At 42.0% G+C, this 115,343-nt stretch carries 87 protein-coding genes, 2 tRNA genes and 1 pseudogene; 48 read left to right on the top strand and 42 right to left on the bottom strand.

Going from position 1 to position 115,343, the window contains the following annotated elements; all coding sequences use genetic code 11:
* Positions 1–172 precede the first annotated feature (172 nt).
* A complete protein-coding gene (locus U2718_RS29350) occupies positions 173–730 on the bottom strand; it encodes a hypothetical protein (RefSeq protein ID WP_342000959.1) in 558 nt (185 codons plus the stop codon).
* Between the two features lie 796 nt (positions 731–1,526).
* Between U2718_RS29350 and U2718_RS29345 the strand changes: the two genes are divergently transcribed.
* On the top strand, positions 1,527–3,614 hold the full coding sequence (locus tag U2718_RS29345) for a polysaccharide biosynthesis tyrosine autokinase (protein ID WP_342000958.1): 2,088 nt from the start codon (positions 1,527–1,529) through the stop codon (positions 3,612–3,614).
* A gap of 81 nt (positions 3,615–3,695) precedes the next feature.
* Here the strand turns inward: U2718_RS29345 and U2718_RS29340 are convergent, their stop codons facing one another.
* Both U2718_RS29340 and U2718_RS29335 read right to left on the bottom strand, forming a co-directional pair.
* Positions 3,696–4,916: a glycosyltransferase family 4 protein gene (locus tag U2718_RS29340; RefSeq protein WP_342000956.1), complete on the bottom strand. Its 1,221-nt coding sequence runs from the start codon at positions 4,914–4,916 to the stop codon at positions 3,696–3,698.
* 9 nt (positions 4,917–4,925) lie between these two features.
* Positions 4,926–6,068, bottom strand: a complete 1,143-nt coding sequence (locus U2718_RS29335; protein ID WP_342000955.1) for a glycosyltransferase — start codon at positions 6,066–6,068, stop codon at positions 4,926–4,928.
* Between the two features lie 680 nt (positions 6,069–6,748).
* Here U2718_RS29335 and U2718_RS29330 point away from each other — a divergent pair.
* Positions 6,749–7,840: a glycosyltransferase gene (locus U2718_RS29330; protein ID WP_342000953.1), complete on the top strand. Its 1,092-nt coding sequence runs from the start codon at positions 6,749–6,751 to the stop codon at positions 7,838–7,840.
* 117 nt (positions 7,841–7,957) lie between these two features.
* On the opposite strand, the gene U2718_RS29325 is transcribed toward U2718_RS29330, so the two are convergent.
* Positions 7,958–8,806, bottom strand: coding sequence for a class I SAM-dependent methyltransferase (locus U2718_RS29325; protein ID WP_342000952.1), 849 nt, complete (start codon positions 8,804–8,806; stop codon positions 7,958–7,960).
* 142 nt (positions 8,807–8,948) lie between these two features.
* On the opposite strand from U2718_RS29325, the gene U2718_RS29320 reads away from it, so the two are divergent.
* Together U2718_RS29320 and galE are read left to right on the top strand one after the other, a co-directional pair.
* A complete protein-coding gene (locus U2718_RS29320; RefSeq protein ID WP_342000950.1) occupies positions 8,949–10,097 on the top strand; it encodes a glycosyltransferase family 1 protein in 1,149 nt (382 codons plus the stop codon).
* Positions 10,098–10,224: 127 nt separating this feature from the next.
* Complete coding sequence (gene galE / locus U2718_RS29315) at positions 10,225–11,229, top strand: UDP-glucose 4-epimerase GalE (RefSeq protein ID WP_342000948.1); 1,005 nt, start codon at positions 10,225–10,227, stop codon at positions 11,227–11,229.
* A gap of 181 nt (positions 11,230–11,410) precedes the next feature.
* On the opposite strand, the gene pgsA is transcribed toward galE, so the two are convergent.
* Positions 11,411–11,965, bottom strand: a complete 555-nt coding sequence (gene pgsA, locus U2718_RS29310) for a CDP-diacylglycerol--glycerol-3-phosphate 3-phosphatidyltransferase (RefSeq protein ID WP_342000946.1) — start codon at positions 11,963–11,965, stop codon at positions 11,411–11,413.
* A gap of 224 nt (positions 11,966–12,189) precedes the next feature.
* On the opposite strand from pgsA, the gene U2718_RS29305 reads away from it, so the two are divergent.
* Positions 12,190–13,605, top strand: a complete 1,416-nt coding sequence (locus tag U2718_RS29305) for an aspartate ammonia-lyase (RefSeq protein ID WP_342000944.1) — start codon at positions 12,190–12,192, stop codon at positions 13,603–13,605.
* On the opposite strand, the gene U2718_RS29300 is transcribed toward U2718_RS29305, so the two are convergent.
* Positions 13,564–13,824: a hypothetical protein gene (locus U2718_RS29300; RefSeq protein WP_342000942.1), complete on the bottom strand. Its 261-nt coding sequence runs from the start codon at positions 13,822–13,824 to the stop codon at positions 13,564–13,566. The two genes, U2718_RS29305 and U2718_RS29300, sit on opposite strands and share 42 nt — an antisense overlap.
* Before the next feature lie 189 nt (positions 13,825–14,013).
* Between U2718_RS29300 and U2718_RS29295 the strand changes: the two genes are divergently transcribed.
* From U2718_RS29295 to U2718_RS29275, 5 genes are all read left to right on the top strand, one after another.
* Positions 14,014–14,985 (top strand): DUF362 domain-containing protein, encoded by a 972-nt coding sequence (locus U2718_RS29295; protein ID WP_342000940.1) that lies wholly within the window; start codon positions 14,014–14,016, stop codon positions 14,983–14,985.
* A gap of 712 nt (positions 14,986–15,697) precedes the next feature.
* Entirely contained in the window at positions 15,698–15,880 is a 183-nt protein-coding gene (locus U2718_RS29290; protein WP_342000938.1) for a hypothetical protein, read from the top strand.
* Between the two features lie 459 nt (positions 15,881–16,339).
* Complete coding sequence (locus U2718_RS29285) at positions 16,340–16,849, top strand: inorganic diphosphatase (protein ID WP_289791580.1); 510 nt, start codon at positions 16,340–16,342, stop codon at positions 16,847–16,849.
* A 636-nt stretch (positions 16,850–17,485) separates the two neighbouring features.
* Positions 17,486–17,869, top strand: a complete 384-nt coding sequence (gene panD, locus U2718_RS29280; protein ID WP_342000935.1) for an aspartate 1-decarboxylase — start codon at positions 17,486–17,488, stop codon at positions 17,867–17,869.
* A gap of 14 nt (positions 17,870–17,883) precedes the next feature.
* The gene (locus tag U2718_RS29275; protein ID WP_342000933.1) at positions 17,884–18,780 is read left to right on the top strand and encodes an MBL fold metallo-hydrolase; all 897 of its coding nucleotides are present in this window, start codon (positions 17,884–17,886) and stop codon (positions 18,778–18,780) included.
* A gap of 212 nt (positions 18,781–18,992) precedes the next feature.
* On the opposite strand, the gene U2718_RS29270 is transcribed toward U2718_RS29275, so the two are convergent.
* The 3 genes from U2718_RS29270 to U2718_RS29260 form a co-directional block, all read right to left on the bottom strand.
* On the bottom strand, positions 18,993–20,093 hold the full coding sequence (locus U2718_RS29270; RefSeq protein ID WP_342000931.1) for an anthranilate phosphoribosyltransferase family protein: 1,101 nt from the start codon (positions 20,091–20,093) through the stop codon (positions 18,993–18,995).
* Between the two features lie 74 nt (positions 20,094–20,167).
* Positions 20,168–21,109, bottom strand: a complete 942-nt coding sequence (locus tag U2718_RS29265) for a LysR family transcriptional regulator (protein ID WP_342000929.1) — start codon at positions 21,107–21,109, stop codon at positions 20,168–20,170.
* 429 nt (positions 21,110–21,538) lie between these two features.
* A complete protein-coding gene (locus U2718_RS29260; RefSeq protein WP_342001298.1) occupies positions 21,539–22,837 on the bottom strand; it encodes a HEAT repeat domain-containing protein in 1,299 nt (432 codons plus the stop codon).
* Positions 22,838–23,319: 482 nt separating this feature from the next.
* On the opposite strand from U2718_RS29260, the gene U2718_RS29255 reads away from it, so the two are divergent.
* From U2718_RS29255 to U2718_RS29205, 11 genes are all read left to right on the top strand, one after another.
* On the top strand, positions 23,320–24,954 hold the full coding sequence (locus U2718_RS29255) for a ferredoxin--nitrite reductase (RefSeq protein ID WP_342000927.1): 1,635 nt from the start codon (positions 23,320–23,322) through the stop codon (positions 24,952–24,954).
* A gap of 142 nt (positions 24,955–25,096) precedes the next feature.
* Positions 25,097–26,422: a CmpA/NrtA family ABC transporter substrate-binding protein gene (locus tag U2718_RS29250; protein WP_342000925.1), complete on the top strand. Its 1,326-nt coding sequence runs from the start codon at positions 25,097–25,099 to the stop codon at positions 26,420–26,422.
* Positions 26,423–26,535: 113 nt separating this feature from the next.
* Positions 26,536–27,378 (top strand): nitrate ABC transporter permease, encoded by an 843-nt coding sequence (ntrB, locus tag U2718_RS29245; protein ID WP_342000923.1) that lies wholly within the window; start codon positions 26,536–26,538, stop codon positions 27,376–27,378.
* Positions 27,379–27,451: 73 nt separating this feature from the next.
* Positions 27,452–29,440, top strand: coding sequence for a nitrate ABC transporter ATP-binding protein (locus tag U2718_RS29240; protein ID WP_342000922.1), 1,989 nt, complete (start codon positions 27,452–27,454; stop codon positions 29,438–29,440).
* Between the two features lie 64 nt (positions 29,441–29,504).
* A complete protein-coding gene (locus tag U2718_RS29235; RefSeq protein ID WP_342000920.1) occupies positions 29,505–30,344 on the top strand; it encodes a nitrate ABC transporter ATP-binding protein in 840 nt (279 codons plus the stop codon).
* A 143-nt stretch (positions 30,345–30,487) separates the two neighbouring features.
* Entirely contained in the window at positions 30,488–32,005 is a 1,518-nt protein-coding gene (locus U2718_RS29230; RefSeq protein WP_342000918.1) for an MFS transporter, read from the top strand.
* 798 nt (positions 32,006–32,803) lie between these two features.
* The gene (locus tag U2718_RS29225) at positions 32,804–35,083 is read left to right on the top strand and encodes a nitrate reductase (RefSeq protein ID WP_342000915.1); all 2,280 of its coding nucleotides are present in this window, start codon (positions 32,804–32,806) and stop codon (positions 35,081–35,083) included.
* 156 nt (positions 35,084–35,239) lie between these two features.
* A complete protein-coding gene (locus tag U2718_RS29220; RefSeq protein WP_289791593.1) occupies positions 35,240–35,692 on the top strand; it encodes a phosphate-starvation-inducible PsiE family protein in 453 nt (150 codons plus the stop codon).
* Positions 35,693–35,899: 207 nt separating this feature from the next.
* Entirely contained in the window at positions 35,900–36,361 is a 462-nt protein-coding gene (locus tag U2718_RS29215; protein ID WP_342000913.1) for a nitrate reductase associated protein, read from the top strand.
* Positions 36,362–36,504: 143 nt separating this feature from the next.
* Positions 36,505–37,107 (top strand): DJ-1/PfpI family protein, encoded by a 603-nt coding sequence (locus tag U2718_RS29210; RefSeq protein WP_342000911.1) that lies wholly within the window; start codon positions 36,505–36,507, stop codon positions 37,105–37,107.
* Positions 37,108–37,438: 331 nt separating this feature from the next.
* The gene (locus U2718_RS29205; protein WP_342000909.1) at positions 37,439–38,812 is read left to right on the top strand and encodes a PrsW family glutamic-type intramembrane protease; all 1,374 of its coding nucleotides are present in this window, start codon (positions 37,439–37,441) and stop codon (positions 38,810–38,812) included.
* 278 nt (positions 38,813–39,090) lie between these two features.
* Here the strand turns inward: U2718_RS29205 and U2718_RS29200 are convergent, their stop codons facing one another.
* The 3 genes from U2718_RS29200 to U2718_RS29190 form a co-directional block, all read right to left on the bottom strand.
* A complete protein-coding gene (locus tag U2718_RS29200; RefSeq protein WP_342000907.1) occupies positions 39,091–39,735 on the bottom strand; it encodes a hypothetical protein in 645 nt (214 codons plus the stop codon).
* 151 nt (positions 39,736–39,886) lie between these two features.
* Complete coding sequence (locus tag U2718_RS29195; RefSeq protein WP_342000906.1) at positions 39,887–41,461, bottom strand: CHAT domain-containing protein; 1,575 nt, start codon at positions 41,459–41,461, stop codon at positions 39,887–39,889.
* 155 nt (positions 41,462–41,616) lie between these two features.
* Positions 41,617–43,953, bottom strand: coding sequence for a PP2C family protein-serine/threonine phosphatase (locus U2718_RS29190; RefSeq protein WP_342000905.1), 2,337 nt, complete (start codon positions 43,951–43,953; stop codon positions 41,617–41,619).
* A 456-nt stretch (positions 43,954–44,409) separates the two neighbouring features.
* Between U2718_RS29190 and U2718_RS29185 the strand changes: the two genes are divergently transcribed.
* Positions 44,410–44,682: a hypothetical protein gene (locus tag U2718_RS29185; RefSeq protein ID WP_342000903.1), complete on the top strand. Its 273-nt coding sequence runs from the start codon at positions 44,410–44,412 to the stop codon at positions 44,680–44,682.
* Positions 44,683–45,228: 546 nt separating this feature from the next.
* Here the strand turns inward: U2718_RS29185 and U2718_RS29180 are convergent.
* Positions 45,229–45,582 (bottom strand): NAD(P)H-quinone oxidoreductase subunit M, encoded by a 354-nt coding sequence (locus U2718_RS29180; RefSeq protein WP_342000901.1) that lies wholly within the window; start codon positions 45,580–45,582, stop codon positions 45,229–45,231.
* A 1,313-nt stretch (positions 45,583–46,895) separates the two neighbouring features.
* Here U2718_RS29180 and U2718_RS29175 point away from each other — a divergent pair.
* Positions 46,896–47,174, top strand: coding sequence for an Npun_R1517 family heterocyst differentiation transcriptional regulator (locus tag U2718_RS29175; protein ID WP_342000899.1), 279 nt, complete (start codon positions 46,896–46,898; stop codon positions 47,172–47,174).
* 562 nt (positions 47,175–47,736) lie between these two features.
* Here U2718_RS29175 and U2718_RS29170 read toward each other — a convergent pair.
* From U2718_RS29170 to ctpB, 4 genes are all read right to left on the bottom strand, one after another.
* The gene (locus tag U2718_RS29170; protein ID WP_342000897.1) at positions 47,737–48,432 is read right to left on the bottom strand and encodes a response regulator transcription factor; all 696 of its coding nucleotides are present in this window, start codon (positions 48,430–48,432) and stop codon (positions 47,737–47,739) included.
* A 184-nt stretch (positions 48,433–48,616) separates the two neighbouring features.
* Positions 48,617–49,306 (bottom strand): GAF domain-containing protein, encoded by a 690-nt coding sequence (locus tag U2718_RS29165; protein WP_342000895.1) that lies wholly within the window; start codon positions 49,304–49,306, stop codon positions 48,617–48,619.
* 410 nt (positions 49,307–49,716) lie between these two features.
* Entirely contained in the window at positions 49,717–50,682 is a 966-nt protein-coding gene (locus U2718_RS29160; protein ID WP_342000893.1) for a glycosyltransferase, read from the bottom strand.
* Between the two features lie 127 nt (positions 50,683–50,809).
* Positions 50,810–52,150, bottom strand: coding sequence for a carboxyl-terminal processing protease CtpB (ctpB, locus tag U2718_RS29155; RefSeq protein WP_342000890.1), 1,341 nt, complete (start codon positions 52,148–52,150; stop codon positions 50,810–50,812).
* A 305-nt stretch (positions 52,151–52,455) separates the two neighbouring features.
* Here ctpB and U2718_RS29150 point away from each other — a divergent pair, with 305 nt between their 5' ends.
* Positions 52,456–53,184 carry a YdcF family protein gene (locus U2718_RS29150; protein WP_342000888.1) on the top strand — a complete coding sequence of 243 codons (729 nt, stop codon included), beginning with the start codon at positions 52,456–52,458 and terminating at the stop codon, positions 53,182–53,184.
* A 177-nt stretch (positions 53,185–53,361) separates the two neighbouring features.
* Here U2718_RS29150 and U2718_RS29145 read toward each other — a convergent pair whose 3' ends face one another.
* The 4 genes from U2718_RS29145 to U2718_RS29130 all read right to left on the bottom strand — a co-directional run bounded on the left by U2718_RS29145 (position 53,362) and on the right by U2718_RS29130 (position 57,868).
* The gene (locus U2718_RS29145; protein ID WP_342000886.1) at positions 53,362–55,812 is read right to left on the bottom strand and encodes a single-stranded-DNA-specific exonuclease RecJ; all 2,451 of its coding nucleotides are present in this window, start codon (positions 55,810–55,812) and stop codon (positions 53,362–53,364) included.
* 84 nt (positions 55,813–55,896) lie between these two features.
* On the bottom strand, positions 55,897–56,532 hold the full coding sequence (locus U2718_RS29140; RefSeq protein WP_276749943.1) for a GNAT family N-acetyltransferase: 636 nt from the start codon (positions 56,530–56,532) through the stop codon (positions 55,897–55,899).
* A gap of 118 nt (positions 56,533–56,650) precedes the next feature.
* Positions 56,651–57,481, bottom strand: coding sequence for a PD-(D/E)XK nuclease family protein (locus tag U2718_RS29135; protein WP_342000881.1), 831 nt, complete (start codon positions 57,479–57,481; stop codon positions 56,651–56,653).
* Between the two features lie 168 nt (positions 57,482–57,649).
* Positions 57,650–57,868: a Uma2 family endonuclease gene (locus U2718_RS29130; protein ID WP_342000880.1), complete on the bottom strand. Its 219-nt coding sequence runs from the start codon at positions 57,866–57,868 to the stop codon at positions 57,650–57,652.
* Positions 57,869–58,012: 144 nt separating this feature from the next.
* Between U2718_RS29130 and U2718_RS29125 the strand changes: the two genes are divergently transcribed.
* From U2718_RS29125 to U2718_RS29105, 5 genes are all read left to right on the top strand, one after another.
* Entirely contained in the window at positions 58,013–59,632 is a 1,620-nt protein-coding gene (locus U2718_RS29125) for a class I SAM-dependent DNA methyltransferase (RefSeq protein WP_342000878.1), read from the top strand.
* Positions 59,622–60,863 (top strand): restriction endonuclease subunit S, encoded by a 1,242-nt coding sequence (locus U2718_RS29120; protein ID WP_342000876.1) that lies wholly within the window; start codon positions 59,622–59,624, stop codon positions 60,861–60,863. Before U2718_RS29125 ends, U2718_RS29120 begins: the two co-directional genes overlap by 11 nt.
* Positions 60,864–61,426: 563 nt before the next feature.
* Positions 61,427–61,939, top strand: a complete 513-nt coding sequence (locus U2718_RS29115; RefSeq protein WP_342000874.1) for a transposase — start codon at positions 61,427–61,429, stop codon at positions 61,937–61,939.
* A 23-nt stretch (positions 61,940–61,962) separates the two neighbouring features.
* Positions 61,963–62,184 carry a DUF4926 domain-containing protein gene (locus U2718_RS29110; RefSeq protein WP_342000872.1) on the top strand — a complete coding sequence of 74 codons (222 nt, stop codon included), beginning with the start codon at positions 61,963–61,965 and terminating at the stop codon, positions 62,182–62,184.
* Between the two features lie 100 nt (positions 62,185–62,284).
* Positions 62,285–62,518, top strand: a complete 234-nt coding sequence (locus U2718_RS29105) for a DUF2281 domain-containing protein (RefSeq protein ID WP_342000870.1) — start codon at positions 62,285–62,287, stop codon at positions 62,516–62,518.
* A 40-nt stretch (positions 62,519–62,558) separates the two neighbouring features.
* On the opposite strand, the gene U2718_RS29100 is transcribed toward U2718_RS29105, so the two are convergent.
* Positions 62,559–62,960 (bottom strand): PIN domain-containing protein, encoded by a 402-nt coding sequence (locus U2718_RS29100; protein WP_342000868.1) that lies wholly within the window; start codon positions 62,958–62,960, stop codon positions 62,559–62,561.
* Positions 62,957–63,157 (bottom strand): type II toxin-antitoxin system VapB family antitoxin, encoded by a 201-nt coding sequence (locus U2718_RS29095; RefSeq protein WP_342000866.1) that lies wholly within the window; start codon positions 63,155–63,157, stop codon positions 62,957–62,959. Before U2718_RS29095 ends, U2718_RS29100 begins: the two co-directional genes overlap by 4 nt.
* Here U2718_RS29095 and U2718_RS29090 point away from each other — a divergent pair.
* Positions 63,156–63,299 carry a hypothetical protein gene (locus tag U2718_RS29090; RefSeq protein ID WP_342000864.1) on the top strand — a complete coding sequence of 48 codons (144 nt, stop codon included), beginning with the start codon at positions 63,156–63,158 and terminating at the stop codon, positions 63,297–63,299. The genes U2718_RS29095 and U2718_RS29090 overlap by 2 nt on opposite strands.
* Before the next feature lie 48 nt (positions 63,300–63,347).
* On the top strand, positions 63,348–66,611 hold the full coding sequence (locus U2718_RS29085) for a type I restriction endonuclease subunit R (protein WP_342000863.1): 3,264 nt from the start codon (positions 63,348–63,350) through the stop codon (positions 66,609–66,611).
* Positions 66,612–66,639: 28 nt separating this feature from the next.
* Here U2718_RS29085 and U2718_RS29080 read toward each other — a convergent pair.
* A tRNA-Pro gene (locus U2718_RS29080) sits at positions 66,640–66,713 on the bottom strand.
* Positions 66,714–66,884: 171 nt separating this feature from the next.
* Between U2718_RS29080 and lipA the strand changes: the two genes are divergently transcribed.
* From lipA to U2718_RS29055, 5 genes are all read left to right on the top strand, one after another.
* Complete coding sequence (lipA, locus tag U2718_RS29075) at positions 66,885–67,772, top strand: lipoyl synthase (protein WP_342000861.1); 888 nt, start codon at positions 66,885–66,887, stop codon at positions 67,770–67,772.
* 90 nt (positions 67,773–67,862) lie between these two features.
* Positions 67,863–68,042 (top strand): hypothetical protein, encoded by a 180-nt coding sequence (locus U2718_RS29070; protein ID WP_411813385.1) that lies wholly within the window; start codon positions 67,863–67,865, stop codon positions 68,040–68,042.
* A gap of 3 nt (positions 68,043–68,045) precedes the next feature.
* Entirely contained in the window at positions 68,046–68,972 is a 927-nt protein-coding gene (locus tag U2718_RS29065) for an NAD(P)H-dependent glycerol-3-phosphate dehydrogenase (protein WP_342000857.1), read from the top strand.
* Positions 68,973–69,531: 559 nt separating this feature from the next.
* Positions 69,532–70,782, top strand: coding sequence for an RNA polymerase sigma factor SigC (gene sigC / locus U2718_RS29060; RefSeq protein ID WP_342000855.1), 1,251 nt, complete (start codon positions 69,532–69,534; stop codon positions 70,780–70,782).
* Positions 70,783–71,126: 344 nt separating this feature from the next.
* On the top strand, positions 71,127–71,582 hold the full coding sequence (locus tag U2718_RS29055; protein ID WP_016877311.1) for a Fur family transcriptional regulator: 456 nt from the start codon (positions 71,127–71,129) through the stop codon (positions 71,580–71,582).
* A gap of 128 nt (positions 71,583–71,710) precedes the next feature.
* Here U2718_RS29055 and U2718_RS29050 read toward each other — a convergent pair whose 3' ends face one another.
* Entirely contained in the window at positions 71,711–72,925 is a 1,215-nt protein-coding gene (locus U2718_RS29050; protein WP_342000852.1) for a peptidoglycan-binding domain-containing protein, read from the bottom strand.
* A gap of 10 nt (positions 72,926–72,935) precedes the next feature.
* The gene (gene cobN / locus U2718_RS29045; protein ID WP_342000850.1) at positions 72,936–76,781 is read right to left on the bottom strand and encodes a cobaltochelatase subunit CobN; all 3,846 of its coding nucleotides are present in this window, start codon (positions 76,779–76,781) and stop codon (positions 72,936–72,938) included.
* Positions 76,782–76,865: 84 nt separating this feature from the next.
* Between cobN and U2718_RS29040 the strand changes: the two genes are divergently transcribed.
* Both U2718_RS29040 and U2718_RS29035 read left to right on the top strand, forming a co-directional pair.
* Positions 76,866–79,127 carry a GAF domain-containing sensor histidine kinase gene (locus tag U2718_RS29040; protein ID WP_342000848.1) on the top strand — a complete coding sequence of 754 codons (2,262 nt, stop codon included), beginning with the start codon at positions 76,866–76,868 and terminating at the stop codon, positions 79,125–79,127.
* Positions 79,128–79,353: 226 nt separating this feature from the next.
* Positions 79,354–80,034 carry an N-acetylmannosamine-6-phosphate 2-epimerase gene (locus U2718_RS29035; protein ID WP_342000846.1) on the top strand — a complete coding sequence of 227 codons (681 nt, stop codon included), beginning with the start codon at positions 79,354–79,356 and terminating at the stop codon, positions 80,032–80,034.
* A 76-nt stretch (positions 80,035–80,110) separates the two neighbouring features.
* Here the strand turns inward: U2718_RS29035 and U2718_RS29030 are convergent, their stop codons facing one another.
* Together U2718_RS29030 and U2718_RS29025 are read right to left on the bottom strand one after the other, a co-directional pair.
* Positions 80,111–80,578: a GNAT family N-acetyltransferase gene (locus tag U2718_RS29030; protein WP_342001296.1), complete on the bottom strand. Its 468-nt coding sequence runs from the start codon at positions 80,576–80,578 to the stop codon at positions 80,111–80,113.
* Between the two features lie 91 nt (positions 80,579–80,669).
* Positions 80,670–81,578, bottom strand: coding sequence for a hypothetical protein (locus tag U2718_RS29025; RefSeq protein ID WP_342000840.1), 909 nt, complete (start codon positions 81,576–81,578; stop codon positions 80,670–80,672).
* Positions 81,579–81,704: 126 nt separating this feature from the next.
* Between U2718_RS29025 and U2718_RS29020 the strand changes: the two genes are divergently transcribed.
* Entirely contained in the window at positions 81,705–82,613 is a 909-nt protein-coding gene (locus tag U2718_RS29020) for a metallophosphoesterase family protein (protein WP_342000839.1), read from the top strand.
* On the opposite strand, the gene mazG is transcribed toward U2718_RS29020, so the two are convergent.
* Both mazG and U2718_RS29010 read right to left on the bottom strand, forming a co-directional pair.
* On the bottom strand, positions 82,614–83,441 hold the full coding sequence (gene mazG, locus U2718_RS29015) for a nucleoside triphosphate pyrophosphohydrolase (RefSeq protein WP_342000838.1): 828 nt from the start codon (positions 83,439–83,441) through the stop codon (positions 82,614–82,616).
* Positions 83,442–83,479: 38 nt separating this feature from the next.
* A complete protein-coding gene (locus U2718_RS29010; protein WP_342000837.1) occupies positions 83,480–84,085 on the bottom strand; it encodes a metal-binding protein in 606 nt (201 codons plus the stop codon).
* Between the two features lie 89 nt (positions 84,086–84,174).
* Here U2718_RS29010 and U2718_RS29005 point away from each other — a divergent pair.
* A tRNA-Val gene (locus U2718_RS29005) sits at positions 84,175–84,247 on the top strand.
* 48 nt (positions 84,248–84,295) lie between these two features.
* On the opposite strand, the gene U2718_RS29000 is transcribed toward U2718_RS29005, so the two are convergent.
* Entirely contained in the window at positions 84,296–90,850 is a 6,555-nt protein-coding gene (locus tag U2718_RS29000) for a PAS domain S-box protein (protein WP_342000836.1), read from the bottom strand.
* Between the two features lie 619 nt (positions 90,851–91,469).
* On the opposite strand from U2718_RS29000, the gene U2718_RS28995 reads away from it, so the two are divergent.
* Both U2718_RS28995 and U2718_RS28990 read left to right on the top strand, forming a co-directional pair.
* The gene (locus U2718_RS28995) at positions 91,470–92,864 is read left to right on the top strand and encodes an NYN domain-containing protein (protein ID WP_342000835.1); all 1,395 of its coding nucleotides are present in this window, start codon (positions 91,470–91,472) and stop codon (positions 92,862–92,864) included.
* A 123-nt stretch (positions 92,865–92,987) separates the two neighbouring features.
* A complete protein-coding gene (locus tag U2718_RS28990; RefSeq protein ID WP_342000834.1) occupies positions 92,988–93,689 on the top strand; it encodes an HAD family hydrolase in 702 nt (233 codons plus the stop codon).
* A 272-nt stretch (positions 93,690–93,961) separates the two neighbouring features.
* Here the strand turns inward: U2718_RS28990 and U2718_RS28985 are convergent, their stop codons facing one another.
* The gene (locus U2718_RS28985; RefSeq protein ID WP_342000833.1) at positions 93,962–94,591 is read right to left on the bottom strand and encodes a CPP1-like family protein; all 630 of its coding nucleotides are present in this window, start codon (positions 94,589–94,591) and stop codon (positions 93,962–93,964) included.
* A gap of 686 nt (positions 94,592–95,277) precedes the next feature.
* Here U2718_RS28985 and U2718_RS28980 point away from each other — a divergent pair.
* Entirely contained in the window at positions 95,278–95,997 is a 720-nt protein-coding gene (locus U2718_RS28980) for a response regulator transcription factor (protein ID WP_342000831.1), read from the top strand.
* A 588-nt stretch (positions 95,998–96,585) separates the two neighbouring features.
* Here U2718_RS28980 and U2718_RS28975 read toward each other — a convergent pair.
* Positions 96,586–96,783 carry a DUF2811 domain-containing protein gene (locus tag U2718_RS28975; RefSeq protein WP_289791652.1) on the bottom strand — a complete coding sequence of 66 codons (198 nt, stop codon included), beginning with the start codon at positions 96,781–96,783 and terminating at the stop codon, positions 96,586–96,588.
* A gap of 525 nt (positions 96,784–97,308) precedes the next feature.
* On the opposite strand from U2718_RS28975, the gene U2718_RS28970 reads away from it, so the two are divergent.
* Complete coding sequence (locus U2718_RS28970; RefSeq protein ID WP_342000827.1) at positions 97,309–98,565, top strand: MFS transporter; 1,257 nt, start codon at positions 97,309–97,311, stop codon at positions 98,563–98,565.
* A 152-nt stretch (positions 98,566–98,717) separates the two neighbouring features.
* Here U2718_RS28970 and hisIE read toward each other — a convergent pair whose 3' ends face one another.
* Positions 98,718–99,368, bottom strand: coding sequence for a bifunctional phosphoribosyl-AMP cyclohydrolase/phosphoribosyl-ATP diphosphatase HisIE (hisIE, locus tag U2718_RS28965; protein ID WP_342000826.1), 651 nt, complete (start codon positions 99,366–99,368; stop codon positions 98,718–98,720).
* Positions 99,369–99,554: 186 nt separating this feature from the next.
* Positions 99,555–99,694, bottom strand: a pseudogene (locus tag U2718_RS28960) (ChaB family protein).
* Positions 99,695–99,802: 108 nt separating this feature from the next.
* Here U2718_RS28960 and hemL point away from each other — a divergent pair.
* Complete coding sequence (gene hemL, locus U2718_RS28955; protein WP_342000823.1) at positions 99,803–101,107, top strand: glutamate-1-semialdehyde 2,1-aminomutase; 1,305 nt, start codon at positions 99,803–99,805, stop codon at positions 101,105–101,107.
* A gap of 129 nt (positions 101,108–101,236) precedes the next feature.
* Here the strand turns inward: hemL and U2718_RS28950 are convergent, their stop codons facing one another.
* The gene (locus U2718_RS28950; protein ID WP_289791657.1) at positions 101,237–101,398 is read right to left on the bottom strand and encodes a metallothionein; all 162 of its coding nucleotides are present in this window, start codon (positions 101,396–101,398) and stop codon (positions 101,237–101,239) included.
* A 305-nt stretch (positions 101,399–101,703) separates the two neighbouring features.
* On the opposite strand from U2718_RS28950, the gene U2718_RS28945 reads away from it, so the two are divergent.
* Positions 101,704–103,311, top strand: a complete 1,608-nt coding sequence (locus tag U2718_RS28945; protein ID WP_342000821.1) for a serine/threonine-protein kinase — start codon at positions 101,704–101,706, stop codon at positions 103,309–103,311.
* 232 nt (positions 103,312–103,543) lie between these two features.
* On the opposite strand, the gene recA is transcribed toward U2718_RS28945, so the two are convergent.
* From recA to U2718_RS28920, 5 genes are all read right to left on the bottom strand, one after another.
* The gene (gene recA / locus U2718_RS28940) at positions 103,544–104,620 is read right to left on the bottom strand and encodes a recombinase RecA (protein WP_342000819.1); all 1,077 of its coding nucleotides are present in this window, start codon (positions 104,618–104,620) and stop codon (positions 103,544–103,546) included.
* Between the two features lie 242 nt (positions 104,621–104,862).
* On the bottom strand, positions 104,863–105,819 hold the full coding sequence (locus U2718_RS28935) for a 1-acyl-sn-glycerol-3-phosphate acyltransferase (protein ID WP_342000817.1): 957 nt from the start codon (positions 105,817–105,819) through the stop codon (positions 104,863–104,865).
* 788 nt (positions 105,820–106,607) lie between these two features.
* A complete protein-coding gene (locus U2718_RS28930) occupies positions 106,608–107,909 on the bottom strand; it encodes a hypothetical protein (protein WP_342000815.1) in 1,302 nt (433 codons plus the stop codon).
* A 31-nt stretch (positions 107,910–107,940) separates the two neighbouring features.
* Positions 107,941–108,648 carry an NADH-quinone oxidoreductase subunit NuoB gene (gene nuoB / locus U2718_RS28925; RefSeq protein WP_342001292.1) on the bottom strand — a complete coding sequence of 236 codons (708 nt, stop codon included), beginning with the start codon at positions 108,646–108,648 and terminating at the stop codon, positions 107,941–107,943.
* 398 nt (positions 108,649–109,046) lie between these two features.
* Positions 109,047–109,268, bottom strand: a complete 222-nt coding sequence (locus U2718_RS28920; protein WP_342000813.1) for an electron transporter — start codon at positions 109,266–109,268, stop codon at positions 109,047–109,049.
* A 356-nt stretch (positions 109,269–109,624) separates the two neighbouring features.
* On the opposite strand from U2718_RS28920, the gene U2718_RS28915 reads away from it, so the two are divergent.
* Complete coding sequence (locus tag U2718_RS28915; protein ID WP_342000811.1) at positions 109,625–113,413, top strand: eIF2A-related protein; 3,789 nt, start codon at positions 109,625–109,627, stop codon at positions 113,411–113,413.
* Positions 113,414–113,696: 283 nt separating this feature from the next.
* On the opposite strand, the gene U2718_RS28910 is transcribed toward U2718_RS28915, so the two are convergent.
* The gene (locus tag U2718_RS28910) at positions 113,697–114,233 is read right to left on the bottom strand and encodes a dual specificity protein phosphatase family protein (protein WP_342000809.1); all 537 of its coding nucleotides are present in this window, start codon (positions 114,231–114,233) and stop codon (positions 113,697–113,699) included.
* A gap of 357 nt (positions 114,234–114,590) precedes the next feature.
* Between U2718_RS28910 and rsgA the strand changes: the two genes are divergently transcribed.
* Positions 114,591–115,343: GTPase RsgA (rsgA, locus tag U2718_RS28905; RefSeq protein WP_411813384.1), on the top strand; the 753-nt coding region annotated here is incomplete at its 3' end.

Genomic DNA, 115,343 nt, shown 5'->3' with positions numbered 1-115,343 from the left:
TCGTAACTAGTTCTCAAATTAAAGCTACACATAGTTTATAGTCAGTATGACTTGTGCTTACTCCCAGTCATCAACATTTGTAGCCATTTTCTTGAGAAACAACATAAATTTATTGCAATCAGGCGATCGCAGTGTTCTAGAAGCGGCAAGTCTGAAGGTGGAAAAATTTATCCTAGCTAACTTTTCCGGTTTCAGGGTTAAGAATGCAGATATTAGATGCTACTCTTTTCTTAACCTTTCTCATTGCACCTAGCAACAGGAGACTTCCCACTGGAATTGCAGCACCTGCATCACTGTGCCAAGGAACTTGTGGCGCAACAGCAATCCCACTGGCAGACGGATTTAACTCAATTCCAGGAGATCTAATTTGAGCGTAAATTTGACCGTACGACAAAGCTAGAGGATTAGACCAATCTGAATCGCGATTATTTTGGAGATAAAAAAAATCGGTTCCGCCAGAGTTTTGCACAGCAAAGTTATTGCCAGCACTGCCAACTAGATCCGCATCATTGAAAACTTTTCCAGCAGCAGTAGTTATTCCTCCACTTACAGTAATATTTATATTTGAGTAAATACCACCATTGTAATCAAATGAGCCAGTAGCAACGGCTCCATCGTTGAAATTCAAATTGAAAGTCCAAGCCAGAGCATGGGCTGGAGATGTGCTGGCAACGATACCAATAGCACTACAACAACCTAACACCAGGGAAAAAATATTACTTAGTTTCATCAAAACACCTTTCCTTTAAAGGAAACGAATATAGTATTGCAACAGTTTTCATTACAAACAATATGTTCTTACTACCATCAAATATCAGCACGGCAACAATCAGCACCGCGTCATTTGAGATTGAAAATTATTATGCTCCCGATTATACTACCGTATATTTATATATAAATTTTCAAATAACGCACCAGTAATAATACGTAAAAACAAGGGGTTTTTACTTATGTGTGTATGTAATCAGTTAGAGTAGTTAGAGAATTCAGCCACTTCACTTTCTAACAGTCAATTTTGATGTTGAGATGATGCGATCGCATAAATGACAGAGGCATTATTTATCAATATCTACAATCTGGTTTATTTGGTGCTAACTTATACAGTCAATCTAACAAACGTCAATAACCAAGCTCTGAAGATTATTTCTTGAAGAGAGCAATTTGTTACACATTTTTTACGCATTTTATTTAATGTAAGCTTTTTCAACTCAATAATGTTTAGAAGTTCAAGCTCAGGAAAGAGAAACTTACAGTTCTATTTCTAGCTACTCTGATTCTCACACCATTAATTTTTTGCAAATGAGTTGACAGTGTAATTACTAGCTTAATAAATTTTTTCATTAATTACGTATTTATACTGAGAAAAATAGGTATGCTTTTAAGAATATTGATAGTAAAATAAGCCACAATCTACTTTAACTAGTACAGGGTAGCAATTATCTTTTTTAAAATTTTCCCATTCCTTGCTAGAGAAGAAAGAACGATTCAAATTGTTAATTAGCTAACAGTAGCTAGAAGGGTATTATATGGAAGAAAATTTGCAATATTGGATGATTCTGAAGCGTAGGTGGGCACCTGTTTCTATAATTTTCTTTGCTGTATTGGCGTTAAGTATAGTCAAAACTGTACTAGAAACGCCTACTTATCAGGCAACAGGTCAGCTTGTATTGAAAAAGAACGCTACCTCCTCACTCACAGGCGTAGGTAGTCAATTAGGACAGTTGGAGAGTTCAGTCAGTGGTAGACCGATGGGAACTGAGGTAGCGGTTATACGCTCCTTACCTATAGCCGAAAGAACAATAAAGGCTCTCTATCTAAATCTAAACCCCCTAGTCTTTTTAAAAGATTTGCAAGTAAAAAATATTGAAGAAACTGATATTTTGGAAATTTCCTATACAGATATAGATCCTGGAAAGGCCGCTTCAATTGTTAATACCCTGATGAAAATCTATATAGAAAATGATATTGATGCCAATCGCGCTCAAACCAGATCTGCAAGAAGATTCATCGCCGAACAATTACCGTTGAGTAAAAAAGCATTACAAGCCGCCGAAAAGAAATTGCAAGATTTTAAACAACAGAACAGGGTTTTAGACCTCAAAGCTGAAGCTACATCAAGTGTAGGAATTTTGACTGAGCTTGATAAACAAGTAGCTGCAACTAGCTTTGAACTAGCATCTCAAACTGCAAGGATGCAATCAATCAGGCAATTTTTTGGTGTAAGTTCACAGCAAGCTGTAATCACGGGTTTTGTGAGTGAATCACCATCAACAAGTTTGGTTTTAGGACAATTACAAGAGATCCAACAAAAACTTGAAATGGTGAGACTGCGTTTGACAGAAAATCATCCCACAGTGGTTAACCTTAAAGAACAAATAGCTGTTCTCAAAAGTGAACTTAAACAGCGCATAGAAAAAAGTTTTGTTGGTAAAGCGGGACGCTTCAATCAAACCAAAGATCCCGAAAATATTGTCCAGCTAAGACCCCAGGGTTTACAACAAGGAATTCTTGCTAATTACGCCACAGCTGAAGCAGAACGTCTTAGTTTGCAAGTAAGATTGAGAGCATTAGCTGAAGTGATCGGATATTACAGACAAAGAGCCAATACGCTACCGCAGTTGGAGTTGCAGCAACGTCAGTTGGAGCGAGAAATAGCAGCTACTGAATCTAGTTATCAGAATCTTCTGGCTCGCTATCAAGAACTGCAAGTAGCAGAAAATCTACAAATTAGTAACGCTAGGGTGATTACACCTGCATTAATTCCTTCATTGCCGATTAAGAGCCGTCAGTACATAAATTTATTGCAAGGATTGATTGGTGGAATTTTGCTGGGTGGAGCGACTGCCTTTATTTTGGAAAAAATGGACAAAACTATCAAAACACCTGAATCTGCTAGAGATTTGCTGGGGTATAACTTATTGGCATACATTCCACCTTTTAGTAATGGTAGCCAGATTCCAGAGGTAATAGTAAAAAATAAACCTGATTCCCCTGTCAGCGAAGCTTTTCGGATGTTGCAAACTAATTTGAGATTTTTTAATTTAGAACAGCCTAAGGTGATTGTGGTATCAAGTGCTGTACCTAGAGAAGGAAAATCAACAATTGCTGCCAACTTGGCTTTCTCCATATCTCAAATCGGACGCAGGGTATTGCTGGTGGATGCAGATTTACGGAATCCTAGCCAAGACAAAATTTGGGAACTTCCAAATCAAGTTGGCTTAAGCAATGTGATTAAAAGTAAGTTGGATTTAGAACGCGCTGTCACTGAAATTGTGCCGAACTTGCAAGTTATGACTACTGGTGAACAGACGAATAATCCATCTGCACTGGTTAATTCTAGTCAAATGGCTGTATTTGTAGCTCAAGTTGCACAAAGGTTTGATTTTGTTGTAATTGATACTCCACCTTTGACTGTTGCTGCTGATGCAACAGTTCTAGGCAAACTGGCTAATGGAATTTTATTTGTAGTTCGACCGGGAGTAGTTAATGCTAATAGCGCTTCTCTTGCTAAAGAATTGCTAGAAAAAGCTGGTCAAAATGTTTTAGGTTTAGCCGTTAATGGTGTTGCTGCTAAACAACAATATTATGGCTACTATACAAGGAGTAGCGTTTGAGTAATGTCCTGTTTGGCAATCTTTTTTGTAAGTTTAGCGATCGCACACTTGATTTCTCTCAATCAAACTGCTGCGAGAATTTTACTTGCTGCTCAAAACAGATTTATAAACTGCCATCACTTGCTGACTTAAACGTTTGTGGCTGAAATGTTCAACAACTGTTTGTCTTGCTTTTTCTGAGATGAATTGCCGTTTTTCGGCATGATCGAGTAAATCTAGAATAGCTGCTGCTAAGGCAATAGAGTCACCAGGTAGTACACCAATTGCATCGTAGTTATGAGTAAATAACTCAGCTGCACCACCCGCTTGAGATACTATAACAGGTCTACCACAAGCCATAGCTTCCACTATTGCTAAACCAAAGGGTTCTGGCTGGGTACTGGCATGAACCACAATATCTAATGAACGGTAAATTTCTGCTATATTTTGTTGGAAACCAAGAAAATCAACTTTATCTGCGATTTCTAATTGTAAGGCTTTGCTTCTTAATTCTTGTTCAGAAAATTGAGAACCCTGAGTTTTATAAATTGCTCCACCAACAATACAGAAACGAACATTCAACTCAGGATGTGCTTTCAATATCCGAGCCGCAGCAGCTAGAAAAATATCATGTCCTTTCCAACGTGCAAAAGTTGCAACTAGTCCTACCTGCAGAGGAAGATGAGCAGGGCAATCTTCTTTGGAGTTGGGGGCTGCTATAGGAGAATTAGGAGAGAAGTAATTGACCTCTACAGCATGGTAAATTACTTCTATTGGTAAGCCTGGTAATGTCACTCTTGCGTCTTGAGCAACCGCTTGAGAAATAGCAATTCCTAAGTTGGAACTAGCGCTCATCCATTGTAAAACTTGTGCCATTAATGGTCGTGATCCATAGAAATCTTGGATGTGCCAAACAACGGGTACATTCCTGACTCTAGCTAGCGCAACTAATAAATGAGCTTTAATACCATTGGAGTGAATTAAGTCTGGCTTTAGTTCACGCAGAAATTGGCGAAATTTCCAAATATATTTGCTGATCGCAGGTAAGATTTCTATTATTCGTAATAAAGATATTAATGAGACTACAACTTTATTCTTACCTTTGAAAATGCTATCACCAAGTTGGTTCACTGCTGCTGGTAGTGCCAGCAATTGCACCTGTACTCCCAATTTTTGAGCCGCTTCTATCATAGGCCCCTCTGTACCCACAATTAAGTGCAGTTGAATATCGGGTTGTGAGTTTAAGAGTGCAGCAAAGATAGTCAGCAAAGATCTCTCAGCACCACCAATTGCTCCCACTGGATTCACAAAGACAATTTTCATATAGTTTCATCAATCAGCTAATTGTAAATAAGATTGAGCAATTATTTGGGTGTAAGTAGACCAAGAATATTTCTGCGCCTGACTCACACGCAAATTCAAAGCTGGAGCATTTGTTGGATTTACCAATAGTTGCTCTATAGTCTTTACCCAAGCTGACATATCACCAATTGGGCAATAAACTGCGGCTTTTCCACCCACTTCACGTAAAACAGGAATATCACTGGCAACTACGCTTGCTCCACAAGCTAGGGCTTCAATCAAAGGTAATCCAAAGCCTTCTGCTTCACTTGTTAGTAAAACTACAACTGCTTTTTGGTAAAGAGTAGCTATAGTTGAACGCTGCAAACCTTGTAGATGAATAATCGACTCACCGAGATTCAACTGAGCAATGTGCTGTTGCTGGCTTTGTGTCCATTCACCACTAACTTTGACAAGTCGTAACTCTGGATGGATAGCTCGTACTTGGGCAAAAACTTCTAGCAGAATGTCAATGCGCTTACGGGGAATACAACTACCAACATGGAGCAGGAAAGGTGCAGCACCTATTTGTTCTAGTATGTTTTGGTCGGTAATACCAGCGTTTCCAGGAGTCATACTAAATTCTGAAGCGATACCTAAAGGAGCATGAACTAGACGTGATGCTTCCACTAGTTGGTAACGCTCAATTTGCTTTCTCACCTCTGCGGTGGAATAAAAGACAACTGCGCATGACTGCAAGCCAAGTAATATTCTGCGAGACATAGCTTGATACCAGCCAGGTCGAGGTTCTTGTTCTGGCTCTACAAGAGAGCGAAAGGTATCAATATCATGACAGTATACTCCTGTACGTTCTGACGGTAAGACATGGGCTAACTGACCATAAGAGTGGTCAGCAATGTGATAAAAATCAAAATCTTTAACTCTGTTCTTGAGATGCTGGGGATAGTCCCAAAATCGATTGAGTAAGCGGTCTGCATTGTAAGCAAAGTGTTTTTTGCCGAGCCAAGGAATTTTTTTACAACGCCAATTAAATGCTGGGCAAACTTGTATAGCTTGAATAGATGTAGCGTGTTCGGCTTGCAGCTGCTTGAATAGCATCTGAGCACACAAATCCATACTGTGCCAGTTTTCTTCCGGATAATCGCAGATAATCGCGAGGCGTAGTTGAGCCATATTATTGATTCTGCATAGTAATTGCCAATTTAGATGAAAAACTTTGTAATTTTGACATAGTTGAAAAGATGTCTAAATTACACTCATTAAATTGTTCATAGACTATTACACGATATTTAATTTCGATAATATAATAGGTAATTTTTATTTATGAATCATTTTTAATAACATTGCCTTTTGAAATATTATGTTTTTAACGAATTTGTCTAACCTAGTAATAGGTGATGAACAAGTAAGCTTCTCTTTATTAAGAAAACTTTCCTTCAGTAAAAAAACATTACCAAATTGCTTTCATTGTAATCATCTAAAAGTTTGGTGAAAAATTGTAAATTTTGTCTAGTAAGTGATAGCCAAGCATAAAGTATATGTAATCGCTTTGAACCTCTATTAACCAGTTCTTAAAGTTGAGAGAAACTGTTGAGTAAGTCTCAAACAGCTGCAATATAACCACCCTCTTTTTTCATCAATTACCATATATGTATCTTGAATAACATTATAATATGTATTTTAAATAACATTAAGTATTTCGTTAGTATTGCCGTTAGTTACGGAAATACCTGAATCAACTTTAATTCAAACTATAATCGCCATTTGGACGATGTATAGTATATCACTTGTTATTAATAGAATAGGGTATAGTATATCACTAAATATAAATCTCCTCGCTTAAGAACTGCCAAATGAAAGATGCAGAAATTTTGGTCTTTGCCACCAAAGGTACAAGATCGAATGAGGAAGCTCGAATCTTAAAACTTTTACAAAACTTTAAGTTTCAAGTTGTTCCCTTTGATCGAACTGATAAATTTAAAAGCTTCATTAGCATTATTCGACAAGCTTTGCAGACAAAACCCAGACTAGTAGTTATGGAAGGTACTGGAGTCTTAGGGGGTGTAGCGTGTTTACTTCTGCAATGGTTTTTTGGTATTCCCTATATTTTCAGCAGTGGGGATGCGATCGCACCTTTCATTAATTTAAATTATCCGCTCCTTGCACCAATTGTCAGTGTTTACGAGCAAATTCTCTGCTACTTTTGCGCTGGATTTATCGGTTGGACACCTTATTTAGTTGGTCGTGCGCTAACTTATGGAGCGCCGAAAGGAGTAACTGCTGCGGGTTGGGCATATTTTTCTCGCACTACTGAGCAACTGGCTAATAGTCGAGTTCATATTCGTCAGCAACTAGGAATTCCCCATGATGCTCTTGTATTTGGGCTACTGGGATCAATAGCTTGGAATCGGCAATTTCAGTACTGCTATGGTTATGAATTAGTAAAAGCTTTCCAGAAAATTAACTCCAAGAACATTGCTATTTTAGTGGTTGGGGATGGGAGTGGACTTGCTTATTTAAAGGAGTTGGCAGGTAAAGATTTAGGAAACCGAATTTTTCTGCCAGGTAATGTACCTTATGAGCAAGTGCTTGACTACATGGCGGCTATGGATGTAGCCAGTTTACCTCAGAGTGTGGATGCAGTTGGTAGTTTTCGCTATACAACAAAGCTGAGTGAGTATGTAGCAGCAAAATTACCAGTGGTGACGAGTCAAATTCCTATGGCATATGACATTGGTGGGGATTGGGTGTGGAGGCTACCAGGAGCTAAACCGTGGGAGGATAGTTATATTGATGCTTTAGCTAACCTAATGCAAAAGATTACAGATAAAGAAATCAAAACTAAGAAAAAGGTAATTCCAGAAAGGTTAGCAGATTTTGAGGAAGAGCAACAAATTCTCAGGGTAACAAATTTAGTTGCTGAGATTATTAACCCAATTTACTAGTTAAGTAAGAAAAGACCGGGAAATAGAGTAAAGGCCCCTGCGAAGCTTCTCTCCACATGGGCTTTTATCTTTATTTCTAACTTAGAGCATACATTTTTTAATTAGCAACTTGGGTTATTAGTTGCTCATAACTTTAATATCATTACTACGATCCAATATGAGTTTACGAGCAGCTATAAAAGTTCCTGAAGCAATTAGTGTTGTCCACTGGAGCCTTCCATAAAATCCATTTTGGATCACTACACAATTTTGAGTAGGTAAAAATTTCACAAAATCGATAGGGTTACACACATAGCAAGCATCATTATCAGCATGAAAGGGTGGGTTGATGTCTGGTTCCCGCATCGTGAAAGTAGCTTTGCTATCAATAAGCTTTCTAGCAATGAGATTAAGCATTACGGGAAAGGATATTAAAGTTTCTGCTAAAGTATTGCCCCAAGGATGCTTAGGCATATGAGGCGATCGCAAGAAGATGTTTTTAATGGGGCGATTTTGCCAAGCATATATACTAATTGCCTTAATTAAATGACCAATACTGAGAAGATTTGGCCCGACAATGCACAGGATACCGCCTGGTTTAAGAACTCTAATCATCTCCATGATTGCTTTTTGTGGCTCAGGAATATGCTCAATTGCTTGATGAGAAGCTACCACATCAAACGAAGCATCCTCAAAAGGCAAATTCATAGCGCTGCCTGGTATTAAAGTCAAGTTGGGTACATTGGGACATTCAAAGGCTTCAGCATTTAGGTCAATGCCAACAACTTGATAACCTTCCTGGCTGAGAAGATAAGAAGACCATCCTGAACCACATCCGACATCTAGTAACCTTCCACGTTGAGATACTGACTGATTAATAAACTGTACATATTTGCCATAAAGTTCACTTGCCAACTCCTGAGTTAGTCCTGTAGCTCGAACTGATTCAGAAGATTGGGCATAGATTTCTTGTAGTGTTGTATACATGATTTTTTAGGAAATAGGTGAAACAATACTCTTCAGTAAGCTAGGATAACTCAATTTACGAGATTGAGATGAAGACCTCTAGTGAAGAATAATTAATAATCGATACCAAATAATCTCAGTATTTGAGGAAAGATAGACAAGCATGAATAAGTTAGATTGGATGACTGCAATTGTCCCTCGCTTACCTCCGGCTGTTGATGGAGTCGGAGATTATGCACTAAATTTAGCTAAACAAATGCGTCAGGATTTTGGCGTCAATACTACCTTCTTGATTGGCGATCCAAATTGGTCTGGGCAAGCTATTGTAGAGGGGTTTCCAATTCAGCAAGTTACGGAACAATCTAGTCAAGCTTTATTAAAGTTACTATCCAGTCACGAACACTCAACAAAGGTAGTACTTCTACATTACGTGGGTTATGGTTATGCCAAGCGTGGTTGTCCGGTTTGGTTAATAGAAGCCTTAGAGCATTGGCGCAAAGCTACGAAATCCCAAAATTTGGTGACGATGTTTCATGAAATCTATGCTTTTGGCCCGATTTGGACAAGTCAGTTTTGGACATCACCACTACAAAGAAATTTAGCTGCTCGTCTGGTACGTTTGAGCGATCGCTGTCTTACCAGTAAGCAACTATATGCTGAGATAATAGGTAAATTGAGTCAAGAAAAACACTCTCAGATTCCGACTTTACCAGTTTTTTCTAATGTCGGTGAGCCAAAAAATCTCGCCTCTCTATCAGAACGTCCTCGGCGCTTGGTAGTATTTGGTGGTGGCGGGCCACGTTCTCGTGTTTATCAGCACTCACAATTAGCTTTACAGCGAACTTGTCGCGAGTTGGGAATTGAGGAAATATTAGATATTGGCCCTGCTTTGGATTTTGAGATTCAGCCAATCAATGGTATTCCTGTTGTCAGATTGGGAATTAGATCAGCTGATGATATCAGCAACTTATTAGCAAACTCAGTGGCAGGTTTTTTTAATTACCATACTGAATTCCTGACAAAATCAACAATTTTTGCTGCTTATTGCGCTCACAGATTACTACCTGTAGGTGTATGGTATGAAGGTAAAAATGGAGATGGTCTAGAAGCAAGCAAACATTACTGGTTGGCAGATAGATATCATCACAGGATGAACTTATCAGAAGGGCAGATAGTTGCAGATAATGCTTATGCTTGGTATGAAAAGCACCAATTATCAGTTCAAGCTCATACCTTTTTTACTTATCTAGGTGGCAACTTGTCGGGTGGTGATCATGTTAGAAACCAGGTATCATCGGTTGGGTTTAACTGATGTATTCTGATGATGTATCTGTATAAGGATGCTCACGAAAAATTAGCTTTGTATTTCTAATTTAAATTGCTGAAGATGTAGCGATCGCCGATCAAACCATCCGAATAATTTTGTTGGGCAAAGATAGATGAAAAAAAAGGTGTTAGTCACTGGTGGAGCAGGTTACATTGGCTCCCATGTTGTCCGTCAGCTTGGCGAGGCAGGTTACGACGTGGTGGTGTTTGACAATTGTTCAACTGGTTCACCAAAGTCAGTACTACATGGTGAGTTGATGATCGGCGATTTAGCAGATGTAGACAAACTCTACCAGATACTAGCCCAACATGAATTTAGTGCAGTACTACACTTTGCTGCCAGTTTGATTGTGCCAGAATCTGTTGCTCGTCCCCTTGACTACTACGCTAACAACACCCGCAATACTCTGAACTTGCTTCGTTGCTGTAGTGTAATGGGCATCAACCAATTTATTTTTTCTAGCACGGCAGCAGTTTATGGAGAAGCCCAAGAAAATCCTGTGACTGAGTCTACCCCAACTTTGCCGATTAATCCCTACGGGCGCTCAAAGCTAATGAGCGAATGGCTGATTCAGGACTATGCAAAAGCATCTTCTCTACGTTATGTCATTCTTCGTTACTTCAATGTCGCAGGAGCAGAGCCGGGAGGAAGATTGGGGCAAATGTCACCAAATGCAACTCATTTAATTAGAGCAGCTTGTGATGCGGCACTCAAGCGCAAGCCAGAAATGCGGATTTTTGGTACTGATTTTCCTACACCAGATGGAACAGGAATCCGAGACTATATCCATGTCGAAGATTTAGCAGCTGCACACTTAGATGCATTAGGCTATCTAGAGCAAGATGGGGAAAGTCAAATTCTCAACTGCGGTTATGGGCAAGGCTACAGTGTACGGCAAGTTATTGAACGGGTGAAAGCAATTTCCGGGGTGGATTTTCCAGTGGTTGAAAGCGATCGCCGCCCTGGCGATCCAGCTTGCGTAATGGCTTGTGCCGAGCAAATCCGCAAAGTTTTGGGTTGGCAACCTAAATATAATGACCTAGATCAAATTGTTTATACAACCCTAGCTTGGGAAAAGCGCAAAGAAGGTTTGATCGGGATTTACCCTGGTGACTAAGTCAAATGTTCAGATCCCTAACTTTTTAAAAAAGTCGGGGAGCTATTAAGCTCTCATATAGTAATCCGGTTTGATTACTGAAAAATTAAGTCTAACGCACCCAACCGTTGAAAACAGTGCGTTGTGCTTCGCGACAACACACCCTACGTGTTTTTCAAAAATCAAATATGATTCCTATAGATTAATTTTTTTCTTGTTTAACGTCTAATTTATGATCTGAGACACTGCCACTATTTGTTTGCGGCAACAGATAAATTGCCCCAGATACTAGTGTAAGTACAACAGAAATCCAGAAGGCAACAACAGAAGGCAATTGCCATTCCTGTGGTAAAGGTGCGATTAAAAGCGCGATCGCTATTATTTGACTAACTGTTTTGAGTTTGCCCCAAATATTCGCTCCACTAATTTGAGTTTGACTGACACGCCAACCAGCGATCGCGAGTTCCCGCCCCAGGATCAAAAATACTCCCCAAGCAGGTATCTGTCCTAGTTCAATTAGAGCTAGAAGTGGCGCGAGTACTAGTAATTTATCTACCAAGGGATCGAGAAATTTTCCCAAGTCACTAACTTGGTTCAGTTTCCGCGCTAAGTAGCCATCTAACCAGTCAGTACCAGCGGCAACGAGAAAAATTGCTAAACACACCCACCTACTTGTTGGAGTAGGGTTATGTAAACCGTAAAGCAAGAATGGTAACCCTAAAAGCCGGGAGAAAGTAATCCAATTAGGTATAGTCATAAGTAATTCAAAAACTAGATATTTGTAAAGCGATACAGCAAATAAACTAATCTAAATATGTTTTTTATACTATCCAGCTGCGTATAAACTAACTAGGGCTTGGTTTCTAAGGGATGGTTTTACATTATGTACTACCGTGATTTTATAAAGATTGCGGTTAAACACGCCTTTAAAGTGGTTATTAGTAAAGATTAACAACCAACAATAACTCAATTTAAATCCTTATGACTCAACAAAAAGATTATCAATACAGAATAGAACGCGACTCAATGGGCGATCGCCAAATTCATAGTAGTGTTTATTACGGCATCCAAACACTGCGAGCTACAGAAAACTTTCCAATTAGCGACCTTAAACCTTTGTCTACCTACGTAGATGCTTGTGTTTTAATCAAAAAAGCTACAGCTATTGTCAATGGTGAACTAGGTTGTATTTCCCAACAGACAAGCCAAGCCATAGTCGAAGCAGCAGATGAAGTTTTAGCCGGAAAATTTCGCGATCAGTTTGTGGTTGATGTTTATCAAGCTGGTGCTGGTACTTCCCACCACATGAATGTCAACGAAGTCTTAGCAAATCGGGCATTAGAAATTCTCGGCGATGAAAAAGGAAACTACAAGCGCGTTAGTCCTAATGACCACGTTAACTACGGTCAGTCTACCAACGATGTGATTCCAACGGCAATTCGCATTGGTGGCTTACTGGCTTTATCTAGAACATTACATCCTGCCTTAGAAAAGGCAATAGCAGCCCTTTTCGCGAAAGCAGAAGAATTTCAAGAAATTGTTCGTTCTGGCAGAACTCATATGCAAGACGCTGTGCCAGTACGTTTGGGCGAGAATTTTCGGGCTTGGGCATACATCCTTAGCGAACATCAAAATCGAATTTATACTGCCAGTGGAGATTTGATGGTGCTAGGTTTGGGAGGAAGTGCAGCAGGTACGGGAATGAACACCCATTCTCAGTATCGCGCGCGTGTGGTAAGAGTACTTTCAGAGTTGATTGATTGTCCGTTAGAACCTGCACCTCACTTGATGGCAGCCATGCAAAGTATGGCACCATTTGTAAATGTTTCTGGAGCTTTGCGTAACTTAGCCCAAGATTTAGTGAAAATCTCCCACGATTTGCGATTAATGGATTCCGGGCCAAAAACTGGTTTAAAAGAAATTCAACTACCACCAGTACAACCAGGTTCCTCAATTATGCCAGGGAAGTATAATCCAGTCATGGCAGAAATGACATCAATGGTTTGTTTTCAAGTGATGGGTTACGACAGTGCGATCGCATTAGCGGCACAAGCAGGACAATTAGAACTAAATGTGATGATGCCCTTGATTGCCTATAACTTGATTCACAGTATCGAAATTCTCGGCAATACCATTGCTGCACTTACCGAACGTTGTATACAAGGAATTACCGCCAACAAAGAACGTTGTTTGGCTTATGCAGAAGGAAGTTTAGCTTTAGTAACGGCGTTAAATCCTCACATCGGCTATTTAAATGCAGCAGCAGTAGCAAAAGAATCTTTGGAAACAGGCAAATCCTTGCGGCAAATAGTACTGGAAAAAGGATTGATGAGTGAAACAGAATTAGCTCAAGTGCTAAATCTCCAGCAGATGAGTGCGATCGTACCTTTGAGCTAAGTTGAGAAGCGGAACGTAAATAGTAGTTAGAAATTCACCACTAACTACTGTACGGGCGGGTTTAAAAGATAAATTATCTGTTTGAACGGGAAGATTATCAGCAAAACCCGCACGGCAGTCGCTACAACCGGGGGAACCCGACGCCAGTTGACGCCAGGTGCTACAACGCGGGGAACCCGCGCAACGCACTGGCTCCTTTATGCCGGGGAACCCGTCCACCCTTCGGGTACCCTGTGGGAACGCCTCCGGCGTACAGCAGTCCCCCAAACTCCTTCGGAGACGCTACGCGAACGCCGGAAACCGCCAAGACGGGGGCTGCTTCACCGCACTGGCTCCGCAACGCGCTGCCTCCCCTAATAACTCACTAACAGTTAAAGTGATAAAAACCCTAGATGTGAAACAGTGTCAATGCAATCTCAAACACCCTCTGTCAGCTTAATTCGGGCTAATTCCTACGAACTAGATATTTTAAGGGAGTCAATCCAAACGCTACTAGAACCTTTTGGGGGAATAGGAGCGTTTGTTAAAAGTGGTGATCGCGTTTTACTTAAACCCAATTTGCTTACAGGAGCGCGTCCTGATCAAGAGTGTACCACCCGTCCAGAATTAGTTTATGTAGTGGCACAGATGGTAATAGAGGCTGGAGGGCAGCCATTTTTGGGCGATAGTCCGGCTTTTGGTAGCGCTAGGGGAGTAGCACTAGCAAATGGCTATCTGCCAATTATAGAAGAACTCAACCTTCCAATCATTGATTTCCAAGGAAAGCGTTACCAAACCATCAGCGCAAACTTTAATCATCTGCTGTTGTCTAAAGAGGCGATCGAGGCAGATGTAGTGATTAATTTACCTAAAGTCAAATCTCACGTCCAACTGACGCTAACTTTAGGAGTTAAAAACCTTTTTGGTTGTGTTCCTGGCAAAATGAAAGCCTGGTGGCATATGGAAGCCGGAAAAGATATCAACAGATTTGGGGAAATGTTGGTAGAAACCGCAAGGGCAGTTAATCCTAACTTAACCATACTAGATGGTATCATCGGTCATGAAGGTAATGGCCCAAGCGGTGGTGAGCCACGTTCATTGGGAATTTTAGGAGCATCAGCAGATGTATTTGCTCTAGACAGAGCAATAGTAGAAATACTTAATGTTCCACCTGCCCAAGTGCCTACTATTGCCGCATCTATGCGTTTGGGAGTTTGTCCAGAATTAGATGCTATTTATTATCCTCATTTACATCCTGACTTGCTCCAGATAAATGATTGGCGGTTACCAGACAAGTTAGTTCCTATCGATTTTGGTATGCCTCGCGTGATTAAATCTACATTCAAACATCTTTACATTAGATTTATTAAGGAACCCATGAGCGCCTATGGCAGACGTTAATTGCCTCCAGCCTATCTTGAGTAAGAAATATGAAAATTCAAAAAATTTATCATCTGCACCCAACTCTCATGTGTTAATCAGATAAAAACAGGGCAAGCTATTAACAAGTGCAAACTCCGCTACAACAATTTCAAAATTAGCAGAGTAAGCTTTAAATACCCTCCGATTGCTTAACCAGACCGCCCTACTCTACTAGCGGCGGTTTTTTTAGTTTGAGCTAGCTAGTAAGCAGGGAGCGGGGAACAGGCTTGAAAGCCACTTAATGTCCTTATTTGATGATTAGGCATTGTCCTAATCTATCCGGCAACTGCCATATTTAAAAAATTAGTTTTTATCTACCTTGCTATAGATGACAAATTAAAAAATAACACATATTCATATGTTTTTTACTCTTCTAATTACCAATTATTATTGAGTATAATCACTGATTTTATCATTAGATACGGTACTTATATCTGTATTTTCTCGGTATAGATTTATAGATAAAAAGCTTTCCTAGACTGCTTTTATAGCAGAGGCTAAAAAGTATAAACATGAGATTTGAAATAAATTAGTATCAAAAGTTGCAGTAATCAAAAATAGTAGGGACAGTTGTCAAAGTGGTTCTCATCCTTGACTATTAGAAAATTTACTGTTAAAAAATAGCTAAAATGGTAGATAAGCTCTTGACTATAGAGCCAACTACAACAGAATGTAATCAAATTGATTTTTTATGGACTCAAACAGTCAGTCTGCCAATTCAACAGACCCTTATCCACATCGTTTGGCAGACATTGCAGGAACAGCGATCGCCTTATTAACCTTAACCATACCCTTGTTTGTGATTGCAAATTTCTCTTCAAACAATGTTCCGAATAACCAAGCACCCCTTGTCCATAACATTAAAAAGAAGTAAAGAATAGATTATGAATTGGCAATGCAATTCTACCACTAGACATAACTCTGAAGTAAGAAAAAAGATTGTAAGTTTCAGAAGTTGATGAGAGTGGATATGCTTTAGGGAAAAATTTTTGAATCTGTTTTGTGTTGTTCTAAACTCAGCGATCCGATGGATAGATAACCCTCCTTCAGTACCAAACAGGAAAAACTCTAACAAGTTTCTCAGTTGCCTGAACCAATAGCATCTATATAAAGCCTAAGGCTTTGTAATTACTAACTAAAGAAAAAACCGTCAAAGCAAAAATGAAAATGGTGAGGAGCCTGTTCTTCTCACCATTTTCTATTTGTTTAGATACTCTTTCTCAACCCAGACGGATTTTTTTGGGGATGTGTACCTATTGGCCCTAAAATTCTACACGGGGAGCCAAAGATTGTGGCTCTCGTGATGTTTCGCTGTTAACTCAGGAGTGTTGTTGTGGACTTATCGCGTATTCCTGCCCAACCTAAACCGGGTTTGATTAACGTTCTGATTGAAATTTCAGGCGGGAGCAAAAATAAATACGAATTTGATAAAGAGCTACAAGCTTTTGCTCTAGATCGAGTGCTTTATTCATCAGTACAATATCCATATGACTATGGATTTGTTCCCAACACTTTGGCTGATGACGGCGATCCATTGGATGGTATGGTATTAATGGACGAACCTACTTTTCCAGGCTGTATAATTGCTGCACGGCCAATTGGGATGTTAGAGATGATAGATGGTGGCGATCGCGATGAGAAAATTCTTTGTGTTCCTGACAAAGATCCTCGTTACGCCCATGTCAAATCTCTCAAAGATGTAGCTCCTCACCGATTGGAAGAGATTGCTGAGTTTTTCCGTACATATAAAAATCTTGAGAAAAAAGTAACGGAAATCCTTGGCTGGCAAGATGTGGATCGGGTGATGCCTTTAGTTGAAAAATGTATCAAAGCTTATAGATAAAAGGCAGAGGGCAGAGAGCAGTAGACGCGGTAGACGCGTTCGCCGTCAGGCGTTGCGTTAGCTAGCGGCTTCCGTTCAGCGAAGCTGTTCCCGTTCCCCGAAAGGGGTTCCCGCAGGGTAGGGTAGGTACGGCTACTTGCACCAAGTCGCTGCGCGCAAGAGCGTAGGTAGGCAGAAGGAAATTAGGAGAAGGAGTTGAGGGAGGTGAGGAAGTTGAGGAAGTGTAAGAGTAAATTCTTCTCCATCTTCCCTATCTCCCTAATCTCTTCCTCTCCCTATCCTCTTCTGTACGCAGTTCATCACGGCTACTTAGCTAAGAACCAGCCAAGTTTGTCTGAAACCAGATGATTTATTCTTCCCACCAGTAGCTCAAATAATATGAGGGTTACATGATCAAGAATGCAGACGCCTGCAAGGATTGGTTACCTTAAGTTAAGCTGAAACAAATCTATAAAATGAACTCAAGTTTGAGTTCAGGGTGCTATGCCTTTATTTTTTCCCAGATGGATACTAGATGTTTTCAGCAAATATTGTTGAGTTCATCCTTAATGATATTTTCTGGGAAGCCCTCTTTTGACGGGCATTTACAAACTTATATGTTTTTTTAATATCCTCTATTCCACAGGAATCTCAATAATGCAGCGCACGCTTCTTTTGGCAAAAATTCATAACTGCACTCTTACCGGAGCTAATATCAACTACGTGGGTAGCATCAGTATAGATCAAATGCTGATGGATAAAGTTGGCATATTACCCTACGAACAAGTACAAGTAGTAAATATTACCAATGGACAGCGTTTCATTACTTATGCAATCCCAGCTCTAGCCTACTCCGGAGCGATTGAATTAAATGGAGCTGCTGCACGTCTAGGCATTACTGGCGATCGCCTGATTATAATGACTTACGGGCAGTTAAGTTTGGAAGAGTTAAAAAATTACTCTCCGACTGTTGTCATCGTAGACGAGCAGAATCAGATTTTAGAGATTCGGCGTTATGATGAGCTGCTCAAAAAGACGTAGCAACCAGAAAAATAATGTCAAATTTTAAGCTTTCGCCTCCAGATAAACACTTAAGTGAAAAACAAACTCGATCTATTTCCAACCAAGTTAAAAAATTTATAGTGCAATTTTGGGGTGTAAGGGGTTTAATCGCTTCTCCAAGCAACAAAACCAACCTTTACGGTGGTAATACTGCCTGTGTTGAGATGCAGGTGGCTAATAAGCGTTTGGTTTTTGATGGAGGTACTGGTTTACGCATTCTAGGTAAAAGTTGGCTAGAACTAAAACAACCTTTACAAGCACATTTATTTTTTACCAACTCCCAATCCAATCGTATTCAAGGATTTCCATTTTTCGGCCCGGCATTTATCCCAGAAAATAGCTTTCATATTTACGGGATTGCTGCCTCAAATGGAGCCTCGATTAAGCAATGTTTGTGCGATCAAATGCTACTGCCACATTTTCCTTACCCTTTGCAGGAAATGCAGTCTGAATTGCAATTCCATAATTTGACGCCAGGTAAAGTTATAAAGATAGATGATATCACAGTAACAACAGCATTAATTAATCAAACTCAAAAGTCTATTGGATATAGAGTTGACTGGCAAAATTATAGCGTTGCCTACATAACGGATTTACATGACAATACTAATGAAGTGGAGCAAAAATACATTCATCAGCTTACTAAAGAAGTTGATTTACTGATTGCCAATCCCACTACTCCCCAAAAATTTTACAGAACGGATCGTGATTCTCATTGGCAAACTGCTGTAGATTTGGCTCATGTATCTGGTGTTAAACAACTAGTCATATCTCATCATCACCCAGATGATCATGATGATTTTCTTGATCGCATCCAAACGGAAATTAAATCTGCTTTTGCGGCAAGTTTAATTGCTCGTGAAGGTTTAACTTTAGTTGTTGCTGAGTAGCTATTAAGTAGAAGGCAGGAAGCAGTAGACACGTAGACGCGGAGTGGCTTCCGTTCAGCAAAGCTGTTCCCGTTCCCTCAAGGAGGGTTCCCGCAGGGTAGTAGGTAGGCAGACGGCAGAAGTCGCTGCGCGCAAGAGCGCAGGTAGGAAAAAGCTTATCTTATTAGTTTATGGTGATAAGCATTTTACTTTTACCTTTTACTTCCACCTACTTAATTTTCAACAGTCAATAATTTTGAATTATGAACTGGAGAAAGATTGTGAACGACTTGAGTAATTTGTTGGAGCTTTGCAGCTACTGCACCCTTAACTAATAATTCTTCTGCTTTGGCTATACCCGATCGCAAACTATCGCAAATACCGGAGCGCCACAGGTAAAATCCTCCGTTCCATAAGGCTGTTTGCATTAATTCTGAAGGTATACCTTGTAATACCTCTTGCATTTGTGCCATCAGTTCTTCTATGCCAAGCAAGGGTACATTTTTGCTGCTAAAGCCGTATTCGCGAGCAACCAGATGTAACCTTTCGATTGGGGCTATTGTCTGGGTATGATCAAGCACAGATAAGCCAATAATAGCGGTGCGATCGCGTGGCAAGTCACAGCTACCTTCTAATCCTTTGACAGTTGTAAATTTTGTGACTCCTCGCTGGGCGAAGGCTGCTTGAAACATTGCTTCAGTGGGAGGATGAACAAACCCCCCAACAATGTGAGCATCACCAGCATAGGGACACCAAATTAGCTCCATTGTGGCAAAGGGTGGGCGCTTACCCAGTTGATCGCGGTACTCCCAAATTCTTTTGGTGAGAGGAAAATGTCGAGGAGTGTAAACAAAACCAACTCCAGTTTGCTCAAATACTTGCTGAGTAGTTTCTAATGGTAGCTTAGTCCAATCAACTCCTATACCCTGCCAAACTTCCACTAAGGGTATGCCATATTTTGTTGGTAGGCGATCGCCTCCATGCATCACCACAGGTTGCCCCGCTGCGGCTAATAACAAAGCTATGATCGGGCTAATTGGTGCAGTACGGGTTCTGCCATCATAAGGTATCCCCAAGACTATTATCGGTTGCGGCGAGGCGATTGGTTGCAGTTTAGGGCCGATTTGATCATAAGCATCCAGCATTCCTGCTAACTCTTCACCGGTTGGACGTTTGATGCGATGGGCAATCAAAAACGCTCCTATTTGAGCTGGTGTCGGCTCACCCAGCAGCATCATGCTAGTTGCTGTAGCAGCTTCCGCACGAGTCAAATTTTCTCCCGTATGGTTACCACTGCCTACTTTTTTCAGTAATTCCCGAAATATATCACTCATAGGTTTATTTGTCCTTTATCATTAGTCATTTGTATTTACCGATGACTAATGACTAATGACTAATGACTAATTACTTAACAAGCCGATCGCTCTAAAGAAACTTGTGGTGGTATATTTTCTCGCACTAACTGCCAAAAATGCTGAATCGGAGGAATTTGCAGCCGATCTTGAGTCGTCACCATCACAACTCGGCGAGTCAAAGCAGAGTTGTCAGGTACTCCACCATTGCTAGCAAGAGGGCGAACCGCAAGTGTAGGATCTTTACGTGCTTCCACTAATGCTGAATGAGGTAGTAAAGCCACCAGTTCTCCCTGACGTACTACTCCTCGAAAAGCATCTAGAGTGTTTACCTCCAAAACTGCTTGCAGTGTGGCTTGCAGTCGTTCAAATCTATCTTGTACTAGCCGTTGCATCCCATAACCATCCTTAAAAACCACTTGCGGATAGCGAATCAGCTCCTGCCAAGGAACGCGTTCATATTGCGCTAGCGGGTGATTGACTGCTGTTAAAACTTCTATTGGTTCATCATATAGGGTTTCCACCACGATTTCTTTACCGACAGTTAAAAAGCGATTATTCATGACAATTGCCATATCCACCAGCCCATCTTTAAGGACTTTTAGGGCGCGATCGCTGCCCAAGGATGTAACTCGCAACTGTATCTGTGGATAATCATGACAAAATTTTTGCAGTACTGGTGGTAAATAGTAAGCACAGAGAGAGTGAATCACAGCTATACACAATTCAGGCTGCTTTCCTGCTACTAAGTCTGTTATTTCCTGCGTAGCTGTCTGCCACTCTTGGCAAATTTTGCGGGCGCGGGGAAGCAACCGTTCACCAGCTAGCGTCAGTTTCGCCTGGCTTGTTCTGTGAAATAACTCCAATCCCAAATCTCCTTCCAGTGCCTGGATTTGGCGACTGATAGTCGATTGGGTAACACCACATTTTCTTGCTGCCCCTTGAAAGCTACCGGTTTCCGCGATCGCCAGAAAGGCTTGCAACTGTTCTAGTCGCATTTTTGTGTAGCCTGAATTACATTTATGGCTGGAACTAACTTAACGTATTTCCTGTAGCATTTTAGTAGAGTTTGTTACATCTACCTTTTTCTTGCAGGGCATGAATTTTAAGTTATTTTTTGATGAAAGACCAATCCTCGTGTGTGAACGGGAATTTTAGCCTGTTGTATCCTGAACAATGTTCGATAAGTTCTTAAAAAAGAATAAAAATGAATATTGAAATCTTATCATCTCATAACATTTTGTAGTAGCAAGAAGGAAAGAAGACGCAAAGAGCGTGAGATGGGGTGACGGTGGAAATGGGGTAGGAAGACGCGGTGACGCGGAGAAATTATCAAAAATATTCCCTGTGTCCTCTTGATTCTCCGTGTCCCCGTGTCGATCCAAACGCGAAATCTAAAAATATATACCTATCCTCTGTTCCCTTCTTCACCACTCAGCTAAAGCAGTAAAGACAGCTTGTTGCAAATCTGGTGTTAAAGCAGCACTATTGACTAGCTGCTGTAATTTTTGTCTTCCTGTTTCTGGAGCAAGATTTTTTAATGCGGCGATCGCGTGCAGTCTTACCAGCGCATCTGCATCTGCCACAAACTGAATTAGAGGTTCAACAGCTTCTTGTTTGCCTAATTGTCCCAAAGATAGTGCGATCGCTTTTTTAACCGTGGCAATCTCAACTGCCGGGTGCCTCTGTTGCAAGATATTTAATAGTATTTGTGCTGCGATTGGAGTTAACTGCGGATTGGTAACTCGCCCCACAACCGTAACGATTTCCTGCCACAGTGTCACTGCTTTGAGTTGATTAAATGCGGTTTGAAGATAGTTGAGAGCCTTGGCACTTTCCATCCAGCCCAGAGCGCGGATAATTTCCAATTGTAATTTCTCTGGTGTATGAGGAGATACCAGCACTTCAAATAAGTATTTAGCAGCATCGTTGCCACCAATTCGAGATAAGGCAACTGCTGCTGCACTACAAACCTCAAGATTCAAATCATAGAGCTTGGATTTGAGTTTGTTCGCTAAATCTAAAGAGGCACACAGATCGGGGCGAAATCCTAAACCCAGCACTGCTTCTCGCCTGACAGAGGCAGCGACATCATCCAGAGCACGTAAAAGTATCGGTGGTATACAAGGATCGTGAAAGCTACTAAGAGCTTCTATTGCAACCACACGGACAGCGACTTGTGAATCTTCTACTACGCTCAATAGTGGTGTGATCGTTTCTTTGTGTCGAATCAAGGAAAGCGATCGCACTGCCAACAAACGTGTATTTTCTTCTGCAAGCAGTTCTGTTAGAGCCTTAATAGCAAGTGTACCGCTTTGACCCAATGCTGCTGTAGCTATAGTCTTTAATTCTTCATCTTCTTCTGTTCTCAGCAAGCCGATCAAAGCAGCTATTGCTTCTGGATGCCGATACTCTCCCAATACACGTGCTGCATACCAACGTAATTCTTCTTCTGCCTCCTCATCAATCAGGATCTCAATCAATGAAGGAATAGCGATTATTCCTAAATTTACAAATACCTTAGCAATCTCCCAGCGTTGCTGAAAATCTCCAACTGTAAGCACACATAATGCTAACTTTAGTAGTTTTTCCCGATTCTCTACTTCTTCTGGATTTTTTAAATTCTTTTCTAGAATTAACTTTTGCAGGCATTGAATTAGCAACTGCCAGTCACCCGCATCATGTGCTGTTTGTGCTTGCAGTAAAAGCTGATGGAAAGTATTCACAGTTTGCTCAATTCCCTGCGATCCCAAGGTGGATTTTTGGAAGTTTACTTTATGTTTTGCCAATTTCACTCAAACTTTAGGCGATTACAAGTAATACTCACCTTCAGAATATCTGCGATCACCTGCAATCAAAAGCGTTAACTATAACTTTTGACTCATTTTTATGCAAAAAACGCATTTTTACGATGCATTTTACGCAATTTTGCTTACATTCCGTAACAACGTATACGAAATTTATGTGTTTACAACTTTAAGTTTAACTTAAGCAAATGTGAGTCATCACAAAATCACACAAAATCAATATTCAAACTTAAAGATTGACCAAACTTCCCTCATCTTAGGGGGCAGGGTGAATATAACTTTTTCCTTATACCTCCTAAATTTAAATCACCGGGAAGATATGAGGCGAAAGGTTGATCGATGATTAGTCAAAAATCCAGAAGAATTTTCTGGAAGCAGCAAATTGCAATGAGAATCTACTCATGACAAACGCAGCAACTACTACAGCCAGCCTCAATAAGTTCGAGAAATTTAAGGCAGAAAAAGATGGACTCGCCGTCAAGGCTGAGATTGAAAAATTTGCCTCTTTAGGTTGGGAGGCAATGGACGAAACCGATCGCGATCATCGCTTGAAGTGGTTGGGTGTGTTTTTTCGCCCAGTCACTCCGGGAAAATTTATGATGCGGATGCGAATGCCCAACGGGATTCTCACTCATCATCAAATGCGGGTGTTGGCGGAAGTAGTACAGCGTTACGGCGATGACGGTAGCGCTGACATTACTACTAGACAAAATATCCAATTAAGAGGCATCCGCATAGAAGATCTACCAGAAATCTTTAACAAATTTCATACAGTTGGCTTAACCAGTGTGCAATCAGGGATGGATAACGTCCGCAACATTACTGGCGATCCAGTAGCGGGATTGGATGCGGATGAGTTATTCGACACTCGCGAGTTGGTGCAACAAATTCAAGACATGATTACCAACAAAGGCGAAGGTAATTCAGAATTCACCAACCTACCACGGAAATTTAATATTGCCATTACCGGTGGACGAGATAATTCCGTTCACGCAGAAATTAACGATCTGGCTTTCGTGCCAGCCTTTAAAGATGACACGGGGACACAGGGAGGTGGAGACACGGAGAATATTGTTGATCATTTCTTTGCGTCTGATTCACTCTCCACTTCCCAAAAAATCTTTGGCTTCAACGTTCTAGTCGGAGGTTTCTTTTCTGGCAAACGCTGTGAAGCAGCCATTCCTCTAAATGCGTGGGTATCACCAGAAGATGTGGTTGCCTTATGTAGGGTGGTGTTGGAAGTGTTTCGCGACTGCGGTTTACGCGCCAATCGCCAAAAATCTCGCCTGATGTGGCTAATAGATGAATGGGGTTTGGAAAAGTTTCGCCTGGAAGTCGAGAATCGCTTGGGTAAGTCATTATTACCCGCAGCACCAAAAGACGAAATTGATTGGGAAAAACGCGATCACATTGGGGTACACAAGCAAAAGCAACCAGGATTAAACTATGTCGGCTTGCACGTTCCTGTGGGTAGGTTAGCTGCCGATGATATGTTTGAAATCGCACGTTTAGCAGAAGTGTACGGTAGCGGTGAAATCCGCCTTACAGTTGAGCAAAATGTAATTATCCCCAATATTTCTGACTCGCGTTTGGTGATGTTTTTAACAGAAGCCCTGCTAGAGAAGTTTTCAATTAACCCCAAACAATTAACGCGATCGCTCGTTTCTTGTACCGGCGCACAATTTTGCAACTTTGCCCTCATTGAAACAAAGCAGCGTGCTTTGGCAATGATTAAAGACTTAGAAGCAGAGTTAGAACTCACTCATCCGGTGCGAATTCACTGGACAGGTTGCCCTAACTCTTGCGGACAGCCCCAAGTAGCAGACATTGGCTTGATGGGAACCAAAGTCCGTAAAAATGGCAAAACAGTAGAAGGGGTTGACATCTACATGGGCGGTAAAGTTGGCAAAGAAGCCCAGTTAGGAACTTGCGTGCAAAAAGGCATTCCCTGCGAAGACTTACAGCCTGTATTGCGAGATTTACTCATTCAGCACTTTGCGGCGAAACCAAGGCAAGAAGCTTTGGTGAGTCATTAGCTAATGGTTAATGGTTAATTACAATTAACCACTAACTACTGTACGGGCGCGTTTTAAAGGCAATCTCTCTAGAATGACGAAGATATTTAAATAAACCCGCCCCTACTATCCACTACCCACTATCCACTAACCACCAACACAAATGTCCAGTTTTTCGAGAAGAAAATTTCTTATTACTACAGGTGCAGCCGCAGCAGCTTCTGTTTTGGCTCACGGTTGCTCCTCCAGTAACTCTAACTCTGCTACAACAGGTAATGGAACACCTGCTGCTGTACCCGCTGCTAATTCAACCGCTGTAGCTAACGCTCCCAAAGTAGAAACAACCAAAGCTAAGTTAGGATTCATCGCTCTCACTGATTCCGCTCCCCTGATTATTGCCAAAGAAAAAGGCTTCTTTGCCAAGTACGGCATGACGGATGTTGAAGTGAGCAAGCAAAAATCCTGGCCTGTAACTCGTGATAACTTAAAAATTGGCTCGGCAGGTGGTGGCATTGATGGCGCACACATTCTCAGTCCCATGCCCTACCTGTTGACCATTAATGATAAAGTGCCGATGTATATCTTGGCACGGTTAAATACTAACGGTCAGGCGATCTCTGTTGCTAATAAATTGAAAGACTTGAAAGTTGGTTTACAGAGCAAGGGGCTAAAACAAGCTGCCGATCAAGCCAAAGCTAATAAACAAGCCATGAAAGTTGCCATGACTTTTCCTGGTGGCACCCACGATTTGTGGATGCGCTATTGGCTCGCAGCTGGCGGTATCGATCCCAATCAAGATGTGGCTTTGGAAGCAGTACCACCCCCACAAATGGTGGCAAATATGAAAGTTGGTACTGTCGATGCCTTTTGTGTGGGAGAACCTTGGAATGCCCAATTAGTAAGCCAAAATTTGGGTTATACAGCTTTAGTCACAGGCGAATTGTGGAACAACCATCCAGAAAAAGCCTTTGCTATGCGTAAAGATTGGGTTGATAAAAATCCTAATGCTGCCCAAGCACTGTTGATGGCAATTATGGAAGCTCAACAATGGTGCGATGCCAGTGAGAACAAAGAGGAAATGTGCAAAATTTGCTCTGATCGCAAATACTTTAACGTTGCTGCCGCAGATATTTTAGAACGGGCTAAAGGCAATATTGACTATGGCGATGGACGCAAGCAACAAAACTTCCAATATCGGATGAAGTTTTGGGCAGATAATGCCTCCTATCCTTACAAGAGCCACGATACTTGGTTTTTAACCGAAGAAATTCGCTGGGGCTATTTACCACAAGATATCAAGATTAAAGAAATAGTAGACCAGGTAAACAGAGAGGACTTGTGGAAGAAAGCTGCTAAAACCCTTGGTGTTGCTGATGCAGAAATTCCTACCAGCACTTCTCGCGGTGTAGAGACTTTCTTTGATGGTGTCAAATTCGATCCAGAAAAGCCAGAAGCATACTTGAAAAGCTTGAAAATCAAGAAAGTCTAATTATCCTTTGAGAGGCTAGACAATTAGTATATTTACTAATGTCATAGCCCACTTATTTGATTTGTAAAAATATCTCAACAAGACCACTGGATCGCAATTGGAGAAATAGGAAAATGGCTGCTACTCTTGGAAGTCGTACTATCAGAAAAAAGAACCGTAGTAATTTTCATAAATTAGTATCTAGAAAAATCATTCCTCCCTTAGTAGCCATAGCTATTTTTCTGGTGATTTGGCAATTACTATGTTTAAACCCTAACTTTAAATTGCCAGGGCCAATCGAAACAATTTCAGAAACATGGGATCCTTTTATAATTGATCCATTTTTCGATAATGGTGAAACTGATAAAGGCTTAGGTTGGCAAATACTTAATAGCCTTGGCAGAGTTGGTTTAGGCTTTTCATTGGCAGCAATTGTTGGTATTGTTCTGGGAATTGTGATTGGCGCTAATAAATTACTCAATGATGCAGTAGATCCCATTATTCAAGTCTTGCGAACTGTACCACCTCTAGCCTGGTTGCCAATTTCGCTGGCAGCATTTCAACAAGCAAATCCTTCAGCTATTTTCGTAATTTTCATTACATCCATTTGGCCAATTTTGATTAACACAATCGTGGGTGTACAACACATCCCCCAAGATTACATCAACGTTGCCAGAGTATTAAGGCTCAAAGGAGTCAAGTATTTCTTTAAAATAGTTTTTCCTGCCACTGTTCCTTATATCTTCACAGGATTGCGAATTGGTATCGGTTTATCTTGGTTAGCAATTGTGGCTGCGGAAATGTTGGTTGGTGGTGTGGGAATTGGTTCATTTATTTGGGATGCCTACAATACAACAACAGAAACCAATTTAAGCGAGATTATCTTAGCTCTCATCTATGTCGGCTTGGTGGGCTTATTTCTAGATAAATTAGTCGCTTTTGTTGCTAGCAAAGTGGTACCAGCAGAACAGAAATAGTGATTAGTCATTAGTCATTAGCTAAAAACAAATCACAAACAATGAATGACAAATGACAAAGGACAAATAACCAATGACTACTTTTGTTGAAGTTGACCACGTTGATCGTGTATTTGATATTCCCAATGGTGGGAAATATATTGCTCTAAAAAATATTGATCTGAAAATTCGACAAGGAGAATTTATTTCTCTGATCGGGCATTCTGGTTGTGGTAAATCCACCTTGCTCAATATCATCGCAGGACTAGATCAAGCGAGTGTTGGCGGTGTGACTTTAGAAGGGCGGGAAGTCAAAGAACCAGGTCCAGACCGGATGGTAGTATTTCAAAACTACTCGTTGCTCCCTTGGTTAACAGTTCGGGAAAATATTGCCTTGGCTGTGGATGAAGTTTATCAAGATAAACCAAAGGGCGATCGCCGAGGCATTGTCGAAGAACATATCGACATGGTAGGGCTGCGTCATGCTGCCAAAAAACGTCCGAGCGAGTTATCTGGCGGCATGAAACAACGGGTAGCGCTGGCTCGCGCCCTAGCTACACGTCCTAAGTTGTTACTGCTAGACGAACCCTTTGGGGCATTGGATGCCTTGACACGGGGTAGTTTGCAAGAACAACTGATGAAAATTTGTAATGAACACAACGTTACTTGTGTGATGGTGACACATGACGTGGATGAGGCACTATTATTAAGCGATCGCATCGTCATGCTCACCAACGGCCCAGAGGCTCACATCGGACAAATTCTGGAAGTGCCTATTTCCCGTCCCCGTCAGCGGTTGGAAGTAGTCAATCATCCCAGCTACTACAATCTGCGGAATGAAATGATTTACTTCCTTAACCAGCAAAAACTCCTCAAGAAACGTAAGGCTGGGCAGACTCAAGCACCAGCAGTCATCTCCTCTGGCGGCTTAGAAAAAGTCAATGTGGAAATTGGCTTTATGCCGCTAACTGATGCTGCACCCTTAATCGTCGCTAAAGAAAAGGGTTTCTTTGCTGATTATGGGCTAGAAACAGTCACCCTCAGCCGCGCAGCCAATTGGACGGAAATCGCCAAAGGTGTTGCAACTGGTAAACTAGACGCCGCTCAGATGCTTGCTGGTATGCCCCTTGCCCTGACTTTAGGCGCTGGTGGCAAGACACCCATTCCCGTAGTCAACGCCCTGAATCTCTCCCGCAACGCTAACGCCATTACCTTAAGCAAGAAGTTGTACAGCGAAGGTGTCAGAACCCTAGCTGACTTTAAAGCCGCGATTAACGCCTCTCCCGATCAAATTCTGACTTTGGGAATAGTGCATCCAACGGCAATGCAGAATTTAATTCTGCGTTACTGGTTAGCTGCTGGTGGCATAGATCCCGACAGGGATGTCAGCCTGACGGTGGTACCACCAACGCAAATGGTTGAACAACTCAAAGCCGGAATTATTGACGGTTACTGTGCAGGAGAACCTTGGAACTATCTTGCTGTTCATGAAGATGTAGGCTTCGTTGCTGCCACTGCCTTGGAAATTTGGTCGGGACAGCCGAAAAAAGTGCTAGGAGTACGAGAAGATTGGGCGCAGAAATACCCAGAAACTTATCTTGCTCTAGTCAAAGCACTGTTACAAGCCTGCAAATATTGTGACGATCTCCGCAACCGCGAAGAAGTTCTGGAATTAATTTGCCGCCCAGAGTACCTTGATATCAATCCTGCTTACGCCCGCCCTGGTTTTATCGATCCCTACGATCGCGGCGATGGTACAGAACCGCAGGAACTAAGAACATACAACCAGTTTTATCTCAATCAAACCAACTATCCAAACCGCACTGAATTGCTGTGGATGGTTACCCAAATGGCGCGTTGGGGCTTAGTACCCTTTCCTAAAAACTGGGTGGAAGTAATTGAACGAGTCTGCCGCACAGACGTATTTGGAGCGGCTGCACGCGATCTCGGCTTGCTCGATATCGGACAAGATGACCCGATTCACTTGTTTGATGGTAAAGTTTTTAACCCTTCAAAGCCAATAGAGTATCTCAACAGTCTGGAAATTAAACGTCAGATCCGTGTTGAAGAAGTATTTATTTAGTCAATAGACATTAGTCATTGGTCATTAGCAAGTGATCGGTAAATAACAAAGGACACATTAATTCATGCGAACCATCAATAAAACTACTCAAATCAATCAACAGCCTATCCAGAAAGCAGGAAATTTCCTAGAGATTGAGGGGGTAACCAAAATTTACCCAACTCCGGATGGCCCTCATACAGTACTGGATGGAGTTAACCTCAAGGTTAGTGAAGGCGAATTCATTTGTATTATTGGTCACTCTGGTTGTGGTAAATCTACGCTGCTAAACATGATTTCTGGCTTCAACACACCTACTGAAGGTGTAGTCTGCTTACAAGGCAAGCCGATCGCCGAACCAGGGCCAGATCGAATGATGGTATTTCAGAATTACTGTCTACTACCTTGGTTAAGTGTTTTTGAGAATGTTTATTTAGCTGTTGACTCCGTATTTCCCAAAAAACCCCAGGCAGAAAAACGAGCGATCGTCAAAGAACATTTAGCAATGGTGGGGCTGACAGAAGCGGCTGAAAACAAACCTGATCAGATTTCTGGCGGGATGAAGCAGCGAGTTGCGATCGCCCGCGCCCTGGCAATCCGTCCCCAAGTTTTGATTTTAGATGAACCCTTCGGGGCGTTAGATGCAATTACCAAAGAAGAATTGCAAGAAGAACTCCTGCAAATCTGGCGCGAACATCAAGTCACAGTATTAATGATTACCCATGACATCGATGAAGCTATTTTCCTGGCAGACAGAGTTGTGATGATGACTAACGGCCCTGCTGCTAATATCGGTGAAGTATTGGAGATTCCCTTTTCCCGTCCCCGCAACCGTCGCCGCATTATGGAAGATCCCCAGTACTACAACCTGCGGAACTATGCCCTTGACTTTCTATATCGCCGCTGTACTCATCCTGAAGAGTAGTAGTTTTAACAAGTTTTAAGGATTTTTACGCTTTGCTTCCGAAATAAAAATGTAACTTCAAATACACATCTACGATCCAGCCAGGGTAATTGCTCTATCGCTCCTAGATACCCCTGTGTATTTTTTCACTTAGGAAGGCTTTCATGCTTAAAGGATTATTGTCATTTCAAGGCCGTTACCGCATCTTACATCTGACTTGGTTTGCGTTCTTTTTATCATTTGTAGTTTGGTTTAACTTTGCTCCATTTCAAACAGCAGTTAAAGAAGCGATCGGTTTAACTGAAGGACAAGTCAGAACTATTGCTATCTGTAACGTTGCCTTAACCGTACCAGCACGTATAATTATTGGTATGGTTTTAGACAAATATGGCCCACGTATTACTTACTCACTGCTGCTGATGTACGCGGCTATTCCCTGTCTTGCCTTTGCAATGGCACAAAACTTTAGTCAGTTAGTAATTAGCCGCTTGGCATTGAGTATTGTCGGCGCTGGTTTTGTGATTGGTATTCGTATGGTTGCCGAATGGTTTCCACCCAAAGAGATTGGTATAGCTGAAGGAATCTATGGTGGTTGGGGTAATTTTGGTTCAGCCGCCGCGGCTTTTACCTTGCCTTCTATTGCTATGGGAACAGCATTTCTAGCTGCCGGACAAATTAACTGGCGTTTAGCGATCGCTCTGACTGGAATTATCGCCGCCATCTACGGAGCCATTTATCTACTCAAAGCCCAAGATACTCCCTCTGGTAAAGTCTATCAACGCCCTAAACGCCACGGTGGGATGGAAGTAACTAGCCGCAGAAGTTTTTGGCTACTGATGTTGATGAATATTCCCCTCGTCGGCATCTTAGGTGTATTAGCTTGGCGGATCGCTCAAATTGGTTTACTCAGTCAAAGTCAATTGCTGATTGTCTACCTTCTGTTAGTTGGTTTGTACCTCTTCCAAGCCTATAAATGCTGGGATGTAAATCATGAATTGATGACAGGTAAGAAGCGATATTCCCCTGACGATCGCTATGAGTTTTCTCAAGTTGCTCTACTGGAACTAACTTACTTTGTTAATTTTGGTTCTGAGCTTGCCGTTGTTTCCATGCTCCCTGGATTTTTTGAGACAAGCTTCAGTCTCAACAAAGTGGTGGCAGGAATGATTGCTGCTAGCTATGCATTTATGAATTTGTTTGCACGCCCTGGTGGTGGTTGGGTTTCTGATACCTTAGGCAGTCGCAGATGGACAATGACTGTATTGACTGCTGGCATGGGGATTAGCTATCTGCTGATGAGCGGAGTGAATAGCAATTGGTGGCTACCCTTTGCAATCCTTCTGACTATGGCTTGTTCTTTCTTTGTTCAAGCTGGGGAAGGTTCAACCTTTGCGATCGTACCTCTGATTAAGCGGCGAGTTACTGGTCAAATTGCTGGAAATGTCGGTGCTTACGGCAATGTGGGAGCTGTCGCTTACCTCACCTTATATAGCTTTTTACCTCCTGGGGAAGTTGGCAATCGCATCTTTTTCCAAACATTAGGAGTTGCTGCGCTGACTGTTACTTTCTTGTGCTGGTTCTTCCTTAAAGAACCAAAGGGTTCTTTTGCTGAACATCATGAAGGCGAAGCACCTGAACTGGCAGCAGAAAGACTCCCCGTTCTCAATGAGGAATTAAAGTAGGGTAAAAGCCCCAACTTTCAACTTAAATATCGTATGGGGCATAACCTAAAATTCATTAGAATTTACTTAGGATTTGCTCCTTATTATATTAGCTTTATAAATAAAATTACAAAAAGCATTTTTTTAAAGTCACCAATTAAAGTCATAAATTTTAGTAAAAGTTTTTATTTTTTTAGTTAAGTAATCATTCTTATTTACACTTTAATTGTCAGCAATATTTCACTATTGAGCTAGGCATGAATCAATAAAATTTTAATTTTGTTAAATAAATGCCTCTATACACAAAGTTTTTAAATGAAATCTCTACTAGAAATATATATTTTTATTTGACTCCTTGTACTTACTTATTATGATTGATAATGATTAACTAAAAGTAAGAGTATCCTAGATTTTGTTTTTATCTTGACTAAGATAATTATTATTGAATTTTCATATAGTTATCAATATGGTTTTAAAATTATTCATAACGATTTTTTATAAATTAAATAATATAAATTCGGGCTAAAAATAATCTCTGAGTATACATTTTTGTATCGTAGATAACTTTTTGTGTTACTGACTTACTCTTTAATTAAGTAAATATACTTTTGCTAGTAGCTAATCTAATTTAAATAAACTGAAAATTTTTCAAATTAATCTTTCATAAATCAATTTTTTTAGATGCTTTCTCAAATTTTTTTGCATAAATTGAATTGAACATAAAAGCATTGGAAATACAGAAGTTGTTGAAAACTTTGATCTACAAATCTTGACTTCAATATCTAAATAATCAAAATCAAGGAACATGGTGCGATTACCATGACTGAAATTACCAAAACTCTCTGTCCTTACTGTGGTGTCGGCTGTGGATTAGAAGTCTCCCCACCAGCGCAACCAGGCAAAGCAACATATCGAGATCATCAAGGAAATCCGATTTGGCGGGTGCGGGGTGATAAAACCCATCCATCCAGTCAAGGAATGGTTTGTGTCAAAGGTGCTACGATCGCTGAATCTTTAGACAAAAACAGACTGCAATACCCAATGGTACGAGAGTCGTTGGATCAAGAGTTCCGGCGTGTCAGTTGGGAAGAAGCTTTCGATCTCATCACCCAGCGCATTCAAACCGTACGTTTCACCCAAGGGGCAGAAGCCATATGTATGTATGGTTCTGGGCAATTCCAAACCGAGGATTACTACATAGCCCAGAAACTTTTGAAAGGATGCTTGGGTAGCAATAATTTTGATGCTAACTCTCGCCTATGTATGTCTAGTGCTGTGGCTGGGTACATCCAAAGCTTTGGCTCGGATGGGCCTCCTTGTTGTTATGAAGACTTAGAGCTAACCGACTGTGCGTTTTTAATTGGTACTAACACAGCAGAATGCCACCCGATCATTTTCAACCGACTGGAGAAATACCACAAAAAGAATCGCAAAGTCAAAATGATTGTGGTCGATCCCCGTCGCACACCCACAGCAGAAGCTGCTGATCTACATCTAGCTATTCGTCCCGGTACAGATATCGACTTGTTGAATGGCATTGCTCATTTATTGATGCGCTGGGGTCATATTGATGCTGGTTTTATTGATGAATGTACCAGCAACTTCTCTGCTTATGCTGAGGTGATTCGGCATTACTCACCAGAAGTAGTAGCTCATCAATGCGGCATTAGCGTTGAAGATTTAGAAACAGCAGCTCGATACTGGAGTCAAGCACAGCGGGTACTTTCTCTGTGGTCAATGGGTGTAAATCAATCAACAGAGGGTACAGCAAAGGTTAGAACCATTATTAACCTGCACCTGATGACTGGACAAATCGGCAAGCCAGGAGCTGGGCCTTTTTCGCTCACAGGGCAGCCAAATGCGATGGGAGGAAGAGAAGCCGGGGGTTTGGCACACTTGTTGCCTGGTTATCGATTGGTGAAAAATCTCCAGCACCGTGCCGAAGTTGAAGACGTTTGGGGATTGAAGCGAGGACAGATTTCACCTACTCCCGGAATGACGGCTTGGGACATGATTATGGGGCTGGAAAACGGCTCTGTAGGCTTGTTGTGGATTGCTGCTACCAATCCAGCGGTGAGTATGCCCGATCTGAAACGAACTAAAGCAGCGTTGATGCGATCGCCTTTTACTATTTACCAAGACGCCTATTACCCAACAGAAACAGCTGCCTACGCTCATGTCTTATTGCCAGCAGCACAATGGGGTGAGAAAACTGGCGTCATGACCAATTCTGAACGAACAGTAACGCTGTGTCCGGCATTCCGCCGACCGCCAGGAGAAGCAAAACCAGATTGGGAAATTTTTGCCGAAGTTGGGCGTAGATTAGGTTTTGTGGGTGAGTTTGCTTTTGCCAACTCAGCTGAAGTTTATGCGGAGTTTGTTAAATTAACTCGCGATCGCCCTTGCGACATGACAGGGTTGAGTCACGAGCAATTACAAACAAAAGGCCCAACTCAATGGCCGCACCCGGAAGAGGACAAGGGGACAAGGGAACAAGGGGACACGGGGAAACAAGAGGACGCTGAGACGAAAAGACGCAAAGACGCAGGCACAGAAAACTCCGTCTCTTCTTCTCGCCAAAGCAAGCGCCTTTATACTGATTTGCGCTTTCACACTCCTGATGGACGTGCTCGGTTTGGTGCATATCACTCGCGGGGGCTGGCAGAGCCACCAGATCCGAATTATCCCTTTGTGTTGACGACTGGACGGCTTTACGGACATTGGCACACGCAAACACGCACCGGTCGAATTGAAAAAACTCGTCAAATGCACCCTGAACCTTTTATTGAAATTCATCCCCGTGATGCTGCTGTTTTAGGAATTAGCGATAACCAATTCGTAGAAGTGCGATCGCGCCGCTCCCAAGCTAAATTTCCAGCCAAAATTACTAAGGCGATCGCTCCTGGTACAGTGTTTGTCCCTATGCATTGGGGAGCGCTGTGGGCAGACAACGCAGAAGCCAACGCTCTGACTCATCCAGAATCTTGCCCTGATTCCCTCCAACCGGAATTAAAAGCTTGTGCGGTACAGGTAGTACCAGCTAACATTGAGCTAACAATTGGAGAAATTTCCCAGCGGGTTTATCAGCAAACCCATTGAAGAGAAAACTCACAATACAGAATTGGAAACACTTCTCAGCCTCTATAGAATCTAAGAATGTTCTGGATTCTTTTTTCTTAGTGCAACCTCTATAGTGATAAGCTGCTAGGTAAGCCCCTTCTGAATAAAATTTCTATCTAAAATGGGGTCTAGCAGATGCGAAAACTCTTTAAGCAAGTCAAAGAAACCAGCAAAGATGAGAACTTTATGCACCTAATTGAAAATATAGAGGTGCTGGTGTCTAAAGTTCTCTCGATTTTTATGGTGCTGGTTATTCTAACAGCGATCGGAGATTTAGGTTTTTTTCTTTTTAAAGAATTATTTACCGCGCCATACGGAAAATTTAATACCACATTATATAAAATATTTGGCTTATTTTTAAATATTTTAATAGCTTTAGAAATTTTAGAAAATATCACAGGTTATCTCAAAAAACACGTTCTGCAAGTAGAATTAGTCATCGTAACTTCATTGATTGCAGTGGCTCGTAAAATTATTATTCTTGACCTAGAGAAAGTATCAGGTGTTGATATTATTGGTTTAGGAGTAGCTATACTTGCTTTATCGATTAGTTACTGGATGATTCGTAGTACGAATGCTAGACATTAGTTTGTAGTCTAGAATTTATGCTAGTAAATCTTAAATTGTAAAGTACATTAAAACAACGCGTTAATCATCGCATTTCTTGGTGCATTACGGCTAGCTCTCGCTCTCTGACACTATCAAATACCTACGTAGCCGTAACACATCCTACAACTTTCTGACCTCTGACTTCTAATTAATTAATTTTTGCTAGTTCTGATTTGGTTCTAGTTTATGACAGAGTTTTTTCAATTTGAAGCAGATTTTGTTGAATCTTTGCGTTGTATCCCTATGCAGGTACGTTGCAAACTAGATACCTGTGGAATTAAGCTGAAATTGTCAGATTGGAACAACATGACTCAATTGGAACGTCAAAATTTAGTTGAATTGCCTTGCTCAACAGAATCTGAAATTCAGGCTTATCGAAAGTATATTCAAGATTTGATTTTACAACGTACTAGCACACCAGCAAGCGAATTACCTATTGAGTCTCATCCCGCATGGATGGATGTCAAGACTGTGCCAATCAGCGTTAATGAAAAAGCTCAGGAAGTAGGTATTGTTATTACAACTGAACAGTGGGCAAACTTAACTCCATTACAACGTTTTGCCTTGATTAAACTCAGCCGCTCTGGACATGAGAATAAAAATTTTGTACCTGCATTAAAGGAATTTAAACTGTTCACAAAATCTTAGTATATAAAATTCAAAATTGCACAATTTAATTGTAAATTTGGAAATTAAGAAAAATTGCTCAAAAATTTCCAGTTCTAAAAATACAAAGATAGTGTAAATTTTGTATCGGTGATTTTTTAGCATCAAAGCGAGGATATAAAAATATGGCTGCAAAGAAAATTTTGATGCTTGTTGGGGACTATGTAGAAGATTATGAGGTGATGGTTCCTTTCCAAGCGCTACAAATGGTAGGACACACAATTCATACTGTTTGCCCTGATAAAAAAGCAGGTGAACAGGTACGAACTGCAATTCACGACTTTGAAGGCGATCAAACCTATAGTGAAAAACCTGGTCACAACTTCACCTTAAATGCAACTTTTGCAGAAGTAAAAGCTGACACCTATGATGCTTTAGTGATTCCTGGAGGACGCGCACCAGAATATATCCGCCTGAATCAGACAGTATTAGAAATTACTCGTCACTTTGCCGAAGCTAACAAACCGATCGCTGCAATTTGCCACGGTTTGCAAATCCTGGCAGCTGCGGATGTTCTGACAGGAAAAAGTTGCACAGCCTATCCTGCATGTGGTCCGGATGTACGTCGTGCAGGTGGTACCTACGTAGAAATTCCAGCGGACGAGGCAATAGTTGATGGCAATTTGGTGACTGCGCCGGCTTGGCCTGCTCATCCTCGTTGGCTGGCAGAATTCCTGAAACTTCTTGGCACGAAAATTGAGCATCCCGAAATGGCAACAGTAAGTTAAGCGATCGCCCATCTGAAACTACAAGCTATTAGTATCCAAGGAACCGTATCGGCTTTTACTGATGCAGTTCCTTGCTCACACTACAGTTTTCATCCAATTGCGATGAAGATTGAATCCAGTATCATATCTTTTAGTAATCAACAGTTAACTAAAAGCAAAAACTGATAGTTAATAACCTTAATAACATTTTTATTTTGATTTCTTTAATTTCCATTTTCTCAACAAAGAGTAAAGCTATAGTTGTATTTAGCAACGCTGCTATTGATGTGGCTAAGGTTAATTCCTACTGCCAGTTATTGTTTCGATCTATTTATTACTACCCTGCAACTCAATGACGGGCAAAAACGCACGACGAAATGCATTTCTGCGGCTAGTGTCTGGTAATGTAACAGCTTACGGATCAGAATTTCGCTACTCGCTGTTCCCCAGTAAAGAAGTAGTAATTGGACGCGATCCCAGCTGTCAAGTTGTCTTAGATGCCATGATGTATCGTATGGTATCTCGTCGTCATGCGGTGGTTCGTCCTCTCCCTTCATCAATTGATAGCGAATCTAATTGGGTGATTTGCGATCTTAATAGTGCCAATGGTACCTATTTAAATGGACAACGCTTGCAGGGTTGTCAGCAATTGATGCCGGGCGATCGCATTACTCTTGGCTATGATGGGCCAGAATTTTTGTTTGAGTACACAATCAACCACCAACATACTGTAATATCATCTGTTGCTGACGCTACATCATTACCACCAGCAGGATATCAACCACCCACACTTCCTGATTCTTCAGTTAGTTTTACCCAACTGTTTCCAATTATTTCTACTGGCAAAGATCTGACTCGTAAAGCTTATCTGATACCGGGAATTCTCACAGTCGTCTTTGTCGTATTAATGTTTGCCACTGTCGGCGATCCACAAGCGAACCAAGTAATTGTCGGATCTTACATTGCATTTGCCGCCTACTACTTTATTTACCAATTGTGTGGAAAGCGTAAGCCTTGGTGGGTTTTATTAGGAGCGGCACTGACAACAATCATCATTTTGCTCAGTCCGCTGTTAGATTTGTTTATCTTCATATTTCGTGATCGACTACCGGGCAACTTGCCTTCAGATCAGGAATCTATTACCTTTACAGAATTACTGATCCGCTACTTTTTTGGTGCGGGCTTGATGGAGGAATTTATCAAAGCATTACCTATACTGATAGCCTATGTGATCGGTAAAGGAGTGCGATCGCCTTGGCGGGAAAGTATCGGTGTCTGGGAACCTCTGGATGGCATTTTGTTGGGAACAGCTTCTGCTGTAGGCTTTACCCTGTTGGAAACACTAGGTCAGTATGTGCCACAAATTACACAAAATGTCGCGATTCAAGCAGGGGATGGTGCCGGTCAACTGGCAGGGTTACAACTTTTAATTCCTCGAATTTTAGGTTCTGTGGCAGGACACATGGCTTACAGTGGTTATCTCGGCTATTTTATTGGGTTAGCTGTTCTCAAGCCCAGAAAAAGCTGGCAAATATTGCTAATTGGCTACCTAACTGCATCTGGACTCCATGCTTTATGGAACGCCACCGGAACTCTCAATGGCTTATTACTTGTAGTTGTAGGTGTGTTGTCTTATGCTTTCTTAATGGCAGCCATCCTGAAAGCACGGGCATTATCACCCACACGCGAAAATAATTTCGCTACTCGTTTTCTTGGGCCTAGATAAGGAATTAGGTATAGGATATGGGTTACAGGATACAGTTTAATGGCAGTAGTCTACCTACAAGTGGACTAGGATGATAGAAATAAATCATATTTAATATTTTTTGTCTGTAGATAGAGCAGCGATGGAATTGCCATCGGCTTTTTGATGTTAGAAAAATGGCGCTTTAATAAACAGTAAATATATTTCAGATAGCTACTGAAAGTAATATTAAGCGCCACTTGCAGGCAGAACTACTTGCCAAGAGAATCGAATTAATCCAGATACAGCCTAGATTGAGTTTAGGCTTCTCCTTGCAAAGTGTTAATTTTCCGAAGCGCATAGTAAGCGATCGCCAAGCTAATTCTTGCTTGCTCAATTTCAGATAAATTTGACCACTCGCCCTCATTTATGTTGTTAAGTGCATTTTCTGCTGTTTTTTCTGACTCGTTGCTCCGCATGGCGTAGGCATAAGGACGGGCTAATACCAACAAATCCTCCGAACCCCAACTAGGTAGTAAACCTTGAACACAATTCACTAATTGCTCCGCCATTGACTGCTTAGAGTTGATCATTTCAGTTGTTTTCTGAGCGATCGCTCTCAACAACTCTTGGGGTACACGTGCAGCAAAACTAGTTTGTAAACTTTCTTGAAGCCTAGCAACTATGCTTGGATTTATACTACAATTGTAGTGTTCTGTATTAGCAGTCCACAGCGTATCTAAATGGCTGTAGAAAGCTTGCGAGCGGACAGTGAGTTCATCTTCCAGCACATCTTGAAGAGCGAACTGTTCTTCGAGTTGGGCAAAGTACTCATCTGACTGTTCTTGGGTTGGATTCCAAGGATAAGTTGCATCTTCAGGTTGCAGTAGAGCTTCTAAGAATTCCAAATGCATTTGCGATGGTAAGGTTTGGAAATCATCTGAGCTGTTGATTTTGTTATTCATGTCTCGTCTCCCAATCAATTAATTTGTGGTATTTACAGCTACAACTGCTGGCACATAATTTCCGCACGGGAAATTTAATTTTGTTAGATATATCTGATATTTTTTACTGGATACTACAACTGTAAATAACACGTTCTAAATATTGAAAAACTTAGGAGTCCTCGATTGTAAACTCCCAACAATGACTTCTCATACTACCAAACTTTAATTGCATCCCTGGTTCTAGAGGCACTTCCTGTCGATGGATTTGCTGCCAACCATTAGGGCGTAAAATCCAAGTCGTGCCATAGGTGGACTTTTCTTGCAAGTAATAGGTTCGCACGGGAGTCGCACCAGTGAAAGTATTCCGGCACAATATTTCGGCATGACGTTTAGACACGGATGGTTCGGGAATGACGATATCATTATCTGCCGTGCGACCAATCCGAGTCACTCCACTTTGGAGCGTATAAATATTGTCAGCCGACTTTAGCCAGGCAGCAGGAAACAAAGAACCAATCCCAGGTATAGAAGTTTCTGGTAGTTCCGTAATTCCCTCTTCGTAGCTCCTGAGCAATTCACCATCAAATTCTGGATGTAGGTATAAAACCGGCAACGTCCAAGCAGGTTGGTTGAATTTATAAACTGTTAACAGGTGTTGTCTTGCCTCTGCGACAGCATGATCTATCGGCAGTCGCTTTCTTAAGCCTTGGACAAAAGACTGAATAAAGGAATGACTTTCGTGATCAGCGATTTGATCGCGCATTCCCAAAACAGCAGGCACACCATTACGAATTAAAACTTCTGCCAAACTACTTGAGGGTATAGCTTGTCCTTGAGCAGCAGCAGGTTGTGCTCCCCAACAGGCATTGAAAACAGCGAGCTTTACACCAGTATGGGATAACACTTGTGCTAATTCCATGCCATTAAGACGCATTTCGGGTCGCAAAAACAGATATCCTCCATCTGGTCCTGGTAAACCATGACCAGCGTAAAAGAATATATTGTAAGCTTTTGTTTCTAGCTCTTTAATTAACTGCTGTGGGGTTGGTTGCAAAAGTGTCTTAACAGTACAAAGTGCGTATCCCTGGAAATTACTGCCAACTCCAGAGCCAGTAGCAAGGGTTTGTTCTAAAATCGCAGCTTCTTTGTCTAGCTGGAGGTTTTCATTTTCTCCCAAAACAAGCAAAATATTTAAATCGCGATCAAGTCGCAAACGCGGCAGAGGTTCAACTTCGCTGGTAGTACGACTAAATAAAATGTTTTGGGACAGTGACATTGCTGACTGACCAGCTTCGCGTTGCATAATTTCCCAAGGCAAAGCTATTAACCTTGGATCGCGAATTTCTAATCGAAAACGCAAACGTGTGTTCTGACCCATAGCGATCCCGGAACTGCGTTCCAGACACCCCAAAATCGGCCCGTCGAATACCCAGCGCCACAGACTCATGCCTAAATATTGCATCAGACGACTGGTGTAATTGGTTGTCTGACCAGAAGTAAGAGGAGGTAACTCGTTTGGGGGCATATTTTGGGTTTGAGATGTTACTCCAAAAGCAATGTCTAAGCGACTATGAAGAGCAAACATCTGCTGCCACTCTTGCCATGCATGAGTTAAGCCCGGATGCCAAACGCAATCATGAATCACACGACCACTAGGATAAGGAGCTTCAAAAACGCAAATAGCGAAATTGTCAGGGCCAGTATTGACAAGATGGGAAATCGCCAAGTTCAGAGATGGATTCATTACATAAAAAGCGTAAGATGAAAAATTTTAAATCACAAATAATTATTTTATGAGACAACAATTTGCTTTTTTTAAGTTACTGATGCTGGCTTTTACTTGTACTAATTCGGGCTTTTACTAGTTTATCGATTTTTGACTCACTGCTGTTAACGGCATTAGTATCTTGATGTTGGAACTTTATTCTCAGGTACAAGTGTAGAAGTAGACTCCACAGCTGATGGCTCTTCTCCAGAAGTGACAGCAGTATTACTTGCTAGGCATTGATTAATTTTAGGTGCGGGTGTAGAAATATTGGGCAATGAATTAAACTCGGCTAATTGCATCCTGACTTCTTGTCCCTGCTTTACTATAGGTTTTTTAGCAATGGGAGTTGATAGGGGATTGGATGGATTTGTAGATAGAGTTACTCCTTCTCCCACAGAGCAGACTCGCAAGTACACCCAAGATTTTGGATTTGTTTGTTGAGTGTCATTGAGAATCTGCAACACACTACCAGCTGGGACAATTACCGATTTTGAAGACGAGTCAATTGTAGTAAATGATATTTCATTTGCAGTTTGAATTAGCCCGGCGCGATCGCTTGTCACAGGTGGTGGCGTCGTGACAGTAACAGGAGGAGGATTAGTGCTGGTAATTGGTGGAGCGTCAGGAACTTTCCCCTTTAAAAATCCTCCTTGGCGCAACAAGTATCCCACAAAACCACCAAGGATAACTAAAACTGAAAGAATAACTAACTGTAGTGGTACTTGAGAACGCTTACTAGGTGCAGTATCGGGAATTACTTGAGTTTTTTGGTTGTAGCTAAAACCGTCTGGCTTAACTTGTAGAGTTTGAGACGAAGCCTTGGTCACTGGTGAGATGCTAAAAAACTCAGGCAAGACTTTTGCTAACTTGGTTTCTGGTTCAGAGTACTGAACTTGATAGTGTACTAAAGAAACAGTGACATTATCATGTCCATTGACGGTGTTTGCTATTTCTATCAATCGCTCTGTAATACTTGCTATGTCAGTCTTTGCTTGCAGGAGCGGTAAAATTTCTGTATCCCAATACTGTTCGACACGGTCAAAGTCACTCAAACCATCAGAACACAGCAGGAAAATACAATCTTCATCAAGAATAAAACGCTCGGCAGAGGGATGCAATGAACTGCTAGGACTCATACCCAACGCTTGTACTAAGGAACCGGAAGCACCCTGTTGCACGGCATCTCGGTAAATTGCATAGCCTAAGCGTACTTCACGGGAGGCGACATCGTCATCGAGGGTAACTTGATAGCAACCGTAAGGTGTGATCCAATAAGCACGACTATCGCCAACATGAGCAATATAAATTTCATGCCCAACGGGTAAAGCCATCACTAGGGTTGTTCCCATCCGTTGGCGTCCCTGCCGACTTTCACTGTCGTTGCGCTGGCTGATTTTATCGTTAGCAACAGCAGCTGCCCGCTGTAAGTCTTCTAATAGGAGAATAGGATCTATATGGTCGTAAGGAACTTTAGTCAGTTCCTGTACCTGGTGTTGAATAGTTTCGATTGCTAAATTTGATGCTACATTTCCACCTTCATGTCCACCGATGCCATCACAAACTATTGTCAAAGCACAAGTTTGGGGTGGTTTAGTAATGATGCTACCGCTGTGAGGATAACAGGCATCTTCGTTACGTTGGCGACTTGGCCCTGTGTCGCTTTTAGTCGCAATTGTAATTTTGGGAGATTGGGCTTGCCCTAGTTCTGCCAGTCCTTTATCTAAAACTCTAATTAACTGCTCTGGGGCTTGTATCTCTTTGTCAATTAAATAACGACAAATTTCGCCAAAAAACTCGGTGATCGCTGGTTTTGCTCCTGGCTGCAATTGTTGCCAAAATTCGCCTAATTGAGATAAGCTTGGGACAAAATCTTGAGGTGATGGTAATTCTAGCAACCGAATTAATGATCCTTCCACTCTCAATAATTGGGAGTTCAACAAGCTAGAACCAACGCCTTCACTGACAAGGGGTTGCCACAGATGGGCTATCTGCCAAAGCCAATTTAGTTGGCGCATGGATGTAGCATCACACCAAGCAGAGGTAAATTCGCTATACAAATCTACTTCACTTAAGGCTGTAACGTCTGTAATTTTAATTGGAGATTTTTCTAAAAGTAGTATTTCTCGTTCTTGCTGCCCATCAAAAAGTGGCAATACTCCGTATACCTGCGGTATATACAAGCGGTAGGAAAATAGTCTTAAATAAGGTCTAATAGCTTGTAATTTTTCTGGATCTGGTGTTTGAGGTAAATAACCAGGTTTGGTATCTAAAACAATAGATCTATTTATGACTAAATAGCGATCATCTAATACATCTCCCCTTTGACCCAAGTTCAATCCATCTGTGACAGCCCAAAGGAAGCGTTTAGGTAAGGGTGTAGAGCATCGCTGGCAGAAGTTGTGGGTAAGAGGATTGAGAGCCTGACAATTTTCATTTGGGCAGTAGAGCGTAGCCGCATCATTTTCCATAGTTTTCCCACCGATCTGCAATTGGCAATTTCTTCAACATTACTGGCAGCGGTACTCTCAACCGCTGATGTTTACTTAATCTAGATCTATCCAACTTTGGATCATGATTTTAACTTGCAAAAGAAGCTAGGTGCTAAGGTCGGTCTAAACAATGTCCTCAGTCCACCTGAAGTTTCCTCTATGGGCTACTCCACCACCAGACCGGCTCAATTCACAACCAGCTATCAATCCATAAAGGTTACCATAATGAGATTTTTTAGAATAATTACCCCTATAGAAAGAAGAGAATGTACTGTTATTTCTTTTAGTTTGTAAGTAGGTAGGTGCCAATAAACTGATGAAGACAGCTAAATAGCTAGTCTTCACTTTGTCGCAATGTGTTATTGCCAAAGTATTAAGTTTATTTTGCCTGCTACTTTAACTGCAAATTTAACATATCTCATCTGTGAAAGTGTAATGGAAGATAACAAAGAAAAAAAAATTCATCGCACCGCCAATCCTGGTGATGTAATCTCTGAACAGCCACAAACAATCGAAGAAAAATCCCAGCAACAAGCGGTAAATGCCCCCGATATCACAGGCGATCAAATTGAGGTACCGACTTACTTTGTTGTAGAAGAGCCGGATGGTGAAAAAAAAGCGTTACATCATGTTAAAGATGCTGAAGAAATATCAGACGTGATTCGAGAAGCACGAGTTGATGAAGAAGGAAATCGGCAGTGGTGGTAAAAGAGTGAGTGGAAATTAATGCTTAGAGATGAAGAGGTAGAAATAAAAATTAAAATTTTCTCAAAGCATCACTCATGATGGTATCGGTTTTAGTTCTGATTCATTAGTCCGTAGATCACAAGCAAGTCTCAGCCAAGCTTTTGTTTTGGCTGAGGTTCTAATTACTGAGTCAAAACAGTACTCTGAATCTAAATCAAAACCCAAATTTGATTGGAAAACTCTAGTACTGTTTTTGTTAATTTATATGTTGTATCAGCAATCGCTACATTTCTCAATAGTTTGAGTTAGCGTTTTGTCTTTGGATGTTGTATCTGCTCTGAGCTAGTTGTTGACAGCTAGGTTAAATAGGTGTAGACAAAACTTTTCTTAAATTCATCTTGTCTTTATTTTTGTAAGTTATTAAAGTTACTATGTCACCCAGATGGTTTTTTGCAAAACTGAACACTAGCCATATTCATTAGAAATTAAATTTATTAAGTTTTATTAAGAAATTTAGGAGTTGATAAAGTCATTACTTACAACTCCTAACTGATAAGTGTTGAGATCTTACTCAGGTGCGACTTGAGGAAGTCCCATACTATAATTTGTGACGCGGGAAGCAAGATTGTAGCTAATTTCGCCTTTTTGCAGAAGCGATCGCATAAAATGCTCCAACTCAGAGCCTATGCGGCGTAAATTATAGTCTATTAGGTCTGCACCACTAGATGCCTCTACCAGTTCATCAAATTTGTGATAAACCTTTTGTAAAGCATCTTCATTCCAGATAAATTCGTTGTCTGGGTCAACATCCAACGTTAAAACCTGATTACTGGGAACCAACTCGCCATCCCGATCTAGTTCAGCCGCAAAAATACGGATGTGTCGGGTTGTGGACTTGAGGAGCATTGGGTTGTCGTCCATAACAGTGTCAAATTGGGGTTATCGCAGTTTCTTGTTTGAATAGAATACAAGCAAACACTCACGTAATGCTACGGGCAGCCTAATACTGATCGGGGTTTTACTTTTTGGTTGGGAATAGTTCTATTTTAATCCCTATTGAGGATTGACATGAAACAAAATCTTTACGCTGAAAATTATTGCAGATGCTTTTGGTGAGCTTGAATCTCCTCGAATCTTTAGCTAAGATGGTCGCCAAAACCCCTAAACAGAAGTGGGAATGCCTTTTTTGTCAGCATAGGCAATTATTCTTCCTACGTCAATTGTCAATTTGTCTCGTTTGTGGGGTTGAAATTTTATGTCTTGCCAAACTAAATGTGTGATTAACCTATTGATTAATTTAGTTGTTAAGATTGACTGGCTCCTCTGTGAAGCCATGCCATGGCAGAAAAGCAAGAAACTGCTGTTGAGGCTCTACATCGATAAAAAGGACAGCAGTACGAGCCGGATGCGCACTTGTGTACTCTTATGATTGGCTTGTCCACCTATCAAGTTCTGAGTATATAGTAACTTTGTTCGCATCAGGCGTGAATAGTTTATGGAGGGTTGTGCTAGCCATAATGGCAAATGTTTTTCCTCCGACAAATTTTTATCTTTGATGATGAACAAAAAAATTGCTTTTTGCTTTAGCAGCAAGGAATTCTACCTATGTAAATGCTAATGCATATTTATACTCGACTTCTGCAATTGGTAATGAATTAAAGTAAGATACTTGGCGAATCATTAAAATCATGTCTATAATTGTCTTCCCAAAAAGAATTTTAGTTTTTGCTAACTATGTCTATCAATCTTGTTTATCTGGTAAGAATGAAAATTTCGTACATCCAGTAATTTTACGTAATTTAGGCACAATAACGTCTGGCTTTCATGAATGTAGAGAAAATCAGCGATTTTACTTACGTAAAAATACTAAATTTTCAGTAAAAACTCAAACTGTTATTGACGTGGAGATAAAGTTGATGTAAAAACCTTTAAAAAGCTAGAACTAGTTCTTACAGAAACTTTATTGTATACAATCTTAAAAACTGAATAATAGTTATGGCTTGATTCAACCACAGCAAGGTGCTGCAATATTTGAGCCTTGACAAGAAACTTGACAGTAGTAAAGTTTAGCTATAAAAAATACGCAGGAGAGAAAAAATGAGATACAAATTTTGTTTCTCTAAAACAGAGGGTTAATTCAAATATTTTAGTTCTGAAAAAAACATAAAGATTTTTTGCTTGTAGGTATAGCTCTCTCACCCCAATCACTATAAAGTAAAGGAATCCTAACAGCTATGAACTCTAAAGCCTTACCACGTCAAATAAATAATATCGAAGTAGGTGTTTATGAGTGTGAAATACATCTGAAGTTCCGATTAATAGAAGAAAAAAGTTTATTGGGCGATCGCGAGCAATTGTTACAAGTGCTACTCGATGCTTTAACTGAAGGTTCTGATGACTTTTTAGAAACCCTACAAGCCTCTGTAAAAGCGCAAGAAATTTCAGAGCTTAAAGCTTCACCACAAATGCGACGCCAATTAATGCGCCTGCGAAATTCTAATGAAAATACTTAATGATGAAAGTTGTAATTGCTAGCAGTGGTGTAACTTTTAACTAGTAGGTAGCAATTATTTTTGGGTTTGCTTACCAGCTTATCCACTCTCTCAACAAGACAGTAGCCTTCACCTTTGTATGATGGATAGGTGTTTTCAAGCTTAGTGTGCCGCGCTTATTGTTTTTCAAAGGTTTCAGATTTTGAAATTATATTTCCAGGTATCTACTAGAACCAGCCCTCTTCTTTACTATTTGTCGAGGTATTAGCTATTAACAATTTTGCTTACAGATTTTACTTATTTGACGGATTTCTGTTTTGCTGAGTCAAAACTAAGGGTGCCACAGTTCTCAAAACTTGGGATTTTAAATCTGACTTGTGGATGGTGAACTGCTAAATCATACCGAGTCAGCTCTTGAACTATCAATTTCAACTTATATAGATATTAATATCTAAAGAAGGTGGGATAGTTACAGTGGTAGTGGTTTCCCATTATGATCTCAAGTGCGGTTTCTAACCACCACAATTGTGAATAGTGTTGTGGTTAGAAGCCACATAAAATATAATTGACAAAACAAAATACTTTATTTGGCAAGACCGTGTTCGAGGGCAAAACGAACCAGTTCAGTACGGCTATTTGTACCAGTTTTACTAAACAAGCGGCTGACATACTTTTCAACGTTGCGAACACTAGTGTCCAATCGCCTGGCTATTTCTTTATTCATTAACCCTTCTGCTACCAAATTTAAAACACTTTGTTCTCTAGGGGTCAAGTCTATTGTGAAAGGTGGTGGAGATTGAGCTAGCGCATTTTTTTGAGTTAATAGTGCCTTAATTTGAGCAATTTGATTCGCTAAATCGGCAATATCGGGTGTTTCGCCCTCTTCGATCGCAGTTTGAGTTTTAGTAGCGCGGCGAGCGAGCAAGTTTTCAACTATTGCCACTAATTCATCAGGATCGAAGGGTTTGGGCAAATAAGCATCAACTCCGGCTTGATAACCTTGGATGCGATCAGTTGTCATGCCTTTAGCCGTCAGAAAAACCACTGGCAGTACCTGGAAACGAGGATCTTCGCGCAATTGCTTGAGGAACTGATAACCATCCACCTGAGGCATCATGATGTCAGAAATCACAAGGTCAGGCATACTTTGTTGCATCAATTCCCAGCCTTCGCGAGCGTTACTGGCAACTTGAACGCTGAAACCGCTTTCTTGTAGATAATCTTTCACTGCTTCACGCAATCCCGGTTCATCATCTACCAGTAACAGTTGTGCTGACATCTAAAATTTCCTTTGTTCATCATTTATTTAAATTTAGCGAAAATAAGCAGCCTATTGTGAAAGCAAATGAGCTTAACTTTGATTTAAATACTTGGGAGTAAATTTTTATAAAGTTTTGATATCAACAGGGGGTATTCTACAACCCCTGTATTGTTGGTTTCTAAATTTTGTATATAATCTTTTACTAATGATGAAATTGAAATTTTCCTTGTTTAGAGTGGAGACAGATTTGAGCACGGGCTACGATTGTTGCTACCTGCCTTCTTAAAATATGGTAACCTGACGAGAAGAACTGGCGAAGATTGCAGCCAATTGTTTTCAAGCAATGTTCTTCTTGATGAGGGTGAGTGTATTCAAAATTTAACACTCCTGAATCGTTGATCATCCAACTGATACGATGCGCAACAAGTTGCAATTGCTGCAAATCGTACTCAGTAAATTGATGAGACTGATAAGTACCAATATGCAGCACTCCAATCATACCCTTTTTTATCGGTATCGGTATACCGACAAGAGATTTAAGATCCTTGTTGCGCAAAATTGGGCTGATCACCTCTACTTCCGATAAGTTATTCACTGTCATTGGTTTCATGGTTGCGGCAATTTGACCGGCAAAACCTTTCCCAATGGGAATACGGATTTGCTGTACTATCTCTTCCTCCAGTCCGATTGTGGCGTACACAGCTAACTGCTGATGGTTTTGGACAGGTATCAAAAACGTGACGGTATCTACAGACAAATACTCTTTTACCCACTCTAGCTCCTTTTGTAGGGATAGAGTCAGTCGTGTTTTTCCATCACTCGGTTTCTGACCTATCAATACCTTCCAACCTTTATAGAATCTTTGTAAACCAACATGATCTGCCCAGAACATTAGTACTTAACCTCAGTAAATATAGAGTTTGAAATGGTTATGACATTGCTGAAAATTATAGCTTTTTTAGAAATTGACGAGGTATGGCAATCATAATATCGTTATCAGACTGAACATTATAGCTTTGAATGAATGTGTATTTGGTCACTACTCCATTGGAAGAATGATAGCTACAAGTAACGATTTTGCAATTATCTTATTCAACTTCTATAGGACTCATATTTGATTTTTGAAAAACATGTAGGGTGTGTGATTGTAGATAGTACTTAGTAGTAGTAACGCACCAAGATTATGCAGTGTGTTACGGCTATTTCTCATTCTCTTAAACTCTCATATTCTTGCATAGCCGTAACACACCCTACTGTAAAAATCCACTCATATAATATTTGGTAGTGAGAAGTTAGAAATTATCACAGCATTTCAATTATCTTTGCTGTTTCTGGTATTTTGGCTTCCCTTTGTCCGGTAGCACGAGCCATAGCAGTAAACAAACCAATAGGAGTATTTAATAAGTCTGCTAGTGAGGCTGTGCCAGCCAAAATTTTGATGCTATGTTTTGGTAATTCCTTTAATAACCAACGCGCTGACCGATAACCGTATTCTTTAAGTGTAATGTCCCGCATTAACTCCACGCCGTATAACTCATGCAAATAGCGGTTAGAACGCCCGTAGCGTCGCCATTGACTTTCTAATTCTTTAAGTGTGTTGCGGTGGCGATGCTGCACGATCGCTTCAGGAGCAAATTCCAAACGCCCAATATTTTCTTGTTGAATTCGCCAACAGATATCAGCGTCGCCACCAGAATCAAGATAGGGACGAAATAAACCTGCTTTTTGCAGTGCTTGTCGTCGGATTGCTAAATTTGCAGTTTGACCGTACGGACAAAACTTATGGGTGAGAGTATGTTTTTGCGATAGAGTTTCTTGGCGAGCGGCAAATTGTTCTAGTAAGTTGTTTGGGGGTAGTGCCCTAATTTCACCGGCAACGATCGCTATATCAAGATTAATAAAAGGCGCAATTAATGATTCTAACCATTTTGGCTGTGGGCGACAGTCAGCATCAGTAAAGGCGATGATTTCGCCAGTGGCAGCACGAACACCTTTGTTGCGAGCGGCGTAGGAGCTTTGAATTTGGTTTTCACTCTCTATGCGAATGAGTGAGGAAAAATTTTCAGCAATTTCTTGCAAGATCACAGATGTGCGATCGCTACTGTTATTGTCTATCAGCAAATATTCCAGTTGTTGATTTGGATAAGTTTGAGCTAGCAGGCAATTAATCAACTCTGGTAAATCAGCTTCACCGTTATAAATAGGAATAACCAGTGATACCTTTGGTAAAAAGGCGTCACTGGTGGTTGCATGAACTGGTTCATTCATAAGTTCAAGTCTTAGATTTGGGATGATTAGTAGCTAGTAGTTAATGTTTAGTAGAATTTTTTACTAACCGCTAACCACTAACTAATATTTCGTTTTTAGTATTCCCAATTCTTAATCCTGAACGAATTTAAAATCGCAAATCATTAGCGCGAGCGCTGATTGGTTTTTGAGATGGTTGATTTTGTAAAGGCTTGGCAAAGTGATTGCTAGAGAGAATTGCCAAAGCACGGGTATAATGAGGGTCGTTTTGAGTTCCTAATAAATCTGGGTTAGAGGCTAACTGACGCTGTTGCTCCTCTGTTAAGTCTAGTTTTATATCAGGCGCAATTCCTTTATGACTAATATCCGTTCCTTGAGGAGTGTAATAATGGGCGATGGTGATTGCTACACCAGAACCATCTGCTAATTCATGTACTGATTGTACTAAGGCTTTGCCAAAGGTTTGAGTGCCAATGACTGTCGCTCGTTTATTATCCTTGAGTGCGCCTGCTAGGATTTCGCTGGCACTAGCTGAGTTGTTATCCACAAGTACGACAAGGGGGCGGTTAGTTAAAGCAGTTTGATTTGCTTTTGTTTGATCGCTAGCACCTTTTCGATCTACTGTACGAACGATGGGGCCGTCATTTAACCACATCCGGGCAATTTCAATACTCGCTTGCAATAAACCACCAGGATTGCCGCGCAAATCCAAGACAAAGCCATTGACTTGTTTACTATTTAAATCGCGGATAGCTCGTCGCATTTGATCGGCAGCATGTCCGCTGAATTCTCGTAAGCGGATATAACCAACACGGCGATTACCTTCTTGCTTGAGAGCGTAACGCACCGTAGGCACTTCTATGGTTGCCCGTGTCAGCTTTAAGTCAAAAGCATTTTGCCCATCCCTTTGCAAGCGCAAGGTTATAATTGTACCCGCCCTACCTCGAATCAACTTGGAAGCATCTTCGATTTTCATTTGTAGGGTGGATTTACCATTAATCGCCACAATCTCATCTCCAGGCTTGACTCCCGCTTTGATTGCTGGCGAATTTTCTAAAGCTTCTACAACTGTTAATCGCTTGGTTTTTTCATTCATTTCCATCCTGATGCCAATACCAGAGACTTCTCCAGATGTTTGGCTAGTCAGGGCTTCAAACTGTTTAGGATCCATAAACCGAGTGTACGGATCGTTTAACTGTTGTAAAGCTTCGCGAATAGCGACGTAAGCTTGTTCGCGGGAAGTATATTCTTTGCTCAAGAGATTGAGCCTTATTGCCTGCCAATTTTTTTTGTTAAACGAACCATCTACATATTCACGATTTACCAGTTGCCATACTTGGTCAACTACTTGTTTAGGGCTATCTTGTAGTGCTGCACGAACAGAACGACACCAAACTGTTCCAAATACGGATAAAGTAGCTGTGGAAGCGATCGCTCCTCCAACCAAAGCTACTTGCAGCAGCGAGTAACGTTTTGTAGATTGTTTCATGTATATTAGCTGGAATAATTGTGTTGTTGACAATGTAGCAATCAAGCTTTTTAGAAATTTATAAGTTTTCCTACTGAGCTATAACTTTTTTCATTTTTTTCCTTTAAAGAGTCCTGAAAATACTGCGTCAACTTTCAAGAAGTTTACTTGTCTTCGTTAACTTGCAAGTCAGCTTACTGTATTTATATAGCACTTTCATCAGTGCTAAATTTGCACTCATTATTACCTAATAGTAGATTTTACTAGGCTAACTTAATTCTAAAGATTAAGAAGTTTCAGGAACTTAAATTTTATATAAATCCGTCATGAACCGTAAAGTTCAAGGTAGTCAAGTTCACCTTCGTAAAATCCTAGTAGGTAAAAGGTGGGGATTTTTACGAAAAATAGCTATTTGGCTGAGTCTTCTCCTTAGCATTTGGCCAGTGTTTATCACTATAACGTTAGTTTCAGCATCTTCCAAGCCAGTAGATGCCTTATTTGTACTTGGTGGTAGTATTCGTAGGGAAATTTATGTTGCCAAATTAACAAAACACTACCCACAAACTCAAATTTTAATTTCTCAGGGTTCGGCAGAACCCTGCGTTTGGCTAATTTTTCAAAAGGAATTAGCTCCAATGAATAATGTAACTTTGGAGCAGTGCGCTAATTCAACTTTTGATAATTTTTACTATGGTATCCCTATTTTGCGTCGCTGGAATGTGCATAAAGTCATGTTAATTACTTCTCCAACACACTTACCACGAGCTAAGTGGCTAGGACAGATTCTTTTTGGTGCACATGGAATTTGGATGGAAACAGAAATTGTCCAAGAGCGTGGAATTCCTGGTAATAGAGAATTTTGGCTGAAAACTGGACTAGATATGACTCGCAGCTTTTTGTGGGCAGGGCTAAGTCAGATTATTCAGCCTCAATGCTTGGAAGTAAAAAGATTAGAAGATGTGGATATGGAAGCTTGGCAGCGTCAGGGTTTTCGCTGTGAACGGCAGGGAAATTTAAAGTTACAAAGTGATAATAGAATCAAAAGTAGTGAGTGATTCAAGATTAGAAATTGAGAAATTATAGTAGTCTTTCCTCAATACACAGTATGCCTTTAATGTCTGCAGAGCACGAACGACTAACTAATACTAGAACCAACAAAAAAGAGTAATAATTTTCATCAAGTCAAATTGTTTAAAAACATTGAGGATTATTCTCAAGGATATTAGAGTATTTCAAAATGTAAAACTACCTTGCTTGAAATTAGACTGAATAGCGATCGCTAAAATTGTCGATAAAGGCACGTCAGCAAAATATTGGCGCTGAAATTGTTCTTCACGGACAGCGGCTAAAAATTGGGCAATGGCAGCCTCTGCAAGAGTTGAATCAGTCTTTGTATCTTGGCTGATTTGCAAATAAAGGTCTTGTCGTTGGACTGTAAAACCTAGATATTTTAGGGCTTGGAATCCCAAATGCAAGCTAGAGTTGCTTATTCCTAATTTCTGTAAAAGTTGAACACGCTTGACTAATTGATTAGTACGGCTGAGATATTTGGCAATTCCTACAAGCGTTAGCCAAATTTGCTCTGGCGGTTGGCGTTCGGGTTTCGACCATGCGATCGCCAAAGGTTGCTGATTGTGAAGCGATCGCCTCAACCATGCCCGTAAATCATCCCAGCTTGTAGGGCATTCTTTGAGGAGGAGTGGGTGAGAGTGAGTGAGGGGAAAAGTAGGAATATTGCGCCAGTCCAAGATTGGTATAGCTGGTTGAGTTACTCGTGCAAATTGTTCACTCGGACGTACAGCAATTAATCGAATTTCGTAGCGTTTTTTGAAGGTATTGTAGTCCAACTCTGCGATGCAATCACATTGCCCCGATGGTAATTCATCTTTATAGTGTCCCCACCATACACCAGGGAAAGGATTTTTTGTCGAGTTATCCCGAATATCAAACTCAGTTTTAATGTACTGCACTTTTTTTCCTTGCCAATCTTGTTGGTTGCGATGCCAAGCATTTTCAAACCAGCAGTTTTGGAGCAGTAACTTTGGCACAGGATTACCCATGCCACAGGGTTCTAGCAGTTTTAGTTCCAAAAATAATTCTTTGCCCAAATCTGCTACTGACACCGCTAAGTCTGCTTGTATTGTTGGTGTTAGGGTTGCACCTGCCAAAGTTTGCCGCAGTTGCTGGTTAATTGCCTCTGTAAATAAAGGAATATTCTCAACTGGTAAACTTAAACCTGCTGCATAGGGGTGTCCGCCGAAGCGATGCAAAAGATGGGCTTGGTTTTTCACCAGTTGGTATAAATCGACTGAGTTGATGGAGCGGGCAGAACCACGAGCGAGAAGAGGAGGGGGGGAGGGGGGGAGTGTGGGAGTGGGAGAAGAATTCTTCTCCTTATCTATGCCAGTCGCTACAACGGAGGGAACCTCCGCAACGCGCTGGCTCCCTTGTCTCCTTGTCCCCTTGTCCTCTTCTGTCTCCGTGTCAGTTTCCGTACTCAACAAAATTGTCGGTTTTCCTGTCTCCTGTGCTACTTGCCCTGCGACTAAGCCCAAAACACCAACAGCCCACTGGGAATCTGATAAGACTATGACGCTGGTAGTGGATAAGTCCATTTGGTTAAGCTTTTGCTTGACTTGCTCTACCACTTCTTTTTGTAGGGACTTGCGGCGAGAGTTGGCTAATTCTGTAACTTCTGCCAGTTGATTGACACGCTTAGGGTCGCGGCTAGTCAGTAATTCTACGCAGAATCTAGCATCGCCTTGAATGCGGCTAACGGCATTAATGCGTGGGCCAAGACCAAAGGAAATATCTGTGGGGCGATCGCCACTTTTTTGGCACAATTCTAACAATCGCCCTACTCCCGGACGCCGCCGCAGTGACGGAGGTTGCTTAAAATCTTCTTGCAGTCGCTCAATTCCCAACTGTGCCAAATAGCGACAATCTCCACTCAACTGTACTAAATCAGCAATTAGTCCCACAGCTACTAAATCCAATAAATCTTCTAAAGATTGTTGCGGGACATTTGGCAAGGTTTGATACAAAGCCTCCACCAACTTATAAGCGACTGCCACTCCAGAAAGATGAAATAATTGATGTTCACTTGGCAAATAGCGGGGGTTGATAATGGCAGTTACAGGAGGGCGTTGCGGCGGCAGGGTGTGGTGGTCTGTAACAATAATATCTAAACCTAGTTGTTGAGCATAAATAATTTCATCAATATTTGTGCTGCCCGTATCGCAAGTCACAATTAACGTGCAGCCTTGTTTAGCTAAATTATCAATGCCTTGATAGTTAAGTCCGTGAGATTCAGTGAGGCGATTAGGGATGTAGTAAATTAACTGCGTATTTTGAGCAAAAAACTGCCCCAAACCATCCCACAGTACAGCCGTGGAAGTAATGCCATCAGCATCGAAGTCTCCCCAAATCGCGATTTTTTCACCAGTTTTCCATGCCCTTTGCAACCGTTCCACCGCCAGTTGCATTTCTTGCCCAAACTCAAATGGGCTTGCTGGTTGATAAGCTTTTGGATTGACAAAAGCCGTTAGCTGCGAAGCATCTCGTATGCCTCGCTGCCATAACAACTGCGCCGCAAAATAGCCGCTTGATGTAGGTGTATACTGCTTAATCGCTTGTAAGAACCACTCCGGTGGTTTTTCATCTGATGCAAGAATCCACTGCATATAGTTAATGGTTAAGGGTTAATGGTTAATGGTTAATAGCAATGAACAATTAACTATTAACAATTAACTATTAGCTATTACCAACTAAACAGGCGTTTGTTCATCAGTGATGTGAGATTCACTGATTAAGGCATTGAGGGCAACTTCACTAGCAACGCCTTCGGGTTTGCGAGTGCGGATTGGGCGAGAGCGTTTATAACCAGCCCTTTCAGCTTTTTGGCGCTCGTAATCAATGAGTCTGCCATAATGCTCATGTCTGCTTAGATTCATCGACAAGAAAATATGCTGGCGAATATTACCAAAACCTTTGCGGGTAAAAAACTTGACTGCTGAATCATTTTCTGGATCGGTGTCTACTAACATGAATCTCGCCCCATCTTCAATCATGCGGGCGATGACTGTATCAACAAGTTTGTCTCCTACTCGGCGACGCTGGAATCTGGGACTGACTCCTAACCATAGAATATATCCGTAAGTCCAAGAAGCCTTAGTAATAATAGTTCCTAAAATAAATCCTGCTAATTGCCCGTCGATTTCGGCAACAAGGCAGTATTCTGGATCGGTATTGTAAAGCCCAATCACCTCCCACTCATCCCAGCAACGGTATAGATAGGGATATAAATCACTAGTAAATAATTCTTCTCCTAAATGATAAACGGGGGCTATATCGTCAATTCCTAATTCGCGGACATAAACCGCATCAAATTCTTGTGGAAGCATAAAATAGTAGGGATTAGGGGTTAGAGGCTAGGGGCTAGGAGCTAGAAAATTAAAAAGTAAAAATTTTTAATTTTACATTTTTAATTTTTAATTGATTTGTCCCCAGTCCTTAGTCCCTTTACAGTGATACTTCTTGAATGTTAGCGAGATTCAGTAGGTTAAGGTTCACTGCATTGGGAGAAGAATTTGTCACAGATGTCAGTTCAGAATTGGTGCGATCGCGATCGCATCTCGTTGCAAACTGGCAATACTCGCAAGCTTTGTTACCCTCTGGTACTTGCGGAAAATCTTCTCCCTGGTGGTAACGTTCTAGCCATTGGTTTAATTTACTTAATAATTGTGTAAGTTTCTTAGCTGTTTTCTCGTGTTGAGCAGTACTATAACTAAATTTAATACTTTGCGGCTTACCTTCAGACTGGACAAACCAGTAAGTCATGGAAATATTTTCTGGTAGATAATCGCTGGTTTCAGCTAATACGTAAGTATATAGACGTGTTTGCCAATTTTGTTCTAATTTGCGTTTATTTGGTAGTTTGGGATAAGTTTTCCAATCAAAAATTTGTGCTTGCTGGTTATCTGCTATTAATAAATCGTACACAACTGTCAGTAAATAATTTTTAACTTGCAGTGTGCGATAGTGTTCGCTTTCACGAAAAATTTGACTATCGACAACAGGCAATAAAATTTCTGGCGCGGCACTGGCAAAAGCTGTCATCCAAGTTTGCAGTTGTGGATCTGCTTGCAAGAAACCATCAATTGATAAACCCATTTCTCGCTGCTGCATCAACAAGTGAAAGCGACTCCCCAAGGTTTGGTGTTTTTCGCGTTCTGGATTGGCAGGAGAATGAAGTTGTTCTAGATAGGTGTGTTGGAATTGGCGGGGACAACGTTCTAAGAGATTAAGTTGTCCCTGGGAAAGTCGCATTAGTTGAGGTTGAGTGGATAGCATACTTTTAGGTTAGCGAAGCGGAAGAAATAACTCTGACAAAGGAATTGCAAGGTTTGGGAAAGCTAAAGGTATCACAGTTGCATCTGTGTTGAGAATAATTTTTGATTCATAACCTGACTGACTGGGATTACGGCAATTATATGTTTGGTGTTTCACTATATCTAGAATTCAGTAGTCAGAAATATTAGCTCTGGCATAAACAGGGACTTTTTCTGAGCAGTCAATTTCTAAATTTGAATAAGAAACTTCAATAAGTAGTAGAATTTCGTTGGGACTGGGATGGCGATCGCTATATTCATTTGGATCTATGCAAACCACAACAATATCGGCTTCAGGTTCAGACGTAGCCAGGGTATTAGTCATTGTTTTTATAACTAAAATATACAAATTTTTGTGTTTTGAACTGATTAGATTCTATTTTTCTAAATCTCAAAAATAGTTTTTGGAAGAATATTAACAATTTCGTCGAATTTGGGAATCTTAAGCGCACAGGAAGCTATTTGCTTAACCTTTGGCTGGTGGAGGATTTCCTTGGAAAAAAAGAAAACGGCGAAACAGAACGCAAACGGTACAAAACTGGGTTTTGAGGAAAAACTGTGGCAAGCTGCCGATAAGCTACGCGGTCACATGGATGCGGCAGAATATAAGCATATTGTTCTCGGTTTGGTTTTCCTCAAGTACATTTCCGATGCTTTTGGCGAACACTACGCCAAGCTAACCGCCGATGAATTAGCCGATCCTGAAGATCGGGATGAATACACGGCAGAAAATATTTTTTACGTTCCGAAAGAGGCGCGGTGGGCGTTTCTGCAAAGTCAAGCCAAGACTCCAGAAATCGGCAAGCTGATTGATGACGGCATGAGTGCGATAGAGAAGGAAAACCCGTCTTTGAAAGGGGTACTGCCCAAGGAATACGGCAAACCTTCACTAGATAAGCGCTTGCTAGGAGAACTCATCGATCTGATCGGCACAATCGGGCTGGGAGACAAAGACAACCGTTCTCAGGATATTTTGGGGCGCGTCTATGAATATTTCTTGGGTAAGTTTGCCAGTGACGAAGGTAAGTTGGGAGGACAATTTTACACACCGCGTTGTGTCGTTGAGGTGATGGTATCCATGCTCAAACCCTATAAAGGGCGCGTATACGATCCCTGTTGCGGTTCAGGCGGAATGTTTGTGCAGTCAGAAAAGTTTGTCTTGGCACACGGCGGAAGAATTGGAGATATTTCCATTTACGGGCAAGAATCCAACCCCACCACCTGGAAGCTATGCAAGATGAACTTGGCGATTCGGGGTATCGAAGGAAATTTGGGGGCGCATCATGCCGACAGTTTCCATAACGATCAGCACAAAGACTTGAAAGCAGATTATATCCTTGCTAATCCTCCTTTCAACGTTAGCGATTGGGGCGGCGAACATCTACGGGAAGATGGGCGCTGGCAATATGGTATCCCGCCAAAAGGCAACGCTAACTACGCTTGGATGCAACACATGGTTTATCACCTAGCCCCTATAGGTATTGCTAGCTTTGTCTTGGCGAATGGTTCGATGAGTTCCAATCAATCAGGGGAAGGGGAGATCCGCAAAGCCATTATCGAAGCAGACTTGGTAGATTGCATGGTAGCTTTGCCAGGGCAGTTATTCTACAACACTCAGATTCCTGCTTGTCTGTGGTTTTTGACTAGAAGCAAGAAGAACGGTAGGGGCGGGTTTCCAAGCCCGCCCTTACGGAATCGTCAAGGAGAAATCCTGTTTATTGATGCGCGGAAGATGGGTTTTCTAGTTGATCGCGTGCATCGAGAACTGACAGAGGAAGAGATAACCCGCATTGCCAACACCTATCATGCGTGGCGAGGAGAGGCGGGTTTAGCCGAGGATGAAAAGACAGATCGACCAATTATAAACAAAACCCGCACTTACGAAGATATACCTGGTTTCTGTAAAAGTGCCACCTTGGAGGAGATAAAGAGTCACGGGTATGTATTGACACCAGGGCGCTATGTTGGGGCTGAGGAAACAGAAGATGATGATGAACCATTTGAAGAGAAGATGCAGCACCTTATCGAGAAATTAGAGGTGCAGTTTCAGGAGTCGGCAAGGTTGGAGGCAGAAATTAGAGAGAATCTGCGAGGGTTGACGTATGGATATTGATCGATGGCAGCAAGTCAGCTTTGACTCTGTAGTGAATATTAATCCAACCCGTCAGTTGCAACGTGGTAAAGAGTCTGCTTATGTTGCAATGGAAGACCTGAAACCATTTACTCGCACTATCAGCAATTATGGATATAGGCAATTTACAGGTTCAGGTTCTCGATTCTCCAACAATGATATTTTGTTAGCTCGAATTACTCCATGCCTTGAAAATGGAAAAACTGCTTTTGTTGATTTTTTAGAAGATGGAGAAGTAGCGCACGGTTCTACAGAATTTATCGTTCTAACTGGAAAAGCTGGTGTTACTGATAGCCTTTTTATTTATTATTTAACTCGTTCTAATGAATTTAGAGATTTTGCGATCGCCATGATGGAAGGAACATCAGGTCGTCAACGTGTTCCTACTAACGCCTTAAAACGATACGAATTTTTTCTACCGCCATTTCAAGAGCAAAAAGCGATCGCCCGTATCCTCTCCTCACTCGACGATAAAATCCAACTGAACCAGCAGATGAACCGCACGCTGGAAGCACAAGCAAGGGCAATCTTTAAATCCTGGTTTGTGGATTTTGATCCTGTTCGCGCCAAGATGGAGGGCAGACAGCCAGCAGGGATGGATGCGGCAACGGCTGAGTTATTTCCTGATTCTTTTGAAGATTCACCGTTGGGGATGATTCCGAAGGGGTGGAATGTAAAAACTATTGGTGACATTTGTGAATTTGCTTATGGAAAAGCGTTAAAAGCAGAAGATAGACAGCCTGGAGATGTACCAGTCTATGGTTCTAATGGTCAAATTGGCTGGCACAATCAAGTGCTTGTAAAAGATTTTGGCATTGTTGTTGGACGTAAAGGTAATCCTGGAGTTGTAACTTGGGTATCCAAAGATTTTTATCCTATTGATACTACTTTTTATGTAATACCTAAAAGTGAAATACGTAGTCTTCATTATTTATTCCATGCTTTATCAAACATAGATTTAGCTTCTTTAGGAGCAGATTCAGCTGTACCAGGATTAAATCGTAACTTGGCTTATATGACAAAAATTCTTGTGTCTGATTATGCATTACAAAAAGCTTTTCATGAGCTTATTTCTATACTTTCAAAACAAGTTGATGTAAATATAGAACAATCTCGAACTCTTTCCGTCATCCGCGATACTCTTCTCCCCAAATTAATGTCCGGCGAAATCCGCGTTAGGGAAGCCGAAAAAATCGTGGGAGAAGCCGCGTGAAATAAATTAGATTAAATCAATTGTGCGATCGCGTTTTTGATATATAGATTATATCAATTATATGAATTATTTTAATGTATTTATTGGGTGCGATATTTATTTGAATGCGATCATCAACATAATGTGATGTAGGGGCGGGTTTTGTTCAATGATTATCGTTGATACCGATAAATTCGCCACCAAACCCGCCCTTACGGTGATTTGTTCAATAATTATCAATTATCTCAATTAGATGTAGGGGCGGGTTTTGTTCAATGATTATCGTTGATACCGATAAATTCGCCACCAAACCCGCCCTTACGGTGATTTGTTCAATAATTATCAATTATCTTAATTAGATGTAGGGGCGGGTTTTGTTCAATGATTATCGTTGATACCGATAAATTCGCCACTAAACCCGCCCTTACGGTGATTTGTTCAATAATTATCAATTATCTCAATTAGATGTAGGGGCGGGTTTTGTTCAATGATTATCGTTGATACCGATAAATTCGCCACCAAACCCGCCCCTACGGTGATTTCTCATGGTATCGAGCAATAATTCTATTTTGCACATTTTAATTATGAAATATAATCCCAATATTCATCATCGCCGCTCTATTCGATTAAAAGGGTATGATTATTCACAACCAGGAGCATATTTCATTACTATTTGCACTCATCAAAAAGAATGTATTTTTGGCGAAATTATTGATGAGCAAATGCAATTAAATCATTTTGGTAAAATTGTTCAATTTCATTGGTGTAGTTTAGAAAAATATTATTCTCATATCCAATTGGATGAATTTGTAGTGATGCCAAATCATTTTCATGGAATTATTATTATCAACGAAAATATAGGTATTGATGAAGCTATTAATAACAAAAAAACAGGAATACCTGAAATTATTCGTGGCTTCAAAACATTTTCAGCACGACAAATCAATAAATCTCGTCATCAACCAGGTATGCCATTATGGCAAAGGAACTATTACGAACGTATCATTCGTGATGAAGAAGAATTAAACCAAATTAAAAAATATATTATTAATAATCCCCAAACTTGGACACAAGATCAAGAATCAAATAATACTTAAATTATACCAGCGAGTGTCAATTCATGAAACTATTAGATGTTGTTGCACTTTTAGAAGATTTACCAGAATTAGGCTTATATCGCGGTCAAGTGGGAACAATTGTTGAAGAATACGAACTAGGTGTTTTTGAAATTGAATTTAGCGATAAAACAGGTCGTGCTTATGCAACAGAAACTCTTACTGAAAGTCAACTGATGGTACTACATTACAATCCTATTCAAGATGAAATTCTAGTACAAAAATAACAAAGATATGACACAAAAATATAGTTTAATATCCCTTAAATTAAGACCGAATGTCTGCTATGGGCGGTAGGATAAACTTATCGATATTAAAGAGATACCCATGCAAAATACAGCTAGTATCCAACAAGCAGTTTTAATAGCTTTACAGGAATTACCAATCGAAAAACAACAAGAAGTCCTTGATTTCGTTGAATTCTTAAAAATGCGAATGTCTCCAAAAACGCACCGTAATCTGCGGGGATTATGGGCAGATCTCCAAGTCGATCTCACTGAAGATGACATTACCGAAGCTAAACATGAGATGTGGGGGCATTTTCCCGAAGATATCGAGTGATGAGTTCAATTGTGCTGAATACGTTGCTGTATATTTTTACTTATCCCAATAAAGTAACGGGTATATACGCTTGAAAATTCTCAAAATCATTATCAGTTGTCATAATGCACCAGTTACGACGATGGGCTACAGCACAAAGTAAAAAATCAGTGTTTGCTCCTTGGATACCATTTGTACGGCAAGTGTTGTAAAACTCAGCAGCCAACTCATAGTCTTCAATTGTTAGCTCCAAATCAGGAAAGGCACGCAAGTAATTTCTTAGCCTGGTAAACTGTTCAGTATGACGAATTCCTGAAAGTATCTCCTGTCGTACAGCGCCCAATAAAACGACTTGACCGTCAACAATCAAGTCACGCAACTGATTGACAACAGGCATTACTTCTGAAGAAGTATTCCGTCGTAACGCAATAGACCAAACAGACGTGTCTACAACTACTTTCATTGCTTATGCCGCTGTTGTTTGTAGTCGTAATCTTCGTCATAATCAATCGTCCCGAATAAGTCTAGCACTTTCAGTTGCTTGCGACGTTGCACATACTCACGTAATGCTTGTTCAACTACATCACGTTCAGATTGTTGATTGCCAAGAGCTAAAGCTTCTTGGATCAAGGCTTCATCAATTTGAAGATAAATTGTCATGTTGTTAGCACACTCTGACTGTAATTATAAAAAAGATAGGTATGCCTCTGCGGTGATTCAAATTCTGAGTTTGCTGGGCGATCGCAACTTTTTCTATCACCCTTTCTACATAGTGATGCTATTTATCTCTCAGCAATATTAATTCAAAAAATGGGAACTATAACAATACAAACTTGCCCGCTTCTCGCCCATGTCCCATTTCTCGGAATTAATCGTCGAACAAGCAACCCTCGAATGGTTCGACGCGCTAGGGTATAACATCCTTAATGGCTCGAAATTTGCCCCAGATGTAGGGGTGGGTTTGCAAACTCGCCCCTACGATGATGTTGTTCTGTGCGATCGCTTGCAAAATGCCCTTGCCACCATTAACCCAGATATTCCTGCCGAGGCTATTCAGGATGCCATCCGCAAAGTCACCCACACGGAAACCCCCAGCCTCTATGAAAACAACCGTCGCTTTCACAAATTTCTCACTGATGGCGTAGATGTTGAATATCAAGTTGAAGGCTATACCAAATACGATAAAGTCTGGCTGATAGACTTCAACAACCCTAATAATAACGACTGGCTGGCGGTGAATCAGTTCACTGTCATCGAGAACAAAAATAATCGCCGTCCCGATATTGTAGTTTTTATCAACGGTTTGCCGATCGCTGTGATCGAACTGAAAAATCCCATCGAAGAAAACGCCACCATCAAAGGTGCATTCAACCAGCTTCAAACCTATAAAAAAGAGATTTCCTGCCTGTTTTCCCATAACGAAATTCTAGTTGCTTCCGACGGTACAGAAGCCAGAGTAGGAACACTAACTGCTGACTGGGAACGCTTCATGCCTTGGCGCACGGTTGATGGGCAGAAAATCGCACCGAAGGTAGGGGCAGGTTTGATTGATAATTTATCTGTCGAATCAACTAATCAATCGGTTAAACCTGCTCTGGAAACGCTGATCAAAGGAATTTTTCCCAAACAGCGCATCCTTGACATTCTGAGATACTTCATTGTCTTTGAAACCGACGGCGACACCATCATTAAAAAGATGGCTGGCTATCATCAGTACCATGCTGTCAATAAGGCGATTGAAGCGACGGTGAAAGCCACCGATGCCACAGGAGACAGGAAAATAGGGGTAGTTTGGCATACGCAAGGTAGCGGTAAAAGCCTGACAATGGCTTTTTATGCGGGAAAAATTATCCAACATCCCGCCCTTTCCAACCCGACGCTAGTTGTTCTCACCGATCGCAACGATTTGGACGATCAACTCTTCAACACCTTCTCGAATTGCAGCGATTTACTGCGTCAAACTCCCGTACAAGCTGACGATCGCAAACATCTTCGAGACTTGCTAAAAGTCGCTTCTGGCGGGATTGTGTTTACAACCATTCAGAAATTTTCACCCGAACCAGGAGAGGAGTATCCTCAACTAAGCGATCGCCGTAACATCGTTTTTATTGCAGACGAGGCACACCGCAGCCAGTACGGGTTAAATGCGCGGGTGGTAGTGAAATCTGCCCCTGAAGCAAAAACCGATCAAGTTTACTCAATTGGGAAGCGTCGCCAGTCTTCATCAGTGGCAGCGGAAAACTCTGGCAATTCCTATCAGGTGGGAAAATCAGAGGACAAAGAGGCGTATATTTCCTATGGTTTTGCCAAGTACCTGCGCGATGCCCTGCCCAATGCTTCCTTTATTGGGTTTACAGGAACACCCATAGAGGCTACTGATAAAAATACGCCTGCGGTTTTTGGCGATTACATTGACATTTATGACATCCAGAGGGCAGTAGAAGACGAAGCTACTGTCAAAATCTACTATGAAGGACGGCTGGCAAAAATTGAACTGGAAGAATCCCAACGTCCCCTGATTGACAAAGATTTTGAGGATATTACTGAAGAAGAAGAACTTACTACCAAGGAGAGGCTAAAAAGCAAGTGGGCAAGGCTGGAAGCTTTAGTAGGGGCAGAAAAACGAATAAATCTCATCGCTCAAGATATCGTCAATCATTTTGAAAATCGCCAGAAGGCGCTGGATGGGAAAGCGATGATTGTCTGTATGAGTCGCCGTATTTGCGTCGAAATTTATAATGCGATCGCTAAATTGCGTCCTGACTGGCATCATGATGACGATGACAAGGGGCTTATCAAGGTGGTGATGACGGGTTCGGCTGCCGACGATCAAACCATGCAACCCCACATTCGCAACAAACAACGCCGTTACGAGTTGGCAAAACGCTTCAAACAACCTAGCGATGCGATGAAATTGGTTATTGTGCGGGATATGTGGCTGACGGGTTTTGATGCCCCTTGTTTGCATACGCTGTATGTTGATAAACCAATGCGAGGACATGGGCTGATGCAGGCGATCGCCCGTGTCAATCGGGTGTTCAAAGACAAACCAGGTGGGCTGATTGTTGATTATCTGGGCATAGCCGATCAACTCAAGGAAGCCCTCAAGGATTATACTGAAAGCGATCGCGGGCAAACGGGCATCCCCACCGAAACTGCCCTTGCTTTGCTTCAGGAGAAATACGAAGTTGTCCGCGCTATGTATCACGGCTTCGATTATTTTCCTTTTTTCACGGGTAGCCCCAGCGAACGTCTTGCTGTTATTCCTGCCGCGATAGATTTCGTTCTTGGTTTGGAAGATGGCAAAAATCGTTACATCAAGGCGGTGAGCGAACTGGGCAAAGCTTTTGCCTTGGTTAGCAGCATGGATGAAGCGATCGCCATTCGAGATGAGGTGGGGTTTTTCCAGGCGATCAAGGTAGCACTCAGCAAGCACACCACCAGAGATAACCGCAGCGTTGAGGATTTGGATACCGCAGTTCGTCAGATTGTTTCCAAAGCCATTGCCTCGGAAGAAGTGATCGATATTTTTGCGGCGGCGGGCTTGAAGAACCCCGATATTTCCATCCTTTCTGATGAATTTCTCGAAGAAGTACGCGGCTTACCTCAGAAAAACTTGACGTTGGAGGTTTTGCGGAAACTGCTGAATGACGAGATTAAAACGCGCTCGCGTAAAAACCTGGTTCAGTCTCGCACTTTTAGTGAGATGCTGGAAAAAACCATTATCCGCTATCAAAACCGCTCGATTGAAGCTGCCCAGGTGATTGCTGAACTAATAGAACTTGCTAAGGAAATTCGCCAAGCCCAAAGCCGTGGAGAAGATTTGGGGCTAACAGAAGATGAGCTAGCATTTTACGATGCTTTGGAAGTGAATGACAGCGCAGTACTAGAGTTAGGAGATGTAACCCTCAAAGCGATCGCCCGTGACTTGGTGCAAGCCATTAGGAATAATGTAACCATTGACTGGACAACGAAAGAAGGGGTACGTGCAAAGCTACGGGTAACAGTCAAAAGGCTATTGAAGAAATACGGCTATCCTCCTGATAAGCAGGAAAAAGCAACTGTAACCGTTTTGCAACAAGCGGAATTATTGTGTAGAGACTGGATATCTTAAATAAATATGAGACTAGATAATTTTAAAATCGGGATGACTGGATTCGAACCAGCGGCCCCTTCGTCCCGAACGAAGTGCGCTACCAAGCTGCGCTACATCCCGGCACAGTGATGCCAACATAAATAGAGAGTATCATAAGTTTGGGGAAATTACAAATAGGGGATAGGGGACAGGGGATAGGGAACAGAAGGTTATTTCATACTTCAGCTCCGCTTTGGTTGGAACTTGCTAACATTAACTTTGATAACTAACTTTAAGTGGTGAAGGCAAATTGTGACTGTAAAGCCAGACTGGTTGCGGGTAAAAGCGCCTCAATGGGAGCGTGTGGGTAATGTTAAGGAGATTTTGCGGGATTTAGCCCTAAATACGGTTTGTGAGGAAGCGTCCTGTCCGAATATTGGTGAGTGCTTCAATGCTGGTACGGCGACATTTTTGATTATGGGGCCGGCTTGTACGCGTGCTTGTCCTTACTGCGATATAGATTTTGAGAAAAAACCCAAACCCCTAGACCCGACGGAACCTGCACGACTGGCGGAAGCAGTGCGCCGCATGAAGCTGAATCATGTGGTCATCACTTCTGTAAACCGCGATGATTTGCCGGATGGAGGTGCATCCCAGTTTGTTGGTTGTATTGAAGGGATTCGCGCTATTTCACCCAACACTACCATCGAAGTTTTAATTCCCGATCTGTGCGGTAATTGGGAAGCGTTGGAGTTAATTTTGCAAGCACAGCCAGAAGTTCTCAACCATAACACAGAGACGGTTCCGCGCTTGTATCGCCGCGTGCGCCCCCAAGGTAATTACGATCGCACGCTGGAATTACTGGAGCGCTCCCGTCAACTGGCACCGTGGATTTATACAAAATCCGGGATTATGGTGGGACTGGGCGAAAGCGATGCAGAAATTCGCCAAGTCATGAGAGATTTGCGAGCAGTGGATTGTGATATTTTAACGATTGGGCAATACCTCCAACCTAGTCAAAAGCATTTGAAAGTAGATGGATTTATCCACCCAGATCAATTTGCTGCCTGGAAAGTATTTGGCGAAGAATTAGGATTTTTACAAGTTGTTTCTTCTCCCTTGACCAGAAGCTCATATCATGCAGAGCAAGTCAGAGAATTGATGGAACATTATCCACGTAAAAGAGGAGGGAGAGAGTGACAGATGGGGAGAGAACAACTAACTACTGTAAGGGCGGGTTTATGCAGATAAATTATCAGTTTAAACGGCAAGATAATTAACAAAACCCGCATGGCAGTCGCACTCGACGCGCTTAACCCGACGCCAGGTGCTACAACGGGGGGAACCCCCAAGGGCGCACTGGCTCCGCAAGGGCGCGCTGCCTCCCCTAATAACCCTCCGGGTTCGCCAGTCACCTGCGGAGGGAAACCCTCCCGCAGTGCTGGCTCACCACTAACCACTAACCAATGACCAATGACTAATTCCAAATCAGTAGCAATTCTGGGTGCAGGTGCTTGGGGAAGTGCTTTGGCAACTTTGGCATCAACGAATGGTCACAGAGTTCGTGTTTGGTCGCGTCGAGGTTCGCAAACTTTGGCGGAGGTATTAGAGGGTGCTGATATAATCCTTTCATCTGTTTCGATGAAGGGTGTAACAGATGTTGTCTCTCAACTAAAGTCTTTATCCCTTTCCCCAAAAATAGTTTTTGTGACGGCAACGAAAGGTTTAGATCCTCAAACCACCTGCACGCCTTCGCAAATTTGGCAAAAAGCTTTTCCCCATCATCCAATAGTGGTGCTTTCCGGGCCGAATTTATCTGCCGAAATTCAACAGGAATTACCAGCTGCAACGGTAGTTGCCAGTAGCGTTATCAGTGCTGCTGAGGATGTGCAGCTAGTATTTTCCTCTAATCGTTTCCGGGTTTATACCAATACGGATACCTTGGGAGTGGAACTAGGGGGAACACTCAAGAATGTGATTGCGATCGCTGCTGGTGTGTGTGATGGTTTGCATTTGGGAACTAATGCTAAAGCTGCTTTAGTTACCCGTGGTTTAACAGAGATGGTTCGTATCGGTATCCATTGGGGTGGAAAGCAGGAAACATTTTACGGTTTATCTGGTTTAGGCGATTTGCTTGCCACCTGTAACAGTCCTTTGAGTCGCAATTATCAAGTTGGCTACCAACTAGCCTGTGGCAAAACTTTGACAGAAATTCTTGCTCACTTACAAGGAACAGCTGAAGGCATCAATACGACTAAAGTACTAATGCAGCGATCCAAGCAGCAAAACATTTCTGCGCCAATTACCGAGGAGGTTTATCGTTTACTTCAGGGTGAAGTTACTCCCCGACAAGCGCTTGAAGAGCTTATGCTGCGAGACATCAAGCCGGAATATCACTAGTAAATTGTTGGTAGTTGCAAGGTGGATTGACATAAATATCTTGGTTATTTCACTCAGATATTAGTTACACCTCCTTACAGTAGTTAGTTTTTGGTTATTTTTCCCTAATGTAGAGACACAATTAATCGCGTCTCTACCTAAGAACTACTAACTACTATCAATTCCCAAGAAACCCTGACGAAAAATTGTTCAAACCTTCAGGAAATTACTCACAGAACTATGTAGATATGACTATGCTTGTGAAAAACAAGTGTCTTACTGATATGTATTTATACGAGGTTTAAAAATTAACAAACATGAAAAATCGAGGTTCAAACAATAACTAAAAAATTAATAATTTTAAGTCTAGCTAGGGCTTTGAATCGCTTTGCTTTAACTCGAAGAAAGCTATAGCAGACACTTTTAATGGATGTAATAAATAATACCTATTTGGTTTTTTGAAAAAAAACCTAAAGGTCACTCAAAACGATGTTAGTTCTTCGTAAATCACGGGAACAATAGCAACAGTTGATTAGCTAACCGCAATCTATTGTTACCTGGAGCCATTGAGACGATCCTTATGCCAGCAACATCTTTTTACGCAGACGCCGCCTACGAAACCCAACAGTCACCCCAGATGTTTGACCCAGATATCACAATTGATGACAGTGAACTGCCGCTAGACGATCTGGAAGAGTTGGAGATGGTTTCTACCGATCCGGCTAGTTTCGCTCCTAGCATTAACCGTCGCAGCACAGACTTGGTACGTCTATATCTTCAGGAAATTGGTCGGGTTAGACTGTTAGGACGGGATGAAGAAGTTTCAGAAGCTCAAAAAGTCCAGCGCTACTTGCGGTTGCGGATAGTTTTATCTAATGCCGCCAAGCAAGGAGATGAAATAGTTGCACCATATTTGCGGATCATTGAAATTCAGGAGCGTTTGGCATCGGAACTGGGACATCGTCCTTCTATAGAACGGTGGGCTCGTGCTGCTGGTGTGGACGTGTTTGAACTCAAGCAAACTTTAGGACAGGGAAAACGACGCTGGGCTGAAGTGGCTAAGTTGACTGTGGAGGAACTGGAGAAAATTCAAAGTGACGGACTCCAGTCTAAAGAACATATGATTAAAGCCAATCTCCGCCTTGTGGTATCAGTTGCTAAGAAGTATCAAAATCGCGGTTTGGAATTATTAGATTTAGTCCAAGAAGGCACATTGGGCTTGGAGCGAGCTGTTGAAAAATTCGATCCAACTAAGGGATATCGCTTCAGCACTTATGCTTATTGGTGGATTCGTCAGGGTATCACGCGGGCGATCGCTACTTCTAGCCGCACAATTCGTCTGCCGGTTCACATTACAGAAAAGTTAAACAAAATTAAAAAAGCTCAACGTAAAATTGCTCAAGAAAAAGGTCGCACTCCAACTCTAGAGGACTTGGCACAAGAATTAGAAATGACACCTGCTCAGGTGCGAGAAGTTTTGTTAAGAGTTCCCCGCTCTGTTTCTTTAGAAACCAAAGTTGGTAAGGACAAGGACACAGAATTAGGTGAATTGCTCGAAACTGATGGTGTGACGCCAGAGGATATGTTAATGCGAGAATCTTTACAAAAAGATTTGCAGCACCTTTTGGCAGATTTAACCAGTCGCGAACGAGATGTAATTTTGATGCGGTTTGGCTTGGCAGATGGACATCCTTACTCGCTAGCCGAAATTGGACGTGCTCTTGACTTATCCAGGGAAAGAGTTCGCCAAATTGAATCAAAAGCACTACAGAAGTTGCGCCAACCCAAGCGCCGCAACCTGATTCGTGACTATTTGGAATCCCTAAGTTGACACATGGTCAATGCTCAGTTGTCAATAGTCAACAGTGAACAAACTCTCATTTATCTACTGTTGACTATGGACAAATTATTATTGATAGATTTGTCCAATCCCCGTTCCCAAAGTTTCTCATCGCTCTACAGCAAATGATTTGCATCTAAATCAATAGAAACTAAAAGTTCTTATCTCTCAAGATATTTTGAGTACGGGGATCGCATCTTAATCTATTGTTAATCGAGCTTCAATAGCTTTTCCGATCATATTTGGTAAATGTTTGCAATAAGCATTCTTTGTTGCAAATTGGTCTAAAGTTTTGCTATATTCTCAGCTGACAGGGTTTGTTGAGAAAAATTTGTATGACAGTCTACAGCGCTACTTCACTTAAGGCAGAACTAAACGAACGAGGCTGGCGTTTAACTCCCCAGCGAGAAACAATTCTACACATTTTTCAGGATCTTCCGCAAGGAGAACATCTCAGTGCAGAGGATTTGTATCATCGGCTAGAAACTAAAGGAGAAGGGATCAGCCTTTCAACTATTTATCGGACTTTGAAGTTGATGGCACGGATGGGAATTTTGCGGGAATTGGAGTTGGGAGAAGGTCATAAACATTATGAATTAAACCAGCCTTATCCCCATCATCACCATCACCTGATTTGCATCAGGTGCAACACTACCATCGAGTTCAAAAACGACTCCATTTTAAAAATTGGTGCGAAAACTGCTCAAAAAGAGGGTTATCACCTGCTTGATTGCCAACTATCAATTCATGCAATCTGTCCAAAGTGCCAACGGTCTTTGATGCCTGTATAACACTTAAGTAAAATTACTGGGGCAAGTGCTGATATAGATTTATAGGCAAGTTTTTGAGCAGTTTAAAACTAATGGCGAATGGAGGAAGGTAAGCTGTTAAGCATTGTTACCAACAGAGAGTGTAGGTGTTAGAAGCGTCCGCTTCTAACATCACCTAAGCTGACACCATAAAACTCTTGAGCTAGTTTAATGGCTCGCTTGGTTTCATCTCCCATTACGCCATTGAGAGCACCTTTATAAAAGCCGCGATCGCGCAGTCGTCTTTGGATTTCCAGAACTTCAAACTCGCTCTTAGCAGCAGTTTTGACTGTATTGTGTAATTTGGCTCTAGTAGTCGGCCCGGCAATACCACTTACTGCTAGGAAGTTATCGGCTTGAAAACGTCTGACTGCATCTGCAGTATAAGGCCCATAGTAGCCATTAGGCTCTCCCTGCAAATAACCAGCTTGGATTAACTGTTCTTGAAGAACTCTAACTGGCTCACCGCGATCGCCTTGGCTAAGGTTATCTCTTTGTTTAACTGGTTTGGCAACTTCTTGTGTACCACCGACACCCAATGGTGGCAATTTGCGCAGAGTATTTGGCCCTGCAACACCATCAACATCCAATTTGTAAGCTACTTGGAATCTTTTTACCGCTTCTTCTGTAATTGGCCCAAATATACCAGTAGATTGACCGAAATAAAAGCCTGCTACTCGCAAACGTTCTTGTAAAATCCTAACTTGTTCGCCTTCATCACCTTTCTGTAATAAATTGGGACTACGGCGCTTGTTGTTAGTAGAAGTATTTAGAGTATTGACTCTTTGAGTTTGGTTGTTTACAGTTCTAGCTACTGGGCTTTGGGTTTTTACAGTGCTGGTTTTTTTACTTGGGGTACTGGCATTATTGACTTTTTTAATTTGAGTACTTGCAGTACTAGTCTTTTTGCTTTGGGCTTTAACTGTATTTTTCTGCCAGTTCTCTAATTTTTGTAAAGTTGTTGATCCAGCGATACCATTTACTTGCAAACCAACTGCCTTCTGGAAACTACGGACAGCAGCTTCGGTATCAAAGTCATAGACTTGTGTAATCGGAGCTTGATAAAAGCCTGCATTTTTTAGTCGTTGTTGCAAAGAACGGACAGAAGGGCCTTGATCTCCTCTTTCTAATGCTAAAACACTGGTGACAGCACTGAGAGTAGACAGGGTAACGAGCAAGGGTAGCATATACTTCCAAGCCTTACCAGAAAGACGTCTCCAGTCAGGCGCTGGTGCGTTCTTTAACAAAGAATTGAAATTAATCAATTCATTTTGTAAGGGTTCTTCGTAGGCAGAAGCTACGTACAAATATGCAAGATTGTCCATATGATGTTTCCTACACCACGGATTTTTGTTCGATAACTGCTTCAGCTTGATGAATTAAGTTTCTCAAATTTTCTAAGGTTTGTATACTGACATCCTGCCAGAAACCGCGTTTGAATGCTTCCAGTAGTCTTTCAGCAATATCACGCAGAGCGTAGGGATTTTTACTCTGGATGAATTCACTGACAGTAGGATCAAACAAGTAAGCTTGGGCTATTCCTTCATACATATAGTCTTCTACACATTGAGCTGTAGCATCGTAGGCAAATAAATAATCTACTGTTGCCGCCATTTCAAATGCACCTTTGTAACCGTGGCGCATCACTCCAGCTATCCATTTAGGATTGACGACACGAGAACGATATACCCTGGCAATTTCTTCTTTTAATTGACGAACTCGCGGTTTGGCAGGAACAGAATGATCGCCAAAATAAGTTTGAGGATTTTTCTTTTGTACAGAACGTATTGCTGCGGTTAAACCGCCTTGAAATTGGTAATAATCATCCGAATCGAGTAAATCGTGTTCACGATTATCTTGATTGTGCAGTACTATTTGCATTTGCTGCAATCGCCTCTCAAACGCTTCTGGAGATGATATTCCTTCTCCTCCTCTTTTTGAGGTGTAAGCATAGCAACTCCAGTTAATGTAAGCACGTGCTAAATCCTCCTCATCTGTCCAATTTTGCGATTCAATTAAGCCTTGTAGCCCGGCACCGTAAGCACCTGGTTTAGAACCAAAGATCCGGTAGTGCGATCGCGCTTGGGCTTCTTGTTGACTCAAACCCTGTGTTACCCAAAATTCTGTTTCTTGTTGAATTTGCGCTGCTAAGGGGTTTTGTTCTGGTGGTTCATCTAATGCTGCTACTGCTGCCACTGCTTGATTAAATAAATCAATTAAATTTGGAAAAGCATCCCGGAAAAAACCAGAAATTCGCAAAGTAACGTCTACGCGGGGACGTCCTAATAAAGAAAGTGGCAAAATTTCAAAATCTACTACTCGTCGTGCGGCACCATCCCAAACAGGCTGTACACCCATTAAAGCCAGTGCTTCGGCAATGTCATCACCTCCAGTCCGCATTGTAGCAGTTCCCCACACTGACAAAGCAAGTATTTTTGGATACTCTCCATTTGTTTGAGTATAAACCTCTATTAGAGTTTCTGCGGCTTTTCTGCCCACATCCCAAGCTGTTTCTGTTGGAATAGCACGAATATCTACTGAATAAAAATTATTACCTGTTGGTAAAACTTCCGGACGTCCCCGCGTCGGTGCACCAGCGGGAGCGCTAGGAACATACTTACTATCAAGTCCGTGCAATAGGTGGGTAATTTCTTGGTGAGTTTGTTGCAGCGAAGGAATTAGGTGCAAGCGTATCCAATCGAGGGCGGAAGAGGAGTAGGGGTGCAGGGGTGCAGGGGTGCAGGGGTGCAGGGGAGATAATAGATTTTCTACGAGTTCAGCAGCGCGTGCTTCTAAAACTTCAACTGCGTCGCCGACGGTGCGACAGGTGCGTTGATATTTTGCAAATAAAATTTGCTGGCTAATTGCTGAAAGTTCTGTGCTGAAATCTGCTGTGAGGGGATCAAAATCTAAGCCTAAATCTTGAGATATGGCACGGGTAAATCCGATTTGATGGCGGTTGGGATGACGAGCGATCGCCACAATTAAATCCCGCAGTTGTCTTCCCGTTGGACATTGCCCAAAAATGTGCAAACCATCGCGGATTTGAGCCTCTTTTAACTCGCAAAGATAACCATCAATTTTGTTAATGGCTAATTGCTCTTTACTATTAGCCAATTTTAAATCGAGATGAAGATTTTCCTGAACAATCAGTTCACGGATGCGATCGCAAATTGCGGGCAAACGTTCTGGATTTAAACTTTCTGCTTCATAATACTCATCAATTAAATTTTCCAACTGTTGTAAACCACCATATAATTCTGCTCGCGTTAGTGGTGGCGTCAGGTGATCCACAATTACAGCTTGAGCGCGACGTTTAGCTTGCGAACCCTCACCAGGATCATTGACAATAAACGGGTATAAATGGGGAAGCGCTCCCAAAGCAACTTCTGGATAACAATCACCAGATAACGCCACACTTTTGCCTGGTAACCATTCCAAATTTCCATGCTTGCCCACATGAACCACCGCATCCGCGCCAAAACATTCCCTCACCCAATAATAAAAAGCTAAATAAGCGTGAGTTGGTTCCAAATCCGGTGCATGATAATTCAAACTGGGATCGACATCATAGCCACGCGCCGGCTGAATTCCCACAAAGATATTACCGAGTTGAATACCAGAGATTGGGAAAGAGTGGGAGAGATTAGAACTATTTTCTTTCTTTGTTTCTTCCTTTGCGTCCTTTGTGTCTTTGTGGTTCGTTTCAAAAACACTTCCCCACCTATTGCCAATTCCTTCCCGTACAACTTCTGGTAAAGAAGCAAAATACTTCTGATACTCTTGCCAAGAAAAACTTTGTCGCACTTGACGTAATTCCTTACCTTCTGGATCGTTTGTCACGCCCGTAGTGAGATAGTGTATTAATTCATCACTCGTTTCAGGTATATTTTCCACCTGATACCCTGCCAACTGCAAAGACTTAAGGATTTCTACACAACTTGCTGGTGTATCAAGTCCTACACCATTAGCCAAGCGTCCATCACGGGTGGGGTAATTTGCCAAAATCAAAGCAACGCGCCGTTGCTGGGGAGGTTTGGAGCGCAGGCGCACCCAGTTAGCTGCCAGTTCAGCGACAAATTCAATGCGATCGCGCACAGGTTCATAAACAACCACATCTGTTTCTAGCTGAGGGTGGCGATTTTGTACTGCCTTAAAAGATATAGCTCGGCTAATAATACGTCCATCGACTTCTGGCAATGCCACATTCATGGCAATATCGCGGGGTGAAAGCCCTTGGAATTGAGACTGCCACTGCTGTACCGAACCACTGCTGAGAATCGCCTGTAATATAGGTACATCCAATTTTTGCCATAGGGCAATTTGGGGTGTTTCTGTTTCTAGGCGTGCCAGCGAAAAACTGGTTGTATTCAGCAGCAGAGCTATTTGTTCAGAGTCTTTGGGTTGAAAAAACTCGCTTAACTCATCTTGAACATCGGCTTCTCGCAAAGAAGAAACAAAAACTGGCACTGGTTCTAAATTTCGCTTTGCCAACGCTGCACACAAAGCATCAATAACTTTAGTATTTGCCGCGAGATAATGGGCACGGTAGAAGAGGATGCCAATTTGAGGGCAGGGGGAACTGGAAGAAGAGAACACGGAGAATTGTTCTGTCTTTGTGTCTTTTCCCTGCCATTCATATAACCCGACACGAGGAACTGTCTGTGGAGGTGGTGGATTAAATGAACTAAATTGGCAAGTATCGGCAATAAATTTGAGAGCGTTAACAATATTTTCTACGCCACCTTCAATGAAATAGCGCCATATTTTGTTAACAGTAGTCAAAGGCAGAGTAGAGTGAGATACTAAATCGGGATCTAAAGCATCATCCCCTGGTATTACAATTAGGGTTGTACCATGACGTAGGACAATTTCTCGTACCACTTCTAAACCATAAGCCCAGTAGGAACGTCCTCCTAATAGGCGCAAAATAATTACTTGGGCAAGCTCCAAAACTTGCTCGGCATAGGTATCTATATCTATTTGATGCTGCAAGCTCAATAGGTTTGCAACTCTTAATGCAGGGAAATTAGTAGGCAACTTAGGAACTGCCGCTGCCAAAGTTTGAATATCGGTATCAGCAGCCGTAAGAAATACAATGGGAGCAGGAGTTTGTTCTAAATATTTAACGCCTTCCGATTGAGGACTCCATCCTCCCGATATGGCACTAATACGATGCATAATGCTGTATTACCGTCTTAAACTGTAGATTAGAACACATTGAAAAATTTTAATTAACTGGGTACAGCCCCTCATACCTTGAATATGCTTAATTCTCCTGATTTGAGCTTTTCTCGAACCTTGCCTTTGGATGTATTTAATCAGCTTGGCGAATTGTTAGAACAGATGGCTCAAGCAGTGGAAAATGAAGCTTTGGTATTGACGGAAGCTGTACTTGCCAGAATTCATATCACACAGGAGTGGCAAAAACAAAGATTTGTGGTTGTCATTTCTGAGGGGTTTAGTGTGTTGATGGTGGGTTCTCCACAGGAGGAAGAGCAGGGAAAGGCAGAAGGTAAGAGGCACAAAGAAGTTACAGCAGAGGCTTCCTCCGAAAGCGTTGCTCTTTTGAAGGAGGCTGTGAACTTCAACAAAGAGGTAGGAGGAAATTTGCCCAAAGCACACTTACAACACAAAGAACCTCCGGATTTGGCAGCCTCAATGGAAATCCCCACTTGCCAGACTCTTTCAGACTCTTGGTGGAATGTAGAGTTAACATTTGATATTGAGGCGATCGCCTCTTTTGTGGTGAAATTGAGGGATGTGTTTGAGCGTGATTCTCAGACATACCAAAATATTGAACGCTATCGTCAACTTCTCGCTCCGAATGATGGTAAGCTCCAAAGCCAGTTTACGCTATTATTGCTAAACTATTTTTTGCCGCAGCCAAATCAAGAACTTACAAATCCACAAGCTGCTATCTTCTCTTCTGTTTCGATCTGTCAGCCAGTGGAAGATGCTCTGCAAAAACAACTTGCTCAAGAGCGGCTCTTAAACCAGGTAACAACTCAAATCCGGCAAAGTTTAGATATATCTGTGATTTTGGTAACAGCAATTGAGCAAGTACGGAATTTTTTGGAATTAGATCGATTGGTAATCTGTAAACTACCTTCTTTGAAAGGAGTTAAGCTTTTCAATCCTGCTGAGTGTTTTCATCCCCCAGCACTTCAAGCTAGTTCACAAAGTAACCCTCTTCTGGGTACACCAAATACCATCAATCACACTTTACTCGGCATTAAGAAAGAGGCTATTCCCACTAACCTATCACCAATACCTAGTACGGAGTCTTCTTCCCCAACTTCCAATTTTGGTGGAGCTAACAAAATTTTAGAATTTTCATCTTTTTCTAGCTTATTTTCGCACTCAGGTTGTGTTATCTACGAATCCCGTGCTAGTGATGCTATTCCTTCAGTATTGATGAGTAAAGAAGACAATTGCTTTACGCTAAATTCTTCATGCTGGAATAAGTATCAGCAAGGCTTTACTTTAGCTGTGGATGATGTTGAAAAAACTTATGCCTTAGAAGAGTGTTTGTTAAGTTTTTTAAGGAATATCCAAGTACGGGCAAAATTTGTAGCTCCGATTGTATTTGAGGACAAACTTTGGGGACTTTTGATTGCTCATCAGTGCCATGCTCCACACTCATGGAGTGAGAGTGAAAAAAGTTTGCTAACTTCTATTGCCGAACAATTGGCGATCGCTATTCACCAATCTGAGTTAACGCGATCGCTCACTCAGGAAAAACAAACGTTAGAGCAACGAGTCATTGAGCGCACAGTAGCGCTGCACGATGCTTTAGTCGCCGCTGAAGCCGCTAGCCGCCTCAGAAGTGAATTTCTGGCTACCATTAGCCACGAATTACTCACACCTTTGACTTATGTGATTGGTATGTCTTCCACTTTACTACGCTGGTCGTTTGGAGAATTGAACGAGCGGCAACGCGATTATCTGCAAACAATCCACGACAGTGGAGAGCATTTATTGGAAATGATTAATGATATTTTAGAGTTATCCCAAATCGAAGCAGGCAAGGCAGTCTTAAATATTACAGAATTTTCTTTAGTCGAGATCGCAGAAGATATAGTGGCATCGCTGATGGAAAAAGCCATAAGTCAGCAAGTCAACCTTAGACTGGATTTACCCCTGGATCGACAACGCGATCGCTTCATTGCTGATGTTAGGCGAGTGGAGCAGATATTGTGGAACCTTTTGAGCAATGCGATCAAGTTTACACCAGAAGGTGGTAATGTCACTTTACGGCTCTGGGTGGAAGATGATACCGCTGTGTTTCAAGTGGAAGATACTGGCATTGGTATTCCTAAAGAACAGTTGCCACTTCTGTTTGAAAAATTTCATCAACTCGATCCACCTTACCGCCGCCGTTACGAAGGTACAGGGCTTGGTTTGGCATTAACTAAACAACTGATAGAACTACATAGAGGTCGAATTGAAGTAGAATCTACAGTTGGCGTTGGCTCAATTTTTACCGTGTGGATACCAATCCAGCCAGAGCCAGTTTTGAGTTAGTTGGTAGGGACGGGTTTTGCCGATCATTTTTCGGTTGAAACTGATAATTTATCTTCTAAACCCGCCCGTACAGTAGTTGGTAGTTGGTGGTTATTAGTTATTAGTTAATTATTTATTACTCTCTTTTCCCCTTGTCCCCTTGTCTCCCCTTCCCCCACTCTCCCTCTCTTCCCCTCTCCGCGTCTTTGCGTCTTTGCGTCTCCCACTCCTCCTCTATTTCCCCTCTATGTCTCTAGAATCCTTACGCCACGGACTAATTGTCTCCTGTCAAGCCCCAATAGAATCACCACTCCACAATCCATTAGTAATTGCAGCAATGGCACAAACCGCTGTCAATAATGGTGCGGTTGGAGTGCGTATTGATACGCCTGCGCATATATGTGCTGTACGACAACTTGTTCAAGTGCCAATAATTGGGTTATGGAAGCAAGTCATCGCTGGATACGATGTATACATTACTCCTCAGTTTCATCATGCGGCTGCGGTTGCAGAAGCGGGAGCTGATATTATCGCCATCGACGCTACAACTAGAGAACGTCCTGGTAGTGAAAATTTAGCAGTTACTATTGCCCAGATTCATGAGAAGTTAGCCAAACCAGTCATGGCAGATGTAGATACAATCGAAGCTGCAAAGCTAGCTGTAGGTGCTGGTGCAGATATGGTAGGAACTACTCTTTGTGGCTACACTGCTGCAACTAAGCATCTTTCTCCCCCGGCTTGGGAACTCCTCATTCAGATGGTGGAAAAGCTACAGGTTCCCGTCATTTGTGAAGGGGGTATTTCTTCTCCTCAAATGGCACGCAAGGCAATTGATTTAGGAGCATACGCTGTAGTTGTTGGCACTGCGATAACGGGGGTTGATTATTTGGTGAGAGATTATATATCAATCTTAAATACTGAGTCTTGAGTATGGGAGCATCCCAAATGGTTGAGTTTATTTTTAAACGCAGAGTCACGCAGAGGAGTACAAGGTAGCTGATGAATTACAACAGCAAAATCTCAAATCCAAACTCTACAGAGCGATTAGAATCATGCAGTTCTCGCATTCCAATTCGTTGAAAGCCAAGGTGCTTGTAAAGTTGATGAGCAGCAGTAAAACGAGTGTCGCTCCAGAGGATGAGACGGAGTTTCTCTGCACCGCGGGCATGAGCGATCGCTATTTCTACCAATCGTCTTCCCCAACCTTGTCGGCGTAACAAGGGATGTATATATAAGCTTTTCAACTCGGCATGATCGGGGTGAAGCAGAACAGCTGCCGTTGCCAAGATGTTTCCTTTCTCTTCAATCACCCAGAATTCTCCACCGTTAGCACGAAAATAATCTCCTGGATTAAGCAGATGAGTATCTTCTTTTTCAGCATCCAGAACACAGCCATATTCAGCGTAAATTTCAGCTATTAGCTTCAGTATGCCAGGAACATCAGATGAGATTGTAGGACGAATAAAAAGCATTTGCACTGTAACTAAAACTAACTTTAGTTTTTGAGGGCAAAGTTGCAGACAAAAGCCCTACATTCAGAGTTAATAGAACATTCGTTATTAATCATCTTCGTTTAAAAATTACCATTGCATCACCAACCACGGGGCTACGCGCTACCAGCCTGTTTTGAGAGTCGGTAATTTCTAGATGGGTGAAGTCTAATTCTTGAGAACGTTGTAAAATCTCAGCGGCTAGTTTGTTTTGTTGAGATTCTTTGAGAGTGTACCAATCATCACTAATTTTCATAGTGAGAGTACTCGTGAGAAAGTTGGCTTGAATTGATTGTATGAGTCCGGAGGAAATGCGATCGCTAACTTGCGCCACCTGATTTTCAATCGCTGCAATTAAAGTTTGTTCTGGTGTTAATACTAATGTCGGTGTCGGTGTTGGTGTCGGCGTGGGAGTTACTTCTGGTTCTGGCTCTGGTGTTGGGGGAGGAGAAATTTCTTCTGTTGGCGGCGCGGTTTCTTCTGTTGATGGTGATGGCATTTCTGTTGGTAATGACTCTGGTGGAGTCGTTATGGTTGGTGAAGGTATTTCTTCGACAGGAGAAGTTTCTTGTGCCTGCTCTGAAGATGGCGGAACAGTTGCTACTTCTGTTGGTTTACTAGTAAAGATATTTGAAGTTGTCCAAATTAAAATTACGGTAGCAACAGCAATAACTCCTGTCAAAACAGTGTCGGATAAATTAGCAGACAAATTTGCTGGTAACAAAGAGCGGATTTTGGCTAATAGTCCACTCCACCCAGATTGAAGCGGCTGCAAAAAACTGGGGGCTTCCTCAGTACCGGCAGAAGGTTCTGTCTCCAACTTTTCAACCGTAGTTTCTAAAAGGGCGATCGCGCCTCTAAGAATTTGGATAGTTTTAGTCTTCCAAAACGGTTGGACTTTTTGGTATTGTCTTTGGCGAGGTCGATTTTCCTCCGGTTCTGGGGAAGAAGATGGTTGTAAATTTTGATTGTCTTGTGACATGGAACTTTCACCCAGAGCAGCTAATCAAAAATATGCATATTAAATTTCTGCTTCAGCCTCCCCTGCCTTAATGTATCACTTCATTGCTTCGGCTAAACTTACCAAAATATTGATTTGGATACGATTATGAAGCTAAAACGCCGTCAATTTTTATTTTTAAGTAGCCTCGGTGCTGTTGGTGTAGGAATTTTAGGTATCATCAGCCGTTATGCCAGTAGTAATAGTAATGAGCTAAAAACAGCAATAGCCGCCGCTCCATTTAAAAAAGACTTGCTAATGCGCTTTGTTTCTGTTGCAGATACAGGCACTGGTGCAGGAGGGCAGTATGCTGTCGCTAGGGCAATGGCTAAATATCACAGCAAAAATCCCTATAAATTAGTGGTCTTAGCTGGTGATAATATCTACAATAATGGCGAAATTGAGAAAATCGGTGCAGTTTTTGAGCGTCCTTATGCTTCTTTGCTCAAACAAGGTGTAAAGTTTCAAGCTGTTTTAGGAAATCACGACATTCGTACTGCCAATGGCGATTTACAATTAAAATATGTCGGCTTTAATATGAAGGGACGCTACTACACTTTTCGCCGAGATCAAGTACAATTTTTTGCTTTGGATACTAACGGTAATGCTGATTGGAAAAATCAGTTAATTTGGTTAGAAAAAGAATTAAGCCGTAGTAATGCACCCTGGAAAATTGTTTTTGGTCATCATCCAATTTATGCATCGGGTGTTTATGGCAGTGATCCAGAGTTTATTAAAAATTTCACTCCTTTGTTTCAAAAATACGGCGTTCAACTTTATATAAATGGTCATGAACATCATTATGAACGTACCCGTTCTATTAACGGTACCACTTATTTAATTTGTGGTGGTGGTGCAGGTACTCGCCCTGTAGGAAAAAATGAGTGGACGCAGTATTCTGCTGAGAGATTAAGTTTTGCAGCCTATGAAGTGTATCCAGATAGAATAGAGATTAGCGGTATTGGTACTGATAACCGTGTTTTTGATCGAGGCATTATTCCACTGCGAGCAGCATAACTATCCTTTCGCAAGTTGGGCTTTAGCTTGCTGCCACAGAGTTTCTAACTCTTGGAGAGTGTAATCGGAAAGGGGGCGATCAGCAAAAGCCTCCATTTTTTGTAACCTTTGAATAAAGCGTTGATTTGTTCCTTGTAATGCTTCGCTGGGATCAAGATTATACCAACGGGCAAGCTGGAGAACAGAAAACAGCAAGTCGCCTAATTCGGCTTGTTGTTGTTCTGGTGTTTCGTGGGCTAAGGCGTGCTGAAATTCCTGTAACTCCTCGTGAAACTTGTCCCACACCCCATCAATATTTTCCCACTCAAATCCTACAGCAGTAGCCTTCTGGGAAATTTTCATTGTTGCCATCAACGGGGGAAGCTTACGGGCATAGTTACTGAGCTTCGCGCTGAGTTTTTGACTCTCTGGGGAAGGTTCTCCTTTTTCTGCCGCTTTAATTTGTTCCCAGTTTTGCCGTACCTCTTCCACACTTTGTACTGAAATTTCACCAAACACGTGAGGATGGCGACGAATTAATTTTTGGGAAATACCCTCTGCTACTTGCTTGAGGGTAAATTGCTCGTACTCTTTGGCAATTTGTGCTTGTAGAACAACTTGTAATAATAAATCCCCCAATTCTTCTACGATCGCTTCTTTGTCTCCACTTTTGATTGCATCTACCACTTCATAAGCTTCTTCAATCACGTAAGGTGTCAGCGTTTGGGGAGTTTGCGCCAAATCCCACGGACAACCTCCTTCGGGCGATCGCAACTTTGCCACCACATCAATTAATTCTTGTAACGCTGCCAGAGTTTCGGCATGATTCTGGGTTTGATGAAATTCCATAATTAATCACTAATAAAAACTTTGTGGTTAAGAAGCTATTACTTTGTACGGCTTTTGCTGATTTTCGAGCCAGATTGACGACTGCGAGTTTTCGCTTTACGTTTCTTCATTTTTGCACGTGGCAGCAAACCGCGAATGCCTGATGAGTGGAAACGTTTGTATGCCGAGCCAGCCCAATCGCTTAGAGAATGGCTCATCGCACCGAACTCTAACCCCAAAAACAGTGCTAAAGACTCGGTTCTGTAATGCGTGAGCGATCGCCCCACATTTTCACTCAAAACTTGCCAACTCCAATCTTTATTCCCTAATTTTTCGGCAACTACCACACTTAAAAGTGCCAAAGTTACAGCAATGATGCCTAAATAAAGCACTCTTAAAGTTGTACCAATAATTGGGCCGTGGGATAAAAATGAACGATGACGCAGACTTTTTTGATAAGGAATCCAAATCCAGCGCAATAAACCCCAGCGTTGGTACTGGCGAGAGTATATGTCTAAATCAGGGCCAAACATTAACCCACCAAACATAAATCCACCAGCTACCAACAAAGTCAGGTTGCCGCTCTGAGTCTGAGTAAAAGTGAAACCAGCAACAAACGGCAAAGCCCACAAAGTAATGCGATCGTGCGTTTGACCAGAGGGCATTGAGATTGTCTAAAAAATTTTCAAAAATATTTCCCAAAAATACTAGCGCGACACGAAAATTTTTGCTATATTTAATTCTTGTGTGTGACGGGCGGTTAGCTCAGTTGGTAGAGCGCCTGCCTTACAAGCAGGATGTCACAGGTTCGAGTCCTGTACTGCCCATAGCCCGAAAACCAAATCCAGCTTGGTTAACCCGGTTTTGTTTCGGTTTCAATAATTCTTATACCCCAATTCTGCAATCGCTTGAAGTAACACCTGCGGATCAATCGGTTTGGCAATATGCTTTTGAAAGCCTGCCGCCATTGCTTGCTGTTGGTCGATTTCTCCCGCATAGGCAGTCAGAGCGATCGCCGGAATTATTCCCCCTTGCTCTGGTGGTAAGGCTCTTATCTGCCGCATTAACATATAACCATCCACATCTGGCATACCAATATCGCTCAACAGTAAATCTGGCTTGAGGTGGGTTAACATAGCGATCGCCTCGCTTGCAGTTGTTACAGCTGTCACATTTGCCCTATGTAGTTCTAGTAGGAAGGTAAGAAACTCACGAGTATTGTCATCGTCATCGACTACTAAAATTCTGATCCCATGGAAATTTAATGAGGGTTCAGACAGTTTCGTCGTGTCTTGGTTTGTCATCGGTTGATGCGGCATCAGCGGTAGTTTGACGGTAAAGGTTGCTCCCTGTCCTTCACCAATACTGTCTGCCTGAACAGTTCCGCCATGCAGTTCGACTAAGTAGCGGACGATCGCTAGCCCTAACCCCAGTCCGCCAAATCGTCGAGTCGTGGCAGCACTCTCTTGGCGGAAGTGATCAAAGACATAAGGCAGAAAATCAGGGGAAATGCCCTTGCCAGTATCGCTGACTGTAATTTGAGCTTGAGAATTGATGCGTTCGAGTCGAATGTCTACTCGTCCCCCTTCAGATGTGAACTTAACTGCATTGGAGAGAAGATTCCAAACCACTTGCTGTAATCGACCACAATCGCCTGAAACGTATCCCACCTGCGGCTCAAGCAAGGTGTGAATCTGGATAGACTTGGCTTCAGCCGCCAGTCGCACTGTTTCTATGGCGGCTTGGATGGTAGATACCAGATCGACTGGGCTGATATCCAAGCTCAGTTTGCCTCGCAGAATTCGGGATACATCCAGCAGATCGTTAATCAGTTGAGCTTGCATCTTGGCGTTGCGCTCTATGACTTCCAAAGCTCGATCTGTTTTTTGTTCATCCAACTGGTGATTTCGCAGGAGCTTTGCCCAACCGAGAATGGGGTTAAGGGGCGCTCGCAATTCATGGGACACGACAGCCAAAAACTCATCTTTGATCCGATTTGCGGCTTCGGCTGCCTCCCGTGCGGCTTGTTCCCGCGCTAACAGTTGCTCACGTTCAACTTCCACCCGTTTCTGCTCTGTAATATTGAGGACGGTGCCGATAAAGCGTACTGCTTCTCCTGCTGAATTAAAATACACCTGCCCCTTGGCTGCAACCCAGCGTTCAATACCATCAGTAATTCCCACAGTACGGTATTCAATAGCATAGGCACCCTTATTGGCGGGATTGAGTGCCGCTTGTGTTGCTTCCAGCACTCGCTCTCGATCGTCTGGATGGATAGCGGATGCACTCAGATCCCAAGTCACCTCTGCATCGGGCGGTAACCCAAACATTGCTTTACAGCCTTCGTCCCACTTCAGTTTGCCTGTGATCAGGTTGAAATCCCAGGTGCCTAACTCTGCTGATTCTAATGCTAACCGCAACCGATCTTCACTCTCGCGTAAGTCGATCGCAGTCTGCTTGAGTTTTGAAATATCAACAGCGGCACAGGTAATACCGATCACAGTATTGTTGGAATCTCGTAGGGGTTCTACGGTTAGGTCATAGTAGTAATTTGTTTCATTTCTGGTGATTTTAATTTCTTCACGAGCACCGATCCCAGTTTCGAGAACCCGTTGTTTAATTACCGTGAGTAGTTCTGCATCTTGGGGTGGCAAGAAATCGCGATCGCGCTTGCCGAGCATTTCATGGAGATCATATAAAATTGGATTGTGAATCCAGGTATATTTTAATTCGCGATCTTGGTTAAACACGGTAATCGGAGCATTTTGCAATGCCACTCGCAACCGTTCTTCAGCATGACGTAAGGCTTGCTCAGTTTGTTTGCGAATAGTAATGTCACTAAAGAAAATGGCTACTCCATCCTCAAGCTTGACGGTCATGTTGCGGAACCATCCAGTGATGCCGTCTGCGTTGTAAGACAGTTCAATATCGTGGGGTTCTCCAGTTTCCACAACTTGCACATAGCGTTGAAATAATTCGCTGTTAAGCTGATTGCCTGGAAGCACATCAAGTAGCCGTTGACCCACCAGTTCCTCAATCGGACGTTTGAGAATTTCGGCTGCTTTGGGATTCACATACGTCCAGACAAAATCGACGATCGCCCCAGCTTCATTCCGTACACTATCGAGGATGGTAAAGGCATCGAGAGAGAGTTCCTGGCTAACGCGAAGTCGTTCTTCACTCCGTCGCAAAGCTTCCTCTGCTTGTTTGCGATCGGTGATGTCGAAGATGACACCCATGCTGGAGATAGGTTTTCCCTCTGCGTCATAGATCGCACTTCCTCTTGCCATCAACCAGCGCACGGTGCCATCGGGCCAAACAGTTCGATACTCAATTTCATGGCGACTCAGTTGTCCGTCCTCCAATACAGGACGCATTTCGTGGATTCGCTGCCGATCCTCTGGATGGAGAGCATCGAGGAAAACCTGATAGGACATCTGGGTATCGGCTGGCAGACCAAACAGCACTTTACATTGATCTGTCCAGATCAACCTGTCACTTTGCACATTCCAATGCCATAGCCCTAAATTGGCTCCTTCCGTAGCCAGACGCAGCTGCTCTTCACTTTTCTGTAGAGCCATTTGCGCCTGTTTGTGTGCCGTCACATCCAGCGACATACCGCCAAGCCATTGTCGCCCAGATAACTGAGGAATTGGAAACTTAAAGGCGATGAAATGATGTTCACCATCTGCTTGCCTAAAGGTTTCGTTAACCTTGATCGCTTCTCCTGCTGCCAGTGCTGCCAAATCATGGTTGTACCACTGTTGAGCTTCTGCGAGCGGAAATAACTCAAAATCCGTTTTGCCCAACCAATCCGCTAAGGGGCGATTGCAGAGGCGTTCGTTAAGCGGATTGACATACAGGTATCGCCCTTGTTCATCTTTAATGAAAGCAGTCACAGGAGAGTAACGCATAAAGGCTTCAAACAGGGTTTGGCTTTCCCGTAGGGCTACTTCGGCTTGTTTACGTTCTGTGAGATCGAGGGTGACACCAATCATCCGCATCGGTGTACCATCTGCTGCGTAAATAGCTCGACCTCGTGCAATCATCCAGTGAATACTGCCATCTAACCAAATGTTGCGATATTCGGCATCGTAATCAATGTGTTCTGTGATCGCCCGTTCTACCGTTTCTTGAACATAGGCGCGATCATCAGGATGAATCAACTCAAATAACCGTTGGTAGGATAAGTCCTCTTCTGGGGACAGTCCAAAGTTTGCCTTACACTGATCCGAACTTTCCAACACACCTGTCGTGAGATCTAGCTGCCAGGAGCCAAGCTTGCCTGTCTGGAGCGCAATCTTGAGCCGTTCTTCACTCTCACGCAGAGCAGCTTCGTTTTGGATTCGCTCAGTGATATCGACAAATCCCCCCAAAACACCTCTAACCTGATTTTGCTCATCAAGCAGAGGAGAGCAATAACAGAGCAGTTTCACCACTGTGCCGTCGGGATGCACAATGTCTAAGACTTCATCCCTGATTTCGATGTTATGACGTGCAGCATACTGCATTGGCAAATCTTCAACAGGGATCTCTACACCGTCTTTGCACAAGCGATACACAGGGCGTTCTGGGGGCGGCGCACTTTGGGAGGCATTTTGGCCGACCGGAACGCGTATCAGTTCGGATAGGTAAGGATTGAAGTAAATCCTTCGACACTGTGGATCTTCTGCGATCGCCACGCCAATGGGTAATAAATCAAACAGGGTTTGTAGTTCGTTGATGCGGTGAGTTAGCTGCTGGTTAAGTTGCTGAATTTCGGCTTCTGCCTGTTTGCGATCGGTGATTTCAGCCAGAAAAATCGTCAGTCCATCAGGTGATGGGTAAACCCGATACTCAAACCAGCGGTTCCAGGCAGGAAACAGCCACTCAAACTGCACAGAGGCTTGCTGACTCAGCGCTCTTTGAAATTGAATGTAAACTTCACCATCAGCCGCATCGGGAAACAGTTCCCAAACGTTTTGACCTAGAAGTGCTTCCCGATCCATGTCAACAATTCCACAGTAGCGATCGTTGACATAGGTGAAATTCCAGTCCCGATCCAAAACCACAAACGCATCACTAATACTTGACAGAATCGTTTCCACCTTCTGCTGCGCGGTTTCTGCTTCTAGCCTCAGTGCTTGTTCCCGTTGCGTTGCGTCTCGTCGCAGTTGTGCTAGTTTCAAGTTTGCTTCCACTCGTGCCAGCAATTCACGGGCAGAAAAGGGTTTGGTCAGATAATCATCGGCTCCCGCTTGGAGTCCTTCAATCCGAGACTCTTCCCCAGCACGGGCAGACAGCAGGATAATCGGCAACTCCTGGGTTTGCGGTTTACCTCTCAACTCTCGCAGCAACTCAAAACCATCCAGTCCCGGCATCATGACATCTGTTAGCACCAGATCAGGGAGTTGCTCGTGAATGGCAGCTAACGCAGTGATCCCATCTGTTACCGCCTCTACTTCATATTGCTGGCTTAATAGACGCTTCACATAATCGCGCATATCGGCGTTGTCGTCAGCTAGCAGAATTCGTGCCGTTCGTGATGATGGCTGTTGGGGTTGAACAGGAACAGAAATCGAGGAGAGTTCACAGGTTGTATTCTGTGAACTCTCGATCAATTTTGACGACCATGGCGACCAGCGTAATATTTCTTCAACATAGGGCATTACTCCCGTTGCGGTGGAGGTAAGCGTGGGGGTTGCATGAATGCATTCACTCGGTAAATGCACACATCCTTTAGGAATTGATACTGTGAAGCATGTTCCCCGATTAACGATGCTACTCACCGCAATGGTGCCGCCATGTAAGCGCACTAGCTCTTGAACTAATGACAGACCAATGCCCGATCCCTCATAGCTTCGTCCTCTTGTCCCTTTCACGCGATGGAATCGCTCAAAAATATGCGGCAACTCCTCGGCTGGAATACCAGTACCCGTGTCTCGCACTTCTAGGTGAATGTGAGCATCGTCGGAGCGCAAAATCACGGCAATCTCTCCCTCAAAAGTGAATTTGAAGGCATTGGAGAGTAAGTTAAGGACAATTTTCTCCCACATTTTCCGATCAACGTAAACAGGCTCTATCAGAGATTCACACACAACGATCAACTGTAATCCAGCCTGCTCGATCGCCGAGCGAAAGACGCTAGCGAGTTCGGTGGTGAAGGCAACTAAGTCTGTAGGTTCATAAACAGCTTGCACCCGTCCAGCTTCAATGCGCGAGAAATCTAGGAGTGTATTCACCAGCTTTAGCAGACGCAAGCCGTTGCGCTGCACGATCTCTAACTGCTCCCGCTCCAGCGGCGGCAGTTGTCCGTCCAGACGACTCAGTGTTTGTTCCAACGGAGCTAACATCAGCGTTAGGGGCGTACGGAATTCATGGCTGACGTTGCTAAAAAATGTGGTTTTGGCGCGATCAAGTTCTGCTAGGGCTTCTGCCCGTTTGCGTTCTTCCTCATAGGCACGGGCATTGGCGATCGCTGTGGCAATCTGCCCAGCAACCTGACTGAGGAAATCACGGTAATGATCATCGAGCCTGCGGCGTGGGCTAGCGACAGCGACCAGCACCCCAGTTACCTTGCCTTGTCTAGTGGCGGTGATTGGCAAGACCATTGCTTCCTGCGGTGGTTCTGACCACGGACTCCCAGGAATTGCTCCAAAGCGTGTTGGCAGGTCTTTGATCACTTGCGGTTGGGCAGTCCGAACAGCAAGAGTGATTGACCAGCTATCGATGCCATCCTCTGCAATCAGGTCTATGACCCCAGGACTGATGGATCTATCTGGGGCAAACTCAGTGCTACCGCAAAGTTGGGCATATTTTCCATCTTGATCAATCAAGTAGAGAAGGGCAAAAGGAATGTCAAACGGATCAGACTTGAAAGCCTGTATCATCAAGGCGCAAGTTTCTTTAGCTGTTTTGGCAATTCCGGTTTTAGCGGCTACTTCTCGAAGCAGTCGAGCGCGACGCTCGTTCAAAACTCGGTAGGTCGTTTCAGTGACAACGTTAAACACACCTTCAACGACACCCCCTTGCCCTTGAATAGGGTTGAATGTGTACTCAAAGAAGCATTCTTCGGTATAGCCAAACCGATGCATAGATAGCAGTTCGTCGTTATGGAAGGTACCCTCGCCCGTTGCTAAAACTCTTGCTAGCTCCGGCCCGATGTCATTCCAAATTTCAGACCAGACTTCACAGGCAGGACGACCAAGCGCCCAGGGGTGCTTGTCACCGACGATTGGTCGCCAAGCGTCGTTGTAAAGCAGCAAGCAATCCACACCCCAGTAGATAGCGATCGGGAAACGTGAATTGAGGCAAATACTCAGTGTTGATCGCAAGCTTTGGGGCCAAGTTTCAACCGAACCAACCAGTGTCTGCGACCAATCATGCGATCGCATCAACATCGCCATCTCGCTGTCACCAACAAAGATAGTTCTAGCGCTATTAGAGTTCATCTTCAAGATCAAAGTGACAGTCCCCGCATCAAGGTGCTGATAGTTTAGCTTTACTACAGCTACTGTTTTTGTCAGCCCTAGCTATTTCACCGATATGAATGGGGGACTGCTGTAAAGCGTCCCCCATTCATATTCTGCCATTCAATAGAGTTGGTAATCTACCTTGAGAGCTAACTTTTAGTATTTATTTAAGGTAATAACCTGCAAGTAATTACTTATGTCATTTACCTTAAAAGGGCATTAGACCATCCCACTTTCAGAAGGGCGATCGCAGAAATGACAGACAAACCCTAATTGTGCTGCTATTGGTCTTAAATTATTTGAGGATGTAGGTTAGTCAATAATTATACTAATTATCCAAAGAGTGGTTGCAGATAACGACTTGGAGACGCCCAGATAACCAGACGCGGAGATTGATATGTAGCAAAATTTTAGAGAATTGGTATTAGTTATCAAAATAATTAAATCGTACTTCTTGTTAGAGAAGGAGCCAAAATTAATGTAGCTTTTCCTCAGCAGTTTCACTGATCCCAAATCATTACTGCTCTAGATATAAATTTGTAAATCACCATCTTTGACGATGGTTTGAGCTAAGATGCCTCACTGTTGTGTTTGAGCTATGCCCAATGATAACCTTGCAAGAAATGACAATCATACTGCCCTGATAGGGAAAATTAATTACTACCTTTACCAAGTAATTATTACCATTCAAGAGCAACAACCCAACTTATTTGTAGATAAGTACAGAAGTATAGACTGGCATAATAGCCGCAATCAATCTGCCCTGAGTCTAAAGTTAACAAGCCTACTCAGCCAAACTCAAGACCAAAATAAATTACTTCAAAATTTACAGTGGTTTCTCAAAGCTCTTTTTATTCCCGAATCTTTCGATTCACCTGTATTAAGAAAATTTTTGGATACAATTCAGCAATTATCTTCTCCAGAATATGAATTAAATGAATCATCTCATTCTCCAGAGATAGATTTATCAAAGAAAGTTTTAACAGCAGCTACTACTCCATCAAATCAGCAAACAGGGATAGCAATTTTGCTGCTAGATGCAGAAAATATACAACTTAGTGCCGAAACCGAAAAGTTTTTAACCACAGTTTGTCATTATCCCCTACACGTCAAAATTGCTTTTGCTAATTGGTGCAGCATGGGTAAACAAGATATTGAATTACATCAACGCAGCTATGATTTAATTCATGTACCAGCTGGTAAAGACAATGCCGACGGTAAAATGATAGTTTTTGGCTCATCTATTCATGAACGTTACCCACAAGTTCAAGAAGTTTTAGTCTGTTCTTCAGACAAAGTAATGACTAATCTATGCAATCGTTTGCAGCAAAATGGATTAACAGTGTATCGAGTGAGTCAGCAAGGTACTAATCTCAAAATCTTTAATAGTAATACTGGTATTAATTATACTCATAGTGTATTAGAAATACCTAATATTGATAAATTTATTAAACAAATTCAAAATATAATTGTATCTGAGGAAAAACGCACTAGTAATCAATGGTTTAAGTTATCTCAAATAGCGCAAATATATAAGCATAAATATAATCTTGATCTCAATGAAGTAGCATCTTATCACTATCTGGATAAAACAGCAAAGGATATTTTAACTAAATATCAATCTGATGTTGTGATCTATCAACCAGCAGATAATCCAGAAGCCTATGTAGCTTTATTTAGAAAACCTCAACTCCATGATTTAAATCACAATAATTCTGTGCGAAAGCAAGAAGTTGCTTCTAAAGCAGATTTAGAAAAGGCAGTAGTTGCTATAACTACTACCTTAATGAAGAAATTTCCTAACAACTATGTTCCTATAGAATATTTAAGTGGCCATTTTAATAAACAATATGGTGTGGGAGTTAATAAAATACTTGGAAATCTGGGTTTAGCCCGTAATTTCCGAATTTTTTTAGTCAATGAATGTAATTCTTTCGATGTGTATAGAATAGATGAGCGCTGGCAAGTGACTCTTAAAGAAGGTCTGTCATAGCAACTTTATCTACAATTGTCAAATTAGTAATCTTAAATTTACCTATCAAATATTTAAAACTGAAACACATCAATAGCAGTAATATCTAAGTTAGTCTGTAAATAAATATTACGTTTTAAAAAAATGTTAAGAATTATTACAGACTTTGATGGGCCGATTATAGATGTTTCAGAGCGATATTACCGTGTTTATCAATATTGTTTAGAGAAAACTCGACGCCCTAATCAAAAAGTGCGAGAACTCTCAAAAGCAGAATTTTGGCAAATGAAGCGATCGCGTGTAGCCGAAAAAGAAATTGGAATCATCTCTGGTTTAGATGAACTTCAGGCACAAACATTCTCCCAGTTACGGCGGCAAACAGTACATACAGAACCTTACTTTGAGTATGATCGCCTTGCTGATGGTGCTGTAGATGCACTATTAAAAATTCAACAGGCTGGCATTGATTTAGCAGTAATGACTATGCGGCGAGTGCGAGAACTGGATTATGCTTTCAAAAAGTATGATTTAGGCAAATTTTTTCCAGAAAATCGCTGTTACTGCTTGAGTAACGATTATGTCAAAACCCGCGATATTGATGACAAGCCTTTATTGATGGCACGTGCATTGAACGAACTACCATCCGCCACAGACACATACATGATTGGTGATACCGAAGCCGATATCACAGCTGCTAAAAAGCACGGGATTAAGGTAATTGCCGTGGAAAGTGGTATTCGCGATCGGGTACAGTTAAAGTTTTATCAACCTGATCTGATTGTTCCAAATTTTAGCGTAGCTGTTAATCTCATCCTAGAACAAGCACTGCAACCAGTTAGGCGTTAGAGGCTAAAGCATGAACGGCAGTTGCTCAACGGGGGCTTAGAATGCTTTAGGGATCTGCCCCCCAAGAGTGTACTACCACCCCTTGCGGCTTATCTTAGGGTAAGTAGCCGTACTTTGGGCATCTAGATACAGCGACACCATGCGTAGGTGTCGGCTAATTTGAAAATAGGCCCCAGAGACTAGGTGTTAGAAATTTAAATTAAAAGATAGAGTTACTGTTTTTTCATCACTTATTCCTAATTCCTAGCCTCTAGTCCCTAATTTCTAAGTTCTTAGCGTAGAAAGCTAGTAATTAACCACAACAATATAAATGTCACTACAGTAGAAAACTGATTTTGCGTTAAAGGAATCAGTTGTTGTACTTGTGGTATGACCCAACTAGCAACCAATCCTCCAGCAATTAAACCTATAATCAAACCGCTCAGAGTGAATAAAACCGCTCGACCAAACTTACCTTCCTTACGGTTGATAAAGTAAATACTAATACCAACTCCAACTACTAACGCCAACTGTAAAACCTGATCAGCTCCAGTTGGGTAAAATACACTGATAGCACTCAAACCCAGATACCAAGCCCCAGGTAATAATACATCTGCTGATGTTGGTTTATCCAGTATTCTTTGCAGCCATGCAGGTGACTGCTCGCGAGGGGCTGGACTTTCTTTAGGAGGTGCTTGTACAAGACGTTCTGGAAAACGGATGCGTTCAGGCACTTTAATCTTGCCTTCTTGGCGCAACCGCAAACGATCCATTAAAACTGCATCATAGGCGGCTTCGATCATTTCTAGACGTTTAGCGTCGCCACTGTATTGTTGTAAGAGGCGATTGCGAACATCCTGGATTTCATCGAAGCTAACGTCTTCCGGTACCCCAAGTTTTTCGTAGGGATTTTGCTCACTCATGGGAATTTATTTGTCTAGCCTAAAAATCGGCAGCAGTCTTTTGTGGTAAAAATAATAAATTTAAGTTCTATCTTTGGTGATCACCAATGTCTGAGTCGATGTTACATCTTATCTGTATAGTAACAGGCGTAAGCATAATCGACATGAGAAATTTAACTATAGACACTTTAACACAAGGTTAGAACTCCGTGTATCCCCTCATGCCGTTCCCAATTTAGGGCTTTACTCTAGAACTTGAGCTAAAAATACCTACAAGGCTTTTTTATGAAAAAATTATGTTTTTCTGTTTCAGATTTGGCTGTTGACTTTGCCTCAAATCGGTTTTACTCAAAAAGCTTCAGAATTTATCATTCCACTGAGTCACTTGTAGATTTAAAATAAAAGCGTTTGAATTACTTAAGTAATAGGGGTAAAAAATCTCCTGATTTACTTAAACTTTAGTGGTACGAGCAGAGCATCTGCCCACTAGATACAGGGTTAACAATTCCTATACCTAAACTGATTAAAGTGGCATTATATAAATTAATCGCGCTTTAGTTGCTGAAATTCCAGATTAAACTAGTATTTTAGATAATCAGGGAATTTTTAACTCAACCTTGTAAATTTTGATTTCCTGTCAAATGGAAACTGCGTTTTTGACGCAACCTGTACGTTAATCCTATAAATTTTTGTGCAAAGTGATGGTCATGGCTCCTGCCAAGATTCTTGTAGTTGATGACGACCCTGCGGTTCGGAATTTAATCCAACGCTTTTTGATCAAGCAGAACTATCAGGTGGAGGCTGCCGAAGATGGAAAGACAGCCTTAGCTCTGTTTGAGCAGTTTAATCCAGATTTGGTGATTTTAGATGTCAATTTACCAGACGTAATTGGGTTTAACCTCTGTCAAGAGATGCAAAGCCGTAATGGTGTTTTTGTTCTCATGCTGACTAGTCGTGCAGACGAAGCTGACAAGATTCGCGGCTTCTCTAAAGGTGCTGATGATTATCTCACCAAGCCTTTTGGTTTGGGAGAACTAGAAGTTAGGGTAGCAGCTATTTTACGGCGTCAACGGATTGTAACCACAGCAGAACAAAAACGCCTTGTCTTTGAAAAGCTGATGATTGATCCTGTAAGGCGAGAAGTAACTCTCAACAGTCAACCTGTACCCTTAACGGCTTTGGAATTCGACTTGTTGCATTTTTTAGCTAGCCATCCAGGTAGAGTGTGGCGTAGAGCAGAACTGATCCAAGAAGTGTGGGATTATGAATATGTCGGTGACCAACGAGTTGTAGATGTACACATCGGTCAAATTCGTAAAAAGATAGAAATTGATGCCAGTCAGCCAGCATTAATTCAAACCGTTCGTGGAGTTGGTTATAAGTTTGAGTGTCCGACTGCTCCCTCCCAACACTCAGACAAGTCGTAGTAGTCGCTCATTGAAATCTCAATAGAAAACCAAATATATGGCAATTAAGTCTGCAGACAGAGGATGAAATGTGAACAATTACGATTTTTTTGGGATAGTTTTTCATCCTGTGGACAGCCATTTTTTGGATATAACTTTATCAACCCTCCATTATTGAGATGTAGTCAAAATAAACCGCAAGCGGCAATAGTCGCCGCTTAAATCCAAATTTCTTACTGTTTTCGCTAGAGATACCTTGAGCTTAAATTTATAGGCTCTATCAAAAACACTTAGTAACTGTCAAAAGACTTCTATAGTTAGCTTTTATATTAGATAGGACTTTTACAAACAAAACTATCTCTTGACATTAGCAACTAAAATATTAAAAATTGGCTAGAAAGTTGATTATATTCTCAAGTTTGCTTCTATTTTTGATTTTTGACTCCAATAGTTCTTGTTAGTTTTGGAAATCTGGTTATGGGGTACGGTTTACCATGCCGTACCCTTAATGGGGCATTAAACAAAATAGCTCCGTGCTCTGGAAGCACCTACAACTACAGTGTTTCATGGGTGAGCAATTAGGCATGAATCGGGGCAGCGTATTTAGGCTTAACAATGATGAAATAATGTTTCCAAATATACGCGAGCAGCACGGCGATCGCTATCTCCATTTTGCAGTAAAAACAACGACAGTGCTGCTGTCAAAACTCGGTTTTGATCCCAATCAGGATGCTTTTCTAAATAAATTTTGAGCGATTCGTGCAGTGTTTCAGGAATCTCTGTAAAGATGCTTACTGTTGCGTTCATGAGATTTTTCTCCTTTACAGGCTATTAATAGGGATTTTTGCTTGCAGTCAAAGCCTCAAGGGAAGACACAATGATTTTGTCTTCTCATCAATCTGCTGTGGCAAAAAGTGGGGTTATTACACGCATACAAGTGCAGACTATAAAGGCAAGCCGCCTTATTGTGCGTCAAAAGGGGGTGGTTTTGTCAATGCTGCGAAATGTTAAGACATAGTTTATAAAGAATATACATTTACGGAATTATAAGCTTTTTAGTCATGTTTTTGTAACATAACTTAACTAAAACTCAGTTTTGTCAACCCTTAATTGCTGTAAACACAAAATCCCCAGTAATACAGCAAGAGCTTATGACATCAGCGAGTGGCTGTGGAAAACAGCAAAAGTGCTTGTGGAAACTCTGTGGAATCAGTGAGGAAAATTTCAGGAAATGATAAGAATTACAAAATGATAAAAATTACAAAATAAGTGTTAGGGGAGTGGCGGAGATGGGAAAGACAAGGAAGAACTTTCTCCTTGCCAAGGAAATTTGTGTCTAAATCCCAAATATTTTCATGGTTTTCCCTTATCCATCGCCAAGTTTGGATCTTGATGTTTGGTCGGTTCCTCTCAACTATTGGCACTGGTTTGACACTGTTTTATGCTCCCATCTTTTTTGTCAATCAAATTGGTTTATCAGCAACTTCAGTTGGTTTTGCTTTAGGTTGTGCCTCAATTTCAGGGGTAGTAGGACGGATTTTAAGCGGTTCTTTAGCTGATTCTCCCCAAATAGGACGCCGCAATACTTTATTACTGGCAACGGCAATTTCAGCATTGGCTTGTTTCGTTCTGGCTGCAACCCACAATTTTTTTATTCTGATTATCGGTCAGTTGATTAGTGGCTTAGGGGTTGGTTTATACTGGCCTGCAACTGAAGCAGTTGTTGCCGATCTAACACCTCCTGAAAATAGTCATGAATCTTTCGCCCTTACCCGACTAGCAGACAACTTAGGATTGGGGATGGGAATTATCTGCGGGGGATTTTTAGTCAGTACAACTGGAAATTTTCGCACTCTATTTATCATTGATGCTGTTTCATTCATTGTATTTTTTGCGGTAGTTTACGTAGCGATCGCAGAAACTTATCAACCACAACCAACACAACGAGAATTATCTGCGCAGATTAAGGTTTGGATCTGGGCATTACGCGATCGCCGATTTCTCACTTATATTGCAGTCAATATTATTTTCACAATTTATATTTCTCAATTGCACACAACCCTTCCTCTCTACCTCAAAAATTTTGTGCTAGTTGGATTTTCTGCAACAGGATTTACAGCAAGTACTATCAGTACCCTTTTCGCTTGGCACTTGATAGTTGCTATTTTCGGACAGTTACCAGCTGTTAGTTTTGTCAAGCGCTTTTTTTACCCCCAAGCACTTGCAACTTCAGCTATTTTGTGGGCGATCGGATTTAGCTGTATCTGGTTTACAGGTTTGTGTACTACTGGGCATCTATATTGGGCGACTTTGGCATTAGGAGTATTAGCAACTGCCGTGATCTGCTATACACCTTCAGCTTATTCTCTAGTCACCTATTTAGCACCTCCATCAAGGCGAGGGGTTTATTTCTCCATCAATTCCCTGTGCTGGGCAATTGGTTATTTTATTGGCCCTTTGCTTGGAGGTTGGGCATTAGATCAATCACAATTATTAGTAAATTACTTCTGGCTAGGGTTAGCTTTAAGTGTTTTCATCGTCCTAGCTATTTTGTTGTATCTAAATCGGATTTTGATTAGTACTCAGTAACTTTCGTGAGCAAGGGGAGGGGGTGGTAGACTATCTTGAAGCTATCTCCACCCCTGACTCCTAATTAACTATTTATCTGTGAGCGCAGACCTAACTTAGACGTTTGCATAGTCACAGCTTTGAGTCACCAGATATAAAACTTGCTTTTGTTTTTAACGACGACGCTCTTGCAATTTTCGGTACACTGATTTTAAATCAACTTGATGATGGGCAAGAGCAACGAGAGTATGATACAGCAAATCAGCGACCTCAGAGGCGATCGCATCTGCGTCGTCATCTTTAAATGCCATTACCACTTCCGCGCTCTCTTCGCCAATCTTTTTCAAAATTTTGTTATCACCACCTGCAAATAATTTACAGGTATATGAATTCTCATTCGGGCGATCACGGCGATCGCAAATGATTTCAAACAATTGCGATAAGGTATCACCAGGTGGTGGAGCAATTTTTCCGTCTACCTGATGAAAACAACTGCGCTCACCAGTATGGCAAGCGATATCTCCCACCTGCTCAACTCCGATTAGCAGTGCGTCACTGTCACAGTCATAACGAAGACTTCGCACTTTTTGAATATGACCAGAAGTAGCACCTTTGTGCCAAAATTCTTGACGAGAACGACTCCAAAACCAAGTTTCTCCTGTTTCCAAAGTCTTTTGTAATGATTCCCGATTCATCCACGCCATCATCAAAACAGCGCCATCCAGATAGTCTTGGACAATTGCCGGAACAAGACCGCGTTCATCGTAACGAATTTTATCAACAGGGATAGCGTGGTTTTGTGAATTATTTGCAGAAAAAAACATACCAGCTGCTTTCAAAATAGCGAGAATGATTCATGGGTTCACGATACCATTCTATCTATGCCAGTCGGCACATAATTTTGAACTAATAAGTAATTTCCTAAATTTATAATCTAATTTAACGTTATTTAAAATTCAGACTTAAACATCAGAACTCTTATGTATGACAGCCTGCATCTTCATAGCACTCTAAGCTACCTTATGAGCTTTTGCCTCTTCACCATACCAATCAATTGCGGAGTCATAGGCAGCCCGATAAACATCTTGGTAAGTATCGGATAAGCCACTGCGAATTTCAGCAAGCAAGTCTTGATTGACTTGTATAACATATTGTTATTTTCTTGGTTCAGGTAATTTTATACGATAGAAGTTCTGAGAAGACTTGACTCCTATCTTAGGATATAGCTTTTTACTTCCCACTCTTTTAGGAGAGAACCTTGGTAAATACAACGATTAAAACTACCAAATCACAAGAAATCTTCGCCGCTGCTCAAAACCTAATGCCAGGAGGGGTAAGTTCCCCAGTTCGCGCCTTCAAATCTGTGGGGGGACAACCGATTGTTTTCGACCACGTCAAAGGCGCATACATTTGGGATGTAGATGGCAATCAGTATATTGACTATGTAGGAACTTGGGGCCCAGCTATTTGTGGTCATGCTCATCCCGAAGTCATTACGGCACTGCATGAAGCTTTGGAGAAAGGCACCAGCTTTGGCGCACCTTGCCTACTGGAAAATGTCTTAGCTGAAATGGTCATTGATGCTGTACCTAGCATCGAAATGGTAAGATTTGTGAATTCAGGCACCGAAGCTTGTATGGCAGTGCTAAGGCTGATCAGAGCCTTTACTGGTCGTGACAAAGTGATTAAGTTTGAGGGTTGTTATCACGGTCACGCTGATATGTTCTTAGTAAAGGCAGGCTCCGGTGTTGCTACCCTTGGTTTGCCTGATTCTCCTGGAGTACCTAAATCAGTAACTAGTAATACCCTGACTGCGCCTTTCAACGATTTGGAAGCTGTGAAAGCTTTATTTGAAGAGAACCGCGACCAAATCGCTGGAGTTATTCTTGAGCCTGTTGTAGGTAATGCTGGTTTTATTCCTCCCGACGCAGGCTTTTTAGAAGGGTTACGAGAACTTACCCACGAACATGGAGCGTTGCTAGTATTTGACGAGGTGATGACAGGCTTTCGTATTGCCTACGGCGGTGCTCAGGAAAAATTTGGTGTGACTCCCGATCTGACAACCTTAGGTAAGATTATCGGTGGCGGTTTGCCTGTAGGAGCTTATGGTGGTCGTCGGGATATTATGTCTATGGTTGCTCCTGCTGGCCCCATGTATCAAGCAGGAACTCTTTCTGGTAATCCTTTGGCCATGACTGCGGGAATTAAAACGCTAGAATTGCTGCAAAAATCGGGTACCTACGAGTACCTAGATCAAGTTACTAAAAAGTTAGCAGATGGTTTGTTGCAAATTGCTCAACAAACAGGTCATGCTGCTTGTGGTGGTCAAATTAGCGCTATGTTTGGTTTGTTCTTTGCATCTGGCCCTATCCATAACTATGAAGATGCTAAAAAATCGGATTTGGGCAAGTTTGCTCGCTTCCATCGTGGAATGCTAGAACGTGGCATTTACCTGGCACCGTCGCAGTTTGAAGCTGGATTTACCTCTTTAGCTCATACCGAGGAAGATATTGAGCAAACTCTAGAAGCAGCAAGGGATGTAATGTCTAACTTGGTAGTGTAATCATCACATTTTTAACTTTGGGCGATCTAGGAAATTACTAAGAAATTTCCTAGTTAATCTGTATAAATAGCAACCCCGCTCCTGTAATGGACGGGGTTGAAAATTTATCAGGGCAAACATGGAAATTGCCTAACAACCACAACCACCGTGACCACAACCTTTCATTGTTTTATGACCTTCAGCACAAGCTTCAGAGCAATAATATTTACCCTCTTTTTGAATTGCATCTTCTAGAGAAACAATACACAAGCAAGATTCACAGGCGCATTTCATTTGGGTGACGGTTGTCATAATTTTCTCCTTTTCTTCCTGCCATTAACCTACAACACTTGAACAACTATTCATATATCTAATTAATAAAATTTAAAATTACCTAGAAATTTAGTATCTACTTGGTATCGCCATCGTCTTTGGTTTCGAGAAAAATACGGGAAATTACGTGAGTTTACGATTGCTTTACGCAACACGAGCCTAACTTTAGCAACTCTTCAAAGCATTTCCAGCGAAAATTACCTGGTGAAAGTAACTTTTGATTTCAATAATTGGATCAGGGTGTAGAGCTACCCGTAATTTTTCGTGCAGCGAGTTGACAGCGCATGAGCTACTGCTTAAATCCTAACTGTCCGAATCCAGAAAATCTAGCTTATAGCGATAGGTGTCAGTCTTGTGGCTCACAACTACTGTTGCGCGATCGCTATCGGGTACAGAAAGCTTTAGGGCAAGGTGGTTTTGGGGCAACCTTTCTTGCCCTTGATGAAGCCTTACCAGGCGAACCGAGTTGTGTGATTAAGCAATTACGTCCGTCGGGAACCACACCCCACGTTTTGCAAATGGCACGCGAACTGTTTGAGCGAGAAGCCGTAACTTTGGGCAAGATTGGCAATCACCCCCAAGTACCGAGATTGCTAGATTACTTTGAAGAACATCAACAATTTTATTTAGTTCAGGAATACATCAGTGGCCCCACTTTACAGCAAGAAGTCAAACAAACTGGAATTCTTAGTGAAGCTGGAGTTAAGCAATTCTTAAGTGAAATCCTGCCATTACTGCAATATATACACGAGCATAAGGTGATCCATCGTGATATTAAGCCAGCCAACATCATTCGCCGCGCTCAAGATAGCAGATTAGTTCTCATAGACTTTGGAGCTGTTAAAAATCAAGTTACCCAAGCAACAGTCAATCAATCAGAACAAACGGCATTAACTGCATATGCAATTGGAACACCTGGGTTTGCACCCCCAGAGCAAATGGCAATGCGTCCAGTCTATGCTAGTGATATTTATGCTTTAGGAGTAACGTGTATTTATTTACTAACAGGTAAATCTCCTAAAGATTTGGAATACAATCCCACAACAGGCGAGCTGATTTGGGAATCGCATGTGCAAGTAAGCGATCATCTCGTAGAAGTACTGCGGAAAATGCTGGAGATATCAGTACGTAATCGCTATAAAACATCCGAAGAAGTACTTAGAGCACTAGATCTCGAACCATACCTGGAGAGTTTATCAAAAAGTATGATGGTTCAATCTTCCGGAGATGCGAAAGACCAAATAAATCAATATCCAGAAGATTCTGGCAACTCTTGTGCTAATGTTTCTGGTTTAAGTGTGGCGCAGATAGCAGCAGCAATCCGTGCTAGACGAGCCAAAGCAACGGAAGGAACTGGTATTGTGCATATGGGGAAGACGCAGCAACGAGTTGTAACGACAAAAACGTCAACTTTGGCTAGCAAGTGCAATGATTCCCAACAGCAAAAGTCTAAAGTCATGCGACAGTTAGATAACCAAAGTCTACTAACAGCATATCTGAAAGGTAGACGGGATTTTGCCCTTCACAATCTAAGTCTAATTAATTTGCAAGGTGCGAATTTATCAGAAATAAATTTCCATTCTTCTCAATTGGAAAGAGCCAATCTCCAAGGAACTAATCTCCACAGTAGTGATTTTGGGCAAGCTAGTCTCAATCGAGCTAATCTCAAGGATGCAAATTTAAGCAAAGCTTTTCTTGGTAATGCCGATTTAGAAGGAGCAGATCTACGAGGTGCAGATCTTAGCTATGCTTATCTCCAGAATGCTAACCTTCGAGGAGCTAATTTGTGTGGAGCTAATCTGACTGGTGCAAAACTTTCTGAAGAACAACTAGCACTGGCAAAGATAAATTGGATGACAGTACGCCCAAATGGCAAACGAGGCTTGTTATAGTCCTCCTTAGATATCCCTGCCTTGAAGGCACCCCTCTTTTTGCTAACAAGAGGGGTAGGGTTTGTCACACCTGGCGGTGAAACTAGTTTTATAACGCCTGACTTGTACCTCCACAACAAAAAAGGCAGAGCTTTAAATTATTAATTCATAAAAAAAACTAAATACTCGTGCGGGAATAGATACCCGCACGGCACTGCCTCTTTGTATTCAAAACTAACAAAACAATAAAGTATTATTCTTCTTCAGAATAATCTTCAATGTCTTCTTCGTCTTCGCTTGTCTTTCTGACAGAATTAGCAGAAACAACAGCTCCCATTTCTAGTTTTTCCCGTACTAGTTGCTTAATTTGTTCAGCAAATTCTGTTTTTTCTTCTAAATATTTAATCGCGTTATCTCGACCTTGAGAAATATTATCACCGTTATAGCTATACCAAGCTCCCTTTCGTGTAAGTATGCCTGTTTCCTCTGCCAGATCGACAAGACAACCTAAGGTAGAGATACCCTTACCAAAAATAATGTCAAATTCTGCAATTCTAAAAGGTGGTGCGACTTTATTTTTAGCGACTTTGACTTTGACGCGGTTACCAAATTCCTCCGAGCCTTTTTTCAAAGTTTGAATCCGGCGAATATCCAAACGTACAGAAGCGTAATATTTTAAGGCGTTACCACCAGTAGTTGTTTCTGGGTTGCCATAAGTGACACCAATTTTTTGCCGTAACTGGTTGAGAAAAATAACTGTGCAACCAGATTTACCAATATTACCAGTAATTTTACGTAGAGCTTGACTCATTAATCTTGCCTGAAGACCAACGTGAGCATCGCCCATTTCGCCTTCAATTTCCGCACGGGGGACTAGTGCTGCCACTGAGTCAATAACTACAATGTCAACCGCAGCAGAGCGAACAAGCTGATCGACAATTTCTAAAGCTGCTTCTCCAGTATCTGGTTGGGAAACTAGTAAATTTTCGATATCAACACCCAAAGCTCCAGCATAGGTAGGATCTAAGGCGTGTTCTGCATCTACGTAAGCAGCAATGCCACCGTTTTTTTGCACTTCTGCGACTGCATGTAGCGCGAGTGTTGTCTTACCGGAACTTTCCGGCCCATAAATTTCAATCACCCGTCCTTTGGGCAAACCACCGCCTAATGCCAGATCGAGAGTCAATGCCCCACTGGGAATGGTTTCTACTCGCATCCGGGTGGCATCACCCAAGCGCATGATTGTTCCTTTGCCAAAAGTACGCTCTATTTGGTTTAGTACCATGTTAAGCGCTTTTTGCTTGCCAGCATTTTCAGTATTAACAGCCATTCCTACCTCTATCTATACGGATTTAGGGAGTTTTGCGTGGGAAGTTTTAATAGAACAGATATACTATTTTGACATTTTATTGCCGCTAACCGCTACATAGTTTAGCGCGGGCTTGCCAACATTGCTATCAGACATGATGCTTGTCTGGAGGGGTTGATATCCCTTGGATTATACTCTACTGAATCTCTTCAGGCTCTTGGAGTTGGGGAAGCCGGAAATAAGATTTCACACTTACTTAAGAGTCACCAAAACATATGATTGAGAAAGTGATGTAAAAACTTTGGTTCTTCTGGTTCTCTGTAGTCTTTTGGCAAAAGTTCGATTAGTGCTGCTTCTAATTCATCAGTGGCTTTTTGTGATTCTTGTGCTTTTGGACGGTTAGATTGGGGAAAGATTAATGGTTTGCCAATACGTACTGTTAATTTTTTACGAAAATACAAGTCTTGAGTCCCAATCAGTGCTATAGGTAAAATCGGTACTCCAGACCGCAAAGCGTAAATTGCAGCACCACGTTTGAGGGGAACAGATAACTGCCCTTCAATATTGCCAAGTCTTCCCTCAGGAAACAAAATAATTCCCTCACCACGAGCAAAAATATTTTGGGCAATGCGATCTACACGTCGTAAAGTTTCTATAGAGTTACCTTGAGGAACATATTTTTCAATATTTGTTGCTAATTCAGCCAAATCGTCTCGTCCTGCCTTTGCAGCTTCAATGACGGCTATTTCTTCTTTCCAGATACGTTCTATAGGTATGACACCTTTTGCGAGTCTAAGAAATTGACGTTTCCACCATTGGTTATAAAGTGTGCGAGCGTCACCTAAGATGTGATAGTAAGGATGCGCTGGTAGCTCCGACAGCAGAAGAAATGGATCGATGTGGTTAAGGTGATTAGCTACAACTAAGGTTGGAGTTGTGGGAATTCGTTCTGGAAACTCTAAATTAACTTGAAATAAGGTGTGAATTAAACTTCGCAGTACTCTGCGTCGAACTTCACCGCTAATTTTGCGTTCTGATCCACCCTCAATAACTGCTTCTTGTAACAATAGTGCTTGACGGATCATCTCGTTGGCATGGCGATCGCGTGCATAGACAACACCGTCTATTGCCCTGTTGATTGTTTCTTCCGTCACTGGTGGCAAGAGTGAAGCTTGTGTATCACTTTGCTGTGGTTGGGGTATTAGCGGACTTTTCGACATAGGCTTGATTGGCAACTTCACAAAGCCAATGATTGAATATAGTAGTTGTTTTAAATGTAATTTGAAGCTTGCCCAGGTAGTAACTTAATGTGGGCAGTTGATTTAATGTCTGAAGTAACTCATCTACACAAGGCAAACATGACAGCAATATATCTAAAAGGGAACAAAAGACCTTAAACCCCTATATGGAGAATATATAAATTAACAGTAGACAGTTAACTAAATGTCACAATCTAACTGATGTTAAGCAGGTATTTGCATTGCTTATCATTTTTATTAAAAAAGCTCCCTTGCCTTTAGCACACAAGAGAGCGGCGGTGTGGTGTGAGGAGCATAATTGAACTTTTGCTTTCAGCGATTTTACCAAACTTAGCAAAAAAAGTGTAAATAAATTATCACCAAATCATGAAAAATCTTTATAAACAAGCAATTTGTCTCTGTCTTGAAAATAAGGCAGAGGGCAGGAGGCAGGAGGCAGTAAACGCAAAGCGTCTACTTGCACCAAGTCGCTGCATGCACCATTATGTGATTTATCATGATATCTCTTTCATTTTTCCTTTACTCTTTTCTTTGCGCTCTCTACGTCTTTGCGGTTTATTAAAAATAAGAAAATCGCCATAGGTTTAGAAACCTATGGCTAATAGCAAAAGTCCTCTCAAGAGGACTAAAACCATTGGTTAGCAACATGAGTCTACTAAAGCGGTCTTGGAGTATGAGCCAAGAAATAAATTTATTGGTGTAAAATTGGACGGGTGGAAGATATTAGCTATCAACTTCTTATGCCGTTGCTACTTGCGAGATTCAATCAGTACTTCCGGATATTCAGGTGAAGCCCTTCTCAGCAAAGATTTACTCTTATTCTTCAGATATTGGTCAAAGAATGCTAATGTGTAGGCACTAACAATTTTGGCTGCTCGTTGAGGTTCAATTGAACCGATCGCTTGCTGAATTCGCGATTGTGCTTGAGTTGTTGAATGCGCTAAAAATGCTGGCAGAATTAGCCCAAAATCCGTAAATGTAGTGTGTTTGCTACCCTTTACAGTCAATTTGTAAGCGTTGTTTTTTTGGCGTTGATAAAACAATCGCAACGCATCATCCGCGCCATCATGAGATATCCCTAGAAAAGGACGATTCAAACTGTCCTTGTTGCCACTGCTCAGAAGCTTACCATAACTCCCTCCGTCGATGTTGATGCCTGCTTTTAAGCGGCGATCGCGCCACATCGCCTCAATTGCCGTATCTCCACCCAAAGAATGTCCAAAAATACCGACTCGACTTAAATCTAATCGTTCTGTAAAAAGTCTTTGCGGATCTTTGACATTGAGGCGGTTTAACTCATTCAGCACAAAGACAATATCCTTTGCCCTGATTGCAACTGCCTGATTAAAGGTTCGTTGTTCGGTTTGCTTATTAGCAGATGAAAAATCAAACACGGAAGATTGAGTAATTACCTGCCCATCTGGAAACAAGACTGGTACTTCATAGGTGGGATTGATTGCAACAACGACATAACCATAACTTGCAAGCTGCTCAAGCTGTGTTGTGTATAACTTAGGCGTTGCTCCAAAACCAGGTGAGAAAATTACAACCGGATATCGTTTTAATGTATTAGCAAGCTCTGCTTTTGGGGCAGTATTTGTTTGAATAGTTTGAGTGACTAACTTCACGAATTGCTCTGGCGACACACCAAAATTCGCTCCCATACCTTCAGCAGTCGCAAGAGCAAAGCCTTCATCGATATAAGGAATTGTTTTAGCTCCTGGTTCACTTTTAGCAGGATACCAAACATAGACGATCAACTCGCGGCGATCCGTTGCTCGTGGAGTTGTAGCCAGCTTTTGTGTCTGTAAATTGTAAATCTCTGCACTATAGGTTTCTTCGCGAGACGAATCAACAAGATAGTAAGCGGTTGTGCCTACTGAATAACTACCACTGGGAGCAGGCAATCGCAAACCTGGAACTTGTTCTGTAGGTTTTGTCGGAACTTGCGATCGCTGTTTTGAGAACGTTTCAACTTTCGCCAACAAAGGATTAGCTCCCACAATAGCGATCGCACCAAGGATGATGGCAACTCCACAAAAAGTCTTCATCTGGTGGTTTTAGATTTTAGGGCTTGTGACTTTACAATCCGCTGTTTGTTCCGACTTCGGTAACAGTTTCTTGTTGTAACAAAGGTACTGGCAATCCCGTTGCTTCTATTAACTCCTTAGGTGGAGCCTCTCTTTGCGGACTTTTCAAATATTGCCGATCGTTAATTGGAGGTACTACCTTCATTTGATGATAAATACTGTGGTAACGGTGAGTTTGTTGACTTACCTGCCGCTCTTGGATGCTTTCATTAGCAATTTTCTTACGCAACTTAATTATTCCATCAATCACTGCCTCTGGTCTAGGCGGACATCCCGGTATGTAGACATCAACAGGTATTAACTTATCCACACCACGAACAGCCGTGGGAGAATCAACACTAAACAACCCACCCGTAATTGTGCAAGCTCCCATTGCCATGACATACTTAGGTTCTGCCATTTGCTCGTAAATTCGCACCAAAGTAGGAGCATATTTCATCGTCACAGTACCTGCGGTAATAATTAAATCTGCTTGCCTGGGAGTAGTACGGGGAATCATCCCAAATCGCTCCATGTCGAAGCGAGAAGCATAAGCAGACATAAACTCAATAAAACAGCAAGCTGTGCCAAACATCAAAGGATACAAACTGGACATTTTCGCCCAGTTGTAGAGGTCATCTACAGTAGTTAAAATAATGTTTTCAGATAATTGTTGCGTTACTTGCGGACGCTCGGTAGGATTGATGATTGTGTCAGTCATCATTTGAGTCTCCAAAAAATTTTCAATTTAGTTGTAAATAGAAGGCAGACGGCAGAGGGCAGTAGACGCGGTAGACGCGTTCGCCGTCAGGCGTTGCGTTAGCTAGCGGTTTCCGTTCAGCGAAGCTGTTCCCGTTCCCCGAAAGGGGTTCCCGCAGGGTAGGGTAGGTACGGCTACTTGCATCAAGTCGCTGCGCGCAAGAGCGTAGGTAGGCAGAAGGGAATTAGGACATGGGGACAAGGAGTTGAGGGAGGTGAGGAAGTGATCGGAGTAAATTCTTCCCCATCCTCCTCATCTTCCCTATCTCCCTCATCTGTTCCTCTCCCACTCCTCTTCTGATAGCTCTAGTTTTTGACACTTTTTTGAGACGTGCCAGTAAAGATAAAGGTTTTAAGGCGCTAACTTAAGTTGGATATTTCGCTTATGTTAAGTAAGCCTAGCCGCTTGCCGTTGTTGTGAGCTAAACGGATGAGATGTTGGCGAGTAGTGCGATCAATATTGAAGCGATCGCAAAAACGAGTAATGATTTGAGCGTGTAAAGCTATTAATTTACCACGCAATTGATTAAACTTTGTTTGACCTAGATACCTGCGCATCAAAACAACAATAACTGCAAACATAATACTTAGTTCTCCTTTAAGTTATGAAATAAATTGCTAAGTAGCCGTCATGAACTTCGTACAGCAGAGGAGACGGAAGGTGACATGGGAGAGCAGGAGTGTGAGCCACGTCTTTCCTTCTGCCTTCTTATGCCTTCAGTGTGTCCTTTCCCCTCGCTCTGCACCAGTAAAGATAAAGGTGTTAAGCTATAAGTTAAGTTTTGTTAACTACAAGTAACTAAAAAGTCTGAAATCTTTGGAAATCCAGACAAAATCGAAATTAGTAGTGGTTAAGTTGTATAAAATTTAGGGCAACTTCATACCTTGCCTTAAAACCAATAAAATTAATATCAACTTGGCGTTCGCCTTGTAAGCCAATGGAAGTGTACAAGCAAAGACGCAGACGTGGTGTTATTCTCAATCCCCAAGGATGGAAGAAGCTGCAAGCAGCTAGGCATCAAGCAGAGATTGTAGAAAATGACGGAGCTAAATTAACTCTGGAAGAGTTGAGCTACCGTACTCAACTTGCTCCCTTTACAGTCTCTAAAGTTTTAGCAAGGGAAGAAGGAGTTGATAAGCAAACCCTTGAGTACTTCTTTAGAGCTTTTGGATTGGAACTGACGAAAAGCGATTTTGTGAGAGTGGGAAGTGGAGACGCGGGGAATCAAAAAGACGCAAAGACGCGGAGACACACAGACGCGGGGAATCAAGTAGATTGGGGTGAGGCTGTTGATGTCTCGATTTTTTTCGGACGCATGGAGGAGTTGAGTAAATTAGAGTATTGGGTAGTTAACGATCGCTGCCGATTGATTGCTTTGTTAGGGATGGGTGGCATAGGCAAGACTTCTTTGGCAGTGAAGTTAGCACAACATATTCAAGAGCAGTTTGAGTTTGTAGTTTGGCGGAGTCTTCGCAATAGTCCGCTACTGAGAGAATTGTTGAGTAATTTACTTCAGTTTTTTGCCGACGGACAACCTGTTAACTTATCAGAAAATTTAGGGGATATATCCAAACAAGTTCCTACGCCCGTACTTATCTCTCAATTTATGGCACACTTGCGATCGCATCGCATGCTTGTGGTATTAGACAATGCAGAATCGATTTTGGCAAGTGGCGATCGCACCGGGCATTACCAAGCTGGATATGAAGATTACGGACAACTTTTTCAGCAAATTGGAGAGACGGCACATCAAAGCTGCGTTATACTGACGAGTCGAGAAAAGCCCCAAGAAATCGTAGCCTTAGAAGGAGAAACACTACCAGTCCATTCATTGCAACTATCGGGTTTGAGCACTATTGCTGCCCAAGAATTGATGAGAACTAAGAGTTTCTTTTACAGCTGTGATTCTCGTTGCCAAGAGTTGATTCAACATTACGCAGGCAATCCCCTCGCTCTCAAAATCATAGCTACTACAATTCAAGAATTATTTAATGGTGATGTTGCAGAATTTCTCGCTCAAGACACCAAAGTTTTTGGTAGCATTTACGAACTGTTGACACAGCAGTTCAATCGGCTTTCAGCACTGGAAAAAGACTTAATTTACTGGCTGGCAATCAATCGAGAACCAGTAAATCTAATAGAATTGCGTGCCGATTTAGTCTTGCCCGTACCTTCAATGAACCTGCTGGAAGCTTTAGAATCTTTGGCAAGGCGAAGTTTAATCGAAAAAATCTCAGTTCCTCACTCCCCTATACAATTTACCCTGCAACCTGTAGTGATGGAGTATGTCATAGACAATTTTATTCAACAGGTGTGTGCAGAGATTGAACAGTGGGGAACAAACGAGAAATGCTTGTTCAACAGCTATGCTTTAATGAAAGCAACAGCTAAAGATTATATTAGTGCTGCTCAAACAAAACTTATTCTGCAACCAGTCATAGAGCAACTACTGCTTTTAGTACGAAACAAACAAGCGATCGCTACTCTACTCCTTCAAATTGCCAATCAATTAAGAGAACAGACTTTCAAAATATGGCAGCAGGAGAGTCAAAAACAAGAAAATAAACCAATAATTCCTACCTCTTTACTTTCTACCGAACCTGGCTATGCAGCAGGTAATATTATTAACCTCTTGTCTTATCTCCAAATTGATTTAACTGGCTATGACTTTTCCTATTTGACAATACGCCAAGCCTATCTTCAGGATACTGCTCTCAACCAAGTTAACTTTGCCCATGCTAATATCTCTCAGTCGGTGTTTGCCAAAACCTTCTCAACAGCAATGGATGCGGCATTTAGCCCCGATGGCAAAACAATAGCAACCACCCACACCGATGGTTATATTCGCTTATGGGATGTTGTTAGCAGCCAACCGTTAATGACTTATCAAGGACATTTGGGCATTGTTTGGGGAGTTGTGTTTAGTCCAGATGGTAGGATGCTTGCTACTGGAGGAGAAGACAGAAGCGTTAAAATTTGGGATATCAAGACTGGACAGTGCTTAAAAACCCTTTTTGGTCATAGCGATGGAGTTCGTACTGTAATATATACCCAAAATGGTGCCAAATTAATTAGCAGCAGTACAGATTCTACAATCCGAATTTGGGATACAAGTACGGGAGAATGCATCAAAGTCTTGCAAGGACACACCAGCGGAGTTTGGGCTATAGCTTTGAGTCCGATTCCTTTTATAAGGGGGGTTGGGGGGATCTTAGCCAGTGGCAGCGATGACAACACAATTAAGCTTTGGGATATTACGACTGGCTGCTGTATTAAAATATTACAAGGGCATACTGATTGGATTAGATCTATCGCTTTTAGTACTCAAGGTTTACTTGCCAGTAGCAGCTTAGACGGTACTGTGAGAATTTGGGATGTAGACAAGGGTAGATGTGTTGACATCCTCAAAGGACACACAAATGGAGTGTATACAATTTGCTTTATCGGTGACGGCAATATTCTTGCTAGTTCAAGCTTGGATAGTACGGTGCGGCTGTGGAATGTAACCACAGGGGAATGTGTGAGAACTTTGCAAGGACATACCAATGCAGTTTATGTCAACACTGTTAATCCCCAAGGAACTTTACTGGCTACTGGTGGCGATGATTTTTCGCTGAGACTATGGGATATAGCTAGTGGAGAGTGCGTGCGAATACTTAAAGGCAGGCAAAACTGGTTATCTTCAGTTATTTTCAGTCCTGTTCCTCATGCAAATTTTGCATGGGTACTTGCTAGTGGTGGTGAAGACGGCGTTGTGAGGTTATGGACACCAGATGGTAAATGTTGCAGCTTAGGCAGTCACACAGATTTTATCTTTGCAGTCAACTTTAGCCCTAATGGACGTATTTTAGCAAGTGGTAGTGCTGACCAAACAATCAGGCTGTGGGATGTGGTAAATGGTCAATGTATGAAAGTTTTGCATGGACACGCAGGTATGGTAACAAGCGTAACTTTCAGTCCAGATAGTCGTATTCTGGCAAGCACTAGCTATGACCATACAGTTAAATTGTGGGATGTCGCAACAAGTCAACTTCTGCATACTTTCCCAGAACACATCACTATGTCAACAGCCTTTAGCCCAGATGGCAAAAAATTGGCAGTAGGCAGTTTTGACAAAACAGTGAGAATTTGGGACTTAGAGACACAACAGTGCTGCCAAACCTTTGAAGGACACGATAGTTGGACTTGGTGGGTTGCCTTTAGTCCAGATGGTTCGCTCCTCGCCACAGCTAGTAGTGCCGATCGCACAATTAGACTGTGGGATGTCAACACAAGTGAGTGTATTCATATACTTAAAGGGCATCAAGAATGGATTTGGGCGATCGCTTTTAGTCCAATCCCCCCTTCGCCCACGCCAGTCGCCTCAAGTCGGGAAACCCGCCCACGGCGCTGGCTCCCCTTCAAAAGGGGGGTTGGGGGGATCTTAGCCAGTTGTAGCAGCGACGGCACTATTAAACTTTGGGATGTCAAGACAGGCTCGTGCATTGCTACTTTAACAGGACATGATACTTGGGTGATGTCTGTTGACTTTAGTCCTGAAGGTAACATCCTAGTTAGCGGTGATGGCAATGCTGTAATTAAATTATGGGATGTAGAAACGCAAGAGTGCATTCAGACATTGAGAGCAGAACGTCTTTACGAGAGAATGAATATTTACGGTGTTAGAGGTTTGACAGAGGCACAGAAATCAACTTTGTTAGCTTTAGGTGCGGTTGAGCAGAGGTAATATCGTGTTTGGTGAAAGACTTATTATTTAGGCTTTTTCCTCAGCTTGGCAAACGGGTAATTAGGGATAGTGAGTCAGCTTACATAGTTGATGAGTCAGCACTTCAACTTTTTTGGAGCAGCAAGCAATCTGCTGAGGATTGATGCTTACTGGAGTTTTGTAGGGGAGGCAAAAAGCGGTGTGGATGTTCCTCCCGCTTTATTGCCGTTGTGTTGTCGCGTAACATAACGCACCCTACTGGCTAGCTACACCCCTAAACCCTTATACCCCTACACCCTTCTTCCTAGCAGCCCCTATTACGGCACTCATTCAGAAGCGCATGGAGTTCTCCTACAGCTTGAAACGGATTTCTCCCTCGGAATACAGAAGCGATCGCTGCTTCATAGGGATTTCTGCCTGTTCTTCTCACGGCAGCGATCGCGGCTTTATTTGACAATCCTCTACCACTAACAAGCCAAGCAGCTAACACGTGTCCAGTTCGTCCGATGCCACCTGAGCAGTGTACAACAACTTTCTCGCCTTGTTGATCTGCTGCTGCCAAAAAGGGAAGTATTTTCTGGGTGAGCGTTTCTTGATCGCATAAATGGAAATCTTCAATCGGCGCCCAGCAAACATGATTTATCCCGAATTCCTGTTGATATGTGCCTAGAAGATCCGAGTAACGAGACAATTGGCGATCGCTTAGAAGACAGCAAACTCGCTTGATGCCAGAGCGCTTCATGAACTCAATCCAATTGTGTACCTCCGTGCTGGAATATCCGGGTTTTGCAGCACCAAACACAATTAGCTCATTCTCCGCAGCAGCGGCAAATTTATACATAGCAATACAATTTGTAAATAAAAAAGCTCTCTTGCTATTTACTCAACTTGATTGATGAGGGCATTACCTTTACTAACCAAGCCATCATAGTATTTAATGCCAGTTTTGCCGAAATCAAATAATGTAGTAATGTAGATTATTATTGTACTACATCAGGGAGGAAGAATGATGATTGAATTGCTAGCCGTCCGGGTTCCCTTCAAAAACTCAACCACAACAAGGCGCAGAGATTTTCGTTCAGTCCTCTATTTACAGGAATGAGACTCGAATTTATAGACACTAGAGAAATTCATCTACAAAAGTGTCCGCCTCTGTGCGCCTTGTTCATAGCAAGCAGCACACATCGAGGACATATCAATGAATTTGGATTTTTTAGGCTGGAGTGACTTTTTTACTCACAGTTTTGCACCCTATCGCCACCAAGGTTTTAGCGTTGGTAGGGTTGCGATTGAATACAGAAATACTTACATCATTTATAGCGAGCAGGGCGAACTAACAGCAGAAGTTACAGGTAAACTGCGACATCAAGCTACTCAACCACAAGACTTTCCCGCTGTTGGAGACTGGGCGATCGTGCAGGCGCGAGAGTCAGAAGGACGCGCTACCATTCACGGAATTTTGCCGAGAAAAAGCAAGTTCTCACGAAAAACCGTTGGTAGTAAAACCGAAGAACAAATTGTCGCAGCTAACATTGACACCGTGTTCTTGGTTTGTGGACTTGATGGCGACTTTAACCCCAGGAGAATTGAACGCTATCTGATTCTGGCTTGGGAAAGTGGCGCAAATCCAGTCATAGTTTTAAATAAAGCCGACCTGTGCAACTCTTTAGAAGAGAGTGTCTCAGAAGTTGAAGCCGTTGCCCTGGGAGTACCAATTCTAGTATTGAGTGCCACCAATCATCAAGGGCTGGATGCCTTGAAATCATACCTCCAACCAGGACAAACAGTTGCTTTGTTAGGATCTTCTGGTGTGGGTAAATCTACCATCACCAATCAACTCAAAGGTGCATCAGTGCAAGCTGTGCAACCAGTGCGTCGAGGTGACGATCAAGGTAGACACACGACTACAAATCGAGAATTGATATTACTGCCGACAGGCGGCTTAATTATC

The sequence above is a fragment of the Chlorogloeopsis sp. ULAP02 genome (assembly GCF_038404745.2).
GTDB lineage: Bacteria > Cyanobacteriota > Cyanobacteriia > Cyanobacteriales > Nostocaceae > Chlorogloeopsis.
This window is presented reverse-complemented; position numbering and strand designations above follow the sequence as displayed.

Bases quoted from the DNA above. Each gene is read 5' to 3' on its own strand.
- U2718_RS29350 (WP_342000959.1), bottom strand. From the start codon at position 730: ATGAAACTAAGTAATATTTTTTCCCTGGTGTTAGGTTGTTGTAGTGCT.
- U2718_RS29345 (WP_342000958.1), top strand. From the start codon at position 1,527: ATGGAAGAAAATTTGCAATATTGGATGATTCTGAAGCGTAGGTGGGCA.
- U2718_RS29340 (WP_342000956.1), bottom strand. From the start codon at position 4,916: ATGAAAATTGTCTTTGTGAATCCAGTGGGAGCAATTGGTGGTGCTGAG.
- U2718_RS29335 (WP_342000955.1), bottom strand. From the start codon at position 6,068: ATGGCTCAACTACGCCTCGCGATTATCTGCGATTATCCGGAAGAAAAC.
- U2718_RS29330 (WP_342000953.1), top strand. From the start codon at position 6,749: ATGAAAGATGCAGAAATTTTGGTCTTTGCCACCAAAGGTACAAGATCG.
- U2718_RS29325 (WP_342000952.1), bottom strand. From the start codon at position 8,806: ATGTATACAACACTACAAGAAATCTATGCCCAATCTTCTGAATCAGTT.
- U2718_RS29320 (WP_342000950.1), top strand. From the start codon at position 8,949: ATGAATAAGTTAGATTGGATGACTGCAATTGTCCCTCGCTTACCTCCG.
- galE (WP_342000948.1), top strand. From the start codon at position 10,225: ATGAAAAAAAAGGTGTTAGTCACTGGTGGAGCAGGTTACATTGGCTCC.
- pgsA (WP_342000946.1), bottom strand. From the start codon at position 11,965: ATGACTATACCTAATTGGATTACTTTCTCCCGGCTTTTAGGGTTACCA.
- U2718_RS29305 (WP_342000944.1), top strand. From the start codon at position 12,190: ATGACTCAACAAAAAGATTATCAATACAGAATAGAACGCGACTCAATG.
- U2718_RS29295 (WP_342000940.1), top strand. From the start codon at position 14,014: ATGCAATCTCAAACACCCTCTGTCAGCTTAATTCGGGCTAATTCCTAC.
- U2718_RS29290 (WP_342000938.1), top strand. From the start codon at position 15,698: ATGGACTCAAACAGTCAGTCTGCCAATTCAACAGACCCTTATCCACAT.
- panD (WP_342000935.1), top strand. From the start codon at position 17,486: ATGCAGCGCACGCTTCTTTTGGCAAAAATTCATAACTGCACTCTTACC.
- U2718_RS29275 (WP_342000933.1), top strand. From the start codon at position 17,884: ATGTCAAATTTTAAGCTTTCGCCTCCAGATAAACACTTAAGTGAAAAA.
- U2718_RS29270 (WP_342000931.1), bottom strand. From the start codon at position 20,093: ATGAGTGATATATTTCGGGAATTACTGAAAAAAGTAGGCAGTGGTAAC.
- U2718_RS29265 (WP_342000929.1), bottom strand. From the start codon at position 21,109: ATGCGACTAGAACAGTTGCAAGCCTTTCTGGCGATCGCGGAAACCGGT.
- U2718_RS29255 (WP_342000927.1), top strand. From the start codon at position 23,320: ATGACAAACGCAGCAACTACTACAGCCAGCCTCAATAAGTTCGAGAAA.
- U2718_RS29250 (WP_342000925.1), top strand. From the start codon at position 25,097: ATGTCCAGTTTTTCGAGAAGAAAATTTCTTATTACTACAGGTGCAGCC.
- ntrB (WP_342000923.1), top strand. From the start codon at position 26,536: ATGGCTGCTACTCTTGGAAGTCGTACTATCAGAAAAAAGAACCGTAGT.
- U2718_RS29240 (WP_342000922.1), top strand. From the start codon at position 27,452: ATGACTACTTTTGTTGAAGTTGACCACGTTGATCGTGTATTTGATATT.
- U2718_RS29235 (WP_342000920.1), top strand. From the start codon at position 29,505: ATGCGAACCATCAATAAAACTACTCAAATCAATCAACAGCCTATCCAG.
- U2718_RS29230 (WP_342000918.1), top strand. From the start codon at position 30,488: ATGCTTAAAGGATTATTGTCATTTCAAGGCCGTTACCGCATCTTACAT.
- U2718_RS29225 (WP_342000915.1), top strand. From the start codon at position 32,804: ATGACTGAAATTACCAAAACTCTCTGTCCTTACTGTGGTGTCGGCTGT.
- U2718_RS29220 (WP_289791593.1), top strand. From the start codon at position 35,240: ATGCGAAAACTCTTTAAGCAAGTCAAAGAAACCAGCAAAGATGAGAAC.
- U2718_RS29215 (WP_342000913.1), top strand. From the start codon at position 35,900: ATGACAGAGTTTTTTCAATTTGAAGCAGATTTTGTTGAATCTTTGCGT.
- U2718_RS29210 (WP_342000911.1), top strand. From the start codon at position 36,505: ATGGCTGCAAAGAAAATTTTGATGCTTGTTGGGGACTATGTAGAAGAT.
- U2718_RS29205 (WP_342000909.1), top strand. From the start codon at position 37,439: ATGACGGGCAAAAACGCACGACGAAATGCATTTCTGCGGCTAGTGTCT.
- U2718_RS29200 (WP_342000907.1), bottom strand. From the start codon at position 39,735: ATGAATAACAAAATCAACAGCTCAGATGATTTCCAAACCTTACCATCG.
- U2718_RS29195 (WP_342000906.1), bottom strand. From the start codon at position 41,461: ATGAATCCATCTCTGAACTTGGCGATTTCCCATCTTGTCAATACTGGC.
- U2718_RS29190 (WP_342000905.1), bottom strand. From the start codon at position 43,953: ATGGAAAATGATGCGGCTACGCTCTACTGCCCAAATGAAAATTGTCAG.
- U2718_RS29185 (WP_342000903.1), top strand. From the start codon at position 44,410: ATGGAAGATAACAAAGAAAAAAAAATTCATCGCACCGCCAATCCTGGT.
- U2718_RS29180 (WP_342000901.1), bottom strand. From the start codon at position 45,582: ATGGACGACAACCCAATGCTCCTCAAGTCCACAACCCGACACATCCGT.
- U2718_RS29175 (WP_342000899.1), top strand. From the start codon at position 46,896: ATGAACTCTAAAGCCTTACCACGTCAAATAAATAATATCGAAGTAGGT.
- U2718_RS29170 (WP_342000897.1), bottom strand. From the start codon at position 48,432: ATGTCAGCACAACTGTTACTGGTAGATGATGAACCGGGATTGCGTGAA.
- U2718_RS29165 (WP_342000895.1), bottom strand. From the start codon at position 49,306: ATGTTCTGGGCAGATCATGTTGGTTTACAAAGATTCTATAAAGGTTGG.
- U2718_RS29160 (WP_342000893.1), bottom strand. From the start codon at position 50,682: ATGAATGAACCAGTTCATGCAACCACCAGTGACGCCTTTTTACCAAAG.
- ctpB (WP_342000890.1), bottom strand. From the start codon at position 52,150: ATGAAACAATCTACAAAACGTTACTCGCTGCTGCAAGTAGCTTTGGTT.
- U2718_RS29150 (WP_342000888.1), top strand. From the start codon at position 52,456: ATGAACCGTAAAGTTCAAGGTAGTCAAGTTCACCTTCGTAAAATCCTA.
- U2718_RS29145 (WP_342000886.1), bottom strand. From the start codon at position 55,812: ATGCAGTGGATTCTTGCATCAGATGAAAAACCACCGGAGTGGTTCTTA.
- U2718_RS29140 (WP_276749943.1), bottom strand. From the start codon at position 56,532: ATGCTTCCACAAGAATTTGATGCGGTTTATGTCCGCGAATTAGGAATT.
- U2718_RS29135 (WP_342000881.1), bottom strand. From the start codon at position 57,481: ATGCTATCCACTCAACCTCAACTAATGCGACTTTCCCAGGGACAACTT.
- U2718_RS29120 (WP_342000876.1), top strand. From the start codon at position 59,622: ATGGATATTGATCGATGGCAGCAAGTCAGCTTTGACTCTGTAGTGAAT.
- U2718_RS29115 (WP_342000874.1), top strand. From the start codon at position 61,427: ATGAAATATAATCCCAATATTCATCATCGCCGCTCTATTCGATTAAAA.
- U2718_RS29110 (WP_342000872.1), top strand. From the start codon at position 61,963: ATGAAACTATTAGATGTTGTTGCACTTTTAGAAGATTTACCAGAATTA.
- U2718_RS29105 (WP_342000870.1), top strand. From the start codon at position 62,285: ATGCAAAATACAGCTAGTATCCAACAAGCAGTTTTAATAGCTTTACAG.
- U2718_RS29100 (WP_342000868.1), bottom strand. From the start codon at position 62,960: ATGAAAGTAGTTGTAGACACGTCTGTTTGGTCTATTGCGTTACGACGG.
- U2718_RS29090 (WP_342000864.1), top strand. From the start codon at position 63,156: ATGTTGTTAGCACACTCTGACTGTAATTATAAAAAAGATAGGTATGCC.
- U2718_RS29095 (WP_342000866.1), bottom strand. From the start codon at position 63,157: ATGACAATTTATCTTCAAATTGATGAAGCCTTGATCCAAGAAGCTTTA.
- U2718_RS29085 (WP_342000863.1), top strand. From the start codon at position 63,348: ATGTCCCATTTCTCGGAATTAATCGTCGAACAAGCAACCCTCGAATGG.
- U2718_RS29070 (WP_411813385.1), top strand. From the start codon at position 67,863: ATGGCAGTCGCACTCGACGCGCTTAACCCGACGCCAGGTGCTACAACG.
- U2718_RS29065 (WP_342000857.1), top strand. From the start codon at position 68,046: ATGACTAATTCCAAATCAGTAGCAATTCTGGGTGCAGGTGCTTGGGGA.
- sigC (WP_342000855.1), top strand. From the start codon at position 69,532: ATGCCAGCAACATCTTTTTACGCAGACGCCGCCTACGAAACCCAACAG.
- U2718_RS29055 (WP_016877311.1), top strand. From the start codon at position 71,127: ATGACAGTCTACAGCGCTACTTCACTTAAGGCAGAACTAAACGAACGA.
- U2718_RS29050 (WP_342000852.1), bottom strand. From the start codon at position 72,925: ATGGACAATCTTGCATATTTGTACGTAGCTTCTGCCTACGAAGAACCC.
- cobN (WP_342000850.1), bottom strand. From the start codon at position 76,781: ATGCATCGTATTAGTGCCATATCGGGAGGATGGAGTCCTCAATCGGAA.
- U2718_RS29040 (WP_342000848.1), top strand. From the start codon at position 76,866: ATGCTTAATTCTCCTGATTTGAGCTTTTCTCGAACCTTGCCTTTGGAT.
- U2718_RS29035 (WP_342000846.1), top strand. From the start codon at position 79,354: ATGTCTCTAGAATCCTTACGCCACGGACTAATTGTCTCCTGTCAAGCC.
- U2718_RS29030 (WP_342001296.1), bottom strand. From the start codon at position 80,578: ATGCTTTTTATTCGTCCTACAATCTCATCTGATGTTCCTGGCATACTG.
- U2718_RS29025 (WP_342000840.1), bottom strand. From the start codon at position 81,578: ATGTCACAAGACAATCAAAATTTACAACCATCTTCTTCCCCAGAACCG.
- U2718_RS29020 (WP_342000839.1), top strand. From the start codon at position 81,705: ATGAAGCTAAAACGCCGTCAATTTTTATTTTTAAGTAGCCTCGGTGCT.
- mazG (WP_342000838.1), bottom strand. From the start codon at position 83,441: ATGGAATTTCATCAAACCCAGAATCATGCCGAAACTCTGGCAGCGTTA.
- U2718_RS29010 (WP_342000837.1), bottom strand. From the start codon at position 84,085: ATGCCCTCTGGTCAAACGCACGATCGCATTACTTTGTGGGCTTTGCCG.
- U2718_RS29000 (WP_342000836.1), bottom strand. From the start codon at position 90,850: ATGAACTCTAATAGCGCTAGAACTATCTTTGTTGGTGACAGCGAGATG.
- U2718_RS28995 (WP_342000835.1), top strand. From the start codon at position 91,470: ATGCCCAATGATAACCTTGCAAGAAATGACAATCATACTGCCCTGATA.
- U2718_RS28990 (WP_342000834.1), top strand. From the start codon at position 92,988: ATGTTAAGAATTATTACAGACTTTGATGGGCCGATTATAGATGTTTCA.
- U2718_RS28985 (WP_342000833.1), bottom strand. From the start codon at position 94,591: ATGAGTGAGCAAAATCCCTACGAAAAACTTGGGGTACCGGAAGACGTT.
- U2718_RS28980 (WP_342000831.1), top strand. From the start codon at position 95,278: ATGGCTCCTGCCAAGATTCTTGTAGTTGATGACGACCCTGCGGTTCGG.
- U2718_RS28975 (WP_289791652.1), bottom strand. From the start codon at position 96,783: ATGAACGCAACAGTAAGCATCTTTACAGAGATTCCTGAAACACTGCAC.
- hisIE (WP_342000826.1), bottom strand. From the start codon at position 99,368: ATGTTTTTTTCTGCAAATAATTCACAAAACCACGCTATCCCTGTTGAT.
- U2718_RS28950 (WP_289791657.1), bottom strand. From the start codon at position 101,398: ATGACAACCGTCACCCAAATGAAATGCGCCTGTGAATCTTGCTTGTGT.
- U2718_RS28945 (WP_342000821.1), top strand. From the start codon at position 101,704: ATGAGCTACTGCTTAAATCCTAACTGTCCGAATCCAGAAAATCTAGCT.
- recA (WP_342000819.1), bottom strand. From the start codon at position 104,620: ATGGCTGTTAATACTGAAAATGCTGGCAAGCAAAAAGCGCTTAACATG.
- U2718_RS28935 (WP_342000817.1), bottom strand. From the start codon at position 105,819: ATGTCGAAAAGTCCGCTAATACCCCAACCACAGCAAAGTGATACACAA.
- U2718_RS28930 (WP_342000815.1), bottom strand. From the start codon at position 107,909: ATGAAGACTTTTTGTGGAGTTGCCATCATCCTTGGTGCGATCGCTATT.
- nuoB (WP_342001292.1), bottom strand. From the start codon at position 108,648: ATGACTGACACAATCATCAATCCTACCGAGCGTCCGCAAGTAACGCAA.
- U2718_RS28920 (WP_342000813.1), bottom strand. From the start codon at position 109,268: ATGTTTGCAGTTATTGTTGTTTTGATGCGCAGGTATCTAGGTCAAACA.
- U2718_RS28915 (WP_342000811.1), top strand. From the start codon at position 109,625: ATGGAAGTGTACAAGCAAAGACGCAGACGTGGTGTTATTCTCAATCCC.
- U2718_RS28910 (WP_342000809.1), bottom strand. From the start codon at position 114,233: ATGTATAAATTTGCCGCTGCTGCGGAGAATGAGCTAATTGTGTTTGGT.